Origin of the sequence: Pseudomonas sp. BN415 (genome assembly GCF_029871195.1) — a bacterium.
In the GTDB taxonomy this organism is placed as follows: domain Bacteria; phylum Pseudomonadota; class Gammaproteobacteria; order Pseudomonadales; family Pseudomonadaceae; genus Metapseudomonas; species Metapseudomonas resinovorans.
This window is the reverse complement of the sequence record NZ_SSOK01000010.1, coordinates 1-115,343: the sequence shown is the minus strand read 5'-3', so window position 1 is coordinate 115,343 and position 115,343 is coordinate 1. Positions and strand designations below refer to the sequence as shown.

At 56.4% G+C, this 115,343-nt stretch carries 85 protein-coding genes and 3 pseudogenes (1 of these 88 running past the window's edge); 34 read left to right on the top strand and 54 right to left on the bottom strand.

Annotation, left to right across the window (positions count from 1 at the left end; all coding sequences use genetic code 11):
- Both E8F20_RS02485 and E8F20_RS02480 read right to left on the bottom strand, forming a co-directional pair.
- Positions 1 to 731, bottom strand: the 5' portion of a protein-coding gene (locus tag E8F20_RS02485) for a DUF1302 domain-containing protein (protein WP_348529606.1). 1,138 nt of this gene lie to the left of the window's left edge; only the first 731 of its 1,869 coding nucleotides appear in the window; it begins with the start codon at positions 729 to 731; its stop codon lies off the left edge, out of view.
- A gap of 111 nt (positions 732 to 842) precedes the next feature.
- Entirely contained in the window at positions 843 to 1,253 is a 411-nt protein-coding gene (locus tag E8F20_RS02480) for a 2,4'-dihydroxyacetophenone dioxygenase family protein (RefSeq protein ID WP_280282278.1), read from the bottom strand.
- Between the two features lie 410 nt (positions 1,254 to 1,663).
- Between E8F20_RS02480 and E8F20_RS02475 the strand changes: the two genes are divergently transcribed.
- The 4 genes from E8F20_RS02475 to E8F20_RS02460 all read left to right on the top strand — a co-directional run bounded on the left by E8F20_RS02475 (position 1,664) and on the right by E8F20_RS02460 (position 5,734).
- Complete coding sequence (locus tag E8F20_RS02475) at positions 1,664 to 3,052, top strand: MFS transporter (protein WP_280282375.1); 1,389 nt, start codon at positions 1,664 to 1,666, stop codon at positions 3,050 to 3,052.
- 260 nt (positions 3,053 to 3,312) lie between these two features.
- On the top strand, positions 3,313 to 4,224 hold the full coding sequence (locus E8F20_RS02470; RefSeq protein WP_280282277.1) for a M24 family metallopeptidase: 912 nt from the start codon (positions 3,313 to 3,315) through the stop codon (positions 4,222 to 4,224).
- A 265-nt stretch (positions 4,225 to 4,489) separates the two neighbouring features.
- Complete coding sequence (locus tag E8F20_RS02465; RefSeq protein ID WP_280282276.1) at positions 4,490 to 5,314, top strand: MBL fold metallo-hydrolase; 825 nt, start codon at positions 4,490 to 4,492, stop codon at positions 5,312 to 5,314.
- A gap of 24 nt (positions 5,315 to 5,338) precedes the next feature.
- Entirely contained in the window at positions 5,339 to 5,734 is a 396-nt protein-coding gene (locus E8F20_RS02460) for a hypothetical protein (RefSeq protein WP_280282275.1), read from the top strand.
- A 243-nt stretch (positions 5,735 to 5,977) separates the two neighbouring features.
- Here the strand turns inward: E8F20_RS02460 and E8F20_RS02455 are convergent, their stop codons facing one another.
- Positions 5,978 to 6,295: an SCP2 sterol-binding domain-containing protein gene (locus E8F20_RS02455; RefSeq protein ID WP_280282274.1), complete on the bottom strand. Its 318-nt coding sequence runs from the start codon at positions 6,293 to 6,295 to the stop codon at positions 5,978 to 5,980.
- Between the two features lie 249 nt (positions 6,296 to 6,544).
- On the opposite strand from E8F20_RS02455, the gene E8F20_RS02450 reads away from it, so the two are divergent.
- A complete protein-coding gene (locus E8F20_RS02450; RefSeq protein WP_280282273.1) occupies positions 6,545 to 7,624 on the top strand; it encodes an AraC family transcriptional regulator in 1,080 nt (359 codons plus the stop codon).
- A 129-nt stretch (positions 7,625 to 7,753) separates the two neighbouring features.
- Here E8F20_RS02450 and E8F20_RS02445 read toward each other — a convergent pair whose 3' ends face one another.
- From E8F20_RS02445 to E8F20_RS02365, 17 genes and pseudogenes are all read right to left on the bottom strand, one after another.
- Complete coding sequence (locus E8F20_RS02445; RefSeq protein ID WP_280282272.1) at positions 7,754 to 8,536, bottom strand: SDR family NAD(P)-dependent oxidoreductase; 783 nt, start codon at positions 8,534 to 8,536, stop codon at positions 7,754 to 7,756.
- Complete coding sequence (locus E8F20_RS02440) at positions 8,536 to 9,720, bottom strand: acetyl-CoA C-acyltransferase (RefSeq protein ID WP_280282271.1); 1,185 nt, start codon at positions 9,718 to 9,720, stop codon at positions 8,536 to 8,538. The genes E8F20_RS02445 and E8F20_RS02440 overlap by 1 nt, the downstream gene beginning before the upstream one ends.
- 70 nt (positions 9,721 to 9,790) lie before the next feature.
- Positions 9,791 to 11,905 (bottom strand): 3-hydroxyacyl-CoA dehydrogenase NAD-binding domain-containing protein, encoded by a 2,115-nt coding sequence (locus E8F20_RS02435; RefSeq protein WP_280282270.1) that lies wholly within the window; start codon positions 11,903 to 11,905, stop codon positions 9,791 to 9,793.
- Between the two features lie 131 nt (positions 11,906 to 12,036).
- Positions 12,037 to 13,833: an acyl-CoA dehydrogenase gene (locus tag E8F20_RS02430; RefSeq protein ID WP_280282269.1), complete on the bottom strand. Its 1,797-nt coding sequence runs from the start codon at positions 13,831 to 13,833 to the stop codon at positions 12,037 to 12,039.
- 142 nt (positions 13,834 to 13,975) lie between these two features.
- Positions 13,976 to 16,492, bottom strand: a complete 2,517-nt coding sequence (locus E8F20_RS02425) for a LuxR C-terminal-related transcriptional regulator (RefSeq protein ID WP_280282268.1) — start codon at positions 16,490 to 16,492, stop codon at positions 13,976 to 13,978.
- Positions 16,493 to 16,756: 264 nt separating this feature from the next.
- Positions 16,757 to 16,981 (bottom strand): annotated as a pseudogene (locus E8F20_RS02420) (DNA polymerase V subunit UmuC); the annotation flags it as partial.
- A gap of 464 nt (positions 16,982 to 17,445) precedes the next feature.
- Positions 17,446 to 17,982: a 2-amino-4-hydroxy-6-hydroxymethyldihydropteridine diphosphokinase gene (folK, locus tag E8F20_RS02415; protein WP_280282267.1), complete on the bottom strand. Its 537-nt coding sequence runs from the start codon at positions 17,980 to 17,982 to the stop codon at positions 17,446 to 17,448.
- Positions 17,983 to 17,990: 8 nt separating this feature from the next.
- Entirely contained in the window at positions 17,991 to 18,860 is an 870-nt protein-coding gene (gene folD, locus E8F20_RS02410) for a bifunctional methylenetetrahydrofolate dehydrogenase/methenyltetrahydrofolate cyclohydrolase FolD (RefSeq protein ID WP_280282266.1), read from the bottom strand.
- A gap of 14 nt (positions 18,861 to 18,874) precedes the next feature.
- The gene (purU, locus tag E8F20_RS02405) at positions 18,875 to 19,750 is read right to left on the bottom strand and encodes a formyltetrahydrofolate deformylase (RefSeq protein ID WP_280282264.1); all 876 of its coding nucleotides are present in this window, start codon (positions 19,748 to 19,750) and stop codon (positions 18,875 to 18,877) included.
- Positions 19,751 to 19,818: 68 nt separating this feature from the next.
- Positions 19,819 to 20,973 (bottom strand): epoxide hydrolase, encoded by a 1,155-nt coding sequence (locus E8F20_RS02400; protein WP_280282263.1) that lies wholly within the window; start codon positions 20,971 to 20,973, stop codon positions 19,819 to 19,821.
- 161 nt (positions 20,974 to 21,134) lie between these two features.
- Positions 21,135 to 22,517, bottom strand: a complete 1,383-nt coding sequence (locus tag E8F20_RS02395) for a hypothetical protein (protein ID WP_280282262.1) — start codon at positions 22,515 to 22,517, stop codon at positions 21,135 to 21,137.
- A 678-nt stretch (positions 22,518 to 23,195) separates the two neighbouring features.
- Positions 23,196 to 25,226 carry a methyl-accepting chemotaxis protein gene (locus E8F20_RS02390; protein WP_280282261.1) on the bottom strand — a complete coding sequence of 677 codons (2,031 nt, stop codon included), beginning with the start codon at positions 25,224 to 25,226 and terminating at the stop codon, positions 23,196 to 23,198.
- A 166-nt stretch (positions 25,227 to 25,392) separates the two neighbouring features.
- Positions 25,393 to 26,184, bottom strand: a complete 792-nt coding sequence (locus E8F20_RS02385) for a hypothetical protein (protein ID WP_280282260.1) — start codon at positions 26,182 to 26,184, stop codon at positions 25,393 to 25,395.
- A 119-nt stretch (positions 26,185 to 26,303) separates the two neighbouring features.
- A complete protein-coding gene (locus E8F20_RS02380) occupies positions 26,304 to 28,724 on the bottom strand; it encodes an MMPL family transporter (protein WP_280282259.1) in 2,421 nt (806 codons plus the stop codon).
- Between the two features lie 56 nt (positions 28,725 to 28,780).
- On the bottom strand, positions 28,781 to 29,854 hold the full coding sequence (locus tag E8F20_RS02375; protein ID WP_280282258.1) for a YCF48-related protein: 1,074 nt from the start codon (positions 29,852 to 29,854) through the stop codon (positions 28,781 to 28,783).
- A gap of 99 nt (positions 29,855 to 29,953) precedes the next feature.
- Complete coding sequence (locus E8F20_RS02370) at positions 29,954 to 31,315, bottom strand: DUF1329 domain-containing protein (RefSeq protein WP_280282257.1); 1,362 nt, start codon at positions 31,313 to 31,315, stop codon at positions 29,954 to 29,956.
- Between the two features lie 8 nt (positions 31,316 to 31,323).
- A complete protein-coding gene (locus tag E8F20_RS02365) occupies positions 31,324 to 32,967 on the bottom strand; it encodes a DUF1302 domain-containing protein (protein WP_348529605.1) in 1,644 nt (547 codons plus the stop codon).
- 668 nt (positions 32,968 to 33,635) lie between these two features.
- Here E8F20_RS02365 and E8F20_RS02360 point away from each other — a divergent pair.
- From E8F20_RS02360 to E8F20_RS02350, 3 genes are all read left to right on the top strand, one after another.
- Positions 33,636 to 34,532 carry a LysR substrate-binding domain-containing protein gene (locus tag E8F20_RS02360; protein WP_280282256.1) on the top strand — a complete coding sequence of 299 codons (897 nt, stop codon included), beginning with the start codon at positions 33,636 to 33,638 and terminating at the stop codon, positions 34,530 to 34,532.
- Positions 34,533 to 34,820: 288 nt separating this feature from the next.
- The gene (locus E8F20_RS02355; protein WP_280282255.1) at positions 34,821 to 35,177 is read left to right on the top strand and encodes a histone-like nucleoid-structuring protein, MvaT/MvaU family; all 357 of its coding nucleotides are present in this window, start codon (positions 34,821 to 34,823) and stop codon (positions 35,175 to 35,177) included.
- A gap of 104 nt (positions 35,178 to 35,281) precedes the next feature.
- Positions 35,282 to 35,515 carry a hypothetical protein gene (locus E8F20_RS02350; protein ID WP_280282254.1) on the top strand — a complete coding sequence of 78 codons (234 nt, stop codon included), beginning with the start codon at positions 35,282 to 35,284 and terminating at the stop codon, positions 35,513 to 35,515.
- 704 nt (positions 35,516 to 36,219) lie between these two features.
- On the opposite strand, the gene E8F20_RS02345 is transcribed toward E8F20_RS02350, so the two are convergent.
- The gene (locus E8F20_RS02345; protein ID WP_280282253.1) at positions 36,220 to 36,978 is read right to left on the bottom strand and encodes an SDR family NAD(P)-dependent oxidoreductase; all 759 of its coding nucleotides are present in this window, start codon (positions 36,976 to 36,978) and stop codon (positions 36,220 to 36,222) included.
- Between the two features lie 448 nt (positions 36,979 to 37,426).
- On the opposite strand from E8F20_RS02345, the gene E8F20_RS02340 reads away from it, so the two are divergent.
- Both E8F20_RS02340 and E8F20_RS02335 read left to right on the top strand, forming a co-directional pair.
- The gene (locus E8F20_RS02340) at positions 37,427 to 38,770 is read left to right on the top strand and encodes an aminomethyl transferase family protein (protein WP_280282252.1); all 1,344 of its coding nucleotides are present in this window, start codon (positions 37,427 to 37,429) and stop codon (positions 38,768 to 38,770) included.
- A 208-nt stretch (positions 38,771 to 38,978) separates the two neighbouring features.
- Positions 38,979 to 39,878 carry a dioxygenase gene (locus E8F20_RS02335; protein WP_179060062.1) on the top strand — a complete coding sequence of 300 codons (900 nt, stop codon included), beginning with the start codon at positions 38,979 to 38,981 and terminating at the stop codon, positions 39,876 to 39,878.
- Positions 39,879 to 39,988: 110 nt separating this feature from the next.
- On the opposite strand, the gene E8F20_RS02330 is transcribed toward E8F20_RS02335, so the two are convergent.
- The 6 genes from E8F20_RS02330 to E8F20_RS02305 form a co-directional block, all read right to left on the bottom strand.
- Positions 39,989 to 40,879, bottom strand: a complete 891-nt coding sequence (locus E8F20_RS02330) for an alpha/beta hydrolase (protein ID WP_280282251.1) — start codon at positions 40,877 to 40,879, stop codon at positions 39,989 to 39,991.
- Between the two features lie 332 nt (positions 40,880 to 41,211).
- A complete protein-coding gene (locus E8F20_RS02325; RefSeq protein ID WP_280282250.1) occupies positions 41,212 to 43,623 on the bottom strand; it encodes an MMPL family transporter in 2,412 nt (803 codons plus the stop codon).
- 1 nt (position 43,624) lies between these two features.
- On the bottom strand, positions 43,625 to 44,716 hold the full coding sequence (locus tag E8F20_RS02320; protein WP_179060065.1) for a glycosyl hydrolase: 1,092 nt from the start codon (positions 44,714 to 44,716) through the stop codon (positions 43,625 to 43,627).
- Positions 44,717 to 44,972: 256 nt separating this feature from the next.
- Entirely contained in the window at positions 44,973 to 46,706 is a 1,734-nt protein-coding gene (locus E8F20_RS02315) for a DUF1302 domain-containing protein (RefSeq protein ID WP_280282249.1), read from the bottom strand.
- Positions 46,707 to 46,777: 71 nt separating this feature from the next.
- The gene (locus E8F20_RS02310) at positions 46,778 to 49,510 is read right to left on the bottom strand and encodes a LuxR C-terminal-related transcriptional regulator (RefSeq protein WP_280282248.1); all 2,733 of its coding nucleotides are present in this window, start codon (positions 49,508 to 49,510) and stop codon (positions 46,778 to 46,780) included.
- A gap of 165 nt (positions 49,511 to 49,675) precedes the next feature.
- Positions 49,676 to 51,037, bottom strand: coding sequence for a DUF1329 domain-containing protein (locus E8F20_RS02305; protein WP_179060068.1), 1,362 nt, complete (start codon positions 51,035 to 51,037; stop codon positions 49,676 to 49,678).
- 1,120 nt (positions 51,038 to 52,157) lie between these two features.
- Between E8F20_RS02305 and E8F20_RS02300 the strand changes: the two genes are divergently transcribed.
- From E8F20_RS02300 to E8F20_RS02290, 3 genes are all read left to right on the top strand, one after another.
- A complete protein-coding gene (locus E8F20_RS02300; protein ID WP_179060069.1) occupies positions 52,158 to 54,110 on the top strand; it encodes a methyl-accepting chemotaxis protein in 1,953 nt (650 codons plus the stop codon).
- Positions 54,111 to 54,350: 240 nt separating this feature from the next.
- Positions 54,351 to 54,572 carry a hypothetical protein gene (locus E8F20_RS02295; RefSeq protein ID WP_179060070.1) on the top strand — a complete coding sequence of 74 codons (222 nt, stop codon included), beginning with the start codon at positions 54,351 to 54,353 and terminating at the stop codon, positions 54,570 to 54,572.
- Between the two features lie 236 nt (positions 54,573 to 54,808).
- Positions 54,809 to 57,589: a LuxR C-terminal-related transcriptional regulator gene (locus tag E8F20_RS02290; protein ID WP_348529604.1), complete on the top strand. Its 2,781-nt coding sequence runs from the start codon at positions 54,809 to 54,811 to the stop codon at positions 57,587 to 57,589.
- Between the two features lie 472 nt (positions 57,590 to 58,061).
- Here E8F20_RS02290 and E8F20_RS02285 read toward each other — a convergent pair whose 3' ends face one another.
- The 9 genes from E8F20_RS02285 to E8F20_RS02245 all read right to left on the bottom strand — a co-directional run bounded on the left by E8F20_RS02285 (position 58,062) and on the right by E8F20_RS02245 (position 68,179).
- Complete coding sequence (locus tag E8F20_RS02285) at positions 58,062 to 59,228, bottom strand: serine hydrolase domain-containing protein (RefSeq protein WP_280282247.1); 1,167 nt, start codon at positions 59,226 to 59,228, stop codon at positions 58,062 to 58,064.
- Between the two features lie 33 nt (positions 59,229 to 59,261).
- The gene (locus E8F20_RS02280; protein WP_179060073.1) at positions 59,262 to 60,101 is read right to left on the bottom strand and encodes an SDR family NAD(P)-dependent oxidoreductase; all 840 of its coding nucleotides are present in this window, start codon (positions 60,099 to 60,101) and stop codon (positions 59,262 to 59,264) included.
- Positions 60,102 to 60,134: 33 nt separating this feature from the next.
- Positions 60,135 to 61,085 carry an NAD-dependent epimerase/dehydratase family protein gene (locus E8F20_RS02275; RefSeq protein WP_280282246.1) on the bottom strand — a complete coding sequence of 317 codons (951 nt, stop codon included), beginning with the start codon at positions 61,083 to 61,085 and terminating at the stop codon, positions 60,135 to 60,137.
- Positions 61,086 to 61,119: 34 nt separating this feature from the next.
- Positions 61,120 to 61,932: a CmcJ/NvfI family oxidoreductase gene (locus E8F20_RS02270; protein WP_280282245.1), complete on the bottom strand. Its 813-nt coding sequence runs from the start codon at positions 61,930 to 61,932 to the stop codon at positions 61,120 to 61,122.
- An 18-nt stretch (positions 61,933 to 61,950) separates the two neighbouring features.
- Positions 61,951 to 63,132, bottom strand: coding sequence for a cytochrome P450 (locus tag E8F20_RS02265; protein WP_179060076.1), 1,182 nt, complete (start codon positions 63,130 to 63,132; stop codon positions 61,951 to 61,953).
- Positions 63,133 to 63,307: 175 nt separating this feature from the next.
- Positions 63,308 to 64,144: an N-acyl homoserine lactonase family protein gene (locus tag E8F20_RS02260; RefSeq protein ID WP_179060077.1), complete on the bottom strand. Its 837-nt coding sequence runs from the start codon at positions 64,142 to 64,144 to the stop codon at positions 63,308 to 63,310.
- Between the two features lie 46 nt (positions 64,145 to 64,190).
- Positions 64,191 to 65,228, bottom strand: coding sequence for an aromatic ring-hydroxylating dioxygenase subunit alpha (locus tag E8F20_RS02255; RefSeq protein ID WP_179060078.1), 1,038 nt, complete (start codon positions 65,226 to 65,228; stop codon positions 64,191 to 64,193).
- 675 nt (positions 65,229 to 65,903) lie between these two features.
- Positions 65,904 to 67,181: an FAD-dependent monooxygenase gene (locus E8F20_RS02250; protein ID WP_280282244.1), complete on the bottom strand. Its 1,278-nt coding sequence runs from the start codon at positions 67,179 to 67,181 to the stop codon at positions 65,904 to 65,906.
- 287 nt (positions 67,182 to 67,468) lie between these two features.
- A complete protein-coding gene (locus E8F20_RS02245) occupies positions 67,469 to 68,179 on the bottom strand; it encodes a GntR family transcriptional regulator (protein ID WP_179060080.1) in 711 nt (236 codons plus the stop codon).
- Positions 68,180 to 68,308: 129 nt separating this feature from the next.
- Between E8F20_RS02245 and E8F20_RS02240 the strand changes: the two genes are divergently transcribed.
- The 14 genes from E8F20_RS02240 (at position 68,309) to E8F20_RS02170 (ending at position 81,252) form a co-directional block, all read left to right on the top strand.
- On the top strand, positions 68,309 to 69,349 hold the full coding sequence (locus E8F20_RS02240) for an aromatic ring-hydroxylating dioxygenase subunit alpha (RefSeq protein ID WP_179060081.1): 1,041 nt from the start codon (positions 68,309 to 68,311) through the stop codon (positions 69,347 to 69,349).
- Positions 69,346 to 70,302 (top strand): PDR/VanB family oxidoreductase, encoded by a 957-nt coding sequence (locus E8F20_RS02235; RefSeq protein WP_280282243.1) that lies wholly within the window; start codon positions 69,346 to 69,348, stop codon positions 70,300 to 70,302. Before E8F20_RS02240 ends, E8F20_RS02235 begins: the two co-directional genes overlap by 4 nt.
- 162 nt (positions 70,303 to 70,464) lie before the next feature.
- Positions 70,465 to 71,289 carry an alpha/beta hydrolase gene (locus E8F20_RS02230; RefSeq protein WP_179060083.1) on the top strand — a complete coding sequence of 275 codons (825 nt, stop codon included), beginning with the start codon at positions 70,465 to 70,467 and terminating at the stop codon, positions 71,287 to 71,289.
- Between the two features lie 22 nt (positions 71,290 to 71,311).
- A complete protein-coding gene (locus E8F20_RS02225; RefSeq protein ID WP_280282242.1) occupies positions 71,312 to 72,271 on the top strand; it encodes a PDR/VanB family oxidoreductase in 960 nt (319 codons plus the stop codon).
- Between the two features lie 147 nt (positions 72,272 to 72,418).
- Positions 72,419 to 73,483, top strand: a complete 1,065-nt coding sequence (locus E8F20_RS02220) for a maleylacetate reductase (protein ID WP_179060085.1) — start codon at positions 72,419 to 72,421, stop codon at positions 73,481 to 73,483.
- Between the two features lie 19 nt (positions 73,484 to 73,502).
- Positions 73,503 to 74,459: a VOC family protein gene (locus E8F20_RS02215; protein ID WP_179060086.1), complete on the top strand. Its 957-nt coding sequence runs from the start codon at positions 73,503 to 73,505 to the stop codon at positions 74,457 to 74,459.
- A 10-nt stretch (positions 74,460 to 74,469) separates the two neighbouring features.
- On the top strand, positions 74,470 to 75,150 hold the full coding sequence (locus tag E8F20_RS02210; protein WP_179060087.1) for a dienelactone hydrolase family protein: 681 nt from the start codon (positions 74,470 to 74,472) through the stop codon (positions 75,148 to 75,150).
- The gene (locus tag E8F20_RS02205) at positions 75,147 to 76,061 is read left to right on the top strand and encodes an NAD(P)-dependent oxidoreductase (RefSeq protein WP_179060088.1); all 915 of its coding nucleotides are present in this window, start codon (positions 75,147 to 75,149) and stop codon (positions 76,059 to 76,061) included. Before E8F20_RS02210 ends, E8F20_RS02205 begins: the two co-directional genes overlap by 4 nt.
- A gap of 9 nt (positions 76,062 to 76,070) precedes the next feature.
- Positions 76,071 to 76,457 carry a carboxymuconolactone decarboxylase family protein gene (locus tag E8F20_RS02200; RefSeq protein ID WP_179060089.1) on the top strand — a complete coding sequence of 129 codons (387 nt, stop codon included), beginning with the start codon at positions 76,071 to 76,073 and terminating at the stop codon, positions 76,455 to 76,457.
- A gap of 275 nt (positions 76,458 to 76,732) precedes the next feature.
- Positions 76,733 to 77,851 carry an S-(hydroxymethyl)glutathione dehydrogenase/class III alcohol dehydrogenase gene (locus tag E8F20_RS02195; protein ID WP_280282241.1) on the top strand — a complete coding sequence of 373 codons (1,119 nt, stop codon included), beginning with the start codon at positions 76,733 to 76,735 and terminating at the stop codon, positions 77,849 to 77,851.
- A gap of 76 nt (positions 77,852 to 77,927) precedes the next feature.
- Positions 77,928 to 78,311, top strand: a complete 384-nt coding sequence (locus E8F20_RS02190) for a VOC family protein (protein ID WP_179060091.1) — start codon at positions 77,928 to 77,930, stop codon at positions 78,309 to 78,311.
- 152 nt (positions 78,312 to 78,463) lie between these two features.
- Positions 78,464 to 79,663 carry a formaldehyde dehydrogenase, glutathione-independent gene (gene fdhA / locus E8F20_RS02185; RefSeq protein WP_179060092.1) on the top strand — a complete coding sequence of 400 codons (1,200 nt, stop codon included), beginning with the start codon at positions 78,464 to 78,466 and terminating at the stop codon, positions 79,661 to 79,663.
- 249 nt (positions 79,664 to 79,912) lie between these two features.
- Positions 79,913 to 80,110 (top strand): hypothetical protein, encoded by a 198-nt coding sequence (locus E8F20_RS02180; protein WP_256873399.1) that lies wholly within the window; start codon positions 79,913 to 79,915, stop codon positions 80,108 to 80,110.
- Positions 80,111 to 80,895: 785 nt separating this feature from the next.
- Complete coding sequence (locus E8F20_RS02170) at positions 80,896 to 81,252, top strand: histone-like nucleoid-structuring protein, MvaT/MvaU family (RefSeq protein ID WP_280282240.1); 357 nt, start codon at positions 80,896 to 80,898, stop codon at positions 81,250 to 81,252.
- Between the two features lie 18 nt (positions 81,253 to 81,270).
- Here the strand turns inward: E8F20_RS02170 and E8F20_RS02165 are convergent, their stop codons facing one another.
- The gene (locus E8F20_RS02165) at positions 81,271 to 82,131 is read right to left on the bottom strand and encodes an inositol monophosphatase family protein (protein WP_280282239.1); all 861 of its coding nucleotides are present in this window, start codon (positions 82,129 to 82,131) and stop codon (positions 81,271 to 81,273) included.
- 240 nt (positions 82,132 to 82,371) lie between these two features.
- Here E8F20_RS02165 and E8F20_RS28390 point away from each other — a divergent pair, with 240 nt between their 5' ends.
- A complete protein-coding gene (locus tag E8F20_RS28390) occupies positions 82,372 to 82,665 on the top strand; it encodes a BPSL0761 family protein (RefSeq protein ID WP_280354377.1) in 294 nt (97 codons plus the stop codon).
- Positions 82,666 to 83,227: 562 nt separating this feature from the next.
- Here the strand turns inward: E8F20_RS28390 and E8F20_RS02160 are convergent.
- Positions 83,228 to 84,217, bottom strand: coding sequence for a site-specific integrase (locus E8F20_RS02160; RefSeq protein WP_280282238.1), 990 nt, complete (start codon positions 84,215 to 84,217; stop codon positions 83,228 to 83,230).
- Positions 84,218 to 84,396: 179 nt separating this feature from the next.
- Between E8F20_RS02160 and E8F20_RS02155 the strand changes: the two genes are divergently transcribed.
- Positions 84,397 to 85,365 (top strand): DNA-binding protein, encoded by a 969-nt coding sequence (locus tag E8F20_RS02155; RefSeq protein ID WP_280282237.1) that lies wholly within the window; start codon positions 84,397 to 84,399, stop codon positions 85,363 to 85,365.
- Positions 85,366 to 85,453: 88 nt separating this feature from the next.
- On the opposite strand, the gene E8F20_RS02150 is transcribed toward E8F20_RS02155, so the two are convergent.
- On the bottom strand, positions 85,454 to 86,416 hold the full coding sequence (locus E8F20_RS02150) for a hypothetical protein (protein ID WP_280282236.1): 963 nt from the start codon (positions 86,414 to 86,416) through the stop codon (positions 85,454 to 85,456).
- 500 nt (positions 86,417 to 86,916) lie between these two features.
- On the opposite strand from E8F20_RS02150, the gene E8F20_RS02145 reads away from it, so the two are divergent.
- The 4 genes from E8F20_RS02145 to E8F20_RS02130 are packed head-to-tail and all read left to right on the top strand — an operon-like array spanning position 86,917 to position 92,752.
- Positions 86,917 to 87,588, top strand: a complete 672-nt coding sequence (locus E8F20_RS02145) for a hypothetical protein (protein WP_280282235.1) — start codon at positions 86,917 to 86,919, stop codon at positions 87,586 to 87,588.
- Positions 87,585 to 89,507: a hypothetical protein gene (locus E8F20_RS02140; protein WP_280282234.1), complete on the top strand. Its 1,923-nt coding sequence runs from the start codon at positions 87,585 to 87,587 to the stop codon at positions 89,505 to 89,507. Before E8F20_RS02145 ends, E8F20_RS02140 begins: the two co-directional genes overlap by 4 nt.
- On the top strand, positions 89,479 to 90,438 hold the full coding sequence (locus E8F20_RS02135) for an ATP-binding protein (protein WP_280282233.1): 960 nt from the start codon (positions 89,479 to 89,481) through the stop codon (positions 90,436 to 90,438). Before E8F20_RS02140 ends, E8F20_RS02135 begins: the two co-directional genes overlap by 29 nt.
- A complete protein-coding gene (locus tag E8F20_RS02130; protein WP_280282232.1) occupies positions 90,425 to 92,752 on the top strand; it encodes a hypothetical protein in 2,328 nt (775 codons plus the stop codon). The genes E8F20_RS02135 and E8F20_RS02130 overlap by 14 nt, the downstream gene beginning before the upstream one ends.
- 441 nt (positions 92,753 to 93,193) lie before the next feature.
- Here the strand turns inward: E8F20_RS02130 and E8F20_RS02125 are convergent, their stop codons facing one another.
- On the bottom strand, positions 93,194 to 94,951 hold the full coding sequence (locus E8F20_RS02125; protein WP_280282231.1) for an ABC transporter ATP-binding protein: 1,758 nt from the start codon (positions 94,949 to 94,951) through the stop codon (positions 93,194 to 93,196).
- Positions 94,952 to 95,865: 914 nt separating this feature from the next.
- On the opposite strand from E8F20_RS02125, the pseudogene E8F20_RS02120 reads away from it, so the two are divergent.
- A pseudogene (locus E8F20_RS02120) lies at positions 95,866 to 96,143 on the top strand (LysR substrate-binding domain-containing protein); the annotation flags it as partial.
- A gap of 178 nt (positions 96,144 to 96,321) precedes the next feature.
- Here E8F20_RS02120 and E8F20_RS02115 read toward each other — a convergent pair.
- The 14 genes and pseudogenes from E8F20_RS02115 to gcvA all read right to left on the bottom strand — a co-directional run.
- Positions 96,322 to 96,621: pseudogene (locus E8F20_RS02115) on the bottom strand (RidA family protein); the annotation flags it as partial.
- 131 nt (positions 96,622 to 96,752) lie between these two features.
- On the bottom strand, positions 96,753 to 98,171 hold the full coding sequence (locus E8F20_RS02110) for an aldehyde dehydrogenase family protein (protein ID WP_280282230.1): 1,419 nt from the start codon (positions 98,169 to 98,171) through the stop codon (positions 96,753 to 96,755).
- 15 nt (positions 98,172 to 98,186) lie between these two features.
- The gene (locus E8F20_RS02105) at positions 98,187 to 99,230 is read right to left on the bottom strand and encodes a homoserine dehydrogenase (protein WP_280282229.1); all 1,044 of its coding nucleotides are present in this window, start codon (positions 99,228 to 99,230) and stop codon (positions 98,187 to 98,189) included.
- 197 nt (positions 99,231 to 99,427) lie between these two features.
- A complete protein-coding gene (locus tag E8F20_RS02100; protein WP_280282228.1) occupies positions 99,428 to 99,865 on the bottom strand; it encodes an Lrp/AsnC family transcriptional regulator in 438 nt (145 codons plus the stop codon).
- A 13-nt stretch (positions 99,866 to 99,878) separates the two neighbouring features.
- A complete protein-coding gene (gene thrC, locus E8F20_RS02095) occupies positions 99,879 to 101,252 on the bottom strand; it encodes a threonine synthase (protein WP_280282227.1) in 1,374 nt (457 codons plus the stop codon).
- A gap of 15 nt (positions 101,253 to 101,267) precedes the next feature.
- Entirely contained in the window at positions 101,268 to 102,158 is an 891-nt protein-coding gene (locus tag E8F20_RS02090; protein ID WP_280282226.1) for a LysR substrate-binding domain-containing protein, read from the bottom strand.
- Between the two features lie 66 nt (positions 102,159 to 102,224).
- Complete coding sequence (locus tag E8F20_RS02085) at positions 102,225 to 103,661, bottom strand: amino acid permease (RefSeq protein ID WP_280282225.1); 1,437 nt, start codon at positions 103,659 to 103,661, stop codon at positions 102,225 to 102,227.
- A 146-nt stretch (positions 103,662 to 103,807) separates the two neighbouring features.
- Positions 103,808 to 105,085, bottom strand: a complete 1,278-nt coding sequence (locus tag E8F20_RS02080; RefSeq protein ID WP_280282224.1) for a cystathionine gamma-synthase family protein — start codon at positions 105,083 to 105,085, stop codon at positions 103,808 to 103,810.
- Between the two features lie 272 nt (positions 105,086 to 105,357).
- On the bottom strand, positions 105,358 to 106,020 hold the full coding sequence (locus tag E8F20_RS02075) for a methyl-accepting chemotaxis protein (RefSeq protein ID WP_280282223.1): 663 nt from the start codon (positions 106,018 to 106,020) through the stop codon (positions 105,358 to 105,360).
- Between the two features lie 100 nt (positions 106,021 to 106,120).
- Positions 106,121 to 107,617 (bottom strand): CoA-acylating methylmalonate-semialdehyde dehydrogenase, encoded by a 1,497-nt coding sequence (locus E8F20_RS02070; protein WP_280282222.1) that lies wholly within the window; start codon positions 107,615 to 107,617, stop codon positions 106,121 to 106,123.
- A 66-nt stretch (positions 107,618 to 107,683) separates the two neighbouring features.
- The gene (locus E8F20_RS02065; protein ID WP_280282221.1) at positions 107,684 to 108,841 is read right to left on the bottom strand and encodes an iron-containing alcohol dehydrogenase; all 1,158 of its coding nucleotides are present in this window, start codon (positions 108,839 to 108,841) and stop codon (positions 107,684 to 107,686) included.
- A 115-nt stretch (positions 108,842 to 108,956) separates the two neighbouring features.
- Positions 108,957 to 110,603 (bottom strand): BCCT family transporter, encoded by a 1,647-nt coding sequence (locus E8F20_RS02060; RefSeq protein ID WP_280282220.1) that lies wholly within the window; start codon positions 110,601 to 110,603, stop codon positions 108,957 to 108,959.
- 259 nt (positions 110,604 to 110,862) lie between these two features.
- Complete coding sequence (locus tag E8F20_RS02055; RefSeq protein ID WP_280282219.1) at positions 110,863 to 113,358, bottom strand: CoA transferase; 2,496 nt, start codon at positions 113,356 to 113,358, stop codon at positions 110,863 to 110,865.
- 287 nt (positions 113,359 to 113,645) lie between these two features.
- The gene (gene gcvA / locus E8F20_RS02050) at positions 113,646 to 114,545 is read right to left on the bottom strand and encodes a transcriptional regulator GcvA (protein WP_280282218.1); all 900 of its coding nucleotides are present in this window, start codon (positions 114,543 to 114,545) and stop codon (positions 113,646 to 113,648) included.
- Positions 114,546 to 115,343 lie beyond the last annotated feature (798 nt).

Here is a 115,343-nt window from a genome sequence, read left to right as displayed (position 1 = left end):
TCGATGCCGAAATAGGTGCCGCAGTTGTCCAGCACCACCTGTTTCCAGTCCAACTGATAGAACATCTCGACCGAGGTGTTTTCTGTCAGCCCCTGGGTGAGATAAATCATCTCAACTGGAATCAGGCCTTCTTTCAGTTCGGAGCCTGGTCGGCGCAGCGCCGAGATATCCACCGGGTTGATCGAGTTGATGCCTCCACCGATGAAGATACTCTCGCCCCAGCTGACGACCTGTTTACCTACCCGGAACGAGCCAGACATATCGCCAAGGTCGTAGTTGTAGTAGCCAAACATGTCCAGCAGTTCCGCACCGGAAGACTGGGCGCCGCGCTTGCGATTGGTGTCGTCGATATCCTTGAAGGGACGGCTTTCATCCTTCAACTCGAAGTCGTACCAGTACTTGCCCCGCGTGAAGAAACCGACATTCTGATAGCGCAGTTCCAGATCGTGTACGCCCTTGAAAATCTTCGAGAAGGTTTCGCCTTTCTTGAAATTCAAGCGCCCGTCATCACTAGTGGTACTGCTACCGGTGCCACCGTTATTGACACCGATAAGGCTGGACTTGGGATCGGATGCTGCCCAACTGGCGCCCACCGAAAGCGCGGAGTCGAACTGCCCTTCCAGTTCGCCGTAGTTGAAGGTAATAGCGTTAGCCTTGCTGGCCATTACCGAGCACACGGCAAGGGTCAGCGCGCTGGCTTTAAAGCCTGCGGACTTGTGTGAAGAATACATTTCACGCCTCATTATTTTTATTAGCGGAGATGGATAAGTTCCAAAGTTCTGCGCTAGATCCTTTTTGCCGCGCAGCTGCAGCCCTGGCCCACCCTGACCAGAGTCAACAACTTATTCCGTGGTGTATGCCGCCGGCAGAGGGCGGATGTACTTGGCCGGCTGCAGACCGCGCGCCTTCACCAGGTTGTCGATGGCAAGCATGATGTCGTTGGCATCCATCATCCCGAGGTAGTTGCCCTCTGCATCGAAATTGATGTTGGCGCCATACACCACCATGAGGGTGTCAGTCGGCTCGGTGTTGTCAGCCGGCGTCATGAAGGTGTGAATCGAGCCACCCGGCTCGAACAGGTAGCTGCCTGCAGTTTGCGGCTGCTCGGGATACTCCACGTACATCCATTTGCCGGAGTTGGTGAACAGGTGAACCGTTCCGGTGTGGTAGTGGCAGGGAAGAACGACACCCGGATGGAAGATCACCCGCAACACCCAGATCCCCAGGCAGGGGTCGAGAAACAGGGGTTGCATATCGACACCTCGGAAATGCGGGGCCATTACGTCTTCGTAAATCGGCAGCTCCCTGGTGTTCAGCGTCAGCAGATCTTTATGGCTGTAAAAAGAAATAGGCATTGCCACGAGGTGTTCCTCTTGGGGTTCTTGTTTGTGGCTAAGCCTAAACAGCAATTCGCTCTCCGAATTATGATTCGACGCCAATTGATAGTGTTTTTTCGACAACCGTACGAATGGACCGTCCTGCGACTAGCAGCAGAAATGGCGGGATGGCATATATGGAAGGGCAAGCGCACACGCCCCTAGACCGTATAAATACGACTTTCGATGATCCATATGCGCCACTTATAGTGCCTTGCGGCAACTCCTGTCGCCCGCATGCTGCGGGCTTCAGGCTTCAGCTTTACCTGCCCCAGATAGGTCAAGAAATGAACAATAACAATACCGGCTACCCATCCCCCCAACGTGCCTGGAGCATGGTGCTCATCCTGATGTGCGCTTACATTCTGTCCTTCGTGGATCGACAGATACTGAGCCTTCTGGTGGAACCCATCCGCCGTGACCTGCTGCTCAATGACACCCAGATCAGCCTGCTGATGGGGCTGGCATTTGCTCTCTTCTACACCCTGTGCGGCTTGCCTTTGGGACGTGCGGCCGACTCCAGGAGTCGGCGCGGGATAATCGCCATCGGCATTCTGGTGTGGAGCGCCGCAACGGCGTTTTGCGGTCTTGCCAAAAACTACTGGCACTTTCTTATCGGCCGTATCGGCGTGGGAGCAGGCGAAGCGGCACTGAACCCGGCTGCTTATTCGCTGATTGCTGACAGCTTCCCCGATGATCGTCGTGCCACAGCCATGAGCGTCTACGCCATGGGCGTGTACCTGGGCTCCGGCGTGGCTTACATGCTTGGGGGACTGATCATCAAATTTGCTTCAGCACAGGGTGACATCGCGCTACCGATCCTAGGTGAGATACGTCACTGGCAGATGATCTTCATCATCCTGGGTGCGCTGGGCATTGCATTCACCTTGACCCTGCTGGCAATCAAAGAGCCTGGGCGCCGGGGAGCCGGTGCGGGCGTAGCCGTGCCGATCAAGGATGTAGGGCGATACATGGCGAGCAACCGCAGCACCGTGCTGCTGCACAACTTCGGCTTCGCTCTGCTGATGTTGGTTGGCTATGGCATGGGAGCCTGGGCACCGAGCTTTTTCATTCGAACCTACGGCTGGACGCCAACGGAAGTCGGCCTGATCTATGGCAGCATCGTACTGGTTTGCGGCTGCCTCGGCGTGGTGAGTGGCGGTCGCCTGGCTGACTACCTTCGAAAGCGCGGCTACAAGGACGCCTCCATGCGAGTGGGCCTGATAGCTGCGGTTCTCGGGCTGCCCACCGCTTTTGCTCCATTGGCATCCACCGGCGAACTTGCCGCAGCGCTGCAGATACCGGCTGTGTTCTTCATGAGTATGCCAATCGGTGTGGCCGTCGCAGCGCTGCAGGAGATCATGCCCAACCAGATGCGCGGCCAGGCCGTTGCCCTGTATAGCCTCATCGCCAGCCTGATTGGCCTTGGTCTCGGGCCCACCGCCGTAGCGCTGATCACTGACTACGGCTTCCGTGATCCTATGGCCGTGCGCTACTCCATGGTCATCGTTTCCCTGATCGGGTTAAGCACAGGCGCCCTCCTCCTCGGTCGCGGCCTGGTCCATTTCCGCAGAACCCGCGAGGCTCTGGCGCATTGGCGCCCGCCGGTGGCGGGCCAGTCCATCGAGACTTCTTCGTCGGCATCCGGCCAGGCAAACGTCAACACCAAAATCTGACCGCACACACCTGGATGTCTGTTGGAGCGAGGCAACTATCGCCCTCGCCCCAACTGCATCCGCGCGCCTCATGCGCTCCGGAAAATTGGCTGAAAAACACCAATAGATGACGGAGCGGCACAATTGAAAGTGCTTTTCGCCCCTTAACATCGAAATTCAATAACAAGACTGCAGGCGCTTGACGTCTGTTTTCCCTCTGCGGACAGGCTCGCTCAAGTGAGACTGTGCGGCGAAAGCAATTAGTAGATGGAGTTAGGATCATGCCAATAGGTTACGAACTAGAACCCAGTGGCGCGTGGGACCGCCTGTACCGCTGGTTCTCCAAAGTTTCGTCGCGCTGGGTGGGGGCAGCCGATGAACTACCGCCCAAAGAGGCCATGGCCGGCCACCTCGCAGCCCAGCGCTTGGCCTATGACGCCGTCGTTCACGTAAGTAAATTGCTCAAGGTGGGCATGACCGAGCTCGAGGCAGCCACGCTGCTTGAGAACTACCTGAAGGATCATGGCACCGAACGTTATCTGCACCGTGCATTCGCCTGGTTCGGCTCCCATTCACGCTTTGACGAATACCAGTCCTACAGCGACTACCACCCCAGCGACCGCGCCCTTGAACCACACCACGTGGTGATCCTCGATGTATCACCGGTGGTGGACGGATACATCGGTGACGTTGGCTATACGGTATGCCTTCAGCCCGACGCCGAACTGGAGAAGGCGAAAGCTTTCTTGCTGCAGTTGCGCGAAGACCTGCCAGGCATGTTCGGCAGCACAATGACTGCTAGCGAGATCTGGCTGGAAATCAATCAGCGCATCAAGGACGCCGGTTACGACAACATCCACAGCAAGTACCCTCATTGCGTTCTTGGCCATCGGGTATTTCGCGTGAAGCCAAAGACAGGGAAGCACCTTCGCATCGGCAACCGTTCATTCGGCTGGTTCTCTCTGGAGACCAACATGGTGCTGATGAAGATGGGGCTATCCGCGACCCTGACGCCCGAGCACATCGGCCGCAAGCTCGGTCTATGGGCCATCGAGCCTCATATCGGCTGGGCAGGAGGTGGCGCGAAATTCGAAGAAATCCTGGTGGTTGAGCCGGGTCGCTGCTACTGGCTGGACGACAATGTGCCCCATGTAGTCGAGGCCAAGGAACGCCAAGCCAAAGCAACGAACTAAGTTGACGGTCCGATGAAACCGCAACTCCCGGAGCCCAAACGCACCCCGTCCAGGATCAGCGCCAGCAAACTCATTGCTGGCCTCCTGCTCGGCCTACTTATCGCGCTGTACTGCTTGACCACATCAACTCGGGGCGGCCGCGCTTACGGGCAGGCCAGCACACACGACCTCAATTCAGGAATGCAGCGTCTAACCGGCAACCGCTGCTTTGCTGAAAAACAGCTCAACGTCGGGGGGTGCTCCCGCAACGCCTCAGGAGCTCCAGATGTCACTTAAAGTTCATCACCTCAACTGCGGCACGATGTGCCCGGCTTGCGAGCGGCTGGTCAAAGGTAAAGGCAGTTGGTCGCGCCCAGGAGAACTCGTGTGCCATTGCCTCCTGCTGGAAACGGCGGAGTCGTTGGTTCTGGTGGATACGGGCATGGGCGAACGCGATATTGCAGAGCCTCGCCGACGTCTCGGCTCCACCTATACGGCCCTGTTCAAACCGCGCCTGTCACCCGATGAGACGGCGATTGCTCAGATCCGCGCCCTTGGCTTCGATCCACGCGATGTACGCCACATCATCACCACTCATTTGGACCTGGACCACGCCGGGGGCCTGAGTGACTTCCCTGACGCCCATGTGCATGTGCTGAAGCCCGAGCTCAAGCAAATCCAGGAACCGGGTCTTCGCGAACACATGCGTTTTCGTCTGCCACAATTCGATCACCACCCCAAGTGGGTGGTGCATGAGGAGCAAGGGGAAAACTGGTTCGGCTTTGAGAGCATCCAGGCCATTCCAGAACTCGGCACAGACATACTGCTGGTACCGCTGATTGGCCACACCAAGGGTCACACCGGGGTAGCTGTGGATACGGGCGACGAATGGCTACTGCATTGTGGCGATGCCTACTATCACCACAGCGAGCTCACATCGACGCCAGACACGCCCGCATTTCTGAAGTTCTTTGAAGTGCTTATTCAGGCCAAGCCATCAGAACGCATCCGCAACATCAAACGATTGAGGGAGCTGGCGGCAAGCCACGGCAATCAGATCGAGATGTTCTGCGCCCACGATCCAGTGGAGCTCGAGCGGTACCTATGCTGAATAGAATCTCCAAGCAGGGACATCATGTCGCTTAATCGAATCCTCATCCTTCTGGTCGTTGCTGGCTATGTAGTGGTCAACATCAGCATGCAGATCGACTTCTTTGCCGGCCGGGATATTTTTGCAAAATACCAAGCCACCACCAGTGCAGCCGACGCCCTCATAGTTGCCAAGCAAGCGTACTACGCCAAAACCGCTTTCCTGTTGACCCTGTTGATCTTACTGGCCCTGAGAGTGCCTTTCGAACTGGGATTCGGAGTGTCATTTGTAACTTATGCCTTGCTTATGCTGGCGTTCTTCGGTCTGGAGAGATCAACCACGATTTACCTCGTGGCGTCTGTGGCCCTGCTGGGTAGCTACTTCTGGGACCGGATTAGATCCAGGCGCGGAAGTAAATTCGATCCGAATATCTCGACATGAAAATCGCTTGTCGCAAGCGCATGACGTCTCTCAACGCTCACACGCTTGCCTGATGCGCTGTCATCGCTCAGCGATTCCGATAACGCCAGTAACCGCCAACTACGACTATGAGCACGGAAAGAACGATAAAGGTAATGCTCATCGGCATACCCCCTGAGTGGTTGGGTAGCTGATCTCACCGCAGCACGAGCACGCTGGTGCCGTGCTGCCAGCGCAGAACGGAAATGTCTGCGCCGAGGACGATTAGCCCAGCTTGGAAGCGTTGAAGAAGCCGGAAATCTGTTGCGCCAGCATCAGATCGCCCTCGACCTGCAGCTTGCCGGTCATGAACGCGGTAATGCCGTCCAGGTCCCCCTTGAACAGGGAGATCAGGTCATCGTCTGCGATGGTCAAGGTCACATTCGGATCTCCAGCAGTGCCGTTGGCAACGGTGCAGGCACTGTCACTGATCGTGGCGTACGTCGGCTCGGCGACATTGAACTGAATCGTGCAGTTCACACCCGCTACAGCGTGATCATTCAGTACGGAAGGAAGGCTTTTCAGAAAGTGGTTAGCGCTCATGAGACGAAGTCCTTGTTGTTATGAAGGTAGTGATGCCAACTCACGGCGTCGCTAGGCGGCGTTCGGCTTCTGAGTGCTGACACGGCCAGGATCGCCGGAGCGCCCCTTGTCAGATTGACAGGCGCTTACAGTGCTGCGCGCTGCCGAGCGGCATGAGAGCGAATCTAATGGGCGGCCCAGCGCTGGGTATTGACCGAACTCGAACACTTGTGACCCTTGGCCCGCAGGTCAAAGACGAGGTTTACGGCAGTGACGACCAACCACAACGAGTCACGAGGAACAGAGCACTTCAGCGTCGCCGTGCACTTTCTGAAGCTGCTGATCGACTATGTGGTACAGCAGGGACGCCCCCCGGATGAGCTGTTGCGGAGGGCAGATATTTCCACAGAATCGCTCGCCGACCCCAATGGCCGCATAGCGTTCGTGAGCTTCAATCATCTCTGTGAACTGGCTGCCGTTGAACTGAATGATCCTTGCCTGGGATTGAAGGTGGGACAAGGAGTGCGCCCCGGGCACTTGGGCTCCTACGGGTATGCACTGATGGCGTGCTCCAATGGCTTGCAATTGCTGCAGCAATCCGCCCGTTACTCAGTACTGGCCATCGATGCCGGCCACCATCTCATCGAGATCCGCGGCGACGAATGCATCCGCCACTGGCGAAGCAGCCTGCCGGATGGGATGCAGCTTGGGCGCTTCCAGGATGAACTCAACCTTGCCACCTGGCTTACTCTGGCCCGCTGGTTCGGCGGCAACCAGAACCTCAATCCAAACTGGGTAGCATTTCGGCACACCAAGCCAGACGATGTGCGCGAATATGAGGCTCTCTTCCGCTGCCCGTTGAAGTTTGACCAGCCAGAAACCACCATCGCGTTCAACGCTAGGTATCTCTACATCGAGCTGCCATTTGCCGACAGCAAGTTGCGGCGGATCATGAGCGATGTCTGCGAGCAGTTGCTCAAGCAGTTGGGTGATGCGCTGGAGCCGTCCTGGCTGGCGATTGCCAGGCGTACTGTCCTGGAGTCATTCAGCCAAGGTGAACCGCGCCTGCAGACCGCCGCAAAAGCGGTGGGCATGAGTGAGGCCGAGCTCAAGGAACATCTTGCTCATCGGGGGCTGAGCTTCCGTGGTTTCGTCGACGACCTTCGTAGCTCGCTGGCGATCGGGTACGCACGCGATCCGGCCTTGGGGCTAGTGGATATCGCGTACCTCCTCGGTTTCTCCGAACAAAGTGCCTTCCAGCGCGCCTTCAAGCGCTGGACCGGCATGACGCCCGGTCAATATCGCCGAAGCCACATTGCCCCATCAGGTAAGTCCTCACCTTCCTGGTGAAATACTCGCGGCACACTTGGGCAAGCCATGGCGATCCGGGGCGATTCAGTAACCCCAACCGCAGGTACACAATACTATGCATACCCTCGCTCAGGGGAGAGCAGTCTGCGCCCCCTGAGCCGCTGAGCCCTACAACGAGCTCACCAGGTGCCCACCATCGACGGCCAACACACTGCCGGTCATGAACGATCCGGCCTCGCTGGCAAGGAGCAAGAAAGGTCCTTCCAGCTCCTCCAGCACCCCCAAACGGCGCATCGGAACAACATCTCGGATGTAGGCCTGCCCCTTGTCGCTGTCGAAGTAGGCATCGTTCATCTCGGTCTTGAAGTAGCCCGGAGCAATCACGTTGACGCGGATCCTGTAGCGCGCGAGCTCCAACGCCAACGACTTGGTCAGGTGCACCACACCAGCCTTGGCGGCGCAGTAGTGGCTGTAGCCAGTGCCGGCGCGCAGGCCGAGTATCGACGCGACATTGACGATGCTGCCACCACGACCGGCCTTGGCCAGCCGCTGCGCGGCAACCTGGGCGACGCGCCAGACGCCGTCGAGGTTCGTCGAGAGCATGGCACGCCAATCGTCCTCACTGATCTCCAGCGGGCGCTGGCCGTTGCCAATGCCGGCATTGTTGAGTACCACATCAACCACACCGAAGTGGGCCTCGGCAGCGTCGAAAGCTGCTTCCACGCTTTCACGGTTGGTGACATCTAGAGCGACGGACATCGCCTCGCAATCTTCCCACTGAATGTCCTTGGCCACCTGCTCCAGCCGATCCACGCGCCGCGCGGCGAGGACTACGCGAGCGCCCGCGCGGCCGGCCACGCGGGCCAGATGCGCGCCTATGCCACCGGAGGCGCCGGTGATCAGCACGGTGCGACCGGCCAAGGCAAAGCTCCTTGCGAAATCGGTCGTCATCAGAACACCTCGAACAGGCCGGCGGCGCCCATGCCGCCGCCGACACACATGGTCACCACCACGTACTTCACACCACGACGCTTACCTTCGAGCAGGGCATGGCCGACCATGCGCGCGCCGCTCATGCCGTAAGGGTGACCGATGGCAATGGCGCCGCCGTTGACGTTGTAGCGATCGTTGTCGATACCCAGCTTGTCGCGGCAGTAAATCGCCTGACAAGCGAAGGCTTCGTTGAGCTCCCAGAGGCCGATGTCGTCGATGGAGAGGCCGTGCTGCCTGAGCAGCTTCGGCACCGCCAGCACCGGGCCAATACCCATCTCTTCAGGGGCCAGCCCGGCGACCGCGATGCCGCGATAGGCGCCCAGCGGTTCGAGGTTACGCTGCTCGGCCAGGCGGCCGTCCATTAGCACGCAGGCGCTGGCGCCATCGGAAAGCTGGCTGGCGTTGCCGGCGGTGATGCAGCCGCCCTCAACCACCGATTCGAGTCTGGTCAGGTCGTCGAGCACGGTTTGTGGGCGATTGCCCTCGTCGAGGCGCAGGGTGACTTCCTCGAAGCTGACCGCGCCGGTGGCCTTATCGACTAACTGCTTGGTGGCGGTGACCGGGACTATCTCGCCATCAAACAGGCCGGCGGCCTGGGCAGCGGCGATGCGTTGTTGGGACTGCAGGGAGTAGGCGTCCTGAGCCTCGCGGCTGATGCCGTAGCGTTTCGCCACCAGCTCGGCAGTGTGCAGCATCGGCATGTAGGCGTGCTCGGCGTGGCGCATCACCAGCTCGTCGCGATCGGCGATGGACCATTCCATGTGGCGGGTCTGTACCAGGCTGATCTGCTCCTGGCCGGCACCGATGGTGACCAGCATGCCGTCGACCATGATCTGCTTGGCGGCAGTGGCGATGGCCATCAGACCAGAGGCGCACTGACGGTCAAGGGTCTGTCCGCTGACCGACAGCGGCAGGCCGGAGGCCAGTGCAGCCATTCGACCGAGGTTCCAGCCGGCGGTGCCGCCGGGCATGGCGGTGCCCATCACCAGGTCTTCGATCTCGGCGGCCTCGATACCGGCACGCTCCACGGCGGCGCGGATCGCGTAGCTGGCCATGGTCGGCGACTTGAGGTTGTTGAAGGCACCGCGGAAGGCCTTGGCGATCGGCGTGCGGGCGGTGGAAAGGATGACGGCTTCTTTCATGATTCGGGTGTCCTGAACGTTTGATATTCCCTCTCCCCGAAGGAGAGGGAATGGTTCGGAGGAAGGGGGTTCAGATCTTTTCGATTCGGCTCATGCCAGCGGCCACCAGGCGTTCCAGCAACGGTGCTGGCTGGAACCACATCTCGCCGTATTCACCAAGGGTCTGGCGGTAGTGACGGATGCCGGCCAGCACCTTGTCCAGACCAAGCTGCTCGGCGTAGTGCATAGGGCCACCAAGGTGGGCCGGGAAGCCGTAGCCATTGATCCACACCAGGTCGATGTCGCTGGCGCGCAGGGCGATACCTTCGTCGAGCAGTTGGATGCCTTCGTTGATAAGCATGAACAGGCAGCGGTCGTGGATCTCCTGGGTGGAGATGTCGCTGCGGCGGGTGACGCCCAATTCGTCAGCGATTCGCGCAGCCAGCTCTGGCACTTCCGGGTCGTCCTTGCGCTCACGGCCTTCATACAGGTAGAAGCCGCGACCGGCCTTCTGGCCATAACGGCCGAGCTTGTACAGCTCGTTGCCTACGATGTGGTAGCTCGGGTCATGGGCGGTGGCGGCGCGGTTGGCATCGCGCACCAGGAAGTTGACGTCGACGCCGGCCAGGTCGGTCATGCTCAGCACGCCCATGTTCAGGTCGAGGCCGGTCAGCACGCTGTCGACCTGCGCCGGGGTAGCTCCTTCAAGTACCAGGCGGTGCGCTTCACGGTTGTACGGCTCGAGCATGCGGTTGCCAATGAAACCGAAGCAGACGCCGGAGACCACCGGCAGTTTGCCGATGCGCTTGGCGACCTTCATCGTGGTAGCCAATACATCCGGCGCGGTGGCCTTGCCGCGCACCACTTCGAGCAGTCGCATGACGTTGGCGGGGCTGAAGAAGTGCAAACCGATCACATCCTTCGGACGTTGGGTGACGGCGGCGATGGCGTCGACATCCAGTGACGATGTGTTGCTGGCAAGGATCGCCCACGGCTTGCACACCTGGTCAAGGGTGCGGAATACCTGTTCCTTGATCTCCATCTTCTCGAACACCGCCTCGATCACCAGGTCGGCGTCGGCCAGGTCGGCGTAGTCCAGCGTGCCCTGCAGCAGCTTCATGCGCTGTTCCAGCTGCGCTTCGCTGAGCTTGCCGCGCTTGAGGCTGATCTCGTAGTTCTTGCGAATCTGGGTCAGGCCGCGGTCGAGGGCCTCGGCCTTGAGCTCCAGCAGTTTCACCGGGATGCCGGCGTTGGCGAAGTTCATGGCGATGCCGCCGCCCATGGTTCCCGCACCAATCACTGCAACCCGCTCGATCGGGCGCAGTGGGGTGTCGGCGGCAATCCCCGGGATTCGCCCGGCTTCGCGTTCGGCGAAGAACACGTGGCGCAGCGCCGCCGACTGCGCGGAGGCCTCGGCCTCCTTGAACAGCGCAGATTCGCGAGCCAGCCCCTCAGTCAGCGGTAGCGTGCAGGCCGCTTCCACCGCAGCGAGCACCAGGCGCGGCGCCAAGCGGTGCTTCCAGCGGGACTCGTTGGCAGTGCGGAACTGGCTGAAGAAGTTGGCGGTAATGCTGTCGACCGGGTTGGCAAAGTGGCTGGTACGGTGTGCCGGAGCGTTCTGCGCGAGCAGCTCACGAGCGAAGTAGCAGGCTTCCACCAGCAGGCTGTCGGCGCTGGCAGCGAGACGGTCCAGCAGGCCAAACTCAAGGGCACTCCGGGCGTTGACCGGCTGGCCGGAAATCATCATGTCGAGGGCCGGCTCGACGCCGATCAGACGGGGCAGGCGCTGGGTTCCACCGGCGCCCGGCAGCAGGCCGAGGTTGATTTCCGGCAGACCCAGGCGCGCTGTGGGCTCACCGATGCGGTAGCCGCAAGCCAGCGCCAGCTCCAGACCACCGCCGAGCGCCAGTTTGCCGATGGCGGCGATCAGTGGTTTGTCGATCTGGGTCAGGCGCACCAGCAGGCCGGGCAGGTCCGGCGCGGCAAAGGACGCTTCGGTGCCGAACTCGGTGATGTCAGCACCGGCACAGAACAGACCGTGTTCGCCATGGAAGATGATCGCCCGCACAGCGGTATCGGCGGCGGCGCGCTCGCAGGCGTCGAGAATGGCGGCGCGCAAGGGCTGACCGAGTGCGTTGACCGGCGGACGTGCCAGGCCGATCAGGGCCAGGCCGTCTTCGACGCGGTAGTTAACCAGTGTGCTCATGTCGGGTCCTTCAGTGATCAGGGGCAAATAGGAAGGGGCGCGGTTGGCCCCTTCTCCCCCTGAAGAGTTGGGCGGAGGACTGCGTGGTTTCCTCCGCTGGTCCCAGCCCCTTCAGAGGGAGAAGAGCTCGTTCAGAACCAGACGTTCTGCATGTCATAGGTCAGGCGGTTACCGGCACTGAGCAAACGTGCCTGGCTGTCCAGCCCGGCCAGTTCCCAGTCCATGAAATAGCGCGCGGCGTGCAGCTTGCCCCGGTAGAAGTCGGCCTCATTGCCGGTGGCACCGGCGTCGAGCGCGCGACTGGCGACCAGCGCCTGGCGTAGCCAGATCCAGCCGACTACCACCCGGCCGAACAGGTCGAGGTAGGAGGTGGCATTGGACAGCCCGAGGTTGGCGTCGGCGGCGACCTGGGCCTGCAGATCGACGGTGACCCGCTCGAGGACTCCCAGGGCATCAGAAAGGGCGGCGGCCAGCGGCGCGCACACGCCGGCGGCATCGGCAAGGCTGGCACGGACCTCGGCGAGGAACAGCTGATATCCCTTGCCGCCGCGCTGGCCGACCTTGCGGCAGAGCAGGTCGAGGCCATGAATGCCTTCGGTGCCTTCGTGAATCGGGTTCAGGCGGTTGTCGCGGTAGTACTGCTCCAGCGGGTACTCGCGGATGTAGCCGGAGCCGCCGAGGATCTGGATGCCGAGGTCGGAGGCAATCACCCCGTACTTCGAGGGGTAGGACTTGACCATCGGGATCAGCAGGTCGAGCAGATCCGCGGCGGCGTCGCGGACGGAGGCGTCCGGCGCGGTGTGGGCGTCCTCGAACAGGCTACTGGCGTACAGGCACAGCGACAGGCTGCCCTCGGCGTAGACCTTCTGTTGCAGCAGCATGCGGCGCACGTCAGCGTGCTCGACAATGCGCACCTGCGGCGCCAGCGGGTCCTTGCTGCCCGGCAGGCGGCCCTGCGGACGCTCGCGGGCGTAGTCGAGGGCATGAATGTAGCTCTGGTAGGCCAACGCCGAGGCGCCCAGGGCCACGCCAATGCGCGCCTCATTCATCATCTGGAACATGTAGGAGAGGCCCTTGTTGGCCTCGCCGACGAGGTAGCCGACCGCACCGCCCTTCTCCCCGAAACTGAGCACGGTGGAGGTGGTGTTGCGGTAGCCCATCTTGTGCAGCAGGCCAGCCAGCGCCACGTCGTTGCGCGCGCCGAGGCTGCCATCGTCGTTGACCAAGAACTTCGGAACCAAGAACAGCGAGATGCCCTTGACCCCAGCCGGCGCGCCCTCGATGCGGGCGAGCACCATGTGCACGATGTTGTCGGTCAGCTCGTGGTCGCCGCCGGAGATGAACATTTTCTGGCCGAACACCCGGTAACTGCCGTCCTCCGCCGGCCGCGCGGTGGTGCGGATGTCGCCAAGCGCCGAACCCTGACCCGGCTCGGTCAGCGCCATGGTGCCGCTGTAGCGGCCGTCCAGCATTGGCGGCAGGAAGCGCTCGCGCAGGGCGTCACCGGCGAAGCTCTTGACCAGGTTGGCCGAGCCGATGGTAAGGAAGGAGTAGCCGGCGCTGGCGATGTTGGCGGCATTGAAGTAAGCCATGCAGGCACGCAGCACTACTTCCGGCAACTGCAGGCCGCCGTCCTCGGCGTCATGGTGGGCAGCGTGGAAGCCGGCGGCGGCGAGCGCATTCCAAGCGGCCTGGGTTTCTGGAATCAGGGTGACCTTCTCGCCGTCGAAGGTCGGCTCGTTGGCGTCGCCCTTGTGGTTGTGCGGTGCCAAGTACTCGGCGGCGATGTTCCGGGCAGTGTCCAGGGTGGCGTTGAAGACGGCGCGGTCGTGCTCGGCATAACGAGGACGCTGCAGCAGCGCCTCGGTATCGAGCATCTCGTAGAGCTGGAAGCTCAGTTCGCGTTCGTTGAGTAGCTTGTCAGTCATGGTGTTCTCGTCAGGCGGAGACGGGCCTGGCGATGCCAGGTCGAACTGACGAGCGTTGTAGCAGTCGCGCGCCGGCGAGCGCGTCCAACCGAGGGTGGATTTACGGGTGGAGACGGTGGAGCCCAGGTGGAGTACGCCCCACTCAGTGATCCAGAAACTTCAGGCGCCGCGCCGCCTGCAGGGCCGTCTCGCGGTCGGTGGCATCCAGCTTGCGAAAGAGTTTGTTGATGTGGGTCTTCACCGTACTCAGGCCAATGAACAACCCCTCCGCGATCTGCTGGTTACCCTGTCCACGGGCCATACGCCGCAGCACGTCCTGCTCACGACGGGTCAGGGGCTCGACCAGCATCTCATGCACGCCCTCCCCCGCCAGCAATCCCGGCAGCCAGGTCGTCAGTTGCTCGCGAGGCGGCAGCGGTTCTAGCCCGGTCTGGCGACGGTGCTGCGGATTGAACAGCTGGCGCAGCTCCTCCCGCAGACCGCGACCTTCCCGGTGAAGCAATTGGCCAAAACCGTAGCGCACCGCCAGTTGCAGTGCCTGTTCAAGGCTCGCTTCCATCTCGGTCCGACGTTTCAGGTCCAAGTGCAGAGTGGCCTCCAGCAGATGCCATTGAAGCTGCAGCAGCAGGTTGCCCTCCACCAAGGCATGGCGCAGCGATTCGTCGGCAATACGCGCCGCCACCTCATGCTGCCCCAGGTGCCGCTGGACCCAAGCGTAGGCCAGATGCTCTTCCGGCATCACCTCGGCATAGTGGCGACGGCACCAGTGCCACTCTTCCAGCCAGGCGAGAATGAACTCTTCGTCGTGCTCACCGACCGCCAGCTGTACGCGTCCAGCCCCAGCCAGTCGATACAGGCCGAACAGTTGGTAGTGGCGAGCCAAGCGCCGCGCTTCATCCCAGCGGCGGCGCGCCTGTTCTACATCTCCCCGGGCTTCCGCCAGACAGGCCTGGTGGTGCAGGACCCAGGGAAGCGCCGCGCAGTGCACCACATCGAGTGCAAGGGCTTCTGCCTGCGCCAGGCGCTGTGCCGCCGCCTCGAACTGGTTGCGTTGCAGCAGCACCAGTCCCTGGCCCAGATGCAGGTAGAGGTCGTAGAAATTCTGCGGGACGCTGACTGGAAGCTCCTGGGCCAGCCCCAGGAAGCGCTGCTCCGCCTCAGCCAGTTGGCCACGGCTCAGCTCGATCTGCACAAGCAGCAGGTGCAGGCTGTTGGTGTAGCCACGGAAACCCAGCGTGGTCAGCTCCTCCAGAGCCGCCGTGGCGCAGCGATGCGCCTCTTCCGATCGACCCAGGGCGAACAGGCAGCTGGCCTGATTGAACTGCAGTACCGCGCTTGCCGCATTCTGCTGCGGATACTGCTGCAGTGCCTCGGTCACCAGTCGCAGGCCGTGGTTGAAATTCCCGCCAAGCACCGCAAGCCGACTGCGCAGAAAGGCCACCGTCTGGTAAGAGCGCTCGGGGCGGTGAAGGGGCGCCGTCTCGCTGCGCAGCAGACGTTGCAGACGCAGCAGGCAGTTGCGTGCGCGGGCGATGTCGTTCGTGGCGATAACCGTGCTGGCTTCGGTAATCGCCAGGGTCAAGTGATCGCTGTCCTGCTCGGGCAGGACAGCCAGGAAATCAACGATGGAGCCGATCCGACCCTGGCGCAGCAAGTCAAAGCTGTGTTGCTCGACTACCGCCAGGAGGCGGTTGTACTCACGTGCCCGCCCCAGTTGCTGAACAGCCTCCGCATAGCGCCTGTTGTCCAGCAGCCAGTCGGCCGCCTTCCGGTGCAGCGTCTGCAGCACTTCCGGGGGGCGGCCCTGCAATCGCAGGTAACCGGTGCCGCGCACTGCCGGGTGGTAACGGTAGGTCGGGCGTTCGTCCGGACGCTGCGAGGTCAACAGGTCCCGACGCTGCAGTCGGCGGATGGCCTCGTCGGCCCGGGCATTGTCGCTGAGCTGAGCGGCCAGCCGCTCATCGAACGAGCCCACTACCGATGTGCACTCAATGAATCGCACCAGTTCCACCGGCAGATCAGCCAACAACGACTCCTCCAGGAAGCTTGCGACATGCGTCGTCATCCGCGCCTTTATGCGCTCCGGACTGAACCCGGGCTCCTCTGCATAAGCTGCCAGCCCCAGCAGTACGGCACTGATCCAACCCTCGCTGCTAGCCCGTAGCCAGTAGATGGCGTCGGCACCCAGGCTTAACCCACGCGCTTGGGCCAGCGCCTCGATCTGAGCGCTATCTAGAGACAGATCAGCCGCCCCCAGCAACTGCAAGCGCTGATCGCGGCGCAACTGACTGATAGCCAGCGCCGGCAGACCCTGGCTCGCGCCCACCAGATGCAGAGTCGAAGGGCCGAATTCCAGCAATTCGTTCAGATAGCCACAGGTGCCACGCGCCCGCAGGTGATGGAGATCGTCGAGGAATAGTGTGAAGCGTTCCGTGCGTTGCTCCAGGTTATTGACGATCACGCCCCAAAGCGCTTCCTCGGAAGCAGCCGACGGCTCGGGCGATATCCCCAGTGCCGCCGCCAGATGAGCCAGGAACACGTGCGGCTGGTTGTCGGCCGTGGCGCAGCGCAACCAGGCCCAGGGCCCCTTCAGGCCGGCGGCATACTGCGCCATGAGGATGCTCTTGCCATAACCCAGCGGAGCACTTAGCAGACTCAACCTGCAAGCGCCTTGTCCCGCTTCCTGCAACCGCTTCAGTAGCGGCAGGAGCACTACCTCGCCGGTCGGAAGCGAAGGAGGCCTGAGCCGCCCTGGGTTCAGCACCGGGACAGGCATCATCAGGGCCGCGATTGATCTGCTGGAATGGTTAGGCAATGCCGGAGTTCCTAGTATCGATGGCGTTCTTATTCAACCTGAAAGGCGCACATCTGGTCGATCTGTCCCTGAAGGAGAGCTACGAATCGTCACGATCACGCCGTCCGGCCGAACTGTCCTCGTCCCCCACCGCGCATTGATCTCATCCATCACCGCCATGGCCTTGCTGGCCCGCTCCGGTTGGGCGGCCGCAAATAGGTCACCGGTGAACTCGCCAGGCTGGCGTAGATCCAAGAGCAGTACTTCGGCCTTGCTGAAGGCGAAGCCGACCCGAAAGACCAGCTTCAGTCCCTCGCAGGCAGCCCTGGTGATCAGTCGTGTTTCTTCGGTGGGGGCACTCGCGCCAAGCAAAGCCTTGCCATCGTTATCGATCAGCTGGGGAAGTCTCAACTACCGTACTGGACACCCTGATTCCGGCCGCACACGGTGACCGGCAGCTAATGGCCGATTCTGTTGAAAAAGTCGGTGTTGGCCAGAGTCGTCTGTCCATAGCCCCAAAAGCGGCTGATTTGCGCGTTGCTACGTGAAATCCAAGGCAGTTCTGCCCCGGAAAATGGCTCAGATTTCAGCGTAAGCAATGCACTTTTGTGGGCAGAAATCTCGAAGGGAGTTTTTCAACAGAATCGGCCGTTTGCAGTTCTTCGCAGCGCCCCTTTCACCACTTGCTAAAGCCATTGGCTACCAGCGCTAGGCAAATCGGGCATCGCGCCGGACGATGCTTACTCGTGGTGAACTGGAATGACCGAGACAACAACACTGACATCCCGCCAAGTCAAAAAAGGCGAGCAGCAATGTGCTTACAGGAAAGATTTATCACAGGATATTCTCTTACCATTCCACTCAAAATTCACTTTCCGTATTAATGGCAAGTCATGCCCATAAAGCAGCCATAAATCCTCATACGTCTTTTCTGAGTTTTTATGCACCAAATTAGGACTCAGCTCCGCCATAGGAGCCAACACATAAGCGTTCTCGACCATCTCCGGACGAGGCAATTGCACACGACCGAATAATCCGCACATACCATCAAATAGCAAAATATCAATATCAAGGCGCCGAGAGCGCTTAACAATATCATTATCAGCACGACCAAAGTCACTTTCTATAGCACGGAGAATAGAAACAACTTGAGCGAGAGATAACTCCGTCAAGACCTTGACTACCATATTCAAAAAAGGAGGACCGTCGAATCCTACAGCCTCGCTAAAATAGACTGATGAACTATCGAGAATATTAAAAATCTCCTCAAGACGGTCCAATCCTGCAGAGAGAGACTCCCTTGGCAGAACGTTAGATCCAAGACTTAAATAAACGGTATGCAATTCACCCGTCATTATATAAATCAATCACCAAGAGGTTTGGCAAGTCTCTTTGCTGCGGTGAGAGTGTTATACATAAGGCAAGCAATTGTCATCGGACCAACCCCACCAGGAACCGGAGTAAGCGCACCCGCAACTTCTGCCACTTCATTATAGTCGACATCACCGCACAACAAGCTTTTACCACCCTCTTCGATGCGATTTATACCGACATCAATGACCGTAGCTCCCGGTTTAACCCAGTTGGCCTTGATCAACTTCGGGCGACCAACGGCAGCAACTAAAATATCCGCCTGACGGCAAACCTCTGGCAAGTTTTTGGTCTTTGAATGAGCGATGGTAACTGTGCAATTTTTTTTCAGTAGCAGGCTAGCCATCGGTTTTCCGACGATATTAGAACGCCCTACAATTACTGCACGCAAACCATCCAGCGGCCCAAGGGTGTCCTCAAGTAGCATCAAAGACCCAAGAGGAGTGCATGGTATCATCCCCTCCTTGCCGACAGAGAGTGCACCTACGTTCTCAATATGAAAGCCATCGACATCCTTGGCTGGATCGATCGCTGCAATCACCGCTTCTTCATCAATTTGACGAGGAAGTGGTAACTGAACCAGAACACCATGAACGTCTCTGTCCTTATTGAGGCTATCAATCAACTCCAATAGCTCAGCCTGTCCAGTAGCAACAGGCAATCGGTATTCTAGAGAGCGGATGCCAACCTCTTCACAGCGCCTCACTTTATTACGTACATAAACATGGCTCGCAGGATCATCTCCTACCAATACAACTGCAATGCTTGGATAGAGCCCAGTCGATGCTTTTAGCGCCGCAATCTCAACCTGGAGTGAAGCGCATAACTTATCGGCAAACAGCTTGCCATCAATTACTTTCATTTGCGCCCCGAAACTCAACTACCAAGGAAAATAACAGTTTTATTGTCGTCCAAGAAAACACGGCGCTCGATATGCCACTTGACCGCCGAGGCCAATGCATAACACTCGTTCTCTCGACCCACACGTGCCAGTTGCTCAGGCTTATAGTTATGATCAACTCGAGCCACTACTTGCTCGATAATTGGCCCCTCGTCCAGATCGGAAGTCACATAATGAGCAGTTGCGCCAATTAGCTTAACACCGCGCTCGAAAGCCTGATGGTATGGCCGGGCGCCTTTGAATCCAGGCAGGAACGAGTGGTGAATATTAATACACTTACCTGACAGCTCGCGACTTAGATTGTCGGAAAGAATTTGCATGTAACGTGCAAGAATTACCAACTCAGCATCAGTTTCGCTCACGATGTCGAGCAAGCGAGCTTCTTGAGCAGGTTTATTATCCTTATCAACAGGCAGATGAACAAAGCGAATGCCTTCGCGTTCAACCATACCTCGCAGATCTTGATGATTGGAGATGACGGCAACAATCTCCAAGTTGAGCTCACCTTTTTTGTAGCGATAGAGCAAATCATTCAGGCAGTGATCAAACTTCGAAACCATGATTACCGTTTTAACAGGCTCAACGGCATCATAGAACCGCCATGTCATGCCATATTTCTCAGAAACCTCAACAAACTCTTCACGCATCTGGCCAATGGAAATATCTTGGTTTTCCATCCTAAACACGGCGCGCATGAAAAACTTTTCAGTTGTTTCATCATCAAACTGTTCGACCGCACAAATATAGCAACCTCTGTCTGCAAGGAATGTTGAAATTGCCGCCAAAATTCCTGTCCCGGCCTTGCAACTAACATTCAATATAAAAGTGGATTCTTGAGATTTATAAGCCATGTAATCACCTAAATTTTATGTTTTATCAGAACCACAGCCATCCTACCCACACATAGCTGCAACTATATTCAAGAGCCAAAAGAAAAATCTGAACTCCGCAAACCGGAGAAGAATTCACGCAAATCCTCAGCCACCAAGACTGGCTCCTCCCACTCCAGGAAATGTCCACCAGATTCGCATACGGAATAACTGACAACGTTATAAAACCGGTCAGCCCACTCTCGTGGCGCATGCGGGAACATATCTTTGGAGCCATGATAGAAAGCGACTGGGACAGCTCTACAATCCTGGTTGGAATAGTCTTCCCTACAGAACTCATAATAAATTCGAACAGATGAAGCTATCGTCTGCGTAACCCAGTAGAGAGTGATATTGGTCAGGAGCTCATCTTTGGTAAATCGCCTAGACAAATCCCCATCCACTCCGGCCCAACGTTGAAATTTCTCTAGAATCCATGCCAGCAAACCCACTGGCGAGTCATTAAGCCCATAAGCAAGAGTTTGAGGCTTTGTCATATGCTGGAGGCAGTAGGACATCTCTTCTTGCCATACCAAGTTATTTTTCTTGATATATTCCGCCTCTGCTTCCGACGCATTAGCTGGCACTTCACACGGTCCCGGCATGATGATTTCTGCCAGATGCGCGCCTATTACTCTCTCTGCATAATCACTGCACAACCAGTCTGTAATCAGCTTCCCTATGTCCCCCCCGCGGACCCCATATCGTTGATAACCAAGAACGCTAGTCATCAACAGATTCAAAGCACGAGCTGCGCGCCTGGTTCCATATCCACTTACTGCCGGCTTTCCTGAGAAGCCATACCCTGGCAACGATGGGATCACAATATCGAAAGAGAGGCTTTCGCTATTTGTATTAATGATTTCCTGTGCCAGCTGGAGCAGCTGTACAAAACTACTCGGCCAACCATGCAGCAGCAGCAAAGGAACAGCATTAGGAAATTGGCTTTTGTGGTGTATGAAGTGCACTTCAACGCCATCAACCTCTGACGTATAGTGATTCCAACCATTCAGAATGGCTTCCTGCTTACGCCAATCAAAATCGTCACGCCAGTAACTTATATACTCTCTAACAACATCAATATCAGCACCGTACAACCATTGCGATTCTTTAATCGCATCTACCCATCTAGTGCCAATTAGCCGTTGCTTCAAGTCATTTATCACTACCTGAGGCACACAAATTTCATAGGGTATCGGATTCATGAAGAACTCCCCCCACAACTTCCACTAAGCGAACAGAAATAACTGGAATGACATACAATCCACGGCTGGAAAAACGGTGGCATAAATGCCACCGTCATGGATTTCATACAAAAACATTCTGGCCCTAGGAATAGACCTGACCTAGAACTAGATTATTTTTATCAATCCATCGTACCAACGGGGATCAGGCTGGTATCTACCTTCTGATTCCGACATTCATTGAAGTACGGGTATCGCGCTACCTTAGCACGCACTTTCTTCTGCCGGGTACCTGGCTCCCCCCAAAGGACCCAGACATCCGTACCTTCGTTTAGGTACGCTTCATCAATCGAGCAGAGCGATATCATTTCCCGATAGAACCAGGACACCATACGACCGCTACTGACACCTACTTGCTCTCCCTTATCATTCAAAACCCAATCAGCTGGATATATACCTCCAAAAGCCAGATCTTCAGGGCTAGAAATATCCTTATAAGGTACTGGATCTCCCAATTGCGAGCGATGGATATCGAGAATATCCTCTTTGTTCCACTCCAGAGTTACCATCTGACGCGACGACTTTGCCTTAAGCTCTTCAACTGCCTTCTTCCCAACAAACTCGTGATCCATATTAATGGTCTTACCCCAACCCAACTCAATTGGGTTTCGGTAACGAGCTGCGAAATCTTGACCTACGCTACCAGACAAAGAATCTTTAACAATTTCGGGGTCACAAAGGAACCCAATTTCGCGCTCACGGAGCCATGCAGCAAACTCTTTGTGCTCAAACCAAGGAAGGGGGAAATCGAGATAGGCTTGTGGAAACCCATTCTCCCAATGGGTCATGTTGTAGGCAGGGGTACCCAATCGCTTCAAACCGTACTTTACGCCAGCTTTGAGAATCTGCTCGTAAACAGGAATGGCATCCTCTACATTCCCATGAACCTCATAAGCCAGGGAGCCAGCCATACCGACGCGCAGGATCATTACATCTCGACCTGCAATCTTACTCATTCGATGGTGAATGAATTTGATGTCGTGCAAGTTCTCACCGCTAGCGGCGTCCAAAACCTGCAAGCAGGTCGGGCCGCCCAGCTGGAACATAAATACCTTGCCGGTAACATCTTCACCCTGGACATCCAGCTCGCTATTTTCTACGCAATATTGCAACCAAGGATTCATCCAGTAAGTGATGAAATCCTCTTCGCGGCGAACCAGCAAGCCATCGACCATGATCCGCCCTTGCTCGTCCAGCATAATGCCGTGCTTAGCGAATCCAACTGGGAATTTTTCAAATGAATTCCCGCAATATTTCTTGAGAAATTCAATAGAGTCCGCCCCCCAGAAGCGGTAGGTCGGGGAGGGATTGAGATTTGCGTGAATGTAACTAGAGTCATGCCAAGAAAGAGACTCATCTCTCCATCCGGTGTACTCAAGCGGCTGCAAGCCCGCAAGAATAGGATTGGAGGCATAGGATACGAAATGCACCATATGGCTGGTAACAGACCGCTCATCGACAGGGATTACTGGGCTGGGACCAAATGTTTTTGTATGCTTAGCCATAAAATTTCTCTTATTTTTGCCAATAACTAATGAAAGCCGCGAATCCTACGGGCCGTACATTTGTGTGGTATTTTCTATAACTCAGCACCAATCTATGGGCCGCTTAGAAGTACGATATCCAGCGCGACTCGATATCTCCAATACCTTATTCTCCGCCACCTCATACCCGAAAGGTATCGAGATCTACGCATCCTCATACGGAAATTAGAGCAATTAGCTATTAATTCTGAGAGTCATCCAGCAATAGTTATGCAGCAAGTTTCCGAATTAAATCCAAGACTTGACCAAGAACACGGCTCAGTTGGTCACGCTGTCGAATCGGTGGATAACGCGCAGGCATTTGCCGGCCAATTCGGGAGAGAGGCGCCTGTGAAATGCAGAAGCCCGGGAGCCCCTCAGGCTTTGGATGAATCAGCCGGCTGTCGCTGTCATTAGGGGCATTGAGCAGACTATCGTCGGATTAGCACGAGCTTGCGCGGAGCCTCCATAGGCCTGGCAGCCTGAAGAACGCTCCGCTGGTTGATGCTCAGCCATCTGCCTCGCTCTAGCCGGGCTGCGCGAGGCAACGCACGAGGCATTGATCGAGACCGGCTGCCGAAAAGTCACCGGGCTAACCCATAGGCACAGTCAATGGTTCGGTGACATCCGGGCTACAAAAAGCGATGCCCGCCCAACAGATCAGACACGAAAAGCGCTAATAAGCTCCTTCAGCCGCGCCACCTGGCCAGACAGATGGCGGCTGGCCTGCTCAGTCTGCACGGCACCTTCGGCAGTAAGCTCGCCGGCCTGGTTGATCTCGACGATGTTCATGTCGATATCGTGAGCCACAGCGGTCTGCTGCTCCGCGGCGGCGGCGATCTGCTGGTTCTGATCAACGATCATGCCAACCGCGCCGAGTATGTTATCCAGCGCTTGCTGCACCTGACTCGACTGGCTGACCGTGCTTTCGACCCTTTGATGGCTGCCGTTCATGGCGATCACGGTAGCGCCCACGCCACTCTGCAGACGGGCGATCATCTGCTCAATCTCCTCGGTGGACTGATGGGTGCGCTTAGCCAGGTTACGCACTTCATCGGCCACGACGGCGAAACCGCGGCCCTGCTCGCCGGCCCGCGCTGCCTCGATGGCAGCGTTGAGCGCCAGCAGATTGGTCTGCCCAGCGATCTCCTTGATCACGTCCAACACCTGGCTGATCGAGGCACTGTCGGCGGCCAGTTGGTTAATCACGCTCACCGACTGGTCGATCTCACTGGCCAGACGCTGGATACTGTCGACCTGCGACCTGACCATGGCACGGCCGCTCACGGTCTCCTCGTTGACGCTCTGCGCGCTACCCACTGCCGCGGCGGCGCTGCGCGCCACCTCCTGAGCGGTGGTGGACATCTCGTTCATTGCCGTGGCCACCTGCTCGATCTGCCCGCGTTGGGCACTCACTGCCTGGCTGCTCTCACCGGACACCAGTTCGACGCGGTCGGCCTGGCGCTCTACCTCAATGACGGTCTGGCCGACCAACTCGATCAGGTCGCGGATCTTCGCCACGGTGCTATTGAACACCGCGCCCAGCTCGCCCAGCTCGTCGCTGCTTTGCACGTTAACCTGCACCGTCATGTCGCCGCCAGCGACCTGGCCGAGAGTCACAGCAAACCCCTTGAGCGTGGCGAGAGTGGAAACGTAAAAGCCGCCGTAGAGGTAAACGATGGACAGGAACAGCACCACCAGGGCAACTACGAGTACGATCATCTGCAGGCGCTTCTGCTCCAGGCGGTGGCTCAGCTCCTGCTCGAGGAAACCAAGCACGCCAACGTTCAGCGCATAGGTCTTGTCGATGGCAGCGCTGGTCTCGTCGTAGAAGCCCATCCAGGGAGTATTCAGGCTGTCGGCCGTAAGCAACTGTCCCTCAAGCACCTTGGCGATGTCGGTCAAGCTACGGTGGCTGGCTTCGGCAACTCCGCCCAAGGCGCTTTTAGCCTGGACATTGCCCTCAAGTACGCCCTGCAGCTTGAAACCATATTCAGCATGCAGCTTTTCCAGTTCCAGTAGCAGATCGTCGAGCTTGGTGATGTCGGAAGCGCCGAGGATGCCCTGGCCCAGGGAGTAGGAGCCGAGGGCACGGCCCTTGCTGATGCCACGCGTTACCGGCTGGCTTGTGCTGGTTAATAGCTCGCTGATCTGGCGTACGCTCAGATCACCGTCCTGACTGAGTCCGGACTCACTGGCAATGAGCTTGATGAACAACTCGGAATTATCCAGCGCCTTGGTCACCAAGCTGGCCTTGCTCCGCAGGGACGATTCTGCTGCTACCGCGTCCAGAGTGGTCTTGATTACCTCGCGCTGGTCGTTGAACTCCTCGGTTGCCTGAGCATCGCTGCTAGGCGGTTCGAGCGCGCCCAAGGTCTCGGCGATGCCCTTCTCCAAAGGAGTGATCAAGGCGATGATCGTCGGCGCGTGATCTGACTCGGCGAGCACAGCATTGATCTCGTAGAGATCGCTGAGACGCTCCAGCTGTTGGCGCAGCTGCTGGCCCTGCTTGAGCAGCGCCAGGCTCTGCAGCTCGGTACGCGTATCGACGAAAGCGTCATAGGACTCGCGCACCAGGAGATAGTTGGTGACCAGCATGGGCAGGAAGAACAGCACACTGATCAGACTGAACTTCATGCCGAAGCTCATGCGGTTCATCAGGTTGATGGCAGGGTAAAACACGCTATTCAATTGACGTCTCCTGTTGCCGTGATTGTTGTACGCCAATCGGCAGCCGGCTGACCTGTTGATACGGCAAGGCAGCGGTATTTTGCTTCTAGGGATCGGCTGAAAAGCCGCGTCTTTCTGACGGACTTCAGCGTCCATTAGCCGGGAGAAATGCCGGTGCTATGGCAACTCAAGGAGCGGTTTGTCCGGCCAACTCATCGAGCTTTGCAATGACCGATCCCAGGTAAAACGCCGCGCTCCCGGACACCGCCTTGTAGTTGTTACCGAGCAGGTGACCACGGGCGAAACGGAACACACGATGCTGGTCAGCCAGAACCTCGGCATGCTCGGGCAGCTGCACTTTGAGCGCCTCGAACAGCTCATTGATTCGCTGGTCTTTGGCCTCGGCATCTTGAGCCTCATAGGCCACCGAGTACTCACCGACAACTCGCGTGATGCGCGCCTGGTTAGCGATCAACAAATCCCCAATGCGCTCGCTCAATTCCCGCAACATCAAGCGAGCTTGGGAGAGCTCGGGGCTCGAGTCTGCATAAGCACTGGCAACAGCTTTCTTCATCTCGGCATCTGCATCCATCAGGCCTATGAGAAGGTCTGGATAGCTGACCGAATGATCCGTGGCTCCAGCTTCCAGTTGGGGAAGGAGCGCGCTCATCTCCGCGACGGGGCCCTGCAGCGATTGCGGATAACCCAACGCCTCCACCAATTGTTGTAGGGCCTGGTAGTTCTTCTGATAGGCATCAAGGCTACGCGGATCGCTCATACGATTTTCGGCCCCGTAGTAGATCAGGGCATGGGTGGCGATTAGCAGTGACGACGAACGGACCTTTTGGTACAGGGCCTGCGTATTCGCCTGCGCGCATGCAATGGCAGGCACGATGAGAATCAGAAGAACAGCAATGCAAATCCGCATAGGGTGGATACCACCCCTTTTTGGAGGGGGCAGAGTATTGGTGCGATCCATGTCAGGCGGGCCTTTCTTGTTTTTTATTGTGGGCGACGTGTCGTCAGAACGAGAGGATGACGCGGTTTGAAAAGCCCGCAGCGCGCGTCCATCCACCTCACTCGCGCGGCGGGAAACGGTTAGCTCCTTGCCCTGCTGACCTCGTCAGGCGCTTTGTCGAAGAGCTTCCTGGGGAGCAGGAAATGAGCTAAGGCCGGCAGCAGAATCAAGGCTCCAAGCATGTTCACCACGAACATGAAAGCCAGCAATATGCCCATGTCTGCCTGGAACTTGATGGGCGAGAAGACCCAAGTTGCCACTGCAGCCGCGAGTGTGACACCTGTGAGCATCACCACCTTCCCGGTGAACAGCAGGGATCGGTAATAGGCCAGTGAAAGCGAGTCCCCAGCACGCAGCCTTGTCAGGGTTACGCTCAGTACATACAGGGCATAGTCGATGCCGATTCCTACGCCCAGTGCGATCACTGGAAGCGTTGCAACCTTTACCCCCATGCCAAGGCCAACCATAAGCGCCTCACATAGAATCGAGGTGAGTACCAGAGGCAGCACTGCGGTTAGTACCGCACGCCAAGAGCGGAAGGTCACCCAGCAAAGAATGATCACTGCCCCATAGACCCAGAAAAGCATTTCTCGCATCGCCTTTTTCACGACGATATTGGTTGCGGCCTCGATACCCGCGCTCCCAGCCGCCAGCATGAACTTCGCATTGCCGAGATCGTTTTCAGCGATGAAGGATTCCGTGGCATCTACGACCTGAGTCAAGGTGTCTGCCTTGTGGTCGGTCAGGTAGACGTACAACGACAACAGCGAGCAGTCCTGGTTGAAGAGCTCACGAGATGCGCGCCCCTGAACTGTCCCCAAAGCGCTGTCATTGGGAATCAGTTCGTACCATTTGTAGCTGCCTTCGTTGTAGCCGGAGGTGGCAATCTTGCTGAATGATGCCATGGAGTTGGTGGACTCAACGCCCGGGAGCTGTTCCAGTTTCCAGGCCAGCGCATCGACAGCGGACAGTGTCGAGTAATGAGTGCATTGGTCCTCGCCCGTCTTGATCATCACCACAAAGATGTCGGTGCTGGCAGCATAATTTTGCGTCATGAACGCCGCATCACGGTTGTAGCGTGAATCGGATCGAAGCTCAGGTGCGCCTGGATCCAAGTCCCCCACTTTCAGATTGAGACTGACGACGAAGCCGAATACCGCCAGGCAGAAACCCAGTATGCACACTGGAGTAGCCCAGGACCGGCGAGTGAACAGATCCAGGAAAGCCCAGACCGGATGCTTGCTCTTCGAAGTCAGTTCCTCGCTCTCGGCCGCCAGGCTGCGTGCGGCAGCCTTCTTGCTCACTCCGATGTAGCTGAGCAGTACCGGCAGCAGGATGAGGTTGGTGAAAATAAGGACCGCGACACCGATGCTTGCAGTAATGGCCAGATCCTGGATTACCTGAATCTGGATGACGATGAGCACTGCGAACCCAACGGCATCACAAAGCAATGCGGTAAGACCCGCGGCAAACAACCGGCGGAAGGTATAGCGCGCCGCGATGATGCGGTGAAGGCCGCGGCCAATATCCTGCATGATGCCATTCATCTTCTGCGCGCCATGGCTCATGCCAATGGAGAACACCAGGAACGGCACCAGAATCGAGTATGGGTCCAGTTCGTAGCCCAGGATGGTGAGTAGCCCCAACTGCCACAGCACCGCAATCAGTGAGCACGATACGACAATCAGCGTGCTGCGAACGCAGCGGGTGTACCAGTAGAGGATAACGATGGTGATGGCCACAGCGACAACGAAAAACATCATCACCTGCGTAAGACCTTCGATCAGGTCACCAAGAATCTTGGTGAAGCCGGTGATGTGAATCTGGATATCGTCGGTCTGATATTTTGCGCGGATCTCCTCTAGCTGCCGAGAGAACTGGCCGTAATCAAGGGGCTTTCCGGTTTCCGGATTGATATCCAAGAGCGGCACATAGATTACGCTGGACTTGAAGTTGCCAGCCACCAACTGACCGATTTCACCCGAGCGAGCTACGTTCTGACGGATCTGTTCCAGACTCTCGGGCGAACCATCGTAAGTCGCAGGAATGACAGTGTCGCCGTCAAGCCCGTCTTCGGTCACGGCCAGCCAGCGAGTGCTGGGCGTCCACAGCGACTTCATGTAGGGCTTCTCGACGCCCGGCAGCAGATAGATCTCGTCGTTGATCTTGGCCAACGTATCGAGATAGGTCTTGTCGAAGATGCTGTCTTTCTTTGTGGAAATCGCCACTCGAATAGAGTTGCCAATCCCGCTCAGGTCCTTGCGATTCTCCAGGAAATTGACCACATAGGGATGGTTGGTCGGAATGGCCTTTTCGAAGCTGGCATTCAGCCGGATACCCAATGCCTGGTACGCCAAGAGAGCAGTTGCCAGCGCGCACAGCAGGATCACCAGCAGTCGATGGTTGAAAATGGCTCGCTCAACGAGGCCGCCTGACTTGGTGTCAAAGTCCTCAAGGGACGCCACTATGTCTTTATTTTGTGCAGCGATATCAATGGTCACGGGATGCCCCTAATCTGACGAAGTGAATGACCGTGAATGGCGGAGACGATGCCGCCTCACTCGGCGGCGGCCCCTTGGTCGAGCGGGGCCCGCTCCAAACCATGCAATCCCACGGCTGACAGTTCGCCTGCCGGCGTTTCGGTAATGTCAGAAACAGAACCTGCGCCGCGCCACGGCAGCGTTTCAAAACTGGTGCCCCCTGCCCTATTGGTAAACACCTCGCCCGCTTGGCTGGCAAGCAGCAAGCTGCCGTCGCGCCTCTGCGCGGCCGAGGAGATAGCTGCGTCAGTTTTAATACTCACCTTCTGCCAACTTTCCCCGTTGCTACGGGATAGGTAGGCGTTGCCACGCAGTCCGTAGATCAGGACATCGCCGGCGCCGGTTGACAGAGCTCCGAAGAAACTCCCCTCATAGGGAGATGCCATCGTCTCGAATGTTTCCCCTCCGTCCAAAGAGCGCAGCAAAAGCCCGCGTTCTCCGACGATGAAGATGTTCTTGCCGTTGGCGGTAATACCATTCAGATGCAGGCTTGAGTCGTTGGAGAGGTGCTGCGCCCATGGCAGCCAGGTCTTCCCACCATCACGGGTCATGAAGATCAACCCATAGGCGCCGGTGATAAAGCCGGTGGATTGGTCGATGAACGCCAGGTCCAAGAAAGGTTTGTCGGGGCCGTCAGCGACCAGCCACTCAGCATTCTTGATTGCCTGGCTGTTACCACTCTGCTTGGCCTGTTCCATCATCAACTTGGCAGCACGAATGCCGTCCAGCTGCCGGGTCCAGGTTTCCCCGCCGTCAGCACTGTGCAACACAACGCCAAGATGCCCAACGGCCCACCCTTGATCTGCGTTGACAAATTGGACTGCGGTCAAGGTTACGCTCACCGGCGATGAAGCTTGTCGCCAGTTCTGCCCGGCGTCGTCAGAAAGCAGGATGATTCCGCGCTCACCTACCGCTACCAATCGATCACCAGCATGAGTAATTGAAAGCAGAACCGATCTCTGTGCTTTGGCACTGATGGTTGACGCTTCATTGAGCACACGTAGGGGTTCAGCAGCGACAACAGGCATGGTCTGCATGGCGGCCTGCATCACTACTGTGGCGACCATGAGAATCCTCAGCCTGAACTGCATGGACGAGAGAATCCGGTTAGCCATATTCACTCCAACAGCAGAAAACATTCATAAGCAGGCCTGGAGCGACGTATGTCGCCCCGGCCCCATTAGCGAGAATCAACGAGAGCTTTCGCTAGCCATTGCATCCGGAGTGAAAGCGGATGGCGGGAGTCGATCCGTGCGTTTGTAATGGAACTTGGAGTCGTTGGACGACATGCCATAAACGTAGGCGCCGGTTTCGATGTTGTAGAGCCCCCAAGCAAACTGAGTGGTCAATGCGGGCAGATCCGAGGCCAGATACGGAAGAGACCATTGCTGGCGAATGAGTTTGCCCTGCGCGTCATAGCCGTCGACCAAGACGATTTGCCAGGAGTCCTCATCAATGTAGTAAGTACGGCGTGGAACCACGTGGCGCTGGCCAGCCTTAAGCGTCGCATCAACCACCCACATGCGGTGTTTCTCCCAACGCACATGATCAGGATTAAGGAAGTTCGGGCTCATCAACTCGTCGCTCGAAACCAACTGAGACTTATTGGAGTTATAGGGCACGAACATCTCTTTCTTGCCGACAATCTTCAGGTCATGTTTATTGGACGGGCCGAACATCATGAACGCTTCATCGAAGAAGCTGACGCCAGACACAACGAAGTTTGGCGTATCGTAGGCCACGTTGGGCAGGCGGCGCACACGACGCTGACCGACCAGATACTGCCAACTGGCGCGTGCTTCTTGATTGGTGTTGTAGAAGATCATCAAGCCTTCGCCGTTCTTTGAAGACGGCCGCTCAGTAATGATCTTGCCCTGATAGTAGTTTCCATCGAATTTTTCCAGACTGCTTTCCTGGAAATAGTAAGGATATTGGAAATAGTAAGGGGTAGTAGTGGCCAATACCTTCTTGCCACCTGCTGTCATAAGCCAACTGCTGATGTAGCTATTGAATGAGTCACCACCATTCCAAGACAGTCGGTGGTTCCACATGACCTCGGCACCGTTCTTCGGAATGGGGAAAGGAATGCCACCGAAAGCGCCAGTTACGTTCTCGGTCTTCTCATCGACTTGAGCACGGGTTGCATTGCTGAAGGTGTTGTCATACACCCATTGCGGGGCCGCAACGGTGCGATGGCTCGGATAGATATCCAGACGGTAGTCTGGATACTTCTTCAGCATGACTTTGGTGCCCTCGGCCAGTTGATCCGCATACTGGTCCGCATTCGCGGCCGTGATGCTCAGCACTGGTTTTTCGGAGGCAAAGGGGTCCGCACGTTTGTCGCCTTGCTTGTAGTCGGCTGGAGCTTTTGTGTAGCCACCATCCCATGCTGGGATGCTGTTGTCGGCATTGCCTGCACGCTCCGCACCAAGCGGAGTCAGCGTCGTTTTCAGTTTGCCAGCCTCATCCGCTGATACAGCCGCCAGCGTCATCTGTGCGCTGAAAAGCGCGCAGGCCAAGAGAGAAATCTTCAGGATCTTGTTGTTGTTCATGATCGGCCTCAGAAGGTCTTTTTCACGTAGGCAGAGATAAAGTCACGGTCGGCCAGACTCTGGCCGTAGGTGAACACAGCGTTTTCATCGAATAGCGGATCTTTCTTGCCAAAGAAGTTCACGTAGTTCACACCGAACTCAATGGACTGCATGTAGTTGGCTTTAAGGCCGATGCTCCAGTCCCCGCCGTGGCGAGTGCCGAAACCGGCCTGACTAACAGCCGAGGACTGGCCATCCAGACCGATGCCCAGGCCCATCGGCACGCTCAGATCCAGGCCATCAAAGAACTGGAAGTAAGCAGGCTCGAAGAGGACGCGAAACGCAGTAGCGTCCCGACTACTGTTGGGATCCAGAGCCGCGCGGTTCTCCGTCACGCTGAGAGTGCGGTTCCATGCCAGCTCCGCAAGCAAGGTGCCGCCATCCCACAAAGAGGACGGATCGAGCGAGTAGATGGTCGAGAGGTTGATGTGAGCAGTTTTACCCCGTGCGAACAGGCCATTCTTGTCGTTATCCGCAGTCACTCCCGGCATCACTGCCTGCAGCCCACTAACCAGTGGCGCGTCCCAGCGGATAGAAGCTTCACCTGCGAAGTTGAACGACCCAACGGAGGTAGAAGCGCTTACCCCGGCAGTCTTGATGTTCTCAGCGAAGACCTGGTTATAGGAGTCAAAGAAAGGGGCCGGACCTACCGGAGTCGGGATCACAGCAGCCAGATTGGCGTAGATGTTGCTCGGCGTCTTGTCGTGATATTGGGCGGCATAGAAGCCATACTCGATGTCCGAACCTTCTGGGCTGAACCGGATCTGGAATCCACCCTGCCCCGAGTCCTTAGCGTGTATATCGCCACCATTCCGAGTAGGCCCTGTCAGCGACTGAACAGTGCCTGCGCCATGACCCAAGAGGTCGAAGAAACTCAGGTAGCTCCCGGCACCCGGAATCGTCGAACGCTCCCATTCAAACTGGTAGTAGGCGCCGATGGATAGTTGGGGACTGATCTGATACTGACCGGAGATTTGATTGACCGGTCGCAGAATTTCCTTGAACTGGGTGCCCGGTACGCTCAGAAGCTTGACCACATCGATTGGGCCTTGCGCGTTGGCTATGCCATTGCCCCCGAAGAACAAGCTCTCGCCATAGATGAGACTGTGTTGACCGAGACGGACCGTGGCCTGTCCATCACCAACAGCAGAGCGCATGTACACGAAAGCATCGAGCAGCTCGGCGTCTCGACCGTGTAGCTCTTCGGTGTCATCAAGGAAATGACGCTGGGTATCGCTGTCGGTGTTCTTATTGTAGATATCGTCATACCAGGCCGCGCCACTAACGCGGGCGCCAATATTGTTATGACTGACATCCAGTTCAGAAAGCACATCCAGACGATTTGAGACCAAGCCACGATCAAAGTTACGATCACCTTGGCTTTGGACATCCGGGTAAAGACCGCCTAGGGTTGGCGATTCAGTCAGTTCGGAATCCTGACTATGCAGGCGGTAGGCAACGCTGTATTTCAGCGTATTGTCCCAACGCACTTTCCAGTCCGAATCCCCAGTATCGATCTCCATTGCCAGAGCACTCGATCCGGGAAAAACTGCGCCAATTGCGGCAGCAAGAACCGCGACCTTGAATGGCCGAACTGCTTTATTGCTCTTCATTTCAACCCTCATTGTTTTTATTTTGAATCATGGGTAGCTGAATGACCTTTCAGGCCATCACTTCAGCTTTATTGCGATACTTTCAACCAGAGCGCCCTCTTCTTCACGCCGGCAAAATAATTAAGCGCCAACATCATTTCTGAAGAAAGTCATACCCTCCCGCCAGGCAACCAGGAACAGATTGACCACATCATCTATTACAACTTAAGAGAATCAGAAATATCGAACGAGCAAAGCAGGATGACCCAAAAGACACACAAACCCAGAACCAGCCAACGCTGCATGCACGGCAATCTTCTAGTATTTCAATGAAAACGAATTTGAGAAATCTCCACGAGGAAGCCTTTCAATTCTGGTAGGCCTACAATCCTATTCCACCCTGTCACAACAAACTTATTAATCAAATGCGCCGATCAACTTAACTGATGCACCAATTTCGTATACTGTGCAGTCTCACCCTGTCGACGCCTGGCAACACTAACTGCAGACTAATGACCTTCGCTCAATGTCCTTACTATGTAGATCCAGCGGCTACCAGAGCGTCCTCCTGCAGCCTTTGACTCAAAACTATTGGCCGCACGCCAATCCGTCCAATACTATAAAAACGGCCGCGCATTACCTAAAAGGTATCGAGATAGCGCAAAGGCCCATCATCAGCGGGAGCGCCCATGGATTTTCGACATCTCCGTTACTTCATCGCCGTGGCCGAGGAGCAGAACATTGGCCGCGCGGCAGCTCGACTGCACATTTCCCAGCCACCGCTGACCAGGCAGATCCAGCAACTCGAAGCAGAAATCGGCGTGCAGCTGTTCAACCGCACCCCTAGAGGCATGGAGTTGACCTCTGCTGGGGACCTCCTGCTGGAAGAAGCACGCAATATTCGGGCATTGGTCGAGCAAGCGACCGAACGCACCCAACGCGCCGGCCAAGGCAAGCTGGGGCGTTTGGATATAGGAATTTTTGGTTCCGGGGTCCTCGATACCATCCCGCGGCTACTCGAGCGCTTCCGCGAAAGCAATCCAGACGTCAAGTTGGTTCTGCACAGCATGAATAAACATGAGCAGGTCGAAGCCTTGCGCCAAAAGCGGATCAGCATCGGATTCAGTCGTATGCTCTCGCCGCTGCCGGATCTGTCCTACGAGACCGTCTCGTCTGAGTCGCTCATGCTCGCAGTCAATGAGGACCACCCACTTGCTCTAGAAAGCACAGTGCCTTTCCGGAGTCTCGCAGAGCACCCATTGATCCTCTTCCCCACTGGAAGCCGCCCCAGCTTCCTGGATAAGGTGCTTAGCCTCTGCCACCAGGCAGGCTTCGAACCACAGATTGCTCAAGAGGTTGGTGACACCATAACCGCAGTTGCCCTGGCTGCCCGCGGCCTGGGGGCCAGTCTTGTATCGGAGTCGACTGAGGTGCTCAAGCTGCCAGGCCTGACGTACAGGCCTCTGAGCGGCCTGCCAGAGAATGCCCGAGTCGATCTGGGATGCATCTATCGTCATGAAGATGACTCCCCAACACTCGCTGAGTTTCTGAGGATCATTCGGGAGTTTCGCAACGAAAAGGGCTAAGGAACTTCGAAGGATGTATGCACCGAGGCCGGATGCCCTCGCCGTCAAAAATACGAGAGGGGGCGGAGAAGAACACTATGCAGAGGACAGGCTTAATGGTCTATCCACTAAGACCGGGACAGACCAGTTTTCCATCATCGACAGCTCCGAATCACTCAAGCTAGTCAGGTACATAGCAGAGAATTAGGACTGAAAGGTTCTGGGACAGAGCAACGACCATCGCTAGAGTACACGCACGCGTTGACGGTCAACGGCAGTGCTGATTTACGGGACATCACGGAGTACGCAATGAGTAAACTGGCTGAATTTAAGCGTCTAGAGGCACAGCTGGCAGAACAGCTAGCAGCCCTGGACAGCCTCAAGAACGACACGGAGCTCAAGCGCGAAATTGAGTTTGAAACCAAACTCAGAGCGCTTCTGGATGACTACGGCTTTGGGCTAAAGGCAGTAATCAACATCCTTGATCCAGGCCGCACGCGCACTCCCCTGCCTGCTCAGAAAGGCCAACGGCGCGAGCGCACCGTTAAGGTTTACAAGAATCCGCACACCAATGAAGTGGTTGAGACGAAAGGCGGCAACAACAAGGTGCTGAATGCTTGGAAAGCCGAGTATGGTGCCGCAGCGGTAAAATCTTGGGTCCAGTGAAGCTGCTTAGCGTAAGGTCGGCCGCACCCGACCTTACGATCTTCCGTGCGTCAGTTTGGTGTGTGCGTCGCACGATTTCTCGACGTGACTACCTGGTCATTCCCATGCTGATCAAGAATGATCCTGAGCTGATTGCGACCGTACCAGGAGAGATCGGCCGTATCTTTGATGAGTACGGCTGGGTTCGACGCCTGAAACCCCCAGTGGATCTCGCGCCATTCCCAATTTGTCAGTACTGGCACCCCCGCTTTCACCACGACGAAGCGAATCGCTGGCTCAGGCAGTTGATGAAGGAAATCTACGATGACTTCCTACCGGAATCTGGCACTGCCTGGTGAAGAAACCGGTGGAATGCAGGGGCCGAATGAAGAAGAGCAATCGAAAAAGTCGTTGAGGGATGCTCGCCGGTCCTACTTGCCTGCTGTCGCTGCGCACTAGGTCACCTCCATTCCGAGATGGCCAGTACTGCTATCGAAAGATAGGACCATTCTGACACGCAAATGGCGACGCTATGGCTGTCCTGCTCCAACCAGAGGCATAGCCATGAGAACAAAAATAATTTCCATCGGCCTCGCAGCTACCATCGCCATCCTGCTGATCGTCGCTGCCGCCCAAACCACCCCACAACGCTACACCGCAGACATCCCTGAAGCTTGCATGCATTCCAGCGTCAATTGCACATTGCCGCCGGGCTTTCGAGGCTGGCCTTCGATTCCGTGAGCCAGCCGCGACCGTAGTAACGCATACGACCTCCACGAGGCGCGCGACGAAGCCACGGACTTAGCATGGACAGGTGTTGCCCCGGGCAGAGAATTGACTTCCCGGGGCATAAGGCATGGCCAAAAAGGTGGCTTCGCTTGCTGTGAAGGAATTGGGGGGGGAAAGGAGCAAGAGAAAGCGCCGGCGGGCAGCGCTCACCGGCGCTTTTTCATTGGCGGGCAGTTCGGCCTCCGACCTCTACCTTGGCGGCTAGAGGTAGCGACAAGAGCTTGTACAGGACACCGAATGCATCCTGTACAAGAGACACTAGGCAACAAGACGATTACTGATGGTTCTCACGCCAGTTTTTCGGTAACGGCCCAAGCGTAGTGCCGCCATCTACCAAATACTCACCGCCAGTAATAAAGCCCGAATCCTGGTGCGCAATAAACAACACCATACGGCTGATTTCTTCCGGCTGTGCCGCCCGCGGGATAGCCTGAATAGAAAGCATTCCACTGAGATCATGTGGCGCAGTCATCGGCGTGTGAACTGCCCCAGGGAACACCGCATTTACTCGAATATTGTCGTGAGCGAGCTCCAACGCCGCCGCCTTAGTCAGACCACGCACGCCCCACTTGCTGGCGCAATAAGCAGACGCTAAAGGATATCCCTGGACGGCGGCAGTGGAACCAATATTGATGATACTGCCGCGACCCAGTTCCTTCATTCCAGCGATAACAGAGCAGATTCCAAGATATACGCCCGTAAGGTTGATATCGAGCGTCCGTTGAAAAATGGCCTTCTCGCGGCCATCAAGCGGGTCAAAGCCAATAATACCGGCGTTATTAACTAATACAGAGACCAGACCAAAGGTGCGAGCCTGCTCCAGGGCAGCATCCCAAGACTCTTCATCAGTTACATCCAGAGTAACGAACATCGCACGTTCGCCCAACTCGTCTGCAAGCGCCTGGCCTTTGTCCTTTGCGATATCGCCAATGACAACATTCGCGCCCAGACGATGGAACGCGCGCGCATGAGACTCCCCCATGCCGCTGGCTGCGCCGGTAATCAAGACAGTTTCATTCTCGAAGCTCATCATCTTATTTATTTCCTTTTATGAGACTGCTACTTAGAACGCATGTACATAAGCGTTTCAGCCAGGGATGGCCGATTTATCATGCCTATGCAGGCTAGACAAACATTCCAAGTAATTCTCCCTATCTGAGGATAGGGGATTAAGCACTCCCACGCGCTTATCTTGAGCCTATGCACATCCGGAGCTTTTCCTGCATCGAATCGGCTTCACTAGAAAATACCGATAGTGACATTGGCGGCGTAGGGACTAGGGCTTACATCACCGTCTCTTAGTGTCCAAACACCGTAAGAACACGCTGCTCATCGATTCAAATCTGTCCAAGTTAACTGCAATAACGCAAGTGTTACGCGCCGTGGCGGCAATCTCAGTTTTTATGTTCGAAGCTTGTAACTGGATGATAGCCGTGAACTTTTTGTTCGACACTTCAATACAAGAAAGTTGAGGAAATACCATGAGCAAAGCAAATCCGCAGCCTCTATACCACGTAGCGCAAGTACCGGACGACCCTCGCACCACCTCTTACACACGCTTCTTCTTCGAGCTTGAGCCCACGGAATACACCAACTGGATCGATGAGTGCGAGTCTTGGAAGAAAACTTGCTTCATCGGCGACTGGTCCCCGCTAATGAAACTGAAAATTACTGGGCCGGACGCTCTGTCTTTCTTCTCCTCAATTTCCGTAAACAGCTTTGCAAAATTCGACATTGGTCAAGCCAAACATGCGGTTCTTTGTAATGTATCCGGCAAGATAATGGGAGATGGCGTCCTGATGCGCATCTCCGAAGAAAGTTTCATTTACACCAGTGGGCCCGGAGTCGCCTGGGCGATGTATCAATTTGCAAAGGGTAATTACAACGCCAAGGCCGAAGTCGTTACCGAAGACTATTTCGCATTCCAGGTCCAAGGCCCCAACTCCTTGCTTCTCCTGGAGGAGCTCACGGGCGAAAGCTTGCGCGACATCGGCTTCATGCGATTCCGCCAGTCAAGTATCAATGGCATGACCTTCAACGTGCTCCGCCAAGGCATGGCCGGTGAACTCGGATACGAACTTCACGGCGAGAGCCACAACGGTGTCGAAATCTACAACACGATTCTTAAGGTGGGAGAGCGATATGGCATCCGCCGTCTTGGCGGACGCAGCAAGATGGTGAATCACGTCGAAGCCTGCTTCCCCACACCGACCGTGGACTATTTACCGGCAATGTTCGGTGACGATCAACGCGACTTTCTCGGTGTGATCCTGCAGAGCATGCCTTACTTCATGGAGTGGCTTGCTGTCGCCGGTAGTGCTCAAAGCAGGGACTTCACAACTTATGCCCGCACGCCGTTCGAGCTCGGCTGGGGTAAGAACGTGAAGTTCGACCACGAATTCATCGGTCGCGCCGCTCTAGAAGAAGAAGCGGCCAATCCACGTCGGACAATGGTCACTCTCGTCTGGAATGGCGAAGATGTATCCGACGTTTCAGCCTCGTTTCTGAGCAAGGACGCAGAGCCATACACCTATATGGAAATGCCCCGAAACCTGCTGGGTTTGACATGGATGGACAAGGTGCTAGTGGATGGACACGAAATCGGCGTTTCAAGCTCGCGATGCTACAGCTACACCTTCCGCGAAATGCTGTCGTTGTGTGTTATCGACCAAGAGTACGCGACCCCAGGTACGGAGGTTGTAGTGGTTTGGGGCCATCCCGGCACCCGTCAGAAGCACATCCGCGCCCGCGTCGCGCCTGCCCCCTACAAGAAGGACAATCGTCGAATCGACGTCACCGGCCTTCCTTCAGCGCAAACCGTCTGAAATTAACGCCATTTATGCCGGGGTCTCCCCCGGCATTCATTCCTCGGCAGGTCTCGTACGCCGCTCGCCTCGAATCTTCCATCGTCAGCCAAGGCGCAAACAATTCATTCTGATAGTTCACAGATGAAACCTGCCGAACATTTGATAAATCCGAGAAGTTATTATTAAGAGCTCTCCAAGCTCAGTATCACAAGAGGACCATAACAAAATGACTACCACTCTCGGTGATGAACGATTATCTCAACTGACAAACTCAGTCATTGCACAGATGTCTACAACACCCTCCACACGCCTACGCACGTTGATGGAATGCGCAGTTCGACATTTGCATGCATTTGCCATTGAAGCAAACCTGACACCTGAAGAATGGTTGACTGGAATCGCATTTCTCACAGCGACCGGTCAAATGTGTAATAGCGATCGACAAGAGTTCATCCTCCTCTCGGATGCCCTCGGTCTGAGCACTATCGTTAATCTGCTTCAGGATGGGAGTGGGGTAAACCAAGCCACCGAAAGCAGTCTGCTCGGTCCGTTCTATCGGGAGAATGCACCGAACTACCAGGCCGGTGAATCAATGGCACGCCGCTGCAATGGCCCCCAGCTTCAGCTCTATGGCCGAATCCTGAATACAGATGGAAATCCGATCCCAAATGCCACAGTGCAGATCTGGCAGACCGATTCAGAAGGGGTTTATGACATTCAGCGCGGACAGGAAATGGATACGCGGGGCGTCTACAGCACTGACGAGAACGGTTGTTACCATGCCTTCACGGTCATGCCGAAAAGCTACCCGCTACCTGACGACGGGCCGGTAAGACGCATGCTAGATGCCCAAAGTCGCCATGGGTACCGACCAGCTCATATCCACTACCTGATCAGCGCCCCCGAGCACAAAGAGCTCGTAACCGCCCTCTACATAGCTGGGGATTGCTACATCGATGACGACGCAGTCTTCGGAGTGAGTTCAACCACGCTGATCGTGACCCCAACCCTGGACAACAACGCTCCCCACCCTGAAGTACCAGCTATCTCGTACGACTTCCACTTGGCCCCTGGCATGACGGCAAGCGGTAGAATTGGTGCAGACGTTGCCACATTGAGCTTCTAGTTCGCCTTGCAAGCCCGCACGATGGAGAAAGGGCACGGTCTTCATACTGGCCGTGTCCTTATCCTCTGTCTTTGACTCTTTCCCGATGCTCGTACAATGCCACCGGAAGGCTAAGGCAGATTCGCGGCTAGGAACTCCGCCCCCTGGAGCAAGGCAGCATCACCCTCCTCCAACTCTGACGCATGGTTGTGCCAGAGATGGAACATATTCGGCCACACGTCCAATCTCACCCGCACTCCCATCCCACCTGCGTGCCTTGCCAGCCTAAGCGAGTCATCGAGAAGCAATTCGTTTGAGCCCACCTGTATCATCATGGGGGGCAATCCGATCATGCTGTTCTGCAGCACTGACACTCTTGGATCTACCGCGGAAATCTCTCCCAAGTAAAGAGAGGCGCAGTTCGCCAGCCACTCTGGGGTAAGGCAAATGTCGCTAGCTGCTTTGGTCGTGAAGCTCTCGTGCTGCAAACTGAGGTCGACCCAAGGCGATATAAGAAGTGCCGCTGCGGGCAAAGGTAGACATTGGCACTTAGCATCTTCCAGCAACGAAAGAATCAGATTCGCCCCTGACGAATCTCCTGCGAACACTATTTCTTCCGCAGCAATACCATTGCCAAGAAGCGCATGGTAAGCAGCAAGAATGTCTTCGCGTGCAGACGGGAATGGGTGTTCGGGTGCCAAACGATAGTCAAGGATCAACGCCCGTGCACCCGCCTGCAGAGCCAGATTGCCGGCCAGCCCCACGAAGGCCTCGGCAGATCCCAACACAAACCCTCCACCATGCACGTATACGAGTGTCCTGGACCCGACGTAGTCCTCTGGGATGGCCCACATCGCACTTACACCGTTCAGGTTAACCCGCTCCACCTGCATATCTGCCGGGGGCTGCAACTGTTTACAACGGGTATCAAAACTGAACCGCGCCAACTCCAGAGAGCTGAAATTCCGCATATGGGTATCAGGAAAATGCTGAGCGAGTGCTGGAGGTCGAGGCTGGGTCATGGCGGCTAGTTGTGACTCAATTGATGGAGGTGCTGGAGAGAAACACTCGTAATAAGAGGTTCCGGCTCACAGAGAGATGCTGCAATCTGGAGAATAGGAAGAGACAGCCAACGCAGTACCTATCGCAAGATAGTAATGCGGAGCCAGAGGAGACTTTCATGGGAGTGGTGCGAAGGGCCAATGCAGGCGCGTGCTCTTAGACCTGGTCACACCGCTGTTTAGCTCATATCCCAGCTCTGAACCGTGGAGACTTTAACTACGCCCCACATGGCCCCCTGTATAAAAAAGAACCCACCGGAGTGGGTTCAAAGGGTGACACTTTTAGGAGCCAATCATACAGCTTCGCACTTTTCCTTAAGCCGAACGTCCGCCTCAACTTTCTCCTTAGCTACCTTGCTCGGTTTCAGGAGGAAAGCCGCTAGACTCGGAAGTAGGATCAATGCACCAAACATATTAACGAGGAACATAAACGCCAGCAACAAACCCATATCAGCTTGGAACTTAATTGGCGAGAACATCCACGTGGCCACGCCAGCGGCTAGCGTCATACCAGTCAGCAACACTACCCTGCCAACAAACATCAGTGAACGTGCATACGCTTCTTCTAAGCTATACCCCATCCTCAACCAGAGCAGCATTATGCTAAGAATATATAGTGCGTAGTCGATACCGATCCCCACGCCCAACGCAGTAACTGGCAATGTGGAAACCTTAAGCCCTACCCCTACGAGCACCATCAGAGCTTCAGCCAATATACTAGTCAGCGCAAGCGGCAATATCGCTACCAATACCGCCCGCCACGATTTGAACGTTATTAGACTCAGAACTATAACCGCGACATACACCCCCAAAAGCATCAGGTAGTTATTTTTTTTAACCACCTGATTAGTGGCTGCCTCAATCCCAGCGTTACCTGCCGCCAGCAAAAACTTTACTTCCTTAGTGTTTGACTCTGCAGCGAAGCGCTCAACCACCTCTACAGCTTGCTGTAAAGTCTCAGCTTTGTGATCGCGCAGGTAAGCGTAGACCGTGAGCATGTTGCAATCACCATTGAACAACCCACGCGTGGCCTGAGTCATAACAGTGTTGAGCACTACCTGATTAGGGACGATCTCAGCCCATTTAAAGCTACCTTCATTGAAAGCCGCCCCCATCTGACGCACTAGGTCGGCAAATGAATTGGTAGCCTCTACTCCAGGAAGCTGCTGCAGGCGCCCCTGCAGATCGCGCACAGCAACCACCGTATCGTAATCAGCGCACTGTTCATCAGCAGTAGTCACCATGATTGCCATCACGTCACTACTGGTTGAGTAGTTTGTGGTGATGTACGCATTGTCCCGGTTGTATCGTGAGTCCGGATTGAGCTCCGGGGCGCCAGCATCAAGATCACCAATCTTCAGCTGTGAGGCCAATATGGCCCCCCCGATAGCCAGGCATGATGCAACGCAGATTGCACCAAATGCCCAACGGCGCTGAGTGAACCGGACAAGCAGTCCCCACGGCCCGCTATTGCCATTTAAAGCGCGTTCTTCGCTACGAAGGGCACGCTCAGCGGCATGACGGTTGACGCCCGTATAAGTGAGCAGAATCGGCAACAGGATCAAGTTGGTAAAGATAAGGATAGCGACGCCAAGGCTTGCGGCTAGTGCCAGCTCCCTGATTGCCTGAATATTGACCATAAACAGAACAGCAAAGCCTACGGCATCGCATACCAGGGCAGTAAATCCAGCCATGAACAGACGTCGGAATGTGTTACGCGCAGCGTCCACTTTTGATAGCCCGCGCCCGACATCCTGCATCACGCCGTTCATCTTCTGTGCGCCATGGCTCATGCCAATGGCAAAAATCAAGAACGGCACAAGGATCGAATATGGATCAAGGTGGAAGCCCATAAGCGGCAGCATGCCGAGCAGCCACAGTACGGCCACAAGGGAGCACAGCACTACCAGCATCGTGCTGCGCAGGCAGCGGGTAAACCAGTACACCATGACAGTGGCAATGGCGATTGCCACACCGAAGAAGATCAGAATCTCTACCAAGCCATCGATCAAATCCCCCATTACCTTAGCGAATCCGATGATGTAAATGCCGACGTTATCGCTTTCGTACTTTGCCCGGATCACCTCCAACTGCTTGGATAGCTGTCCGTAGTCGAGGCTCTGGCCAACCTGGGCATCGTACTCAAGGAGGGGCACAATAATTGCGCTGGATTGAAAGTCACTGGCGACCAAACGACCGACTTCCCCGGACCGCATAATATTGAGTCGCAACTCTTCCAAGCTGGCCTTTGAACCATCATAGGCGTCCGGCATGACGGGCCCACCGTCAATACCCTGCTCGGTTACTGCAAGCCAGCGCGTGCTGCGCGTCCAGAGTGATTGCAAATACGGCCGTTCGACCCCTGGCAGCGCAAAAATCTCGTCGTTGACTTTGCGCAGAGTATCCAGGTAGTGGGGGTCCAAAATGCTCCCAGATTTATTTTCCACAACCACACGAAGAGTATTCCCCAACCCCTTCAAATCCTTTTCGTGGGTAAGATAGTTCTGGATATATGGATGATCATGGGGAATGACCGATTTATAACTAGCATTCAATCCAAGGTAGCGTGCCTGATACCCTAGAAACACCGTTATCAGCAGGCAAAGGAGAAGGATGACTCCGCGATTCTCAAACAACAGTCGCTCGAGGAACGAACTATCACCAACTTGAAACGAACTAGAGGATGCCCCGGTTTGGAATTGCATTTTACTTTGCCTCCAGCTGAACAATTTCTACACCAAGAGGTCCCACAACCAACAACTTCTCCCTTGAAAGTTGAAGGATGTCAGCGACAGGCTGATTGGACTGCGCAAGAGGAGAGAACTTTTCTCCCCCATCTCGGCTTACAATGATCTGGCCGTTATCGCTACCGAGAACTACCGCACCATCATCCAATATCTCACTGGCCTGCAATGAGGCAGAGACACCGCTTTCAATTCTGCTCCAGCTCTGCCCATGGTCACTTGAACGCACCAAGTTACCTCTGAGACCAAACGCTAGAACATCACTGTTCTTGGTAACCACAGCACCAAACAATGTGCCCTCGTAAGGTTGTTGAAGCGCCCGGAATCGTTTCCCATCTTCACTACTCAGCAGCAAGCCCTGCTCACCGGCCACGTACAGAGGCCCCTGGGACTGTGTAAGAGCGTAGAAATGAAGACTTCCCGGGTTAACTTGCGCACTGTTTTCGGAAGTCCATGAAAGCCCCCCATTTACGGTGCGGTACATCAATCCATAGGCACCAGCAACCAAGACCTCTCTTGCGCCGCGAATGCTTAACGATAGAAATGGCTTGTCAGGTCCGTCCGCAACAAGATTCTGGGCACTAGTCAGCGCATCCAATGGCTGATCTACGGAAGAAGCGGTGCCAGCAGTGCTGTGGTGGACGGCTTCCGCGAGTACCAACTGCGCCGCCTGGATTCCATCGAGCTGACGGCTCCAGGTCTCCCCACCGTCCTCTGTGTGCAAAACCACCCCCAGATGCCCAACGGCCCAACCGGAAGTATCATTTGCGAAGGCAACATCGGTCAGCAGGACGCTCGCTGGTACTTCACGAGCCTGTCTCCAGGTAGCTCCCTGATCATCGGAAAGAACGATCAAACCTTTCTCTCCAACGGCCACCAACCTATTGCCGGCCCGTGCCGCTGCCAACAAAAACCCTTTATCTGGATGCTTGATAGTGACCGCCGGTCGATCTAGGACCACGGGCCGAGTACGCTCACCTGCATGCGCATGACTAGTGCACCAGGTAATCGACAATAGCAAGGTCAGCAGCAAGGCCTTTTTATTTGCACGCATAGCTTTGTCCACGGGGCGATTAAACCCCTATTTGTTATTATCTTTACGAGCCCATTACTCAGCGAATGAACTAGCCACCTTCACGCGGATCCCGAAGAATCCTAGCGTCTAGGCTAAAATCTACACCGACCTGAAGAGCGCATAACCTATCTTAAGATAGACGCTATTCAATCCCTAAAAACACACAACCACCGCAACTGCCCACAATATAAAAAAGCCCTCGCAAAGCGAGGGCAAGACCAGCCTAAGCTGTAAACTAGAAGCTTGTGCTGAGCGTAAGCGCTACAAAGTCACGACCGACATAACGGTTATCATCATCATTACCAAAGAATTTGGTGTAGTTAATAGCCGCTTGCCAAGTTTGCTTATAGGTAGTAGCCAGACCGACGGTGACGTCCCCGCCTTGGTTTTCCCCATAGTTGCCGAATGCCCCCGAGGTCGGGGACCTACCTTTGAACACATAACCAATACCGATAGGCACGGACAGATCAAGACTTGGAGCAACTTGGTAGTAATCCAAGGTAACCACACCACGTGCACCATAGGCAAAGCTATTCAAAGTGGTATCGCGCTGATCGCCATTCCGAGTAACCTTCGCCAATTTATGACCAGCAATCTCACCAGCAAAAGTTATATTGTCCCAGAGCATGCCTGCATTGCCGACATAAATGGCGGAAACCTGGGCATTCACTGTATCCCCCAAGGAGTCCGGCTGAAGGACACTGGTCGATACGCGCAGCGGGATATTATGGCGGTAACTGAGCTCGGCACCCAAATTGAGATTATCAATACTGGAGTTAACGCTAACTCCATACAGTTCGATATTCTCTTTATACTCCAGATGATAAGTACCAACAGAACCTGTTGCCGGATCAAATCCACCAGACAACTCCGTCATCACACGGGGTTCTTTGTAGTTGTAGCGAATAGCGTATAGCCCTAGGTCAAAATTGTATTGAGCCGGCCGCCAGCGAAGTGATACCCCAAATTGAGGAGCATCCGCTTCATCATCCGAGCCCCGGTAAAGGAACGCACCTGGCCCCACGATGATACGTTCGCCACCTTCGTCCAGGACGTCCGTCGACGCAAAGAACGTACCTACAGGCGGGAGGCGCGACTTTTCCCATTCAAACTGATAGAAGGCCTCCACCGTCCACTCATCGCTCAGCAGCGCACTCGCAGACAACTGGTTTACCGGAAGGAACACTTCCTGAGCCTTGATGTTAGGTACGCTGAGGGCCTTGTAGACATCGACCGGCGCCATAGCGGATGCAATGCCGTTGTCCGTAAAGAACAAGCTTTCGCCCCAGAGCAACGTGTGCCGCCCCAAACGGAAACTCAAAGGCATTCCACCTGGCTCGAATTGCGCGCCGACAAAGGCATTCATCAACTCAAAGCTTTGTCCTGCCCAGCGCTTGGTAGCAGAAGTAAATTGATCATTTTCAACACTGAATGGGTTGAACGTTTGAGGGGAGTCGTTACTGTTGCTGGAATTATAGACATCGTCATACCAGCCAGCGCCGCTCAAGTTCAACGTAAAATTCTGGTATTTCAGGTTGAGCTCTGTGAGCAGGTCCACCCGGTTCATCACCAGATCGCCCTCATCAAAATTTCGCTCAATCTCATCAGAGTTCGGATCGTTCAGGTTATTGGAGTTCCCACTCCCAGTCCTGACACCAGCGGTATACTTAACTGTATTTGTCCAGTCTGCTGTAATCTCAGGACCCAGATCGAACGCCATGCCCTGACTCACCGCACTAAACCCTACGCCCGCAACAATTATTGCCCCACGCGAAGCAGCTTTGATCAGCTTCGCTTCGCTCCCACGAACGGCATTTTCAAGAAAATCAGCGCAGGCACTTTTGCAGACGCGATTTATTATCATTGTTTTGCCTCCACACTTACGCGAAAGAAAAGCAGCAGTTGCTTTCCCGATGTATTTAAACGTACCAACCCGAAGGCCGGTAAATTTAAGATAGAGGCATTCCACCAACTAAAAAACCTATCAAAAGATAGTAAACGCTCGATATCCCGTTGATATCCAAAAAACCCTGCATGCACTCAACGCATGAGCCCCAACTGTCGAGCTCGGCTGGCCGCCTGCGCACGGCGACGCGTTCCAATCTTGTCAAATACCTGTTGCAGGTACCACTTTACACAGCCCTCCGTGATACTCAGCGCTCTACCTATTTCTTTGTTTCGGAGGCCTTCATCAACCAGTTGAAGGATCTCAATTTCACGCCCATTCAAAGCTCCCAGCACGTTTTCAACCACTGCTGGCTCGGCCCTCTTTACAACGGAGTTTTTTGTATCACGGAATGAAATTAATACTTCCTCTATGAACTCCTCGGCGGACTTTCCTTCTTCTCCGCTTGCTGACTCTGCTCCCATTAGCAGACCACTGAGCCAAGCTCCCTCGTCCGAGAAGGTGCGAATGAAACGCCCCCGAGCCGCAAGCTCTAGAGAGCGCTTAAGGTTTCGCTGAGCCCCGCGCTCATCGCCAGTTAGGACTAGCAAATGAGTGTGAACCACGTCCCAACGGAGGAAGTTGCGGGTAGCGTCAGCTTTAGCCAAATAGCGCTGCCAATGCTTGGCCAGATCCATCGCTTCGTTGAGTCGGTTCTGCGCAATGGCCACACGTACGCTGCAAAGTGCTTTTACCTCATCCTTGGTGGTCACACCCAGCGACGGCTTCAAATGACTGAATTGTCCAATCAAACCGTGTTTCCGGCCCTGTCGAATCATTTCATTCACTTCACCCATGCGTAACAGGCAGCGCAGGCGTTCAGCCAGGGCTGAATAATGCAGACGGTCAAAACCATGCTTGGCAGCGGCCACCTCGGCTTTGTCGAGCAAATCGAATGCGGTTTCTGGGTCACCATCATTGAACGCGAGACGCGCTGCGGTGAGCCATCCTGCGATCGCTTGATCCACGAAGCCCTCGGCCTCCACGTGCGGCAAGTATATTTCCAGCAGCCGACGCGCCTGATCCAGTTCGTTGCGCTCGTAATGCACTTCGGCCAGCGGCAGAGCAAGGATGGTTGCATAGGGTGACCCTACACCAGCGATCGACTCTGCTGCAGCGAGCGCTTTAGTGAGCCCAGTGATAACTGCCTCGGTTTGTCCGCCCATAAATCGGGAAGGACCAATTACCGCCTCATGCACAATAATGGAGAGTTTGCTTTCACCCCGACTTAGGTATTCACGCGTCAGGTTACTCAACCTTTCAATCTCATCGAGCTTGAAGCGCTCCCTCTGTGCATACAGCAATGCGTTGTAGATGCTGCCGCGAATGATGGGATGCGCGTCACTGTATTTCTCAACAAGGCTACGAGCCTGCGTCTCCAACAGTGGCGTATCGTCAATCATCATTGAAAGCATCGCCTCTCGGTGAAGAAGCTCGCTCCGCAGTACCTCAATAAAATCCGGCGAGTACTTTGCTACGTACTCCGGATCACTGAGACAGCGCCTAGCCTGGGCGAGCAACTCCTTGGCCGTCTCAAACTTCCATAGATGAAGCATGGACCAGGCTTGCGAGATCAGAATCCGGGGATAACGACTAATTAGTGCCGAAGGAAGTTGCTCAACCATTCGCCAAGCGATGTCATCGCTTCGCTCGAAGAAAGCCACATGGTTATCTTCAATAATACTCGCGGCCAGTTCTTGGTCTCCAGAGCTCAACGCATGATTGAACGCCTTGAAGAATTCCTCTTTGAGCACGTAGAAGTCGCTTGCCTCCCGGTGCAAATAGCTCAGCTTGGCCCCATCATTTTCCGCGAGGTACGTGAGGAGGAATTCACGAAACAGGGTATGCAACCGATAAGTCTGTGACTTGGGGTGATCAGTAAAAACAAACAGGTCTCTGGACTGGCACTCCTTAAGCAGGCTCAGACCGTCTATTCGCTTGCTGACTATGGCACAAGCTTCGGGCTCCAAACGCTCCAGAATGGCACACGACACCAGGAAATCCTGGAGATTGGATTCCAGGGACTCAAAAACCTCTTCGAAGAAGAACTCCTGAAAAAGCGCTCTCTCCTCAACGCTGGTGAGATTGCTGAGCTGACCACTGCCCGATCGGATCGCACGGCTTAGGAGGTTCAGACCACCAACCCATCCCTCAATACGCTGAACAGGAGTCGGCACCTCTGAAAACAAGGAGGACTCCAGCCCCTGACTCTCAAAATGACAGGCGATTTCGTCTTCATCGAAAGCCATATCGTGGACATCCAGGTCCAACAACTCTCCTCGCATGCGAAATCGAGCCAGCCGAAGCGATGGCTGACCGCGCCCAGAAAGCAGGAAATGGAGGTTGGCAGGCGCCCGTTCCAACAGCTCGTCAATTGCCTCAACGACTGCGCCCTCTACGCACTGCAGATCGTCGATAAAGACGTACAAGGGCGTCTTGATGTCCCTTAGCTGCATCGCGCTACGCAGACAGGAGCCAGGGACAGCATGCAACGATGTCAGGTCGGCCCGGCGACAAAACACATCGCGCAACGCAATGAGCATCTCAGCGGCGTCGGCATCATTGCGACACCCGATCCAGAAGCATGCCGCTCCCGACGCTTGTAGCTCGATGAAATACTGCGACAGTAATATGGATCGACCATATCCTGCGGGCGCACGTAGAGAGATCACCCTCAGGCCCTGAGCAGCTCGAAGCTGTTTCATCAACCGAGGACGTACGATCAGTCCTTGGGTGTTAAAGGCTGGACTCCTGGTGGCCGACAGCGGCGTGCGACTTTCAGGCTTAATCGCGACGACGGGGGCAACTGCATAGGTGTCACGGTACATCTCGAACCTCCGTCAGGGCGGTAGGTAGCCTCTTGTAGTAATTCTTCAGCTAGTGAGAGTTTCGCTCACTAGCTTCTTCTTATCAGGTCGGCGCGGGCGGCGAGGCCGCATCATTGAATACCGAACAGAAGGGGGCACAGGAGCAGCCTGCCCCCCTTCTTTTCGTCAGCGCTGCGCGCTCTGCACCAAGGATTCCGCAGAATAGAAGGAGCGTGGTCGAGCCTGTCGAGGGGTGTAATGGTCACTCCACTCACCGACTACATACGCATTCTGCTGGAAGTCGATGTTCTGGAAAGGCAGTGCCACGATACCCGGCAGATCACAGGAAATGCTCGAGTACATGATGCCGCCGCGCCAGTGCTTGCCTTGAGTGTCCCACAGGTCACTCAACACGATGTTCCACGTGTCTTCATCCAGGTACAGGGTACGGCTCGCCACGGCGTTCCGCACACCGCTTCGCACTTTGCCTTCTACCTGCCAGACGCGATGCAGCTCCCAACGGACATGGTCAGGGTTGAAGAAGCGCTCACCAATCGCCGCATCCTGGCCGGCCTTGAGCAGCTTGTTGGTGTTGTAGGGGATGTACATCTCCTTCGACCCAACCAGCTTCCACTCGTACTGCTCTGGCGAACCGAAGAAACCGTAGGCTTCGTCAAAGTTGGCAACGCCAGAGACGAAGAAGTTCGGAGTGTCAAATTGCACGTTCGGCAGCTTGCGTACGCGGCGCTGGCCTGGCATGTACTGCCAGGAGCCGAAGGGCACGTTCTGGTAATCCATCGGCAAGGTCCCGACTGTAGCCTCCCCTACTCGACGTGCGGGAGCCTTAATCTCTGCGCGGGAAAGCTGCCAATGCTTGCCGTCGAACTGCGCCTCGCCATTCTGGACGTAGTACGGGAAGACGCGACTGGCGTCTATCCGAGCGGTCAGCGACTTGGAACCATTGGTGTCGACGACTATGAGGTCCGCGAGGGTGTCCACCGCCTCACCTTTCCACGAAAGGTAGTGGTTCCACAGCGCTTCACCGCCGGTTTTGGCGATCGGGAATGGGACGCCGCCATAGGCACCGTGCACCGCTTTATCGCTATCGCTAATCGTAGCGTTGGTTGCGTTCTTTTTGGTGTCGTCATACACCCACTGCGGCGCAGTCGCGGTCCGGTGAGTCGGGTAAACGTCAAGGCGGTAATCAGGATTGTTCTTCAGCAGGGTTTGAACACTGAGAGACAGTCGCCCCTCGTACTCAGCCATGTTCTTCGACGTGATGGTCAGCGTTGGCTTTTCGTCTGCGAAAGGCTCCCATGCCAGACTTCCCTTCGGGAGATTTGCAGGACATTGCGAATTATCCCCGCTCCACGCAGGAATGGTTCCCTCCGCATTGCCCGCTTTGACAGCCCCCATCGGGGTGAGCGTCGTGCCCAGCTGCTGAGCCTCTTGCGAAGAAACGGCGGCAGCGGCCATACCGCAAGAAACCTGAGCAATAGCGAAGACCAACGAGAGCTGCCAACGCTTGTTTGAAAGCAGATTTTGCATGTAATCCTCCGACCTTTCGGTCTTTCTTATTTTCACGCCTTGAGGATGCTTGGTTGGGTGCCTTTCGCCGGCCCCCCAGAAAAATTGAGCTTTCTGACGGACCAACCAGCTGGCATCGCTTCACCTATCCCTGCGGCCTCTCCTTCTGAGTGGTTCCGTCGGAGCCGAACCGGTGAGCAATCAAGCACGCGTCTGGACGGTACCCAAGGCACCTCATGCATCCACCTATCGATGGATAGGCCGAGCCACAATCGGGAAGGCAACAATCGGGGACTGAAATCGTCGCAGCTACCGCAAAGCGGCGAAGCGTGCAACGCCGCCGGCCTCGAACAGGCTGAAGCGCCAGACCGGGTCTGCCCTAGGCCTTAAATGGAAATTGCGCCACGCAACTCAGCCCCCCTTCGTGCACGCAGACCGGGATACCCCCGGGGCTAGGTATACCCAGCGGCGTTAAAAGCTCCTGATGGGCAATGTCGCGCAGAAGCCACGACCGTTCGCACAGCGATGGTATGGGCCGGCTTTGGAGCGAGGCGATCCGACGCCAGAGCGGTCACCCTGTCCTTAATGGAGAGTTCATTGCTCAATCTGCCCTGCCCGCGATCACCTGACCGAGCGCCTCGCTCGCTCGTATTCCGGTGGTGTAGATCGCCCCATCTATCTGATGGGAAGTAGGAGCAGCGTCGTACACGGCGCCACCTAACCAGCAGCTTCCCCCCCAACAAACGGGGCGCCACCACAGCCGACGCCGACCACAATGAAACTGAGCCTCCCTCTCCTGCCCGGGACGAAACAGCAGTAGGCCCCGCCTGAACCGGCAGATATGGCGACATAACTAAGAGTGTGGCCTTCACGCTGCAGAGATCCTCGATATGCGGGAGAGGAAAGCCAACGCCGGGAAGCACTATCTTTCGGCAGGTGATCCGCCTGTTAGACAAGCAGAACCTGACCGCACAATAAATTGAGGTAAATCACTGCAGGAGATTAAATCGAATCATGTGTTGCTTCACTCAATAAATTTATTGCGCTCCACCCACCACTAACTAGTGCCTTTTAACGGGCTTTGCATTCGACTCCAGCCCCATTAAAAGCTCTCTCTTAAAGCAGCAAGAAGGATAATAAGATGCTGCAACGCGCCATATTATTTCTCGCAGATCTAAACGTTGGCAAAAAAATGATGCTGGCCTTCGGCTTGGTCTCATTGCTTTCCATCGCGGCAATTGCCATGGCCTTAAAGACAGCCGATCTTCTACTGGATGGCAATAGACAGAGCCAAGCAATCGGTGAACTAAACCTGCTTCTGCAGGAAGCTCGTGGAGCCGAGAAAGACTTCTCTCTGACGGGCAAACAAGAGAACGCTGACCTCCTAGAGCTCAAGCTCTCCAAGCTAGACATTCGAGTCAACGAAATCCTGGAAGACAGAAGTACAGTTAACCATGAGCAATTGAAAAAAATTCGACTCAATGCTCGTGCCTATCGAGAGCAGTTTGACCATTTCCACGCCACTAAGACTCAATCAGACTTAGCGTTAGCCGAAATGCAGAAACAAGCCGACAACGCTCGAATTCAACTTGAGTTCGTAGAGCTAGACATGTTCAGTGCTTTACGGGAATCAGTGAACGGTCAAGGCGAACTAGATCCAAACACCCTAACGTTTGCAGAAAACTCTTCGACGCTATTGCGCCTACTCCTGCAAATGCGGGGCTATGAATTTGGATATGTTCAGTGGGACGATAAGCAAGAACTCTCCGCTTGGAAGGAGATAATGAGCGATGCCGAGGCAGATGTGTCGCGGCTTCGGGGCCGGATTGGCGAGGACCACCAGGACATCCTCCAGGCAGCACAAGAAGCCCTTACCAATTACCACTCGGCCTTCAAGCGATACAGTGAAAGCCGCGCAGCCAACCAGCACAGCGCAATGCAAATGCAAGAGCTGGCCGACCGCGTATTGCAGGGCGCCAATGAGGCCTTGAATAGCCATCGAGACTGGCTGGAAAACTATGCTGACACCATTCTGCATCTGCTGGTTGTCAGCGCCGGCGTCATTCTCACGCTTGCACTGCTGGCAGGATGGGGGATCCGCCAATTGATCCTGCCACCTCTCCATCAGACGCTGGACCTCGCCAAACGCATAGCCGCTGGAGACCTCAGCCAGAACATCACAACAGAGCGGCGCGACGAACTCGGTCAGCTTTACCGAGCGATGGGGGGCATGACCTCCAACCTGCGCGAGCTCATACGTCGGATCCTGGATGGCGTGGATCAACTGCGTGGTGCAGCGGGTGCGTTACAGGAAGCCAGTCAACAAAGTAGCGACGGAGCGCTTGACCAGCAACGCCAGACAACGCTAGCGGCTAACGCCACGCGCCAGATGGCGACCTCTGCCGAGGCGGTCGCCAACTATGCAGAGAATGCTTCCGGAGCAGCCGCAGATGCAAACAAGCACGCCGAAGCGGGCGAGCATGTAGTGCGTAAAAGCGCGGAGCAAATCGGCCGCCTTGCCAACGACGTGAAGTCATCCACTGATGTAATTAGGGACCTTCACCAAAGCAGTGAGCGCATAGGTGGCGTGTTGGACGTCATCAAAATGGTGGCTGAGCAGACCAATCTGTTGGCACTCAATGCGGCGATTGAGGCGGCTCGTGCCGGCGAGCAGGGGCGTGGCTTCGCGGTAGTGGCCGACGAAGTCAGGGCCCTAGCACGGCGAACTCAAGAGTCGACACACGAGATCGAAGCTCTTGTCGCAGAGCTGCAAGGTATTTCCTTGCGTGCTCTACAGCAAATGACCGAGAGCTCCGAGCTAAGCAACCAGGCAGTGGCGTACGGTGAACAGGCACGGCAGTCACTCAACCGTATCACCTCGGCGGTAAGCAGCATCGAGCTACTTAACGGACAGATTGCCGCCGCTGCCGGAGAGCAGAGTACCGTTGCGGTGGAGATAAGCCTGAACGTCGAGAATGTTCGCAGTGTTGCTAACCAAGGCGCCGATGCCACCCAACGTGTCGCGCTAGCCAGCACTGAGCTGACTCGCTTGGGCACGGAGCTCCAACAATTGGTTCAGCAATTTCGGATTTAGCTTTCGCGGTCCGAGACAGGCCAGCAAACCGCCGGGCATCCATCTTCTACGGCCATCCAAAGATAGGATCATTTCGATCCTGAGGCAGCACACCCTTCTGCCATCTTGGACGAACAGGGCTCGCCACCAAGAGATTGGAGAGTTTGATCAACCGCGCCTCTGTAGTCAGGGCAACGACTATTGGTTGGGCGCGCTTCATCACATGGTGCCCGCTCAGCCCCCAAACCAGTGGATATTGGAATGATTTTCACCGTCGCAAACATACAAGCAACGTCGGATATTCGGTTCGACGTCAACGAGCGAGAGCTGCAGATCGTCTACACAAATCCACATCCAGGCAATCAGCGGCGCACACTACAGGTTCGCTTTGGCCCTCAAGCCACCAGAGAACTGGTTGAAGCTGTTCGTGCCCTTGACGCACAGCTCGACTCGCCACTGGATAGAATTCTTTCTTCGGATTAGATCGCTAAACCCGCGGTTGACGACCGCACGAGACACCAGCGCTTGAGCAATTGGGAAACCTGCTCACGGGGCTTTCGACTCGAAGGCACGATGTGGCCTCGACGTCTGCAACGCGGCCATGGGATGGCTAGCGCGGCAGCAATACGCTAGGGTTGAGCTACCCGCCAGGCCACCTTGCTGCTGCAGAATTACTTCGGCATATTCCGCTGAGGGTACCAATACCAATAAGAAGAGCTATGGCCATGATTCCTGCCTCTACTAAGGACCAAGGGCCGCACAACCGTGACGCCCTTGAACCGAACCAGATATATCTGATCGCATCCAGACTGCAGCCACCGGTTGACGCTCGCAACCTTGTAGCCCGAGCGAAGCTAAGCAGCTTGGTACTATCGGGTGCGCATAAGACGCTGACGCTTGTGAGTTCGCCGGCAGGCTACGGCAAAACCTGCTTGCTAGCCGAGCTCCAGCAGGAGCTGCAAAAGTCAGGGATGCAGACTGCTTGGCTCTCGATAACCCCACTAGACCAGAGCCTGCCCGTCTTCAGTGCCTATCTCCGAGCAGCCATCGAGCTGGCATCCAATGTCGATCAAATCCATGGCCCGATTAGTCGGGTTGGCTCCAACACACTAAGTGAAGCCTTCAATCGAACCATGGCCCTGATTGAGGCCAGCGAAGAATCCCCGCTGTACCTCTTTCTGGATGATGTTCACCATTTGGCAGGCACCGACTCGGTGCGTCTCCTCTCCATGCTCATCGACCACACTCCGCAAGGAGTACGATTTGTACTCTCCTTTCGTGGCGAGCCATGTCTGTCAGTCGCAAGACACCGAATGCATGGCAAAGTGACTGACTTTACCAGCCAGGACCTACGCTTCGAAGAAAACGAAACGACCGCTTTGCTGGCGGCAGACGCAGTGACAGCAATCACCCCCGAAGACATTCGGTCCTTGGTACAGCGCCTTGAAGGGTGGGCAGGAGGTCTGAAGCTGGCTGCGCTGCTACTTAAGCGCACTCCCGAGCTTATTCAAGACCTAAAGAACTTTAGCGGCGAACGGCGCCAATTTGCCGACTTCTTCCTTCAAGATGTCTTGGCAGATCAACCTAACGACGTTCAAGAGTTCCTTATTTTGACGTCGATACTTTCCACCTTGAATGCTTCCACCTGTAACTTCCTGACGAAACGCACTGACGGCCAGCAAAAACTTCTTCAGTGTCTTTCCCAAGGGCTTTTTCTACTCCCATTGGATGACGAAAATCGGGACTTCCGACTACATCCATTATTCTCTGAATTCCTCTATCGCACACTACTGGAGCGATATTCAGATCGGGTGTCAGAACTTCACATCAGCGCAAGTCGAGTTCTTGAAAACACTGGCAATTTTAACGAAGCATTTAGTCATGCGATCCAGGCGCAAGATGATCTGCGGGCCGCTGAGATAATGAACTCTCATTTGGAGGAAATTTTTGACGCCAAGGAAGAAGCCTTAGCACTGGTCAAGAAAATCCCTATGGATACTATGATGGAGTATCCAAAGATTGTCATGGCCCATGTATGGAAGCTTCTGACACTTTGGCAGTTCGAGACTTGCAAAAGGCTGCTCTCTACACTCCGACAGCGCTTGGACGAGAAAGAGAGAAAGAATGGTATTAATGAAGAGTCTCGCGAGCTACGCCTCATTTTCCAGCATCGCGAAATGATGCTATCACTACTCTCCGACAACCTGGAAAACGTTGAAGAAAGTGCACAGTATTTAATTGATAACTATCATGACGCACACCCTCTTCTTAAAGGCAGCCTTTATAGTTCACTGATGTACGCTCGGCGGGAGCGCTTCAAGTTCGATGATATGGAGCGTCTTAACTCTCTCGCCCTCGAGTATTTCAGCAACTTTGAACGCGGGCTTACCGATATATACCACCAAGCGATGATCGGTCCCTCCCGATTCGTAGCGGGTCAGACGCGTCGTGCTATCGATGAATTAAATGCGGCTTTACAACTGGCTGAAAAGATTGACGGGAAAGGCTCACCATTAGCCGCGCTGATTGCCATGCATCTCGCCAAAATCCACTACGAGTTGGACGATCTGGAACAATCACGCGAGCTGCTCTCCCAATACCTACCCTCTGCGAGCCAAAGGGGCTTTGTAGATCAGGCAATCGCTGGTTGGCTAACCGCCGCACGACTGGCGATGATTGATGGAAAGCCCACTAAAGCCTTTAGCCTACTCGATGAAGCTGACGCCTTTGCTGCGAAACACCAGTTTGATCGCTTGAAGTTCTTCAGTCTTGCTGAGCGCTTGAAGCTTCTGTTGCGTCGGGGTGAGATCGATGACGTAATTCGCCTCGGTAAGAAGCATGGCTTGCGCGGAGAGCCAGCCGCAACAGTAGCACCGCACGCAACCTCTAGGAGCCGCGACGAAGCCAGAGCCTTAGCATGGACACGTGTTGCCCAGGCAGAAGATCGAATTCCCGAGGCACTAGGCTTGGCCAAGCAGTGGCACCGCTACCTTAACGGCAGAGATGCCGTGAGGAGCTGCCTCCGTTGGGAGTTGGTGATAGCCCACTTGCTACTCCTCTCCGGAGACAAACGGGCCGCACAGCGCACACTGAGAGAGGCGTTATCAACAGCCGAACCTGGTGGCTTTATTCGCTTGTTCCTCGATGAAGGTGCCTGGCTCGAAGGCTTGCTTAAAGAACAACTGGAGAGCACTCCTACTAGCGAGAAAACAGGAGACGCATTTGCTCTGACAGTTCTTGAACACATGGGCGGCAGCTCGAGCCAAGCGGCGAAGCTCACGGAGGCCGAGGACGTTCCAGTTATCGGCGCCTTTAATACTAGGGAAATGGAAATCCTGTTAATGGTCTCTGCCGGCATGCTGAACCGCGAGATAGGCAACAGGCTTGGTATGACCGAGGGATCGGTGAAATGGTACCTGCAGCAGATCTATGACAAGCTCGGAATCCGGCGCCGCTCTCAAGCGGTGGAACGCGCCAGGCAGTTGGGGATCATTCAGTAGATCGAAGCCCGGCCAAGCGTCCGAACTACGAAGGCGTCAGAACGCACGAAACAGCCACTCTGACGCCGATTAACCTATTTCCACCACCGCGGAACAGGATGCAGGTAACCAGCGTTTTTTGAACGCGGTGCCTGGTCCAACAATCTGCACCTGCAGCTCTGCTTCACAGGCAACGCACGCCTTTTTAGAACCGCGAGGGAGAACCCTCGCCCACCTCGAGTGACAGGTTCCTCCTTTGCCGTCGCGGAACAGGTGCGAGCGAAATGTCGGCTTGTCTGCCCCCGCCCAAAAGAGCACAGCGCATGCCCTGCACTCGGCGCGAGCCAGTGCAAGGCCTTTTGTTCGGCGTCAGAATGAGCGTGATGCTCGAGGAATACGAAGATGGCCGCTTTCGCGAAAGCTCGGCGTTCGGAGATAAAAGAAGCGCGGAAATCTCCAGCAAGATAACCGCGCAAAAGGGTGAACGACTAAGTCAGACCGCAGCGCCAACGATGATGTCGGACATGCGTTGGAATCGCTCGATGTTGACGGCCTGCGGCAGCACGCCCGCAGTGAGGCAAGAGAAGCTGATGTCGAGTTGAGGATCTATCCAGAACATCGTCGTGCCAGCCCCATAATTTCCGAAGGTCTCGCGAGACGTGAGCGTGCCAAATTGATGATGCACGAGCTTCTCGCCACGCACGCTAAAGCCTAGCCCGATGTAGGCTGGTGGCGGGTTATCCCAACCAGCGCGAAGGGCCACGCCACGGTAAAGCTCGTTGTAGAGATCGCCAGTCCAGTTTTGACGAGCGAGCTCTATCATCCGCGGTGAAAGAATACGGGCTCCATCCAACTCGCCGTTCAGCCTTAGCATCTCGGCAAAGCGCCACATATCCGATGCAGTCGAAACTGCACCAACATGGGGGGCTTCGTTCACCTCTTCCTCGAACAAGCTGTACTTCCCGGGCTGGGTACGTCCCAGGACAGCAATCGGAACCACACCGCGCATGTCCGGAACGACTTTTCGGGCACGGAGATCCGGCCGCACGCCCAGCCATGAATCGACCATGCCCAGCGGTGCAAACAAGTCTTCATGGAGAATGCTGCGGAAATCTCGACCTTTGGGGTCAGTTCGCCTCAGCATCTCGGCTATCAGTATCTGGTTGCATGCGGGGGCGTAGTCGCAGCGCAGACCTGGATCGATAACACCGTGTACGTTCTCACAGACGGCAGCCAGGAGCTCATCGAGGCGGTCCTGATACATATCGGGCTTCGGGGTCCATACCCCTGGCATACCGGTAGTGTGGGTCAGCAGATGGAAAAGTGTGGTCTTATCCCTGGGCGCCCCCATGAACTCGGGAATGATGTCTTTGACCTTGGTGGTCAGGGCAAATTGACCCAACTCCACAGCTCGCAGAGCGAGCACGTTGGTAAACGCCTTGGTCAGCGAGAAAATGCTGAACACCGAGCTCTTGCTCAGACTTCTGGTGTGATCCGCATCCTCAAAGCCTATGGCCTCATCCAGACCAACCACGCCTGCACGTGATACGCGAATCACGGCACCGTGGTAGAGACCCTTCTCAACATCGGCGCGAATGACCGATTTCACCAGGTCAAGGCGCTCTTCTGACCATTGGCTCTTTGAATTCGAGATGTTCATCAATATCTCCGCAGATTATGCAATGCGTACGATTCAGGCCGGATTCTTCTCTTTCCAATCGAGAGCCTTTTGCACAGCCGCATCGATCAATGCATGGCGATCGGAAATAAAGCCGAATAGTTCAGGGTGCGGGAAGATGAAAAGCTCACCCTCTTTGATCGCATGAACGACCTGCTTACCCGTGTATTCAGGCGTCAGCCATGGAATCTGGACATTGCCGAAATGCTCAGTTTCCTCAAGCATTACGTCATGGAGCTTGCCGTCATTCAGCTCATTCGGACGATTACGCGAGCTCTTGCCAATATTGGTCCGCACCGGTCCAGGGCAAAGCACACTTACGCCTACATTGGAGCCTTCGAGCTCCTGGCTCAGCACCTCAGAAAGGGCATTCACACCAAACTTGGTGACGCAATAGGAACCAAGCTCCGGAGTAGTAGCAAGGCCAGACATCGACGACGTATTCACGATATGGCCGCCGTCGGCATTGCTTTTCAGAATTGGGAGAAACGCTTGGACGCCATGAATGACGCCCCAGAGATTCACATTAATAATCCAGCGCCAATCGGAGATGGACAAATCGGCGATCGCCCCCATGGGCCCGACACCAGCATTATTGCAAACAACATGGACTGTACCGAAGCGTTCGACCGTGGCGCGAGCCAATGCCTCGACGCTTTCGTAATTACTTACATCAGTGCGAATACCTACCGCACCGATTTCCGAGGCAGTGGCTTGAAGGGTTCCCTCTTCGATATCAGCAATGACGACCGTCATGCCCTCAGCTATGAGCTGTTCAGCGATGCCTCTGCCAATACCGGAGGCGCCACCGGTCACGACAGCAACCTTTCCTTTCAAGTTTTCAAGCTTACTCATACACACCTCTTCTTGTAATTTATTCGTCAAGTATCAGCGCTTGGCCAATTGAGGATTAGTCAGAATTACGTTCCGAACAAACTCGTCAACTGAACCATCGCCAACAAATCCCAGTTGAAGTGCACCTGGAGCTTTAAGCGGACACTGCTTAAAAAGCGCCTCAACTTGGGGGACAGACTCACAAGTGACAAGCTCATAGACCTGAGGACCGTAGTAGTCGGCAAGTGCAGAGACAAAGTCCTTCATCTGCAGATATAGCGCAGGCAGAGTCCAGTTTCGTCTAGCGGGTAAATCACCAGCAGCTACTTCCCCAGCATGAAGAAGATTCTCAACGCAGCGTTTCAAGGACATCACCCACGTTCCAGACTCCGGCGCCATCGGAAGGGTGAATGGGCGACCTGCAGCCACCGAAAAGAACACGTCGCTCAAAAAGGCGGAGAGCATGGTCATGGAACCTGCGGGTCGCGCAACAATCCCCGACAGTCGCAATGCCACACCATCAATAAAGCCCGCCCGCGTATAGTCATTGATGAGAAGCTCACCGATTAGTTTATGCGTGGCATAACTAATCCCTGGATTTGGAAGCGTCTCATCATCGACATGTGAACCCCAAGGCGGAGAAAACACTGCAACAGAGCTTGCATAAACAACCCGCGGGCAGTTCCCTTGAAGACGTAACCGTTCAAGAAGCTCTATCGTAGCGTCAAGATTGGTTGACTTTCCGAGCTCGAAATTATCGACCGATTGTCGACCCGCAACAGTCGCAAGATGAAAGATTCGGTCCGGCTTTCCGTCCAAGATACGAGTCAGAGTAACGCCATCGTCCAATCGACCTTCAATTTGATTGACACGTGCGTCAGATATAGCGTGATCAAAAGCAATATCTGTCAGTACGAACGTATCATCGGGGGCCGCTCGACTTAACAGCTCCCAAGCAAGGGCGCTGCCCACAAATCCAGCCGCCCCGGTAATTAGCGTATGCACCGCTACCTCCAGACTTCAGATTACAATCTAGGCGCTACGGGATGTAGGCAATAGTACGAACTTCAATACTCTCTCGTGCAGGTGCATCGGGGCTGGTGTGCGGATCGTTGAATGAACTATGGGCGGCCCACTGCACGGCTTCAGCATCAGAGTCGACCATCTTGAACATCAAAACTTCTTCTGGGGTCATGGCTGGATAGAAATACCAGCGTTGCTCATCGCTGTAGGAGATATTGAATCCAAACGCAGGACTAACACCCGATCGAGTTGCTAGCAGTTTGCAAAGGTGCTGGTCCTCTCGAGAAATGGTAGAACCGTCCACTACCGCCAGCGGGTTACGGTCAATAGTCTTGAGAGGCCGCCAAACGTTGATGATCATCCACCGACCGGAGAGATAACGAGCCTTGTGCTCCTCGGGCGCATAGAGTTGAGCAATTGCGTGCGCGGTAGGTATGTCATAGTCGACATGGGTGTTCATGGCTGGGGTACGGGCATTCGTCTGGCCACCCTCCGTAGCACCACGGACTTGCTCACCAAACACCTTCACATATTCAGCACCGGTTTTTTCTTTAATGAGCTCAGCAACCTCGGCAAAATACACCGAGCGGACCTGATCCACATCGAAGAAATTGGTTACCGAACTATCAATTCGCCCGAGGGTAAACGCATTCTCCTCAAGGGACGCGTTGATGTTTCTCGCGTTGTGGATCCTGACATCATGGGGAATCAACCTGATACTTGCGTTTGCCTTTACGGCATCATCCATCACAGAAAGTTTTTGTGTCGGGTCACCAAAATTCATGACCACATCAACATGATCAATATTAACACCAGCATTATTAGCCATTCTCAATGTCCTCCAAGTTTAAACAGCATGAAGCTTGAGCGGGACATTGACCCAGCCCTGAATATTGTTATTGATCAAGCGAACAGGATTACCTGCCAACTCAATTCGCTTTACTTTCTGCAGAAGAACCCTGAAGAGGCATTCAAATTCGACGCGGGCGAGTAGCTGGCCGGCGCAGCTGTGCACACCGACACCGAATCCGAGGTGGGGTCCCCGGCGCCGCACATCAAACTTTCCTGGTTGATCCCAACGGCTTTCATCCCGTCCGGCTGCTTTGAGGAAAACGCCGACCACATCGCCTTGCTTCAGCGGCATTCCTTCAAGTTCGGTATCGGACATGACCAATCGCCCCAGCATCCTAGGTGGCGGGTCAAATCGCAGCGACTCTTCGAAGGCCGCCTTCACAAGACTGGGATCCTCGCGCAGGGCATCCCATTGCTCCGGATCCTGGCTTAGGGCGTGAAGGGTGTTACCGATACCAGTCATCGTGGTGTCGAATCCGGCCCCCAGCAGGGTGAGGACAAGCAAATCGGCCTCTTCCTTGTTGATGACACCATCTTTCTCAAGCTGGTAGATCTTGCTAGCCATTCCCCCCGACGACACAGTTTCACGAGTTGCATTCTTGTCCATCCACGCGAACGCGTCCTCGGCCTCGACGATGGATTTAGTAAGAATCTCGTTGCGGGGGCCAGCACCATTGAACGCAGCAAGACCAAACTTAAGAATCTTTTCGCGCCCTTCGGATGGTAGGCCAATAATGTCCGGGAAAATTTTAAGAATATAACTAGCTGCGAGATCCTGAACGCCGTCCACGACTTGCCGTCGCAACATTTCGTCGACTATTACTTCCGCTTGGCGAGTAAACTCCGATTCCAGTCCCTTGATTCCTTCAGGACCGAGGATTTTCATAATTGCGTCACGTGCGCGCTTATGCTCCGGCGGATCCTCAGTAACCAGGATCCGTGGGACCAGCGATTGGTCATCGACACCAAAGGGACGGCCGGTCGAAGAGAAGATCTTCCAGTTACTCAGGACTGCCTGGGCGGCCTTGTGGCTACCGACGAAGAAGCAGTCATGTTTATTAAGCCGAACAACAGGACCAATCTTACTTACATTAATCTCTTCAGAGTTACGAATCGACTCCTCAGTCCAGAGATCAATATCAGTAGACGGGATGGAATCCCTAAACAGGCCAGCCATAATTATCTCCTCTTATTTTTTTTTGCAGATCCAGTAACTGGACCGCCTACTCAAAGACCGCGACTTAGCACTACATAGGTTCCGAAACTATCAACACCTAGAAGGACGAGCACCTATCTAAGGATAGAGACAACCAAACCTAGAAACTAATGCTTGGATAAACTCGACATAACAGCTAGGCAGTTCCATTTTCGAGATCCCCGTGATCCAGATTGGTCGTGGGCGGCACATGTAGGCAGACAATATCCGCGGACTCACACTCAAAAGCCGGAAAGCGACGTCGGACCAAGGGGTCATGACCGGGTATCAAATGATCTGGAGAGTCCGCCAGCCGAGAAATAAGCCTATAACCATCCAGCATGTCACCCACGTTAAATACGATGGGGAACGGAGAGTCTTCGAGAATATTTGAATAAAAATGACTAGCATCCGAAGCCAGCACCACCCATCCGCGCGAGGTATGAACACGCACTACCTGTAGGCCAGCGGTATGTCCACCAACCTTGTATACCTCGACCCCAGGAACCAACTCATAATCGCCATCATGGAACACGACCCTATTTTGGTAGACACCCCGAATAAGGTTGACCACATCTTCAACGTTGTATGAATGACGCAGTGGTCGATGCAGCATGTAACGCCCAGTTGCGAAGCTCACTTCATCATCTTGAATATGAAATCTTGCCTTGGGCAGTAGATCAATATTCCCAGCATGGTCGTAGTGGAGATGCGTGATGATTACGTCGTGGAGCTCATCAGGATTAACTCCAAGGTTTCTCAAGGAGTCGATAGGGCAACGCAACAACGCACGACCTCGTTTATCTGCCGCCTGTTGATTGAAGCCAGTATCGACCAGAATTGAATCTACTTCCCCCTTGATTAACCAAACGAAGTAGTCCATTGGCATTGCATGATCGTGGTTGTGATGGCAGTCAATAAAATTCTCGTGACGACTGCGGTCCACGCGTGCGTAACGCACCGCAAAGACTTCATAAGTTGGAAGTAAACTCAATTCCGGCCTCCCGCTTTTCTATACCAACTCCAGTAAAAGAGCTCTTTCAGGAGCCTTGGACAGTTTCGGCCTTGCGCAAACGGTCAACAATCCAGCGAAACTGACCGAGAGCTTGATCCGAAGAAGTTGGCACCATATCGGCGTCCGGCTTGAGATTCAGAACGCGCTGTTGAGCCTCAATCATGACGCGATCCTCTTCAAAGGCCATCCTGGCAGCTTTGAACATCTCGTCAGCCATCTCGTCATTACCGCGGATCGAATCGGGCCCCCAAGAGAAGAAGTATCTGGAGGTAGTCTCGGTAATGGCGGTGACGCCTTGACACGTCAAGGATTCAAACAGCGGTTTGTCGGTAGGAGGTTGATCACCCAAAAGTGCGGCGGTACCTGGCGGATAGACAGCGTTGTGCATGATCATCACGCCAGGGACATAGAATGTGTAAGCATTCCACATATCAACAGTGTCACCTGTAACACCACTAATAGTCGGCGGCGCCGGCTGGCTTACCACCCAGCGCTCAACTCGAACAGCTCGTTCAAGCCGGGTTACTTTCGGACGTGTACGAGCCCAGTCGAGACTCGAACCGAAGCTATTCGGGTGCACATACGAAAGGTGCGAGAAGTCCAGCAAGTTGTCGTTGATGTACTGATAATGCGCGAGGTAGTCGATTTGGCCAGATCGGAATATCCATTTTGGATCGTCAAGCTTGGCCGAGAGCGGGATTAGCGAAGGATCAGCCGATTCAGGATCACCCATCCAGACCCAAACCCAACTATGCTGCTCTACAACAGGGAAGCTTCGTACACAGGCTTTCGCAGGAATCGTTTCTTGGCCCGGAACTTCAACACACTTTCCATTCGGAGCGAACTTGAGGCCATGGTACATGCAGCGCAGTGCATCACCTTCAACCGAGCCCAGTGATAGCGGCGCGGCGCGGTGGCAGCAACGATCCTGAAGTGCGACAACATCCCCTTTGCTATCACGGTAGAGCACGATCGGTTCGTTAATTATGGTTCGACTTACAGGGGTATCACCAGGAACCTCGTAATCCCATGCTGCGATGTACCAACAGTTCTTCACGAACATACTGTTTTCCTCTTCTTATTATGAAGTCTTGAGAAAGGCCCCTAAGGGTCGCACCCAGATGCGCGAAATGCCTTATCCACCTTTATTGTGTGGTAATCGTCTAACTCAAAAACCTATCTTTAGAAAGCCCGGTGTGACGTACTTGATCGCCAAGCTCGGGTCATGCCGAATGAGCGCGTGCACCACGCTTTGGCAATACGCGCCTCACCTGTATGATTAGCGCAGCATCGCCATATATTTTTAAAATAGCGACTCGGTCCCAGGCGCTGGTTTCCGCGGATTGACGAGGCTGACCGAACAGTACATAAATTCCATCGCCTGCATTTCCAGGTTTAAGCAGGACACTAGCTACGATCGGGAAGAGTCAGCACGTCGACTGAATCTATTTACACATTACCCCTTGAACCATCGCAGCACAGCAAGTGACTAGGACTGCCTTGTAGTAAGAGACAGGGAGAGATCCGCCCGCGCGTAATTAGCCCAGAAATCCGCTCGCAACATAAAGCACGTAATAGCAAAGCATTTTTTTCGTTGTTGCTTCGTAGCTAGTCATCCGGCGCTCCACCAGGCAGGACGCAACGCCGAATAACTACACCTTTCTGCATTCCCTATCTTTTCTCTCCTATCGAAAGATAGAGATGGTGGTTGCCTGTCTTTTTCTGTGACAGGCCGCCACTAACCAGCCCTCTCGATGGTCACGCCTCCGTGACCGCTCACGATCCCACCGTTGTTGCGCAGATCCTCTGCTACATAGGATTGCCGCCAATCTTCACGGTACGGACGCCCAGCGAGATCAAAGGTGGAAAGCATCGCTTTGCGCTTGTATTCCGAATTTCCGAGCATCGCGAAGAAGCCTGCCTCGTCCGCCTGGCGCTTGGCCGGCTCGCGCTCCTGCATTCGGCGCTTCAGCTCAATGGCAGTAGGACTGGCGATCTCAACGAAGCAGCGGCGACGTTCGTATGCATACCAATCCAGCGCGTCGTCCGCAGCCTGGTTATTGAACTGAGCGGACAGGGATTTGATAAGCAACGACGCATCCTGTACCCCGGAAGTGAGTCCCAGGCCACCAATTGGGTTGGTCGCGTGAGCCGCATCACCGGCTAGCAGCACCCTTCCGCTTCGATAGGTTTCAGCTGAACGCTGATGCACCCGATAGGAGTTAGCCAGCACCAACTCGTATGGCTCACTGGGATCAGGCAGGATTCGCTTGAAGCGCTCAGTGATACGAGCAACACGCTGCTCTTCAGTCAGTTCCGTGCTTTCGCCGTAGGCAACACGCCACAAACCGTCATTATTGATCTTTGCGACAACGCGCCAATCATCGGGATCGGCCACCATGTTGTTGTCGGCATAATCGAACTTCTCGAAGTCGTAGATGAGGTTCGTCGCCATGAAGACCTCATCCCAAGTGAAGCCCTCGAACTGAACCCCCATGGCCTTGCGGACAGCGGAACCGGCGCCGTCGCATCCAATCAGCCAATCAGCGTCCAGGAACTCTTCGCAACCATCGCGCTCCAGCTGCAATTGCACTTTGTCGTCGGATTGGGTGTATCCCTGGAAAGCTGTCGCCCACTGGATCGCCGCATTCGGCAGAGCTTTCAGCCGCTCAAGGAGCAAGTCCGCGAGCTCATCCTGGCCGAAATGAAGGATGTACGAGTAGGGGGTGATTCCCTCCAGATCGTGAAAATCAAGCCCACCCTTTTGCCCAGACAACAGGAAGTGTTGAGTGAATCGGTAGCCAAAGGCGCCAATGCGCTTCGCGTCTTCCAATACCCCGACGTCATCAAGAACCTTCAGCGTGGAGGGCAAATAGACCATTGCCCGTGGAGATCGAAGAACCCCCTCCCCTTTGTCGATTACGGTGACTTCGGCTCCGGCCTGCGCTAGCCCCAATGCAATCAACAATCCAGTAGGACCAGCACCAACCACGACGACCTTGTTACCGGCAGCCATCTCAACCTCCTGAGATCTTTTTGTTATTGCCCGCAGAGCCATGAAATACGGTCGTGTCGGGCGGGAGGTTGTCAGTTAGAAGCGCAAGAGAGAGCGTTACACCTATCAAAAGATAGCGAGGGGATCGGGACGGAGCCGAGCGCTTACAGCGGAAAGGGACATCTCATGGGAAGGCCGGTGCTCGGGTAACGCTAATGCGCGCTGGCCACTCCTTCCGCACCGGCCCGGCAAAGCTTTGGATCCTATAGCGAAGCGGCACGAACGCAAAATTGGATCCACTATACCCCTTAGCCCTGTATGACGCGCAGCCCTGGTCTTGACGACTGCTTGGTGGCAAATAGCTCTGCATAGCCCAAAGTAGCGTTGGCATGCTCCTTCATGATCCCCTCCGCCCTAGCGCCTGCACCATGGATCAACGCGTCGTACACGGCGTGATGCTGCATATGGGCAAAATTAAATCGGCGGTATTCCCGCGCCATGTCATTACGGTCCACAGCTAGCGCGGTGACGGACGCGAACGGAAGGTGGTTGTTGCGCATCAGGGCCATCTCGATGGCGGGATTCCCGCTGGCCTCAATGATCAGACTGTGGAAGCGCATATTCAGATCCTGATAAGCCTCCAGGTCATCGTCAGTGACGAATCCTTTCGCAAATAACAGATCCCCTTCTTCCAGGCATTGCTGAAGGCCCCGCAGGCACTCCTCGGACAAGCCTCGCTCAGCGGCCTGCCGGGCCGCCAAACCTTCCAGCACCCCCCTGACCTCAACCGCCCCCGCAATTTCCTCGGGACTAACGCCCCTGACCAGATAGCCCCGGGCACCGGCCCGGCTCAACAGGCCCTCCTGCTCCAGCGTGCGAAAAGCAATACGCACCGGCGTCCTTGAGACCCCAAGCGCCTCAGCAGTGGGTATTTCAGCCAGCCTTTCGCCAGCCGCGAGTTCGCCAGAAGCGATCATTTTTCGAAGGGTCACGAGGACATGCTGCCCGGGCTTGCTCATCTTCAACTCCCAAAAAAGGACTACGCACCTGCGTATTGGATTCAAAAATCCCGATTGACATCTTACCTCGGCGTATGGGCAAACTAAATTGGATCCAATAACAACAATCCCGCCTGGGAGGAGTCAATCATGTTCCTGAAGAACGCCTGGTACGTTGCGTGCACACCCGATGAGATCGCCGACAAGCCACTGGGGCGGCAGATTTGTGGCGAGAAGATCGCCTTTTACCGTGGCGTCGAAGGAAAGGTCCATGCAGTAGAGGATTTCTGCCCTCACCGTGGCGCCCCGCTTTCGCTTGGTTTCGTAAGGGACGGACAGCTCGTTTGCGGTTATCACGGCCTGGTCATGGGCTGCGATGGAAAGACCGTCTCGATGCCCGGTCAACGAGTGCAAGGCTTCCCTTGCATCCGCTCCTTCCCGGTAGTCGAGCGGTACGGCTTCATCTGGATCTGGCCAGGCGACGCCGCCCTTGCCGATGCCAATGAGATCCACCACCTCGAATGGGCTGAAAGCCCCGACTGGGCTTACGGCGGTGGCCTGTACCACATCCAATGCGACTATCGACTGATGATCGACAACCTGATGGACCTGACGCACGAAACGTACGTGCACGCGTCAAGCATTGGCCAGAAGGAGATCGACGAAGCTCCGGTTGCCACTCATTCTGAAGGCGACACAGTCATCACCTCGCGGTTCATGAGCAACATCATGGCCCCGCCCTTCTGGCAGGCGGCGCTCCGCGGCAACAATCTTCCGGACGATCAGCTCGTTGACCGCTGGCAAATTTGCCGTTTCACCCCTCCCAGCCATGTGCTGATCGATGTTGGCGTGGCGCTGGCAGGCAATGGTGGAATCAATGCGCCCGCGAATCTCAAGGCCAATAGCATCGTGGTCGATTTCATTACACCGGAGACAGAAACGTCGATCTGGTACTTCTGGGGAATGGCCCGGAACTTCCAAGCCCAGGACCACGCACTCACGGAACGCATCCAGGAGGGCCAAGGGAAGATCTTCGCCGAAGACCTCGAGATACTTGAGCAACAGCAACGCAACCTGCTGGCCTACCCCGAACGCAAGCTGCTCAAGCTGAACATCGACGCAGGTGGCGTCCAATCCCGTCGCATCCTTGATCGACTCATCGCTCGTGAAAGCGCCACGGAGGTCATGTGATGGAAGTAGTCGTCACTGCAATCGCAGTCGAAGCGGAAGGTATCAAAAGCTTCGAATTCCGCAGGGCCGATGGTGCGCATTTACCTGCATTCAGCGCCGGATCTCACATCGACGTGCGCACCCCCGATGGTCACCAACGCCAGTACTCGCTCTGCAACTCCCAGGATGAGCGAGACCGCTATCTCGTCGGCGTGCTGAAGGAACCGAACTCACGGGGTGGCTCCAAGTCGATGCATGAGCAATTGGAGGTCGGCGCCCGGGTCGAAATTAGCGAGCCGAAGAACCTGTTTCCACTCCACAACGCGACCAAGCGGAGTCTGCTGTTCGCCGGCGGCATCGGCATAACCCCGATCCTCTGCATGGCGGAGCGCCTGGCAACAATTGGCGCCGACTTTGAGCTGCACTATTGCTCACGCTCTGACGACCGAGCGGCGTTTGTCGACCGCATCAAGTCAGCGTCCTTTGCAAGTCGCGTGCATTTTCATTTCGATACCGGCCCCGAAGAGCAGAAGCTGCAGGCCAGCGTCGTCCTTGGCGAGCCAGGAGATGGCGTTCATCTATACGTCTGCGGCCCTGGCGGATTCATGGACTTCATTCTCAACACCGCGCGGGATAGCGGATGGAGCGAAGACCACCTCCATCGGGAATACTTTGCTGCCCAACCAGCGTCCGCGCCAGGTGCGGATCAGGCATTCGAAGTCCAGGTCAGCAGCACCGGTGAGGTGTATACCGTTCCGGCAGAAATGAATGTTGTCCAAGCCCTGGCAGAGCATGGAATCGATATCCCCTATTCTTGCGAACAAGGCATCTGCGGTACCTGCACTACGCGCGTACTAGGTGGCGAGCCGGATCATCGCGATATGTTCCTCTCCGCGGAGGAAAAGGCAGCGAACGACCAGTTCATGCCTTGCTGCTCTCGAGCCAAAAGCTCCCGCCTCATCCTAGATCTTTGATCCTCTCTGCCCATGCTCAAACCGGCTTCATTGGGTCGGTTTGAGCCCATCACCCCCCTCTCCGAGTAGTTAGCCGAGATCAGGCTATCCAAGGATAGGTGTCCTAACACACAGCACCCTTCATCGTGTATCTGCCAATAACAATAGTGCAGGAGTACTTCGATGAATTCGATGACGTGGGGCGATGCCCGTGTGGACCATTCCGGTTTCCAACGAGACGAGTACGTTGTCGAAGGAACTCGGACTATTGTCTACAGCGCTGGTCAGGGAGAACCCCTCGTGTTCTTTCATGGTGCCGGCACCTGGCACGGCATCGACTTTGCCCGCACATGGATCGATCGTTTTCGCGTCATCCTGCCCTATCACCCCGGTTTCGGTGAGTCAGACGATAGTGAGTCAGCCAGTAACTTCCAAGACTACATAGATCACTACCGAAACTTATTCTCCCTGATGAATCTAAGTCGATTTCATCTCGTCGGCTTTTCCCTCGGCGGCCGACTGGCCGCTGAGTACGCGGCCGAAAACACTGAGCAAATTACGAAACTGGCTCTAATTGCTCCAGCTGGTCTCGAAGTGGAAAACATCTCGCTTCCTGACCTTCGTGAAGTAAAGCCGGAAGAATTCCCTGCCTACATGGTGAACGATCTCTCCACGCTCAAGCGTTACCTTCCTGACGGCTTCGATCCGCAGTTCATGAAGATGAGAGAAAGAGAGACGTCGTCGACAATGCGACTGCTTTCGGATGGTTTCAACAACTTATCAATGCCTGAGGTACTCCAGAAGCTGAGCATGCCCTCCCTAATTGCATGGGGACAGGAAGATCGGCTTCTTCCAGCCCCCCTCGCTGTGCACTGGCAAAAATACGTACCTAATGCACAAATCCAATTCTTTGCAGATGCAGGGCATCTAGTTCTGGACGAGTCCGTCGTTGCCAGGGAAGCAGTTGCGAAGTTTCTTTCAGCCACACCGAACAAGAACGAGCAGTAAGCCTGCTTGCTAGGAGTACCCCATGTCTGCCGAATTTCTAGATCTGATAATTTCCGCCATTAGATCGGAAGCTAAAGACACTCTTTCGTTTGAACTTAAGTGCGCAGACGGAAAAGAACTTCCCGAATTCGCACCAGGTGCCCATCTCGAAGTTCACCTCCCTAATAGCCTGGTTCGTCACTATTCGTTGTTCAACGACTCGACTGAGCGCAAGCGATATCAAGTAGCGGTGAGCCTTTCCCCCGAGAGCCGGGGCGGCTCTAGCTTCCTTCACGGTGGCCTCAAGGTTGGGCAAACCCTGCGAGTCCGGCCTCCGCGCAACAATTTCCCGCTAGTCGCTGACGCTGAACACTACAACTTCATTGCCGGCGGGATCGGGATCACCCCGATGCTTTCCATGGTTCGCTGGTGTGAACGTCAAGGTAAGAATTGGCACTTGCACTATCTCGCCCGCACGAAATTGAGAGCCGCATTTTACGAAGAGCTTCTGGGCTTCGACAGAGAGAAAGTCACATTCCATTTCTTGGACGACAGTAACGGAACCCAATTTGATGTCGAATCGGCAATCTCACAGATGCGCTCCGATAGCCACATCTATTGCTGCGGACCTATGCCGCTCATGCAACGCGTTGAGCAAGCCGCTTCAACTCGTCCTTCTGATCACGTTCACTTTGAATGGTTTAGTGCTCGACCAAAGGACGAATCAGAAGTCAACGACGGGTTCAAACTGATTATCAAGAGTACCGGACAGGAATACCTAATTCCCGCGGACAAAACCATTCTGGATGTCCTCGAAGAAAATGACTACATGATCCCTTACTCCTGCCGCGAAGGCATCTGCGGTAGTTGCGAGGCAACAGTTGTATGCGGAACACCGGACCATCGAGACACTGTGCTTTCGGACGAAGCAAAAGCAGCAGGAAAAACCATGCTGGTTTGCGTTTCGCGCTCTAAAACACCTGTTCTTGAACTGGATATCTAACAGCAGTAGTGCACAGCATCGTCGATGCATCCATGAAAGCGAGATAAAACTTCAAATCTATCTTTCGATAGATGACCTGCGCGGCCCTACAAGTATTTTTACTGATGTGCTGCAGCAATATTAATAAGAGGTCAGTGAGGAGATCCGATGCAACCATTTTCCTACAACGCACTTCCTGCGCGTGTGATATTTGGCTTCGATACGCTTCGCCAGGTTGCTGAAGAAGTTCAGCTACTTGGATGCAAACGCGCGCTTGTTCTATCAACGCCGCATCAAAAGGCAGAAGCGCAGCATTTATCGGATTCCCTCGGGGAGCTGTCAGTCGGTACGTTCACTGAGGCCACCATGCACACTCCCGTCGAAGTTACGGCGCGGGCGGTGGAGCACGTCAAGCGCCTAGACGCTGACTGCGTCATTGCTCTTGGGGGAGGATCGACAATCGGCCTTGGCAAAGCCATCGCACTTAACACCGACCTTCCCCAGATCGCCATTCCGACCACTTATGCCGGGTCGGAAGCCACCCCGATCCTCGGCCAGACCGAAAAGGGTATCAAGACCACACAGCGGACCCTAAAGGTCCTGCCGGAAGTCATCATCTATGACGTGGAGCTTACCCTTACCCTCCCGGCGCAGCTGACTGTCACGTCCGGTCTGAACGCAATTGCTCACGCTGTCGAGGCGCTGTATTCGAAAGATGCCAACCCACTGATTTCGATGCTTGCCGAGCAAGGCATTGCCGCAATTGCCCGCGCCATTCCTCGCATCCATGCCAACCCAAATGATCGCGAAGCACGCTCCGATGCCCTCTTTGGCGCTTGGGCATGCGGTACCTGTTTAGGCGCGGTAGGCATGTCCCTGCACCACAAGCTGTGCCACACGCTCGGCGGCAGCTTCGATCTACCGCACGCGGAGACCCATACCGTGGTGCTTCCTCATGCGGTTGCCTACAACGCGTCGGCTGCTCCGGAAGCCATAGCGCGTGTTGCCCGAGCGCTCGGAGTCGATGACGCAGCCAAGGGGCTGTACGACTTGGCCACCAAGCACGGTGCTCCGAAAAGCCTCGCTGACATCGGCCTTCGTAGAGAAGACGTGGCGCGCGCGGCTGACATCGCCTGTGCCTCCCCTTACTGGAACCCCCGAACGATCGAACGAGCAAGCATCGGCGAGCTCCTCGAAAACGCTTTCCTCGGCATCCGTCCTAACTCCAACTAAAACGCGCCTGGAGAACCTCATGGAAATCAATCCGCATATCCTCCGCCATCACCACATTACCCTGAACGTCGGCGGTGCCCAGGAAGACTACGACTTCCACACCAAGGTGCTCGGACTGAAGAGCGTCAAAAAGACCGGTCTCTACGACGGAAACGAGCCGATTTACCATCTCTACTACGGGAACGACCTCGGCGAAGAAAGCACGCTGGTCACCTGCTTCCCGATGCGTCAGTCCGGTCGTAAGGCCCGTCGTGGCTCTGGCCAGGTCAAGACTCTCGCCCTTTCGGTACCAGTCTCCTCGCTTAGCTTCTGGGAGAAGCATCTTTCCAGTTTCGGGTTCAAGCCGGCCTTCATGGAACGATTTGGCGAGAAGCTCCTGCAGTTTGCCCATCCATGCGGCATCGTCTATGAGCTAGTCGGCATTGCTGACGACAACCGCAAGCCGTACTCCAATGGGGCTATCCCAAGCGAATTTGGTATTCGTGGAACCCACGGCATTACGGTCACGGTTCGCGATCTGGAGAACTCCTCCGAGTTCATGCATTACGGCTGGAGCGGGAAGCAGCGAGAAGTCGATGGTGCATTCACCCGCTTCGAGGTGGGCAATGGTGGTACCGGCACCATCATCGACTTCGAGCTCGCACCCAATCTGCCGCAGGGTTCCTGGGCCTATGGCGAGGGCACCGTTCACCATTGCGCCTTCGAAGTCTCCGACCTGGAGATCCAACGCAGCGTCAAGCTGCATCTCGAAGGCCTTGGTTATACCGACGTTTCCGACCGCAAAGATCGCGGCTACTTCGACTCGATCTACGTTCGCACGCCTGGTGGTGCCCTGTTCGAAGCCTCGGTGTCCAAGCCTCAGGGTTTCCTCGTCGACGAGTCGTACGAGAATCTCGGCGGAACAATCCAGATTCCGCCACAGCTGGGCGCCAATGCTCAGGAAATCGCGGCATACCTCGAACCACTCAAGTACTGAGGACAGAGGCATGTCCCCTACCCCACATCTGGACCAACCTGCTCACGAGTTCGGCCCGGCACCAGAAGCTACCGGCATGGCGGTAATTCTGATCCACGGCCGAACGCAAGGACCGCAGGACATGGTCGCGATTGCCGATCGCCTCAACGTGCAAGACGTTTCCTACGTAGCGCTGCAGGCGAGCGACAACAGCTGGTATCCCGATAAGTTCATGGCACCGCTGGAGAACAATCGGCCGCATCTCGACCACGCTCTCGCGCGCGTGGAAGTAGCAGTCGGACGCCTTGAAGATCGCGGCATTCCCCGATCCCGGATCGTCCTACTCGGTTTCTCCCAAGGCGCATGCTTGGCCTGCGAATTCGTTTACCGCAATCCAACTCGTTGGGGCGGATTGGTCGCCTACACAGGTGGACTGATCGGGCCGGAGCAAATGACCTGGCTACTTGATCGGAAGCTGCAGCGGACCCCTATCTTCCTGGGAAATGGAGATGCCGATCCGTGGGTTCCTCTAGCCAGGACCGACCAGACCGCAACCGTCTTTGGCCGCATGGGCGGCGACGTGGAGCTTGAGACTTATCCAGGGCGCGAACACGCCGTCTGTGACGACGAAATCGCCCACGGCCGAGCAATCATCCAGTTGCTCAAGCAATCCGTTTCAGCACAAGTAGACAGCAGAGGAAGTAACGAATGAGCTTGCCAAGCATTGGCTTCATCGGCTTGGGGACCATGGGCGAACCAATGGCTACCAGGCTGGTAGAAGCAGGTTATTCGCTGACGGTTTTTGATCTCAACACTAGTTCGGTGAGCCGCCTCGTAGCGATGGGCGCAACCTCCGCCCACAGTCCGGCCGAAGTTGCAGCTCAAGCCGAAATCGTACTCGCCAGCTTGCCGACCCCCGACATCATGCTCAAGGTCGCTCTGGGTGAAAACGGCGTCTGCAACGGTGGCAAGGTCCGAGTGTTCATCGACCTGTCCACATCTGGCCCGCGGGCAGCCAAGCAGCTTGCCAGCGGACTGGCAGCACATGACATCACAGCGCTCGATTGTCCTGTGAGTGGCGGAGCGGCAGGAGCCCGCAAAGGGACGCTCGCCTTGATGGTGTCGGGTCCTGAGCGCGAGCAAGCGGAGACGACCCCGATCCTGAAAAACCTCGGGAAAGTCATTTCCTGCGGCAACGAACCAGGTCTGGGTCAGACGATGAAGTTAGTGAACAACCTGGTCTCGGTCACGGCTTTGGCAGTTTCCTGCGAAGCCTTGGTAATGGGCGTTAAAGCCGGGCTGGATGCGAAGGTCATGCTCGACGTCTTCAATGCCGGAAGTGGCCGTAACAGTGCAACCACCGACAAGCTCCCTCGAGCGATCCTCCCCCGCACGTTCGACTTCGGGTTCACCACCGGCCTTTCACTGAAGGACACCCGCATCTGCCTGGAAGAAGCCGAGGCCATGGGCGTGCCGATGCCCGTCGGGAGTGCCGTGCGGCAGGTCCTGAACATGACCCGCGCAACTTACGGCGAGGGAGCTGACTTCACTCGAATCGCCTGCCTCATCGAACAGTGGGCGGGCATCGAAATGCCTGCGATTCAAGTCCAAGACAACGCATAGGAATAGAGAATGAACCGAGAGCTTTTTGAAAAGGGCTTTGCCAATCGTAAAGCCGTACTGGGTGCAGAACACGTCGAGCGTTCTTACGCTGCAGCGGATAGCTTCAATAAGCCGATGCAGGAGCTGGTTACTGAGTACTGCTGGGGCGCGGTATGGGGTGATGAAACCCTCCCGTTCAAAACGCGGAGCATCATCAACCTTGCTGCACTGACAGCGATGAACCAACACCACGAACTGGGCGTCCACGTGAAAGGTGCCTTGACCAACGGTGTCACTCGGGAAGAAATCCGTGCTGTGCTAATGCAGGCTGCAATTTACTGCGGCGTGCCGGCTGCTCTTGCTGCTTTCCGAGTAGCCAGCGAGGCAATCAAGGCTTGGGATGCTGAACACGCCTGAGTCATCAAAGAACCCGCTCTGCAATGGAGCGGGTTCTGATCCAAACCTCGTGCATCAAAACGACAGTTGCGAGTTCAAGACCATGAGTCCTCATCAGTTGCGTGACGACTCTCCTTCCTAGCCTGTCACGCCCTACCCCTGGGGCAATCGTTCGATAGGTGTTCTGAGGCATTACCACTGCAATTGTTATACGAGCCCGAGTGCACGGTTCGTTGCTGTGCGGCACAAGCACGACCGCAACCAACAAAAAATCCAAGTAACGAGGAACATCTGGAATGATCAAGTCTCGCGCTGCGGTGGCCTTCGCCCCCAATCAGCCACTGCAGATCGTTGAAGTCGACGTAGCGCCGCCCAAGGCGGGCGAAGTCCTAGTGCGCATCGTGGCGACCGGCGTCTGCCACACCGACGCCTACACCCTGTCCGGTGCTGACTCCGAAGGCGTGTTCCCCTGCATCCTCGGTCACGAGGGTGGTGGCATCGTCGAGGCCGTAGGTGAGGGCGTCACCTCGCTGGCGGTGGGCGACCACGTGATCCCGCTCTATACGGCCGAGTGCCGTGAGTGCAAGTTCTGCAAATCCGGCAAGACCAACCTCTGCCAGAAAGTGCGCGCTACCCAGGGCAAGGGCCTGATGCCCGACGGTACAAGCCGTTTCAGCTACAACGGCGAGCCGGTCTACCACTACATGGGCTGCTCGACTTTCTCCGAATACACCGTGCTGCCGGAAATCTCCCTGGCGAAGATTCCCAAGGACGCCCCGCTGGAGAAGGTCTGCCTGCTCGGCTGCGGCGTGACCACCGGCATCGGTGCCGTGCTCAACACCGCCAAGGTAGAAGAAGGCGCCACCGTAGCCATCTTCGGCCTGGGCGGTATCGGCCTAGCAGCGATCATCGGCGCCAAGATGGCAAAGGCCTCACGGATCATCGCCATCGACATCAACCCGGACAAATTCGAGGTGGCCCGCGAGCTGGGCGCTACCGATTTCGTCAATCCGAAGGAACACAGCAAGCCGATCCAGGACGTCATCGTCGAGCTCACCGACGGCGGCGTCGACTACAGCTTCGAGTGTGTCGGCAACGTCAACCTGATGCGCGCCGCGCTCGAGTGCTGCCACAAGGGTTGGGGCGAGTCCGTGATCATCGGCGTGGCGCCCTCCGGTGCCGAGATCAGCACCCGTCCGTTCCAACTGGTGACTGGCCGCGTCTGGCGCGGTTCGGCCTTCGGCGGCGTGAAGGGCCGCACCGAACTGTCGAGCTACGTGGACAAGGCACAGCATGGCGAGATCCCTTTGGACACCTTCATCACCCACACCATGACCCTGGATGACATCAACAAGGCCTTCGACCTGATGCACGAAGGCAAGAGCATCCGAACGGTTATCCAGTTTCGAGACTGAGTCTAACGACCCAGTTATCCAAGGCCGAGAGCAATGCTCTCCAGCCATCTTTAGACCCACAAAGAGAAACCACAAGATGTCCATCTTCACGCACGTAACTGTTGGCACCAACGACCTGGCCAAAGCCCGTAGCTTCTACGACAACGTTTTGGGTGCGCTGGGTAATAAGCGCATTGCAGATCTTGGCGAAAATGGCTCCATCTGGGGCGTAGACGCTCCGTCCTTCTTCGTACTGAAACCTGCAAACGGCGAACCTGCCAGCGTAGGTAACGGTGTCACTGTTAGCTTCGAAGCACCCAATCGCGCCGCCATTGATGCTTTCCATGCCGCTGCCCTTGCTGCCGGCGGTAAAGACGAAGGTGCTCCCGGCCCGCGTGGTTGGGCTCCGAACGCATACGCCGCATATGCTCGCGACCTCGATGGGAACAAGCTGGCGGTTTACTGCTTTAAAGCTGAGTAAGCACATCAGGCGCCTAACCTAAGGCGCTATCGAAGGCGCACTGCCGTTGCATGCATGTGCGCCCTCCTCCGAAACCAATAATCACGAACTTTCAGTGGTTCCTCTGGAAACCACCGAATCCCGAAACACTCGCATGAGTGGAAGGAGTTGGCATGTCTGGTAATCGTGGTGTCGTTTATCTCGGTGCGGGCAAGGTCGAAGTGCAGAAGATCGACTACCCGAAAATGCAGGATCCCCGCGGCAAGAAGATCGAGCACGGGGTGATTCTGAAGGTGGTCTCCACCAACATCTGCGGCTCGGACCAGCACATGGTGCGCGGCCGTACCACCGCCCAGGTCGGCCTGGTGCTCGGCCACGAGATCACCGGTGAGGTGATCGAGAAAGGCAGTGACGTGGAAAGCCTGAAGATCGGCGACCTGGTTTCCGTGCCGTTCAACGTCGCTTGCGGCCGCTGCCGCTCCTGCAAGGAAATGCACACCGGTGTCTGCCTCACCGTCAACCCGGCCCGCGCCGGCGGTGCCTACGGCTATGTCGACATGGGCGACTGGACCGGCGGCCAGGCCGAGTACGTGCTGGTGCCCTACGCCGACTTCAACCTGCTCAAGCTGCCGGACCGCGACAAGGCCATGGAGAAGATCCGTGACCTGACATGCCTCTCCGACATCCTGCCCACCGGCTACCACGGCGCGGTCACCGCCGGCGTCGGTCCGGGTAGCACCGTGTATGTCGCCGGTGCCGGTCCGGTGGGCCTGGCCGCCGCCGCCTCCGCGCGCCTGCTGGGTGCCGCCGTGGTCATCGTTGGTGATGTGAACCCGGTGCGTCTGGTGCATGCCAAAGCGCAGGGCTTCGAGATCGCCGACCTGTCCCAGGACACCCCGCTGCACGAGCAGATTGCCGCTCTGCTGGGCGAGCCGGAAGTGGATTGCGCCATCGACGCTGTAGGCTTCGAAGCGCGTGGCCATGGCCATTCCGGTGCCCAGCACGAGGCTCCAGCCACCGTGCTCAACTCGCTGATGCAGGTCACCCGTGTGGCCGGCAAGATCGGTATCCCCGGCCTCTACGTCACCGAGGACCCGGGCGCTACCGATGCCGCGGCGAAGATCGGCAGCCTGAGCATCCGCTTCGGCCTCGGCTGGGCGAAATCCCACAGTTTCCACACCGGCCAGACTCCGGTGATGAAGTACAACCGCGCGCTCATGCAGGCGATCATGTGGGACCGCATCAACATCGCTGAAGTGGTGGGTGTGCAGGTCATCAGCCTGGATGACGCACCGCGTGGCTACGGCGAGTTCGATGCCGGTGTGCCGAAGAAATTCGTCATCGACCCGCACAAGACCTTCAGCGCAGCCTGATTCGCTTCTACCGTCGACGCCGCGATTTGTGCCTGCGGCGTTAACCTTTAGGAGCCTTCGGGCTCCTCTTTTTTCCCGCAATCAGATTAACGAGTGAGCATCCGGTCCCCGCTGACTGCCCGTCCCTCTCACGACCACAGGGCACGCCCAATCGTTGGAGTAAGTAGGATTGAGCAGAATTAACGGCACACGGCCCACTCACTTGGGACACACAGCGAGCACATCCGTTTGAACCTTCAAGATGCCACCTTGGCCCTCTTCCTCACCGCTCACATCCATGGCACCAATGCAGCCATCAAGGCCACGGCCAAGCGCTGCGCCAATTGCCTTCCCCACAGTAAACGGGACTTGATGCTCTCTATCATTGACAGCACCGAGCCGCTCAAGCTGGTCAGGTACATTGCTGAAAACCTGGACTCTGTCGATATGGGGCAGATCGCGCCTTAAAGATCAGCGACAGTTGCCATTACCTGAATTGTGCCTACGGGGTAAGGAACGGAACCCTACCCCGCTCTCCGGTGCTAGAAATGATATTTGTCGAACCGACGTTTAAAGGGTTCTGCGCAAAGGTCTGCTGGAGCAATAGGATGCGCGGGTGCATTAAGCTGACGCACACCACCTCATCCACTACGGGTACCATCCCACCGCTGGGACTTGTTTAGGGGACGCATCCTACATAGAGCGCAATGCTCCCTTCCAGTCCATGGCGCTGCCCTCTTATCACCTGCCGATTAGGCGCCAGTGTCCGCAAAATCACCAAAGCAGCATCATATAGCCACCACGGCGCAACTGCAGCGTCAGAAGACGTAATGGGCACGGTCTGAATCAAAGTAAAGCGATTGCTCTCGCAGCTCACACGAAGACTTGAAGCGATCTACGAGTTGGCGAATACTGGATAGCTAACTGACACAAGGCATCGCAGTTTGACTTTATTGGACGCCACCATTGCCCTCTTGCTCGCCGCTCAGATTCACTGTTCGGATAAAGCAATCAAAGCTACGGCGAAACGCTGCGCTCAACGTCTTCCCCGCAGCAAACGGGACGTGATGTTCTCCATCATCGACAGCACCGAACCACTCAAGCTAGTAAGGTACATAGCTGAGAATTTGGACTGATGGCATCGAACAACGCGTTCCTTGCAAATTGACCAAGGGCAATGCCCAGCGCCAGAGTAATTTCACGCGCAACCGGTTAACTGCGGTGTCTATTTGCATCACGCTAAGGAGAATGCAATGAGCAAACTGGCCGAATTTAAACGCCTGGAAGCACAGCTCGCGGAACAACTTGCCGCGCTGAACAGCCTCAAGAACGACGCAGAACTCAAGCGCGAAATTGAGTTTGAAACCAAACTCAGAGCGCTTCTCGATGAGTATGGCCTTGGGCTGAAGGCAGTAATCAACATCCTTGATCCAGGTCGCGCGCGTACTCCGCTGCCGGCTCGGAAAACTCAAAGGCGCGAGCGCACCGTCAAGACCTACCAGAATCCGCACACCAATGAAGTGGTCGAGACGAAAGGCGGCAATAACAAGGTGCTGAACGCTTGGAAAGCCGAGTATGGAGCCGCGACAGTAAAATCTTGGGTCCAGTGAAGACGCACGGCTTCGTGGCTATTTATGGCGGTCGAGCAAAACAGTCCGCCATGGACGCTGCATCAGCTCGAGGCAGGCCGCTTCAGCTCCTCCGAAACAATGTTTAGCGGAATGATTGAACACCGCTGGCGTGGCGTACCCCAACGCTAGCCCCTGCTCATTCCAGAGGCCGCCACCACCTGCCCGCAGCAGCGCGTGGCCCGCCACCACATCGTGGGGCGACACCGCGTACAACGACACCGCAGCGACTCCATCCCCCGCCGCCACCCGCGCGAGCCGATAGGCAATGCTCGGCATGGGGTGAAAGATAGCGGGCGTACAGAGCTCCGCATTTTGCGTGGGTCGGGTTCGCGCTGCGAGGCTGACGAAAACTTGCGCTCCTTCCTCCAGTCCGCCTCTCGCAACGCGCGGCGCAACCATCGCCCCATTGCGCAGCAGGTAGGGCAGCCCCTGAGCCCAGGCGATGCAATCCGCCCCGCGCTCCGTCATCGGCGCATAGACGACGCCCAGCACCGGTACACATTCTCGTAGCAGGCCTACCGAAATCGCCGAGCCCAAGTGCCCTTGCAGGAAGTCGCGGGTGCCATCATTGGGGTCCACAACCCAGCAATAGCGATGCCCGGTCAACTGCACTCCGGTTTCCTCGCCGACAAAGTCGCAGGCGAAAAGCTTCATCAGCCCGTCGCGCAACATGACCTCGACCTCGACATCAATCTCGGCCTTGTCCCCCGCGCCTCTCGGCCCCCCGGGTCGCACCAGTTCGGCCGCGATCAAGTGTCCAGCTTCCAGTACCAAAGCCACCACCGCATCCAACAGGGCGCGATCGACGTCCTGGAACGCTATCGACGTCGGTGACAATGAAGCGGGGCGTTCACGCATGTTGTCCCCTCCCATTGGGCTGGCTGAGTGGCTGGCCAGCAGCCTCACCAGCAGACTGTTTCGGAAGAGCTTTACCCTGCAGCCGGCAGCGCTCGGTCGCCAAAGGTAGAACGCCTGGCGGACCTACGCTAGGATGTCGACTGACCATAACCCCCACGCCTCGGGCGGGACGCTCCCGTACTGCGCACCAGGGGGTTTGTTTTTTGGTCGTACCCACCATCGTTAAGAGGAGATTGTCACATGACAATGCCTCATGAGCGCACCCGAGCAGTCATACAGACCCACGCGTTTCTGCAGCGGTTGGAAGGAGACGCGTCGCTGAACGAGGACATTCGCGGCATGGCCACGCAGTTGCTCCGCCACTACCCCAGTCGGGCGGAAGTCCAGCTGCAAGGACTGTTCGAAGAGGGGCTCTCGGCAAAGCTTCCCCTCTCCCCATTTTTCGCGTCAACGGCCACTTACCGTCCTACCGAGCGCTGGCGGAACAGGCTCTGCCGCAAACTGGCCGCCATCTTGCTGAGTTGTCAGAAATGACTGGCCACACGATCGCTCTCCACGGGCCACAGCACATGGCCCGCTGAGTACGGGAGGTCAGCCTGTAGACGCAGCTTGCGCGCGTACAAGATCGCGCAGTTTCGTCCGCGCTGGGTTAACGCCGCCGTCCTACTCTGACCTGCCGTCCCTGAGGCGGGGAGCGACGAGCGGGTCAGCCCGCCAAGAGGCAAGCAGTGACCTTTTCTTAGCTCAAAAGGCTTGTTTAGCTGTCCAGCTAATCATCGAATTTGGGCTAATGATTAGGCCAGAAGGCTAGATTTGCTGGCTGACTACTCGCTCTAAAAGACCCAACTCGCCATGGAGAATTCCGTAAGACCGGCACGACGGTATGCATCTGCGGGGATTTCGTTGCCTAGCGGGCAGAGCACTCTAATGACCGACGTGACGACAATGCAACGATCCCGCTGCGCGGTCAGAACAGCCCACCCGGCATCGACAGCGCGATCCAGCCCTCAACCACGCGGATGCCAAACGGATGCGCCGCACCTCGCCTGAGCGTATGTTGGCCAAAGCGGATTGAAGGCCAAACCACTGAAGCCGATCAACCACCGTGCGGCGTAGTGAGGTTCGGCAGGCCCGGCCTGAGCTCGGTCTCAAGACCGGGTGTCCATGGGCGGAGTTGCCCGGGGAAGGCCCCCGCGCTTTCGACATAGCGCAACGCGGACCTGGTGTCGCGCCACCCCACATAGCTCATCAGCGCCTTGATGTCCCAACCATTGCACGTCGCCCAGGTGGCGAAGCCGCGACGCAACGAGTGACTGCTGTATAGCGCAGCTGATAGCCCGGCGCCGTGCAACACGGCGCGCAACAGTGGAATCACGCTATGGGGATGCAACGCTTGCTTGCTTAAATGCCCCCAGCGATCGATGCCTGGGAACACCGGCCCCTCGGAAATCTCGGCCACTTCGACCCAGTCGAGATAGGCCTGCACCGGACACAGGCGCGCCAACGCTGGTGCGCTAAAGGACTGGCCCAGGTTGTCACGATCACTCTTGCTCCAGGGCAGAAACAGCTGCATGCCCTCCCCGCCTCGCGCTTGGATATGCTCGACCCGCAGCCGGCATAGCTCGTCGCTGCGAAACGCGCGCCAGAAGCCAATGAGCAGCAAGGCCCGGTCTCGCCAACAACGCAGCAGCTGAGGTCGATCCCCCTTCGCGCGGGCCGCCTCCCCTATCCGCTCCAGCCAGGCCACGCATTGCTCCAACTCGCGCAGTTGCAGCGGCTCGGCCTGTTTCTCCGGTTTCGGGTGCAGGGTGCGAATACCCTTCAACACCTGGCGCACCAGCGGGGCTTTGGTTGGATCCGGAAAGCCCTGACTGGTGTGCCACTGCGCCAAGGCGGCCAGGCGCAGCTTCAGCGTGTTGCTGGCCAGGGTGCCGGCATGGTCGACCAGGTAGCGCACGATGGCGTCGCTGGTGGCGGGCAGGAAACCGCCCCAGCTCACTTCGAAGTGCTCGATCGCCTGCTGGTAGCTGCGTCGGGTGTTGGCCCGGGTACCGGCCTGCAGATAGCGCTCTACCGCCTCACTCATCGCGCCCCCCCGCCTTGGCATACCGCCTCGAGGCCGGAATTGGGTCGAATTGCGCTCTCACATGAGATAACTCCGCATTATCCCATGTTAGTCCGTCGGCCCAACCGCAGAAGGTCAGGCGCTATTACAGGCGCACTTCCATACTCCGTATCACATCACGAAATCGTCAGAGGTCAGCCATGGCACGGGGCGGCGTAAACCGGGCAGTGGTCAAGATTGCGCGGGACGCCCTACTCGCCCGCGGCATCCGCCCCAGCATTGATGCGGTGCGGATTGAGCTCGGCAACACTGGGTCGAAATCCACCATCCTGCGTTGCTTGCATGAACTGGCCGGGCAGGACGCATTGCGGCTGACGCCCACCGTCGAAGAGGAACTGCTCAGCCTGATCACCCCTGTGGCCGATCGCCTACGCGAGGAGGCACAGGCGGCGGTGGCCGCAGAGCGCGAGCTATTAACCCGGCAGCAGCTGGACTACCGTACCCAGCGTCAGCAAAGCGAGGCACGGATCCAGGAGTTGCAACACAGCAACACCGAAATGGCGACGCAACTGCAGGAACAGCGACGCCTGGAGTTGGCCTTGCAGGAGCAGTTGCGCGCCAGCGAAATGGAGCGCAGCCGCCTGCAGGCAGCCGAGCAAGGCTTGCGGCTACTGTCGGAAGAGCGCGCGCAGCAACTGCAGTCCCTCGAGGAAAAACACCAGCACGCTCGCCAGGCGCTGGAACACTATCGACACACGCAAAAGGAGCAACGGGAACAGGAACTACGACGGCTGGACGAACTGGTGCAGCAACTGCGTCGAGAAATACGCGACTTGCAGGAGAGTCTGATTGGTAAACAGGACCAATTGGCAGGCCTCAATCGCGATAACGAGCGGCTGCTAAGTGAAGCGCGAACGCACCTGAAGCTGCAGCATGAATGGGAGCGCGAGCTAAGCACCCAACGCCAGCGCTTCCAAGATGGGTTGACAGCTTTCAAGATCGAAGAAACAACCTTGCGCAACGCCTTGGCTGCCATGCAAGCGGAAAATGCCAGACTTCAGGAGCGGCTCAGACAGTGCCAAGTCGAATGTCGCCATTACCGGCGTGTGATGCGCAACCAAGAGCAACTCTTGCAGCTGAAACCTTCGCCCCCTCTTCCGCCTGCGTAGTTGGATCAGACATTCACTTGAGCCCAGGGATCTCGTAGCCGACAGGAAATTGCTCGTGCACAAACATCCCCGGCCGCCTAGCCACCTTCTACCCGACCCCAGGGGGAGACGGGGCCGCTACCCAATCTGCCTCTAATCGAACGCGTCGCAAGACACGTTTATCGCTGAGCGTGAGCCCACGCTGATTACACTGCGACCAAGTCAACGTGACGAGAGTTTCTCCTGCCCGCTCCTTCGTTCGATGCCAGCGCATACGCAGTCGGTCAGGCAGGGGATCCGACCGGTCGAATTCATCCCATAGACCATCATCTTGCTCGAGCAGCCAGAGCAAAGGGTGAACATGGTCATCTTCACGCCAATGTTTCAGCCAGCCCTGATAACGCAACAGCTCAATCATTAGGCCATAACCATCAAGTTCACGCATGAACTCCTGCTGATCTTTTGGCCAATTCACCAAAGGCTCTTCACCTAATAAACCCTCTTTAGCCAAGGTATCTATGCAGCAAAATAACGGTGCAGCAACTCTCGCGATGGAATAAGGCTCTAACGCTATACAGAAATACGAAAATAAGAAACGCCTCAACCATTCTCGATGCGCGGCAAACTTTGCGCTGCCGCTGCGCAGCAGAATCAGTAGAAAGCCAAGTTTGGTCCAGCTTGGCGTACCACATAGCCGGTTCATGACTGAGTTACTGCAGGAAGGCAACAAAGTCCCGTTCATTTCGATTGCTTCAGCACAGGAATCCCAAAACGTACGGTCTGCAGGATCGGTGGACAATTTACTAAGACTCCACCACAACGGATCGATCAGCGCCTCCTGAAGCCCCGGAATTTCAGCGATCAATAATCCACGTAGCTTTGTGTGCGGTAAGGTTCCTCTGAGAAACGAAGTCCAATTACGCTCGGGCTGGTCGTTGTCATAGCCATGGGTTTGCGCCCACCAAGCGGCAAGCCGATACCCACGGGGACGAATGTCGACAATCTGAGCAAGCCTCAATGCGAATACGCTGGCGCGGCATTTACGCACCGCTTGATTATGCGACTTGTCCATCTGCTGGCCCCGCAACCTGTACCGTCCTCTCAATCCAGTCACCACCTGAACACACCAGAACCCTGTCCCCCCTCTAGAGCGGCGCTTCCGGCGCACCAGACCTCGTTTTTTACGCGATATTTTTTCTTATGAGTAAAGCGCATGCTGTATCGCAGCGATCGCAACGCGTCGCGATGTCGTCCTTCCGGGCGTCACCGCAGGAGGCCTCCCATGCCATCTCCTTCAGCTCGGAACCTTACAAAAATCTGACCAAGGCTCGATTTATTGCTTCCTGCGCAAAGATCGGACGCCGCTCAGAACCCCTTGTAGGACATCAATCCGATATAAGGAGGCCGCCACCAACAACGCATCTGCGAATGAGGCACCCGACACAACTCGGACACGCCTGCAAGCGATTGAGAACAAGGACAGCACCTCCTCTGTTCGAATCGTTGTTGGGATTTCCCTTCTAGGTGCAAAGCCCTTCAGCAAGGGCTTCGCCCGCGGTACGGAGCACACTGATGAAGGCTCAGGCAACTGACCCCAGAAGTTGGCTCGAAACCACTCCTGCCAAGCAGTTTCGGACGGGCGAGTACGGCAAGCACATCACCTACTTCCCCTCGCGAAAGAGCGGCGCGATGGTGCCGTGCGAATCGTTTCTCGAAGCCGATTTCTGCCTGTACCTAGAGTATCTCCCCCGTGTTCGGCGCTATAGCCGCAGCCCAGTCCGCTTCATCCTCAAGGGAGGAAGCAGCACCCCACATAGGTACACCCCAGACTTCATGGCCACGCTGTACGACGAAACCGTTGTCTTCTATGAGATCAAACCGGACATATTGCTGGCTGAGGGAAAGCAGAGGGATAAGATTCAACGGTTCCAGTCTGCTTTAGCGGAGCACGGATACCTGCTCGAAATAATCGTCGAGTCTCAGTTCCGACATCCAGCGCTCATTGCGAATCTGGCCTACCTCTATCACGCCAGTTTTGGATACAGCGACAGCGGCATCCGCCAGGTGATTAATCAGGTCGCCGAATCGCCACAAAAAGGACTCTCACCCCGGCAGCTTCTTTCGATGCCCGCCCCACCAGCGCCTGCCGACATTGCTGCTGCCATCTTTCTGAAGAAACTTCGCACCAATTTGAATAGATTCTTCGACCTAGACGCCATATTGAGGTTGGAGTCCGAATCATGAATGAATGTTTCGAGATCCGTGTCGGTGAACGTTACCGCTATTATGGAAAGCCATACGAAATCGAAGATATTCGAAATGAACGAGTCCAGTTGAGAAGCACCGAACGCTGCAGATCCATTATCTTCCAGAGTTATGAAAAGCTACAGATAGCGCGTCAAAAGGGGAATTTCATTAAATTCCAGGAAGCCCCATTCAAGCAAGATGACGCTCAAATCCTGGAATCATTGTCCGAACGAAACAAGCAGAAACTCGAATTTCGTCGAAACTATGCAGATGCTCTTTTAAAGGAATTCTATGGCAAGCTACCAAAGAAAAAGACCATAAAACTCATCCACAAAATCGCAAGCGAAATCAATGACCATAATCCTCCTGGATATACCAGCGTTTACAAGTGGGTAAAAGCTTACAAGCACTCAAATAGAAACCTGTTTTCCCTATTAGATCCAATTCGTGAAAGAAAACCCAGAATCGAGCGCTGGAACCCTGAAATTAAAAATCTTCTAAACTATTATCTGGATTTGATATTTCTCAAGCCAGAACGCGCCTCAATTTCGGACGTGATAACAGCCGTCCGGGAATCAGCAAAAGCGGCTAATGAAGCAAGACCGATTTGGGACCAGATAGCTATCCCCTCCATCACTACACTCTATAGACTAATCAAAGATATTGACCCATTAGAGGTTGAAATTAAACAAAAAGGCTTGAACCAGGCGGTGCGCAATCACAAATACAGTAAAAAATGCAAGAAACCACTCAGAGCCTTTGAGCAGGCTGAAGACGATAGCCATACCTTCGACGTAGTAGCTGTCGACAAGTTTGGACGACCGATTGGTCGACCTTCCATCACCGCAATACTAGAAAACGCCATCCTCCGCGTTATCGGATACGATCTGTCGTTTAATGCCCCATCCCTTGCCAAGACCATACGTGCGCTGAAACACTCGCTTCGCAATGATCGCGAGCATACAGGGCGTGTCGATCACTACACTATGGATAACGGACCTGACTTTGAGTCCGTTCGCCTGCGAGACCCACTAGGACTACTTGGATCTGAATTGACTTATTGTGAACCCTACGTACCGGATGAAAAACCTCATATCGAAAGCTGGTTCAAGACTTTGGCCGTCCAGTTCACTCACCGACTTCAAGGAACCACGTTTTCCAACCTAGAAGAGCGGGGTAACTACGACTCAGAAAAAGAAGCGGTGTATACCCTCGACGAACTCAGGCAACTGTTCGACGATTATTTGGAAAATTACCACAACAGCTCCCACAGCGCATTGAATGGACTTTCGCCTAACCAAGCATTAAAAAAACTTCAAGCCGATCAACTACCACCGCCCAGATACTCACCCGAGCAATTAGACAGCCTTTTCCGCAGCCAAACATGCTCCTGCGTTGTGAATGGCAGAGTTCGGTACAAATACTTACAATGGACCGGCCCTGGGGTGGCAAAAATTGGCTCACTCTTAAAGAAAAATCAGCGGGCTATTATCTTCTATGACGAAAGCGAACTTGGGCAAGTCATCGTTTGCCACCCAACCCTACCGAATCTAAGTTTTGTCGCTGACGCTGTGGACCCCGACTATCAGTGCGGCTTGACAATGTACACTCACACTCTGGTTCGCGCGAAACTCAAAGAAGCGGCCAAAGAGTTCTCTTTCCACGACGCTATACAAGCGCGAATCGCCCTGCTCGTAGAACTCGCAGTCGGAAAGTCGAAGTTCAGTAGAAAACAAAAAGCCATCTTGGAGAATATCCAGCGAGAGGTTGGTACTGAGAATCCGCCGCGCGCCACAAAAGCACAAATCAATGATGAAAACCCTGCGTCCATTCCATTACTAAACTCCCCTACTACTCCTCCGGATTACGCTGTCGTGAAGGTGTCTCATGCCAAGAGAGATCACGGAAACAACTAAATCCTTTGCTGAGCAGATTGTATTCTATCCGCGATTTCGGAAGGCTTATGAACTCATTAAGAAAGGCATAGAAAGCACGACGTTAAGCGGGAAACCGGCCTGCACAGCCCTATGGGCACCGGTCGGAACAGGAAAATCGACACTACTTGAATATGTAAAGACTCAATTCGGTGAGGAGATTATTAAAACCACCAATGAAGGAATATTTCGAATCGTACCGGCGATTTATGTTGTCGTTCCACCCAGGGTAACTACCAAAGACTTAGCCAAGGAAATACTGAGGGCCTTGCATATAGAGGGCGTTACAGGCGACCTGGCAGATTTGACGCGTCTGGTTATTCAAAATTTGAAAATTTGCCAAACTCAAGTAACTCTCATGGACGAGTTCCAATGTTTTGCCAAAGCAAATCCAGCAAAAAGCGCAGACGAAGCCGCCGATTGGTTAAGAATCATCCTCGACGCGACTGGGACCCCAATAATCGTCGCCGGCCTTCCACCCGAGAAGAATCAAGCAGACTTCATCTATTCAAGACCCTTACTCGCCGGAAGATTTCCCTACTTTGCGCAGCTTTCCAATCTTCAGTTTAGCGAATCGGCGGATGGTGAGTTTTTCTCTGTGCTGCGTGGACTTGATAAAAAAATGTACGAACTGGCCGATCTAAAAAATGGTAGCCACCTTACCGACCCCACGATATATATTCCCTTATTCTTGGCAACGCAGGGAAACCTTTTAGCTATGCGCCACATTCTTCGCGACGCCCTTTCATATTGCCTTGTCAAGGCATCTCGCGAATTAAAACCAGAGGCCTTTTCAGCGAGTTATTCAGAACTTCACTTTGCCGACGAACTGGCCAGACGTGACAATCCATTCGAACTGGGCACAGCAAAGTGCCTCAAGCTCATACTGGAAGCTCAAAATGGATCGCCTTAATGCCTTCTTACTACAATTTGAAAACGAAAGCCCTACTAGCCACCTTAATCGCATCGCTTATGCAAATGGCTTCAAGACCCTGAAATCACTTATAAGCTACTTAAAACTCAACTGCACGACAGCAGAGTGTATTCATCAAGAATCAGAACTATTTTACACCCTACTGCAAGACGCAGAAAACTCACCACACCTAAAGCCCTCAATACTCTATAGACGATCGCCGACCATTCTCCAACACAGCCCTATTATAGTGAACGGCATCAAGGTCCCATACAAACTCGTTCGTTGCGTAGATGGGGCGAGGTGCCCAGTTTGCCTTTATAACGGATGGGAACACTATATTAAAGATATTAGACTTTTGCAGTACTGCCCTCTCCACGACACGCCATACTTAATAGCCTGCCCGAATTGCCATCGAAGAACTAATTGGGACTCTCAACTTTTAGACTACTGCAAATGCGGTTATAAAATAACTTCTGCAGTCGCCATACAACCAACTGATGCAACTCCCGAACGAAGAATCCTCCAAATATTCGAAAACCAATCTCAAGAAAAATTCGACCTTCTAACAAAGACACTAGACCATTTTAAACACCCGTTCCTCAGCAAATCAAAACCAGTAAACAGAACACTTTTAAACACCGCATTGGCCGTTGCCTTCAATGACTCAGAAGCATTAGTGGAGCACCTTGAAATACTTTCAAGCCAATACCCCCAGATTGATCAAATACTCATAGCGGAAACGCTTCCTTCTATAAGAAATGAAGCTATTGAGCAGGCACGCTCGAAGTTTTTAAACATGCCCCCGTCCCGGACTATCCGACCACCACTCGACCCTGAGCCGACTTTTAATCATGAGCAGGTACGCTTATATCTAAAACTCTCCAAGCCAAAATGGCTAGCTGCCTTAACAAGGCTCAGTTCCAAAGGCCTTATTTCGCATCATGATCGCTGCAGCGCAACCAAAATCAACATTATCCAGGAGTCTATACAAGCTGATTCAACTCATTGCGTCTCTGAATCAGAAACCTCAACCATGTCTCTGAAAGATGCCGCGACGACACTTCAAGTATGCAAAGAAATAGTCCGAAGATCAGTCCAACTAGGACTTATTGATTCATCCAAAATAAAAGGGAAGATACATATTGACAAAGAGAGCTTTAAGAAATTTAAGGACACATACGCATTATCAACCACGCTAGCAAGAGAATTAAGCATACCACCACACGCACTAATGATGCGTCTTAAACCACTTGCAATAAAGCCTATATCGGGACCACCAATCGACGGGAACATTATGTATGTTTTTTTGAGAAAGGATGTCGCCCACCTGACCACAGATAATCTTCTACTGCGATCTCCGCTGCGCACCCCATGGAATCAGAGAAAATACTTCAAATCCCTACCGCCCATTCCACCAAATAAAGAAGGTCTGTATTTCGATGTCACCGAGGTAGCAAATCACCTCCAACTAGCCAGAACCACCATACTCCAACTATGCAGATCCGGTCTTCTTGGCACCATATATAGGCAGTCCAACTTAAAGATCCTCATCCCCAAAGCAACCACTAAAAGTTTCCACGACATCTACATAGGTGGGAGAGAGCTAAAAAAATCACTTAATCTCCCTCCAAATTTAACGTCCGCTACCTTGCAATCTCTTGGTATCTATCAAGTCACTGGATCGCTTGTGGATGGAGGCAAGTCTCCTTTCTTTAGACGAAGCCATATAACAGACGACATCCACTCCCGACTCCGAGAGCAGTACCAAATCAACCTCACAGGCATTGACAAAAAGAAAACCACCTACCTCTCGCTCAGCCAGGCTTCCCGACGACTTGGAATCACTCGGAAGCAACTAGACTCCCTAATCAATCAGTCGATTATCAGAACAAAAACACCAGCACCCGGGTTGTCAAAACCTCAAACCGGAGTTTCGCTTGCCACTGTATCAAGCTATGAGTCGTGGATTTCTTTGCAAACCCCAATTCAATCCGCAATTGACAAGCTTGGAATCACCCGGAGAAAGTTCCATCGACGCTTCACCACTAGCGGCTTTCTCAAACCATACTATCTCCATGGCAACAAATATATTAGAGAGAAAGACCTCCTTCGCGCAGAAGATAACCTTGAAAGATTTTGTGATTGCGCTGAAGCGGATCAGATGCTCGGCGTACCATATGGCTACACCAGAAACCATCGCAACCTACTTAATTTAATTTCTGTTTCACCGATTGAAGCCAACAACATTAGAACAATTAAACTTCTCGACAAAGCAAAGCTAATTGATCAGATCAAAACAATAAATTATTAATGCACTTCAGAACCAGTGCACCTGCAGGACGCACCTATCAAGCTCAATAGAAATCACCCATCCGTTCTATTCCCGCCACAAACATGCAGTCCTCGCGCTCCAGAATTGAAAAACTTGCATTTACCCAATGTCAGCCTTCCTTGCTACGGCCCGCTGTAATTTCACTTCTATTGAAATATCAGTTCGCGCATAGGTGGTTTTCTCCACGATAACCATCTGATTTCTTTGGAATTGATTTCGTTCTTTTTTGAAAAACTACGGGTCAAGACATTAGGAAAACATAAACGCTTTGCCTGAAAAGGAAGTTCGGGGTAGCGATAGAAAGACAAAACCCCGCCTTGTGCGGGGTTTTTTACAAACAAACAATGCAGGAAGTTGGGGCAAGTGAGCACGAGATTAGCTCTGTCTGGTGGACGAAAAGAGCGTCATCCACCAGACGCACTAATAAAGCACTACTTGCTCGCTATCAGAATCAATGGATTTCCCCATGTACCGGAGAATGGCCACGATCCGCTCATCCTTCGACAACTCCTGCCAATGCCCCGTCGCTATCACCCGCCCGCCATCCACCACCAGTACTCGATCAAAGCGATCCAGGCTCTTCAAGTCATGGGTGACGCAAACTAGGGACTGCCCTGCGAAGTGTTGGAATAGAAGATCCCATACCTGCTCTGCTGTAGAGGAATCGAGTGAAGCTGTCGGCTCGTCGAACAGGTTGAACACGCCTGGCCTCATCAGCACTCGCAACAACGACAAGCGCTTCACTTCGCCGCCGGAGAGATTCACTCCCTGATTCTCGACCTCGAAACTGTCCAGCTCCCCAGCGAGCTTCCGCAAACCCAGTGCATGCAGATACTCGGATAGCGTCTGGCGATCATGTGGCTGGCCGAAGAGAACCGCATCCGCAATAAGCCCGCTCAGCAGGCTAGGCGATTGCGGGCAATAGCGAAGGCGAGCGAACTGCTCCGCTCCACCCACGTCGCACAACGAAGCATCTCCAAGCTGCAGCTTGTTCCGTGACTCGACGAGAATGCCAGCCAACGCTTCGAGCAGAGTCGTCTTGCCTGCTCCGCTGCTTCCGATAATCGCCACGCTCTCCCCTTTCTTCAACGACACGGGGGCGGACAGTTCCAGCAAATCAGCCTCCGGCCGCCGGATTCGGACCGGGCCGAGCGTCAGCCTGTCCGGGATCGCTGGCGTGTCTGCGACATTCAGATCGGTAGGTTCGAAATCCGGCAAATCCAGTAATTGCTGAAACCGCCCCTGATCGGAAGCGAACTGATCGGTGAACCGGTGAGCCTCAGCTACTGAAGCGACACTGTTGAAGAAGGCGGTGGCGATGGTAAACATCGCGACCATTTCCCCAACCGTCATGAAGGGTTGGGTCGACAATTGGTCCATGAAGCCGAACAGCAGGATTCCCGCCGTCGACAGGCAGATAAAAAGCGCCTTGGCGGAACCCAATATCGAGGCTGAATAACCGATCCGGATTGCAGCAGTCGCGTAGCCACGATAAGCGCCATCCAATGACGCCAGTGCTGGCTCAGGGGTACCCTCGCACTTGATAGCCTTCGCCGCCCCGAAAGTCTGAGCGAAGCTCGAAGCCACCTCGTCTTCCTGGTCGTTCAGTGCATCAATATGGCTGCGGCGCCAGCGAATGATTCTGTGATTGAGGTAAAGGTATCCAACCGCCGTCAGCAGCACCATTAGAAACACTCCCCAGCCACCATAAAGCAGCAGGACACTTCCGACGATCAGCGTCTCCACCACAAGCGGAACACCGGACAAGAACATAAAGTTCAGCAGTCGCTCGTAGGCATTTACGCCTCGGTCAACAGTATTGATCAGCCCTCCAATCCGCATTGAGGAAAAGACTTCGAACTCTTTGCCCATCACGCAGCGCGCCCACTGCAAAGAGCTTTCGCAAACACACTCTTGCACGAGCCTTGAGAGATAAAGCGACTGGATGGGATTTATGATTACCTGAATAACGCCTGCAACGCAGAATGCCAGCAGGAGCAAAGAAATTTCTTGCGAGGCAATTCCCTTCTCTGACGTAAAACCATCGACTATATGCCCAAGCAACAGCGGCGCGGCTATCAAAGTCAATTTACTGAGCGAGACGAAAATCATCACTTGGACTATTTGCCAAGGTCGTGAAAGAATCGCGTAGGTAATTCGTGAGTCTAGCGACAGCATCCTATTGCTCCTTGGGAGATAACACAAGAAAACCTGCCAAATCCAAAGTCAAGAAAAGCGCCTCTCAAGCAAAAGCACATTTCTTCTTCACTACAAACCAAAGAGATATCTCTTTCCAAACAAAAGCGCCACCTAGAAAACTCATGCTCATCCATTGCTCTACATCCTTCCCAGGAATGACAGGCAAAAATCGTACAATGACAACCACCCTAAAAAACAAGCCATAAACAACTAGCCAAAACATTAGAAAACAAGCAAACAGACGAAGAAATAAACACCACGTGCCAGTTTATTTTCCTACAAATAAAATCCAAGCCGCCTACGCCCTACAGAGCCGCAGCAGAATTCATACAAAAACATAGGAAGAGGAGCTTAGGGACTAAACCAAATGACCTGTCTGACGAAAACCGCAATAACTCATTGAAATCTGGAGGTCGAATTTATTTCCCCTGAATTTTTATGGGTCGCGTAATTTTCCAACAAACGCTGGAACGTTTTCACGATTGTTGGAACGGATGCGCCAAGCGGTGCACAGCCGCTGCCTGGAGAGGCAGCGGCGCCGGCCATCCTCGGATGGCTTTAGCAACAGGGCAAGACCATTGGCCCCAAAGGAACTGGGGTACAAAGGAGTAAGCGAAAGGGCCGGTGAGCAACGCTCACCGGCCCTTTTTCATTTTCGGGACGAGCTGCGCATAAACAACCCCGTGGCTCACCTAGACGTCCCCCGCAGCGGGTCTGTCAATTCTTTCTCCGACGTCTCACGCTTGAGCGATGGAGGGCTTCGGGAAGTAAGTCGACTCACCATCGTCGGCTCCGATGGTACTCCGCTCTACACAGCCACCCTGCCCAGCGAGTGGCGAAGGATTCCGGAAGCTAAAGACTGGCCGCTACGGCACCTTCTACGGCTGTTCGACCGGATTCTGAAAGACTGCGAGTCCTCGATACAGGGCATGCGTGAGCTCAAGACACACCCAAAAGGTAACGTAACGATCGCATGCATCCCGACCGCGGCGTTCTACTTCCTGCCCAAGCAGGATACGGGTGTTCAACCAGGCCTACCCGGGCAATACGCATCCGAATACTTGATGTCAGCGCCAATGAAGGTCTGGAGCGCGTGGTGAGCGAAGACGCTGACTTCGGCATCAACATGATCAGCGCCCAACATCCTGACGTTAGCTTCAGAAATGTGATCGTCCATACGGCCACTGCAGGTGATAGCCCGTCGCTGTGCTATTGCGGCCTGATTCAATTGTAGCGCTGCATCAGGTAATGACTGATGCACCTGGGCTGTCAGGTAGCCGTTCGCTGGAATCCGCTCCGACTTCGGGCTGCGGAACAGGTGATTCGGACGATTCCGTGGATGAGCGGAAGGCAAATACCTGGATCTCGATCAGGTATCCGCCCAGGTCACTTTCGACGCAAGCACGTACCGGCTTGCTGAAACCGTCGACCCAGGCGTCATACACTGTGTTGACCTGGTCGAAGAACGCATAGTCGGCAATCCAGATCTGTACCCGGGTCAGATCGTTGCGCGTGAATCTGGCGCGGGCCATCAGCGATTCGATTGTTGCCAGAGCCTGGCGTGCCTGCCCTGCCACATCCAGCGTGGAATCATCGGCAACGATCCCGGCAGTTTCAAAAAGGGGACCGTAAGTCACTGCCAGAGACATACGTTGTCCTTCGTCAAAGCGCTCGATCATTGACTACTCATCTCGTTGCAAACTGAAAAAAGCACCGGACGGCGCGGCGAGCAGACCCGTCCGATGCAAAGGACGACCGTGAACGGACGTCGCCCGACGGTTCAGCTCAATTCGTTGATACACACCACCTTCGGTTGCGTCATGTCCTCGTAGGCGAAGCGCACGCCCTCGCGACCCAGGCTGCCATATTTGAAACCACCGAAAGGCATGGCATCGAAACGGTAGTCGGAGGAGTCGTTGATCATCACACCGCCGGCCTCGATGCGTTTCGCTGCGCTCAGCGCGCGCTTGAGGTCCGCGGTGAAGATCCCGGCATGCAAGCTGTATTCGGGTTCGTTGGCCAGGGCCACGGCGTCGTCCAGACTGTCGAACGGTTCCAATACCACCACTGGGGCGAACACCTCGTGGCGCCACAGGCGGCTGTCATGGTTCACCCGTTCCAGCACGGTGGGGGCGTACAGGGAGCCTCGGCGACGGTGGCCGCAGAGAAGGCTTGCACCCTCCTCCAGGGCTTCCGTCACCACCTGCTCGGCGTTGCGTGCGGCCTGTTCGGTGATCATCGGACCCACGTCAGTCTCGCGGCGGCTCGGGTCGCCCGCCACCAGCGCCTGGCTCAACGATACGAAGCGCTCACGGAAGGCTTCGTAGATCGACGCCTGCACGAGAATGCGCTGGGTGCCGATGCAGTTCTGCCCCGCGGCCCAGAAGGCGCCGGAGACGCAGGATTCGACCGTGGCCTCCAGCTCGCAATCCTCAAGTACCAGCACTGGCGCGTTACCGCCCAGGTCCATCGCCAGCTTCTTCAGGCCGGCGTTGCGGGCGATGCTCTCGCCAGTGACGAAGCCGCCGGTGAAGGAGATCATCCGCACCTCACGGGCAGCGGTGAGCGCCTTGCCCAGCTCTGCACCGCCGGTGGCGATGGTGACGACGGACTCCGGCAGGCCGGCTTCGCGCAGGCAGTCCACCAGCTTGCACGCTGACAGGGGCGCCAACTCCGAGGGCTTGAGCAGCACCGCGTTGCCACCGGCAATGGCCGGGCCGAGCTTGTGCGCCACCAGGTTCAGCGGGTCGTTGTAAGGGGTGATCGCCACGATCAATCCCAGCGGTTCGCGGGTGAACCAGCCCTGGCGGGATTCTGAGCCCTCGTAGGACTCGAAAGGCACTACCTCACCGGCATTGCGCTTGGCCTCTTCGGCAGACAGCTTGAGGGTGTTGATGCAGCGCTTCACCTCCTTCTCCGCCTGGCGCAGCGTCTTGCCGGCCTCGGCGACGATCAGGTCGGCAAAGGCGTTGGCGTCCCGCTCGATCAAGCGCGCGGCGTCTTCGAGAATGCGCGCACGACGATGGCGCGGCAGCGCGGCACAGGTCCGCACGCCCTGCCGGGCTTGCTCCAGCAGACTGGGGACGTCGGCGACGCCGAGGCAGGGCACGCTGCCCACCTGGCTACCGTCGAAAGGGTTGAACACATTGATCAGAGGACTTTCCACGGCCTTGGCGAGGGCCAGACGAGATGCGGTCATGAGTATTCCCCAGCCTCAGCGCTTCGCGCACGCGGTATGGATAGCGACGATGTCAGACAGCAGTGCAAAGGCCGTCTCGATACGCCCGGCCCCCGGACCGGAGACTGTCACCGCTCCCAACAGTTCGGTATTGAAGGACACCGCGTTGGTGGCGCCGGAGATGCCGGCCAGCGGGTGGCCATTGTCCAGTCGGCGGGCCTCGACGCTGGCACATATGGAGCCATCGGCCTGACGCTCGGCGGAGCCGATCAGCTTCCAGCGGGCGCCGGCCTGGCGAGCCTGTTCGAGGTCGGCGGCGCCCAAGCCGCTGATGCCGCTGCAAAGCACATCGCTCACCTGCAGGTGGGCGTCGAGCAGTTCGTTGGCGAGGATCACCACCTTCAGGCGCACATCGAAACCTTCGACGTCCGCGGTCGGGTCGGCCTCGGCGTAGCCCAGCTCCTGCGCCTGACGCACCGCATCGGCGAAGCTCAGGCCTTCCTCCATGCGGGTCAGCACATAGTTTGAAGTGCCGTTGAGGATGCCTTCGAAGCCGGTGATCACCGCACCCGGCAGGGTCTGGCGCGCCATTCGGATGACCGGGGTGCCGCTCATCACCGAGCCTTCGTACTCGAATTTCACGCCATGGCGCTCGGCCAGGGCCTTGAGTTCGGCGCCGTGCAGCGCAATCGGACCCTTGTTGGTGGTCACCACATGCTTGCCACTCTCCAGTGCCCAGCGGCAGAACGTGCTCGCCGGCTCGCCGTCCACCGGATTGGTGAAGGTGGCCTCGGCAATGATGTCGGCGCCGGACTGCTTGATGACCGTCTCGTTGAACGCTTCGACAGTGCCGCCCGGCAGTTCTGCGAATGCCCCCTTGGCGGCCGGCAGCGCGATCAGTTGCGCAGCGTCCAGGCCGTCGCGGTTCATGACGGAACCCAGGAACAGGTCGGTCACGCCGACGATCTTCAGGCTGAAGCCCAGCTCGGCCTGCCAGGCCTCATTGCGCTCGGCGATCAGTTGGGCCAGGCCGCGGTTCACGCCGCCGAAACCAACCAGGGCAATCTTGTATTCGGACATCGGGTTGCCTCCCATAAAGGCAGTTGCTTGATGGGTTCCAGCCTAAGAGCCGGGCGTTGGCAGTTGAATATGGCAATCCGCTGTATTTATTGGTCATTTTGACCAGTGCCGGCCCACCCTGCGGTGACCTTCCTGCGGGCATGAAAAACGCCGCCCGGACCAGGTCCGGGCGGCGTCGAGAGAGGATGCTCCTCAGTTCAGATCACAGAGGAGAGCACGAAGGAGGTAACCGTGTTGGAAACGCCGGGCATGGCAGAGATCTCCTTCCACACCAGATGCACGCGCTCAGGCGTCGCCGCGTCGACCCGAAGCATCAGATCGAACTCACCGCTCATGACCTCGCACTGGACGATTTCCGGAATACCGCGCAGTGCTTGCAGCACTTCATCGCCGCGCATGCGGTCGTAGCGGTAGACGAAGATCACCGCGCTGATCAACGAGGCCGGACGACGGCCGTCGCCGGTCTTCAGTGTGTAGCCCTGGATGGCGCCGTCGCGTTCCAGGCGCTCGATGCGCTGGCGAACGGCGTTGCGCGACAGGTTGACCTTGTCGCCGAGTTCCGCGTGGGCAATGCGCGCGTTGGCGGTGAGTTCAGCCAGGATGCGTTCGTCCAACGGATCGAGGATGCGCTTCATCGCCGCCCTCCCCCTACCATTCACGGAGCATCCGGCACAGCCCGTCGAGGTCGCCACGCGCCAGATGTCGCGGGTGTCCTGCGGGCGCTTGCAGCTGCGGCAGCGGCCCATTCCAGGCCCCCAACTCGGCCAGCAGCTCGGCCGACTTCTCCGGGGCGATCTGCCCCAGGGTCACCATCGGCGTCACCATGCTGCGCCGGTACAGGCGCGCCGCGAGCACACCGGTGGCGGTGTGCGGATCGATCGAGATGCCAGTGTCGCGGAACAGCGCAGTAATTTCCGCCATCGTCTGCTCGTCACCCACCGCGTAGGAGTCGATCAGCAGGCGAGCTTGCAGCCACTGGTGGTTGGCGATGCTGAGTTCGCCGACGTTTTCAAAGTGCTCCATCAGTGTCTTCACCGCCTGGTCGTCGTGGTCGTAGAGCTCCCAGACGAAACGCTCCAGATTGGAGAAGATGGAAAAGTCCATGGCGGGAGAGAGAGTGCGACTGGCCTCACGGGTGGAATAGTGGTTCTTGTGAATGAACTGGTGCAACGCGTCATTACGGTTGGTGGAGATGATGATCTGGTTGATCGGTAGTCCCATCTTCTGCGCGATATAGCCGGCGTAGGCCTCCGCGAAGCTCGCCGCCGGGATACTGAAACCGATCGGGCGCTGGCCGCCACCCAGCTGCAGGGCTGCGTGGAAATAGAAGACAAGTTGCGCCAGCACGCCGATCCAGTTGGTGGAGTTGAAGCCGATGGGCACCACCTGCTCCAGTGGCCACTGACGAAACAGCCGCGAGACCAGGGTCTGGCAGTCGTCGAAGCTGCCGGCCACGGCACAGGCCAGCACACGCTCCGTGTCGGCAGCCTGGAGCGCAAGCAGGCGGTCACCCGGCACGCCGATCTCCGGATACAGCGTGACCACCCGGCAGTTTGGGCAAGCGCCGAAAGCCTGCATGGCGGCCAGCCCGGTGTCACCATTGGTGGCGCCCACGACCAGTGCCCGTCCCCCGTCGCATTCGAGGAAGTATCGCACCAGGCGCGCGTGCAGCTGGGCGGCGAAATCCTTGGAGGCGCGGGTCGGACCGTGGAACAGCTCCAGCACCCACTCGTTACGGTCGATCTGGCGCAGCGGCGCGATGGCGCGATGGTTGAAGGGGCGATAGCTGTCCTTGAGCAACGCCTTGAGTTCGTCCTCCGCGATGGTCTGCCCGACGAAGGGGCTGATCACCCGCCAGGCCAGTTCCTCAAACGGGAGCCAGGACCAGTTGGCAATTTCCTGGGCACCGAACACTGGCAGGCTGGCCGGCACGAAGAGCCCGCCATCAGTGGCGAGCCCCGACAACACCACACTGCGGAAGTCCGCCCGCAAGGCGGCACTGCGTGTACTTACGTAATGCATGATCTCTCCTGGCGCTTACTTGTAGCGATGGGCCTGGGCCACCAGCCAGGTGGCAAAGGCCGAGGCATCTGGATGCAGTTTTGTCCCTGTACCGTGGACCAGGTAGAAGGACTCGCTGGCCTCGATGCGCTGATCGAAAAGCTCTACGAGACGGCCTTCGCGCAGCAGGTCCTCAACCATAGACGAGCGCGCCAGAGCGATGCCCTGGCCCAGTTCGGCGAGGCGCAAAGTGGAGACCAGGGTGTCGAACTGGGGGCCAGTGGAGAAATCGACGTCGTCGGCTCCAACCCGCTTCAGCCAGTAACCCCAGCCCTCTTCGTAGCCGAGCACATGCAGCAGCGGGTGACGGGCTACGTCGCGAGGTTCCTGGAGCGGCAAGTCGGCGATCAGCTGCGGCGAACAGACAGGGAACAGGGTGTCCCAGGTCAGCCGCTGCGACACCAGTCCCGGCCAGTGTCCGTGGCCCCAGCGGATCTCCACATCGTCCTCACCATCCAGCTCCTTGACCCAGAGATTGCTGATGTAACGGATATCGAGGTGGGGATGAGCGCGACGGAAATCCGCCAGCTTGGGTGCCAGCCAGAAGTGCAGGAACGAAAGGCTGCCACGCACCTTGATCGGCCGCCGCCTGTGCTGGCCGAAGATCTCGCTGGTACCCACCGCCAGGCGGGTGATGGCGTCCTGCACCACCGGTAGGTAGGACTGCCCTTCCTCCGTCAGGCCGAGGCCCCGCGGCAGGCGCTTGAACAACGCTACCCCCAGGTGGCTTTCCAACTGGCGGATCTGCTGGCTAACCGCCCCCTGGGTCAGGTGCAGCTCCTCCGCCGCGTGGGTGAAGTTGAGGTACCGCGCCGATACTTCGAACGCTCGCAACCAGTTCAACGGGGGCAAGGTTTTCTGGTTCATGCGCGGCCTCTCATGGGGTCATTTCCGGGGAATCGTCGCGTAGCGGACGGTTTCAATCAGCTCCCCTCAGGCCACCTCGGGCGTGCTGACCGGCGTGGCGTGGGAGGCCAGGCGCCGCTCACTGCCCTTACGGGTGAGCCAGTAGACGAAGTAGCACCAGGCAATGAACGGCACCCCGAAGTAGAGCGCAACTCGCTGGGCCGGATCAAAGGCAATCCCGATGCAGGCCAGCGTGCAACTCGCCAGCGCGCCCAGCGGCACCCAGGGATAACCGCGTACCCGGAACTTGAGGTCCTCGACATTGCCGCCATTGGCCACGTAATGGCGACGGAAGGCGATCTGGCTGGCAGCAATGCTCATCCACACCACCACCACGGCCAGGCCCGAAATCGACACCAGCGCGAGGTAGACGGTATCCGGGGCAAAAACGCCGCTCAGCAGCGAGGCAATGCTGCCGACCATGCTCACCACAATCGCGTTGAACGGCGTGCCCATGCGGCTCAGCTCGCCGAAGCGCTTGGGCATGTGACCCTGGTCGCTCAAGGTCCAGAGCATCCGCGAAGCGGCATACAGGCCAGAGTTGGCAGCTGACAATAACGCACTGATGATCACGAAGTTCATGATGTCGGCGGCATAAGGAATCCCGATCGACTCGAACACCGTGACGAAGGGGCTTTCCACCAGGCCGGCCTGCTCGCGCGGCAGCAGGGTCGCGAGGACGAAGATGGTGCCGACGAAGAACAGCGCCAAGCGCACTACAGTGGTACGGATTGCCTTGGGCACGTTGCGTTGCGGGTCGCGGGTTTCCCCTGCGGCGATACCGATCAGTTCGGTGCCGGAGAAGGCAAAGGACACCGCCAGCAGGGTCATGGCGATCGACCAGAAGCCGGTTGGGAACAATCCCTCACGTGTGAAGTTGCCGAGGCCGACGCTGTGAGCCTGCTGCACCTCGAACAAGCCGATGATGGCGCCGGTCCCTACTACCAAGAAAGCGATCACAGCCACCACCTTCACCAGCGACAGCCAGAACTCGGTTTCGGCGAATAGCCGTACCGACACTACATTGCTGACAAATACCGTGATGGCGAACAACGCGCTCCAGATCCATACCGGAGTGTCGGGGAACCAGCGCACCATGAGGATGCCGGCTGCAGTGAATTCCGAGCCAATGGCCACCGCCCAGGTCAGCCAATAGAGCCAGGCCACCGTATAACCGGTGCCGGGGCCCAGGTAACGTGAGGCGTAGCTGCTGAAGGAGCCGGTTTCCGGCATCTGCACGGCCAGCTCCCCAAGGCACATCATCACCATGTACACCATGACGGCGCCGATGATGTAGGCGATGACTGCCCCCAGTGGACCGGCCTGGTTGACGGTATAGCCGGAGGTCAGGAACAGGCCGGTACCGATCACCCCTCCCAGCGCCAGCATCACAATGTGGCGCGTCTGCATATCCTGTTTGAAACCAGGCCCCGAAATATTCTTATCTGTTGTTTGCGCGGACATAAGTGGACTCTCATGAAAGTTTGCGGGCAAAGAAGCTTCTGCAACCAACTTCAAGGCAGAACTGATCAAGTTGCCATCGGGTATTGTTATTGTTCCTTTTCATGATTAACTCGCTGGCTCTCCGGCCAGGAGTCAGCGAGCGAACGTCAAGTTTCCACCTCGGTGTGACGTTCGGCCAGAACAGCGGAGAAGTTCGAAGCAGGTTCGTTAACGAGTTCCCGGTGAACAAACGCAAACGCCTGCTGGAGATCGGCGAGCAGGTCGCCGGTTTCTTCGATTCCCACGGAGATCCGCACCAGACCTTCGGAGATGCCCAGCGCCTGGCGCTCCTCCAGGGTGTTCTCGACGTGACTGGTGGTGCGCGCGGGGCCATAGATGGTTTCCACCGCACCCAGGTTGCCGGCGCGATGGGCAAAGCGCAGGCGCGGTAGGAGGCGTTTCACGATGTCCATGCCGCCGGCCAGGACGAAGCTTACGATGGCGCCGAAACCGCGCATCTGCGAGCACGCGATGGCATGACCGGGATGGCTGGGCAGTCCGGGATAATTCACCGCCTCCACCAGCGGTTCGGTGAGCAGGTATTCGGCCAGCGCTTGGGCGCTCTGCTGCTGTTGGCGCAGGCGCAGGGCCAGAGTCTTGATACCCCGGATGATCAGGTAGGCGGAGAATGGGTCCAACGCCGCGCCATTGATCTCGCGGTAATGACGCACCTGGGCCATCAGACTTTCCGCGCCACACACCACGCCTCCGAGCACGTCGCCGTGGCCCGAGAGGAACTTGGTCGCGCTGTGCACCACCACATCCACACCTAGGGCCAGGGGGTTCTGGTTAAGCGGCGTGGCGAACGTGTTATCCGCCACCACCAAGGCGCCCACGCGCTTGGCCGCAGCCACCAGTCGGCGGATATCAAGGACTTTGAGGGTCGGATTGGTGGGCGTCTCCAGGTACAGCAGGTCGCAGCCCTTGGCGATCTCGTGCTCGATGGCCTCGGTATCCAGGGTGTCGCACAGAGTCACCTCCACGCCCATGCGCGGCAGAAACTCCTCGAAGATCTTGTTAGTGCCACCGTAGCTGTCGCGGGTAGACACCACGCGCTTCCCACTGCGGAGGAAGCTGTGCAGAACCCCACTGATTGCGGCCATGCCACTGCTGAAGGCCACTGCCGACTCCGACTTCTCCAGCTCGCACAGTTTGTTCTCCAGCGTGGCGACCGTCGGGTTGCTCATGCGGCTGTAGATGAAACCCTGGCTTTTGCCCAGCGCCACGTCGTACCAGAAATCGATATCCTGATAGCCATATGCGGCACTCAGGACAATTGGCGTTTGCGTAGCGTTATAGGGATGCTGTACTTGCTCTCCCGCCCATACAACTTGAGTACCAATACCCGCACACTCGCTGCGAGCATCTTCTAAATTCTTACTCATATAATTTCCCGGCGACGATCAGTACGACTTTCAAGCCATGGATTTGATTTGCGGGAAATATAGGGAAGCGCAACGCATTAGAAAAACGATGTTATCGATGCCTAAGGGCCGCTTTTTTTAATGGCTGCCCTATGTCAGCTCGTTAGCCATTCGCCGAAGCGCATCAGCAGCCAAGTCCCAGACCTCTAGTTGAGGTTCGGCTGCCCCTCCCTGATCAGCCGGCAGGTCTTGTCCAGCACGCCGCAGAGAAGCGCGGCCGTAGATGCAGATCTTCAGCAGAACAGCAGGTTGGTCTGCTCGGCGATCTGCTGAATGGTCGAGAGGATGTTGTTGATATTGACTGTTTCCTTCTCCAGCTCCTGAGTAACCTTGCTGGAGTTCTGGATGCTGCTGCCAAGCTTGTTGACCCCCGAAGTACTGCGCGCAATGACCTCTTTGCCAATACGCGTAGCCGCCAAGCCCTGTTCCGACACGTCGGTGGTCTGCACACAGGTTTTCGCTACCTCATTGGCTGCTGAAGACATCTCGGTCACGGCTGTCACAATCTGCTCCATCGAGCTCAACTGGCTCTGCAGCGTGGCGGACATTGCGGTGGTGCGCTGATTGGTATCACCGGAGACTCCATCCATTCGGATGGCGTTTTCCTTGATCACCCGGATCATGCTCTGTATCGACTCGATAAACAGGTTGAACCACCTGGCCAGTTCCCCGGTTTCATCCGCACTGAGGCGTGCTAGGCGGCGAGTCAGGTCGCCCTCGCCCTCGCCCTGAGCGATGATGCGCAATCCATCCATCACAAGGTTGATCGGGTTGACGATTCGGCGGGCAATGATCACCCCGGCAATGCCGAACAACGATACCAGTGCGGCGCAAACCGCCAAGGTTATCCAGGTCAATTCACGAGCGCCGGCATACACCTCGTCCGCCTGCTTCAAGCCAACGAACTTCCAACCCAGTTCAGGCGAGGTATGTAGGCAGCATGTAAAGTACTGCGCCCGCTGCCAGGGGCGCAGTACCTGTGAAGACAGGACAGAATTACTTCATCGTTGGCATGGAGAACGAAACGCTCTCGCGCACCCCTGCCGACGGCCAGCGCTGAGTAACTGTCTTGCGCTTGGTGTAGAAGCGAACGGCATCCGGGCCGTAGGCGTGCAGATCACCGAACAGCGAACGCTTCCAGCCGCCGAAGCTGTGATAGGCCACCGGCACCGGCAGGGGCACGTTGATCCCGACCATGCCCACCTTGATGTTGTCGGAGAAGTAACGCGCCGCTTCGCCATCACGCGTGAAGATGCAAGTACCGTTGCCGTATTCGTGGGCATCGATCAGATCCATCGCGGCCTGCATGCTGTCGACCCGTACGACCTGCAACACCGGGCCGAAAATCTCTTCCTTGTAGCTGAGCATGTCCGGCTTCACGCCATCGATCAGCGTACCGCCAACGAAGAAACCGTTTTCGTAACCCGCGACCTGAGGCTCGCGGCCGTCGACCACGATGGTCGCCCCCTGCTCTTCAGCACTGTTGATATAGCCAACGACCTTTTGCTGATGGGCCTTCGTAATCACCGGGCCGAAGTCGTTGTTCTTGTCCGAGTAGGCACCGACTTTCAGCGACTGCATGGCAGCCTGCATCTTCTCGATCAGCGCGTCGGCGGCGGCATCACCCACCGCAACGGCAACGGACAGCGCCATGCAACGCTCACCGGAGGAGCCGAAGGCCGCACCCAGCAGTTGGCTGACGGCGTTGTCCATGTCCGCGTCGGGCATCACGATGGCGTGGTTCTTGGCGCCACCCAGGGCCTGGCAGCGCTTGCCGTTGGCATTGGCGGTCTTGTAGATGTACTCGGCGATCGGGGTCGAACCGACGAAGCTGACCGCCTGGATGCGCGGGTCGCGCAGCAGCACGTCGACCGCTTCCTTGTCACCGTTGACCACGTTCATCACGCCCTTGGGCAGGCCTGCTTCCTGCAGCAGTTGCGCGATGAACAGGGTGGAGCTGGGGTCACGCTCGGACGGCTTGAGGATGAAGCAGTTGCCACAGACGATGGCCATCGGGAACATCCACAGCGGCACCATCACCGGAAAGTTGAACGGGGTGATACCGGCGACCACGCCCAACGGCTGGAACTCGCTCCAGGAGTCGATGTTCGGGCCGACGTTCTTGCTGTGCTCGCCCTTGAGCAACTCGGGTGCACCGCACGCGTATTCGACGTTCTCGATGCCGCGCTGCAGTTCACCCAGCGCGTCATGGGCGATCTTGCCGTGCTCCTCGCCGATCATCTGAGCGATGCGGTCGGCGTTCTGCTCCAGCAACTCCTTGAAGCGGAACATGATCCGTGCACGTTTGATCGGCGGCGTATTGCGCCAGTCCGGGAAAGCGGCTTCGGCAGCGGCGATGGCCTGCTCGACGGTAGTCGTGGACGCCAGGGCTACTTGCTTGCTGACTTCGCCGGTGGAGGGGTTGTACACGTCCTGCAGGCGAGTAGCGTCGCTGACGATCTGGCCGTTGATCAGGTGTCCTACTGTGTTCATCGGGTGACTCCTAGAAAATGGACGGCAGGGCTCAAGACCGCTGCCTGAACGTTGGAAAAGGAAGGGTTACCAAAGGCTGCTGTAGAGTTCGACCATTTGCTCAACCGTGGGCACACGGGGGTTGTTGCCCGGCGAGCCGGATGCGAGCGCCTGCTGCGCCATAGTCGGCATCAGTTGGAAAAAACGCTCGCGGTCGATGCCGAACTGCGCCGGTGTCGGAACTTGCAACTCGTCATTGAGTGCCTGCAGTTCGGTGAGAAGCTTTGCATTGGCCTTCTCGGCGCTGTCCTGCTCGGTGGCGACTCCCATGGCCCGCGCGCAGTCGGCGTAGCGTTCAGCCGCTGCTGGAATGGAAAAGGCCGTGATGCTGGGCAACAGCATGGCGTTGGACAAGCCATGAGGCACATGGAAGAAAGCCCCGATCGGACGACTCATGCCATGCACCAGTGCCACCGAGGCACTGGAAAAGGCGACGCCGGCGAGCGTCGAACCCAGCATCATGGCCTCGCGAGCCGCCTTGTCGGAACCGTCATGATAGGCCCGTCGCAGGTTCGGACCGATCAGGCGCATTGCGGCCAGAGCCTGGCTGTCGCTGTAGAGGTTGGCCTTCTGGCTGACGTACGCCTCGATGGCGTGAGTCAGGGCGTCCAGGCCGGTATCGGCAGTCACACGAGGAGGCAGGCTGAGCGTCAGGCTGTAGTCGACCAGTGCGGCGACAGGCATGAAGCCGATACCCACGCAGAGCATTTTTTCGTCGTTCTGCTCGTCGGTGATGATGGTGAATCGGGTCACCTCCGAGCCGGTTCCGGCGGTCGTCGGCACCGCGATGATCGGCAGGCCGGTTTCGGTAACGTTGCGTGGGAACTTGTAATCACGCATCTCACCGCCCAGCTTGGCCAGAATGCCAATGGCCTTGGCGCTGTCGATCGGGCTGCCGCCACCCAGGGCAATGATGCTGTCGTAATCACCATTGCGAGCCATGGCCACGCCGGCTTGAATCGAAGCGACCGTGGGCTCGGGAACGGTATCGGCGAAGATGTCCGCCTTGAGTCCGCTGGCGGCCAAAGTGTCCTGAACACGCGCGGCATAGCCGAGCTGAACCATCATCTTGTCGGTAATCAGCAGCGGGCGTGAACAGCCGAGGCTGCTCAGCACGTTCGGGATGGCCTCGCTGGCGCCGGCACCTAGCTGCATGATGCGCGGCAGTATCACTTGATTGGTCATGTGCACTCCAGGTTGTTTGGGCATGAGAAGACCTCGGGGAACCGGCGAGGCCATCCCATGCGTTATCGAATAAATGTTTGGCGCAGCCCGGGTAGTGACAGTGCCCGGCTTTACGCTATTGCTTGGAACTCAGCGGGGCCGCAGGGCTTGGGGCCGCTCCATGGACGTAGTCAGAACGCTCGGCACTCGCTCCTCCCAGGATCGGCGGGGCCACGCCATCAACGGTGAGAACCGGTGAACTGAGGCGCTTGCCAAAGTCCTGCTCGAGCATGCGCAGTAGCGACCAAGCAAGGATGCCCAGCACCGGAATCAATGGCAGGGCCACGATGATCGTGGAAGTCTGCACTGCCTTGAGCCCACCGACCTTGATCAGACCGATGCCAACGACTGCCAGTAGCAGAGCCCAGGTGATGCGAATCCAACGACGAGGCTCCTCATAACCGGAAAGCTCGCGCGAAGTGACCGAAGCCAGGACGTAGGCGGCCGAGTCCAGGGTCGTGGCCAGGAAGACGAAGCACAACAAGACGAAGACCACGATGACCAAATTAGCCATCGGCATGGTTTGCAGGATCGCGAGCACCGTCGCCGGGATGCCTTGCTGATTCAGAATGGCGCTGACGTCCAGGGCCCCCGAAAGCTGAAGATCCAAGGCGTAGCCGCCCCACACCGCAAAGAATACCCAGCATCCCAGGCTGCCCCAGATCAGCTCGGCGAACACCAGCTCCCGGATGGTACGACCACGGGAAATGCGCGCGACGAACAGGCCCATCATCGGTGCATAGGCGATCCACCAGGCCCAGTAGAAGATGGTCCAGTCCTGCGGAAAGCTGCCCTTGGCGACAGGATCAGTCCACAGGCTCATCTGCACGAAGTTGTTGACCATCAGGCCGAAGCTGTTGGACCAACCGTTGATAATGAACAGGGTTGGGCCGATGGCCAGAACGAAGAGCAACAGCAGCACCGCCAGATAGACGTTGATGTCGCTGAGGATCTTGATGCCTTTGCTCAAGCCGAACCATACACTCATGCCGAACAGGCCGGTCCACAGGCACAGGATCACCATGTCGAAACCGAACGACGGCTGCAGGCCGAGCACATTCGAAGCCATTGTCGACACCAGCGGTACAGCCAACCCCAGCGAGGTACCGACGCCTCCAACGATGCCAAACACCACCACGGTATCCAGCAGAATCCCAAGCCAACCGTTGGCCTTGTCGCCCAAGATTCCGCGCGCGGCAACCGAGAGACGAACACCTGGTTGACGACGAACGTACATGGAATAGGCAATCGGAATTGCCGGCAAGCAGTAGAAGGCCCAGGGCGTGAGGCCCCAGTGGAACTGCCCGTAGGCGAGCGCCCACTCGGCAGCCTCCTTGCTGTGACTGGCGAGGCCGCGGGGCGGGCCATCGAAGTAGTAAATCGGCTCGACCCACGCCCAGTTGGCGATGGCAATACCGATGCCGCCACAGAAAATCATGGCGACCCAACTGAAGTAGGAAAACTCGGGGAGATCTTCGGCACGCCCGAGACGAACGTGCCCATAGCGACCCAGGGCGAGCCACAGCAGGAAGGCCACCGTCCCAAGGCCAGCGATCAGATAGAGCCAACCGAAATTGCCGGTGGCGAAGCCGAACAACTGCTTGATGATCAAATTTCCGGACTCAGGAAACAGGGCCAGGGGAATGGTGACACCAAGAATGACGGCTATTGAGGGCCAGAACACTCGCCCGTCTAGGGCAGAGCCGTGGTTGATGTTGCTCATCGCTAAATATCCTCTTATGGGTTGGCAACAGCGGCTGGCTTTGAATAGCCGCCGCAGCCGTAATCCGCGGAAACAGCTTGTGGGTTATCCGTCGTATCACTCAGCGCGAAAGCACTGCCGGTCGAAGAGAGGGCGATGAACATCGGGCATAGCTTTTTTGTATTTGTTATTCATGATGCTTCTCATAGGGTCGTTTCAGGGGAAATCGCCCCGGCCTGCTGGGCAGCGGCCTGCCGGGGCGAAAACTGGCACCGGGCGGTTAGCTCGGCAGATACTCCTCACTCCAGCTTTCGCTGATGCAGTTGCGCTCGATCAGCGCGTTAATCTGGGCTTGGCTGTAGCCGAACTCCTGCAACACGCGGCGGGTCGATGCACCGAACTTCTCAGCCGGCGGCAGGGCACGAATGGGCGCACAGCGGGGACGGATCGCGTAGGGATCCAACTGCGTGACGCAATGACCGCTCGGGTGATCGGCATAGACGCTGAACGAATAGCTGCCCTTGTCGGTGCCGGGGCGGCCGTCAGCCGGACGGCTGTAGCGTTGGCGCAAGCTGTCCAGGTTGTCCGGCGCTACTGCGGCGATATCGGCAGCGTGCAGGCGCTGCTGCCAGGTGGAAGCCGTTTCCGAGGCCAACGCCTGGTTGAGGAAGGCCGCCCGGTCGGCGGCGGCGCTGATTCCGGCCAGGCCGGCCACGCGTTCCAGACGCGCCAGTTCCTGCTCACTGCTGTCCAGGTACAGCCAGTGGTCGGCGGTACGGTAGAAACGCGACAGATCGCTGTACCCCACCGCATCACGGCCGGAGGGCTCATTGAAGGGGCCACGGCCTGCATAGTCGAAACAGAAGGGAATCTGTACCAGGTTGCCCAGCGACGCCAGAGAGGTGCGCGCCCGGCTGACATGACCGGTTGCCGCCTTGCGGTAAAGCGCGGCGGCGACGCCCAGGGCAGCGGCGAAGCCACACATGACGTCGATGGTGCCGACGTGGGCGTGCTCTTCCGGAGTTTCCATACCACCACCGAAACGCAGCATGATGCCGGTAGTGGCCTGAATCAGGTCGTCATAGCCCAGATAATCGGTACGCGGGCCGCGACGCGGACCGCCAAAGCAGTCCAGCTGGCAGAAGATCACCCCGGGATTCACGGCCTGCAGGCTGGCTTCATCGAGGCCCAAGGGCGCCAATTGCCGATCAGGTGCGTTCATCACGATGACGTCCACCGAACGCACCAGGGTGTTGAACACCTCACGGCCATCGGCCTGGTTCAGGTCGACCAGAATGCTTTGCTTGCCACGCGCCGAGGACATGCCGAATACCACGGTATTCCACGGATCGTAATTGGGGGTTGCCGGGTCGAGCTTGATCACCTCAGCGCCGAAGCGGCCCAGGAACGAAGCTGAGTGCGGGCCAGCAATGACGTTGGTCAGGTCGAGGACACGCAACCCGTCCAGCCAGCCAACGGCCTTTTCGGCGGGAGCAGGCAGGGGGGGCGACACACACTCGGCCAGGGTGGCAAGGGCTTCTTTGACACTGACGGTGCGGCGTGGGCTGGGGGCCAGCATCATGGCGGCGCTGTCTTCCAGCCAACTGATCGCGCCCGGCTGCTTCATCCTGCCGTATTGCGGATCATCGACCTCGACCACCAGGCCGGCGGTGTTGGCATGCTCATCATGCAGCCATTCCTGAGTGGAGCGATGCGGGGCACCCGGGAACTGGCCTTCACCGAAGATCTTCTCCCATTCTGCTGCGGTCTTGGTGCGGAATACTTCTTTCATGCGCGCCGAGATACGCTGGGCCCAGTGCGCTGGCAGCGGATAGACACCAAGCGAGGCATCGCCCTCCCACTGCTCCATCGGCAGATAAGGGTTTTCGACCTTGGGCAGGCCGGCGGCGAGCATTTCCTCATACAACCCCATGGCCTGGAGACAACGCTTGGCGTGGGAACGGTGCGACGGGCACACCGCATAGAATTTGCGGCCATCGGCGCATTCATAGGTGCGGTAGAACGGGTCGAGGTATTCCTGCAGATCCTCGTAGCTGAGGTTCATGGGCAGGTTCTCGGCGCGGCGGCGCTCGATTTCCTTCTCGCGCAGCGTCTTGTAGCGCAGCGGATAGCCATCGACCTTGATCGAGTTGTACGACAGCCCCTCCATCACGGCAGAAGCCAGAGGCACTTCGATTTCATCGCCCTGGCCGCTGCGCTGGCGGGCTTGCAGGGCCAGCACCACGGACGAGACGGCCAGCATGGTGCCGTAGGACGAGGCCAGCGGCAGCGGCGAGAAGCTTGGGTTGATCCCCATCAGCACTCGATTCTGACCCATGTCGGTGAACACCCCGGATGCCGACGCGATGATCGACTCGAAGGCACGCCAGTCGCGGCGCAACTCGTCGTTGCTGGCGAAGCCCGGGATGGACAGCGTGATCAGTTCGGGGCGCTGGCGGCGCATCTCGGTGAAATCCAGACCCAGTCGCTTCATGACGCCCGGGCGGAAGTTTTCGATCAGGATGTCGGCGCTGGCGATCAGCGCCTTGGCGTCTTGCAGACCTTGGACAGACTTAAGATCAAGCTGCAGGCAGTACTTGTTGCGGTTGAGTACGGCGTTGGCCGGGCTATCCCACATTGGCCCGCTGGGGGGGTCGATATGGATGACCGTGGCACCGAGATCCGCAAGGATCATGGCCACGGCGGGCCCGGCGATGTACTGACCGAAGTCGATGACCTTGACGCCATTGAGGGGGAGTTGGCTGAGCTGTCCCATGATTCACCATCGCTTGCAAAGCCCGCTGCAGTGCGGGCTTTTGTTGTTGTGAGTGATCGTCGACACACCAAGCCCCTGCTTTACCGGAGGAGCTGGCGACGCCTTGGGGTCGTACTTTGGGAAAAATGGAGAAAGGCGAAAAGCAATAAAAAAAAACCCTATGACATGATTTTTTTTATGGCTGGATAAACCTGCTTATGACTAAGCAGGTTCTGGCATCGCCCGCGATTGCGAGGAAAGGACTTGAGAAGATAGGTAGGCCTGACGCACTTGGCGCCAGGTGAAGCTCAGCTTTCGAGGTGTGCTGCCTGGGCCTGCGATACCAGCCAGGTGATAAATGCAAGGGCCTGCGGGTTCGCCGTGGCAAGAGGGGAATACACCAGGTAGAAGGCTTCCTGGGTAATGAAACGCTGCTCGAAAGGCGCGATCAGGGCGCCTTGATCGAGCATGTGCTCGACCAGGGACGAGCGCGCCAAGGCCACGCCCTGTCCCAGCTCAGCCATCCTCAAGGCCGAGATCAAGGTATCGAACTGCAACCCCTGTGATGAATCCACGCGGTCTGCTCCGGCCTTCTTCAACCAGTAACCCCAGCCTTCCTCGTATCCCAGAACATGCAGCAATTCGTGGCGCGCAAGATCCCCGGGCGTGTTCAGTGGTTTCGACTCGGTCGCCAGCGACGGTGAGCACACCGGCACCAGGGAGTCCCAGGTCAGTCGGTCGGCTTTCAGACCAGCCCATTTGCCCTGGCCGTGGCGAATTTCCAGGTCGGCCTCGACGTCGGTGTCACCGACCCAGATATTGCTGGTGATATGCAGGTTGATCTCGGGGTGCTGCCTGCGAAATTCAGGCAGGCGCCTCGCCAGCCAGTGGATGAAGAAAACCAGATTGACGCGCACGGTCAGCACCTTGCGGTGCCCTTGGCCAAATATCTCATCGGTGGCAGCGGTCAGGCGCTCAATGGCCTCGTGAACCGCTGGCAGGTAGGCCTGGCCGGCCTCGCTGAGCTCCAGCCCCCTGGGCAGGCGCTTGAAAAGCGCGGCGCCCAGCTTCATTTCCAGCCCCTTGACCTGCTGACTCACCGCGGCCTGCGTCAGGCTGAGTTCTTCTGCGGCATGGGTGAAGTTGAGGTGGCGAGCCGCCGATTCGAACGCCCGTAACCAATTAAGCGGCGGCAAGCTTTGTTTCATAAGAGACGGTCTCCAGGACTCATGAATCAGCTACTGCGAATCTCGCCATAGCGGTTTGGCAGAAGGCTCGACACGCGCACTGAATCGACCCGGCTTTTATAGAGCCCTCCAACCCTCCGTTAGACTCCAGTGTACCGGCCTAGAGTTGACCGCTCTAGGCCGTCGCGACCTGGCCGCACGCAACCCTTTGGGTATGTCACTTTCATCCACACCTAAGCCCTCATGAATTGGCTCAGGGCTGGTGCTTGCTGAGGTGGTATTCGAAACAAAGTGAAAGCGGAGGCATGAATCGCCCCGGGTATGGCAATGCTTATGGGTTGCGATGCCAAAAATCAGGAGACGGTGGCCCCACGTCCCTCAGTGGGCGTCGTCGAAGTAATCGCCAAGGAAGTCAGTCCACCCTACCCGGCTTCCCCTTGCGCAATCAGCCAAATCCCACAGGCCAACAGCGTTGCCGCTTCCGCGGGCCATCCATAGGCTCTGTCTCCGGCGCCTAAGAAACGCTTACTCACCTAGCGGCCAGACCGCTCCCGAAAGCTCAGCGGCTTTTTTGTGCCTGCGGCATACTCGCGCCCGCACAAAACCTCTGTTCTGCCGGGAGTGGGCTAATACAAGACCCGAAAGGGAAATACGTCCGGCCCTCTAGGTGGGGTTTCTTAACTCCTGGCGCCACAGCCTTAAGAAAGCTGATTGAGACCTAGCAGAGGTAATGGATATGCCCGAGTTCCCCCAGTTTCACCCCGCCCCTCCCGCCAACGCCGAAGTCCTGATGCCCACCCGGTTCGTCCGCCACAAGCG

Coding starts and splice junctions, on each gene's coding strand:
- E8F20_RS02335 (WP_179060062.1), top strand. CDS start 38,979: ATGACTACCACTCTCGGTGATGAACGATTATCTCAACTGACAAACTCA.
- E8F20_RS02460 (WP_280282275.1), top strand. CDS start 5,339: ATGTCGCTTAATCGAATCCTCATCCTTCTGGTCGTTGCTGGCTATGTA.
- E8F20_RS02170 (WP_280282240.1), top strand. CDS start 80,896: ATGAGCAAACTGGCCGAATTTAAACGCCTGGAAGCACAGCTCGCGGAA.
- fdhA (WP_179060092.1), top strand. CDS start 78,464: ATGTCTGGTAATCGTGGTGTCGTTTATCTCGGTGCGGGCAAGGTCGAA.
- E8F20_RS02295 (WP_179060070.1), top strand. CDS start 54,351: ATGATTTTCACCGTCGCAAACATACAAGCAACGTCGGATATTCGGTTC.
- E8F20_RS02340 (WP_280282252.1), top strand. CDS start 37,427: ATGAGCAAAGCAAATCCGCAGCCTCTATACCACGTAGCGCAAGTACCG.
- E8F20_RS02240 (WP_179060081.1), top strand. CDS start 68,309: ATGTTCCTGAAGAACGCCTGGTACGTTGCGTGCACACCCGATGAGATC.
- E8F20_RS02155 (WP_280282237.1), top strand. CDS start 84,397: ATGGCACGGGGCGGCGTAAACCGGGCAGTGGTCAAGATTGCGCGGGAC.
- folD (WP_280282266.1), bottom strand. CDS start 18,860: ATGAAAGTAATTGATGGCAAGCTGTTTGCCGATAAGTTATGCGCTTCA.
- E8F20_RS02190 (WP_179060091.1), top strand. CDS start 77,928: ATGTCCATCTTCACGCACGTAACTGTTGGCACCAACGACCTGGCCAAA.
- E8F20_RS02445 (WP_280282272.1), bottom strand. CDS start 8,536: ATGACGACCGATTTCGCAAGGAGCTTTGCCTTGGCCGGTCGCACCGTG.
- E8F20_RS02055 (WP_280282219.1), bottom strand. CDS start 113,358: ATGGGACAGCTCAGCCAACTCCCCCTCAATGGCGTCAAGGTCATCGAC.
- E8F20_RS02080 (WP_280282224.1), bottom strand. CDS start 105,085: ATGAGTAAGAATTTAGAAGATGCTCGCAGCGAGTGTGCGGGTATTGGT.
- E8F20_RS02245 (WP_179060080.1), bottom strand. CDS start 68,179: ATGAGCAAGCCCGGGCAGCATGTCCTCGTGACCCTTCGAAAAATGATC.
- E8F20_RS02325 (WP_280282250.1), bottom strand. CDS start 43,623: ATGCAATTCCAAACCGGGGCATCCTCTAGTTCGTTTCAAGTTGGTGAT.
- E8F20_RS02140 (WP_280282234.1), top strand. CDS start 87,585: ATGAATGAATGTTTCGAGATCCGTGTCGGTGAACGTTACCGCTATTAT.
- E8F20_RS02265 (WP_179060076.1), bottom strand. CDS start 63,132: ATGGCTGGCCTGTTTAGGGATTCCATCCCGTCTACTGATATTGATCTC.
- E8F20_RS02110 (WP_280282230.1), bottom strand. CDS start 98,171: ATGACCGCATCTCGTCTGGCCCTCGCCAAGGCCGTGGAAAGTCCTCTG.
- E8F20_RS02145 (WP_280282235.1), top strand. CDS start 86,917: ATGAAGGCTCAGGCAACTGACCCCAGAAGTTGGCTCGAAACCACTCCT.
- E8F20_RS02395 (WP_280282262.1), bottom strand. CDS start 22,517: ATGGCTAAGCATACAAAAACATTTGGTCCCAGCCCAGTAATCCCTGTC.
- E8F20_RS02060 (WP_280282220.1), bottom strand. CDS start 110,603: ATGAGCAACATCAACCACGGCTCTGCCCTAGACGGGCGAGTGTTCTGG.
- E8F20_RS02365 (WP_348529605.1), bottom strand. CDS start 32,967: ATGAAGAGCAATAAAGCAGTTCGGCCATTCAAGGTCGCGGTTCTTGCT.
- E8F20_RS02375 (WP_280282258.1), bottom strand. CDS start 29,854: ATGCAGTTCAGGCTGAGGATTCTCATGGTCGCCACAGTAGTGATGCAG.
- E8F20_RS02320 (WP_179060065.1), bottom strand. CDS start 44,716: ATGCGTGCAAATAAAAAGGCCTTGCTGCTGACCTTGCTATTGTCGATT.
- E8F20_RS02065 (WP_280282221.1), bottom strand. CDS start 108,841: ATGACCAATCAAGTGATACTGCCGCGCATCATGCAGCTAGGTGCCGGC.
- E8F20_RS02225 (WP_280282242.1), top strand. CDS start 71,312: ATGTCTGCCGAATTTCTAGATCTGATAATTTCCGCCATTAGATCGGAA.
- E8F20_RS02345 (WP_280282253.1), bottom strand. CDS start 36,978: ATGATGAGCTTCGAGAATGAAACTGTCTTGATTACCGGCGCAGCCAGC.
- E8F20_RS02195 (WP_280282241.1), top strand. CDS start 76,733: ATGATCAAGTCTCGCGCTGCGGTGGCCTTCGCCCCCAATCAGCCACTG.
- E8F20_RS28390 (WP_280354377.1), top strand. CDS start 82,372: ATGACAATGCCTCATGAGCGCACCCGAGCAGTCATACAGACCCACGCG.
- E8F20_RS02255 (WP_179060078.1), bottom strand. CDS start 65,228: ATGTTCGTGAAGAACTGTTGGTACATCGCAGCATGGGATTACGAGGTT.
- E8F20_RS02440 (WP_280282271.1), bottom strand. CDS start 9,720: ATGAAAGAAGCCGTCATCCTTTCCACCGCCCGCACGCCGATCGCCAAG.
- E8F20_RS02135 (WP_280282233.1), top strand. CDS start 89,479: ATGCCAAGAGAGATCACGGAAACAACTAAATCCTTTGCTGAGCAGATT.
- E8F20_RS02125 (WP_280282231.1), bottom strand. CDS start 94,951: ATGCTGTCGCTAGACTCACGAATTACCTACGCGATTCTTTCACGACCT.
- E8F20_RS02165 (WP_280282239.1), bottom strand. CDS start 82,131: ATGCGTGAACGCCCCGCTTCATTGTCACCGACGTCGATAGCGTTCCAG.
- E8F20_RS02205 (WP_179060088.1), top strand. CDS start 75,147: ATGAGCTTGCCAAGCATTGGCTTCATCGGCTTGGGGACCATGGGCGAA.
- gcvA (WP_280282218.1), bottom strand. CDS start 114,545: ATGAAACAAAGCTTGCCGCCGCTTAATTGGTTACGGGCGTTCGAATCG.
- E8F20_RS02305 (WP_179060068.1), bottom strand. CDS start 51,037: ATGCAAAATCTGCTTTCAAACAAGCGTTGGCAGCTCTCGTTGGTCTTC.
- E8F20_RS02215 (WP_179060086.1), top strand. CDS start 73,503: ATGGAAATCAATCCGCATATCCTCCGCCATCACCACATTACCCTGAAC.
- E8F20_RS02470 (WP_280282277.1), top strand. CDS start 3,313: ATGCCAATAGGTTACGAACTAGAACCCAGTGGCGCGTGGGACCGCCTG.
- E8F20_RS02310 (WP_280282248.1), bottom strand. CDS start 49,510: ATGTACCGTGACACCTATGCAGTTGCCCCCGTCGTCGCGATTAAGCCT.
- E8F20_RS02455 (WP_280282274.1), bottom strand. CDS start 6,295: ATGAGCGCTAACCACTTTCTGAAAAGCCTTCCTTCCGTACTGAATGAT.
- purU (WP_280282264.1), bottom strand. CDS start 19,750: ATGGCTTATAAATCTCAAGAATCCACTTTTATATTGAATGTTAGTTGC.
- E8F20_RS02130 (WP_280282232.1), top strand. CDS start 90,425: ATGGATCGCCTTAATGCCTTCTTACTACAATTTGAAAACGAAAGCCCT.
- E8F20_RS02300 (WP_179060069.1), top strand. CDS start 52,158: ATGCTGCAACGCGCCATATTATTTCTCGCAGATCTAAACGTTGGCAAA.
- E8F20_RS02220 (WP_179060085.1), top strand. CDS start 72,419: ATGCAACCATTTTCCTACAACGCACTTCCTGCGCGTGTGATATTTGGC.
- E8F20_RS02385 (WP_280282260.1), bottom strand. CDS start 26,184: ATGGATCGCACCAATACTCTGCCCCCTCCAAAAAGGGGTGGTATCCAC.
- E8F20_RS02210 (WP_179060087.1), top strand. CDS start 74,470: ATGTCCCCTACCCCACATCTGGACCAACCTGCTCACGAGTTCGGCCCG.
- E8F20_RS02330 (WP_280282251.1), bottom strand. CDS start 40,879: ATGACCCAGCCTCGACCTCCAGCACTCGCTCAGCATTTTCCTGATACC.
- E8F20_RS02400 (WP_280282263.1), bottom strand. CDS start 20,973: ATGAATCCGATACCCTATGAAATTTGTGTGCCTCAGGTAGTGATAAAT.
- E8F20_RS02475 (WP_280282375.1), top strand. CDS start 1,664: ATGAACAATAACAATACCGGCTACCCATCCCCCCAACGTGCCTGGAGC.
- E8F20_RS02370 (WP_280282257.1), bottom strand. CDS start 31,315: ATGAACAACAACAAGATCCTGAAGATTTCTCTCTTGGCCTGCGCGCTT.
- E8F20_RS02465 (WP_280282276.1), top strand. CDS start 4,490: ATGTCACTTAAAGTTCATCACCTCAACTGCGGCACGATGTGCCCGGCT.
- E8F20_RS02285 (WP_280282247.1), bottom strand. CDS start 59,228: ATGAACATCTCGAATTCAAAGAGCCAATGGTCAGAAGAGCGCCTTGAC.
- E8F20_RS02100 (WP_280282228.1), bottom strand. CDS start 99,865: ATGAAGCGCATCCTCGATCCGTTGGACGAACGCATCCTGGCTGAACTC.
- E8F20_RS02290 (WP_348529604.1), top strand. CDS start 54,809: ATGGCCATGATTCCTGCCTCTACTAAGGACCAAGGGCCGCACAACCGT.
- E8F20_RS02150 (WP_280282236.1), bottom strand. CDS start 86,416: ATGGACAAGTCGCATAATCAAGCGGTGCGTAAATGCCGCGCCAGCGTA.
- E8F20_RS02160 (WP_280282238.1), bottom strand. CDS start 84,217: ATGAGTGAGGCGGTAGAGCGCTATCTGCAGGCCGGTACCCGGGCCAAC.
- E8F20_RS02350 (WP_280282254.1), top strand. CDS start 35,282: ATGCTGATCAAGAATGATCCTGAGCTGATTGCGACCGTACCAGGAGAG.
- E8F20_RS02230 (WP_179060083.1), top strand. CDS start 70,465: ATGAATTCGATGACGTGGGGCGATGCCCGTGTGGACCATTCCGGTTTC.
- E8F20_RS02360 (WP_280282256.1), top strand. CDS start 33,636: ATGGATTTTCGACATCTCCGTTACTTCATCGCCGTGGCCGAGGAGCAG.
- folK (WP_280282267.1), bottom strand. CDS start 17,982: ATGACGGGTGAATTGCATACCGTTTATTTAAGTCTTGGATCTAACGTT.
- E8F20_RS02355 (WP_280282255.1), top strand. CDS start 34,821: ATGAGTAAACTGGCTGAATTTAAGCGTCTAGAGGCACAGCTGGCAGAA.
- E8F20_RS02105 (WP_280282229.1), bottom strand. CDS start 99,230: ATGTCCGAATACAAGATTGCCCTGGTTGGTTTCGGCGGCGTGAACCGC.
- E8F20_RS02200 (WP_179060089.1), top strand. CDS start 76,071: ATGAACCGAGAGCTTTTTGAAAAGGGCTTTGCCAATCGTAAAGCCGTA.
- E8F20_RS02280 (WP_179060073.1), bottom strand. CDS start 60,101: ATGAGTAAGCTTGAAAACTTGAAAGGAAAGGTTGCTGTCGTGACCGGT.
- E8F20_RS02250 (WP_280282244.1), bottom strand. CDS start 67,181: ATGGCTGCCGGTAACAAGGTCGTCGTGGTTGGTGCTGGTCCTACTGGA.
- E8F20_RS02430 (WP_280282269.1), bottom strand. CDS start 13,833: ATGACTGACAAGCTACTCAACGAACGCGAACTGAGCTTCCAGCTCTAC.
- E8F20_RS02270 (WP_280282245.1), bottom strand. CDS start 61,932: ATGGCTAATAATGCTGGTGTTAATATTGATCATGTTGATGTGGTCATG.
- E8F20_RS02480 (WP_280282278.1), bottom strand. CDS start 1,253: ATGCAACCCCTGTTTCTCGACCCCTGCCTGGGGATCTGGGTGTTGCGG.
- thrC (WP_280282227.1), bottom strand. CDS start 101,252: ATGCATTACGTAAGTACACGCAGTGCCGCCTTGCGGGCGGACTTCCGC.
- E8F20_RS02085 (WP_280282225.1), bottom strand. CDS start 103,661: ATGTCCGCGCAAACAACAGATAAGAATATTTCGGGGCCTGGTTTCAAA.
- E8F20_RS02435 (WP_280282270.1), bottom strand. CDS start 11,905: ATGAGCACACTGGTTAACTACCGCGTCGAAGACGGCCTGGCCCTGATC.
- E8F20_RS02070 (WP_280282222.1), bottom strand. CDS start 107,617: ATGAACACAGTAGGACACCTGATCAACGGCCAGATCGTCAGCGACGCT.
- E8F20_RS02090 (WP_280282226.1), bottom strand. CDS start 102,158: ATGAACCAGAAAACCTTGCCCCCGTTGAACTGGTTGCGAGCGTTCGAA.